Consider the following 111,611-nt stretch of genomic DNA (forward strand, 5'->3'; position numbering starts at 1 on the left):
CTAATAGCCCGAAAGCTTGAACGTACGATTCCATCATTGCATTTTCCGCGAGACAAGTCATGAATACAAGAGATCGGTTTTCCACAGCTATGTGGAAGATCAAAGACATAGGCGGCCCGGCGCAGGGGACCCACCTCTTCCCATCCCGAACAGAGAAGTTAAGCCCTGCAGCGCCGATGGTACTGGGGTTACACCCGGGAGAGTAGGTCGCCGCCTCATTTATTCAAAAGCCCTTTGGTTAATCCCAAAAGGGCTTTTTTTATGCCCTGGGGCGAAGTACATGTTCACCACAGAACACGCAGATTCTCACAGATTGAATTTGAATATCAATGCAAAAACCCTCTTATATGTTCTTCCAGGCCTTATGTGGTTCCCTTTTTTTACCATATAAGGACACACAAATATATCGTAACCCCTTCCATTCCCTTATTTCCCTTATGTGGTTCTTTTTTTAAACCATATAAGACATATTAGGAAATATAAGGGTCTGGGCACGAGCGGGAGAAATCCCAGCAAATTGGTAGCCATCCGGGGGTATAAAAAATAGGCACTAAGGATTTTATCCAACCAGAATAGGATCCGGAAAGCCCCATATATGTTCTTTTATGCCTTATGTTGTGCTCTTTTTTTTTACCATTTAAGGGATAAAAGGGCGTTGAAAAGGGGGTAGGAAAACTCCTATATGCTCTTAAATGCCTTATATGGTTCCTTATTAAGCCCTGCAGCGCCGATGCCTGCCCGCCGTGGCGGGGTACTGGTGCGCGGCGGCGCACGGGAGCCTAGCGTCTGTCCCGACTCGTCGGAATCGGCGCCTCATTAATTTAGCCCAGTTCGTTGCTACAAGCAGGGCTTTTCTTATGCCCTATTAACCCAGAATGAAAGAACTTCTCACCACAGAACACACAGATAGGGTTTAGGCTAGCAGCAACCCGGTCGCTTTTTCACAACAGATTACTCATAATACGACTCGATACTGTTCATTCCTGCATGCGCTGTAATGCAAGCACGATTTTTTTACTATCGGGGCTGATAGCGATTCTACTGATGGACCCGTAGCCTGGGAAAGTAAATGTCCCAACTTTTTCCCACTCAATTCCTTTGTTTACCTTCCGTAGATACAGGTCATTCCCTCTCGCCATTAGGAGTTTGTTCTTATCTACCCAACAGAAATCTTCCGATCCTCCCAGCGCCAATCCAAGACTGCGGGTTTCCCTGTGCTTACTATTAAAGGCCTTTAACTCAAACGTCACTTCCCCATCTACCACAATGTTGGTGTTCTTGTCTAAAAACACAATTTCCTTCGTTCCGGGCCGGTATTGTATGCTGCGCCCCGGGTTTTCGGAAATGGTATACACATCGTCTCTCCCGTAGGGAAAAACCAGCCTATTGGGTTCTCCAATTACAAATAGCGCGGCCGTCTCTCCTAACCATCCGTAATACCCGACCGGAGCGATATCATCATACAGCAGTTCGGGTTCGCCACCATTAATCGGGTATAGCCAGATTCGTTGACTGCTGTCTTCCTCTACGGTAACTGCGGAAATGTATTGGCCGCAACTTGTTAAATCCGGGGAGAACTCGCTTTTTTCCGGTGTCCGGGTCATGTTGGCAAACTGCGCTTTCTCCCAGGTATACAAAATGGCATCTACATTACCCGATTGACCCTCCGATGCAAAAACCAGCTGTTTGTCGTTAATAAACCTGGGCTGGTTGTCATACCACTCGCTATCGGTGATTTGCCTGGCGGAATTTGAGAACACCGCAAAGCCCAGGATATTGTTTTTGGCGTCTACTAGAAATAGGTCGCTGGCCTCTTGCGCCGGGGCAGTAATACTGGAAAAGAAAACGAGCGTCAGAAAACAGGCACGAAAATAGACGTAGTTTTGAAAATTAAATTTCATAGTAAAAAAGCCAGGTTAAGGTTAATTTTAAACTAATTTACAAAATACCTGTTAGATTCCCGTGAATACCTTGGATTTGTATACCGTTGATCGGATGGATGCGCTGCGGGAAAGGCAGGACGAATTAGCCGATTTCGCAGCAGAAGACCTTATTCGGCATCCGGAGTTGGTTCCGGTGATTAATTCCTGGGAACGCCTACCGGAGGTCCTGCCCGACGCGTTTCCTCCTTCCCTTATGCGCTATGTCGCATTTTTTCACCAGCCTCCTCCCGAAGTGGATCCAATAGTGATACGCCAAACACAGCGGTTCTTTGAGAAAAATGCCTCTCTGGTGCTGTCACTTTTGGGGTTTTATTCCCTCCCTTTCACCTATGCATTTGCCGATGGGGCAGAGGTTTTGGTGCGATCCAAACGCATCCTGGAAAACCCTGGCAAACGACTGGCGGAAACGGCCCTGTTTGTTATGGAATGCTACCGACCGCAGGCCTTTATCGGAGAAACAGGCGTGCTGGCAGTGATTGCAAAGGTCCGGTTGATACATGCTTTATCCCGCCTGTTCATCAGAAAATATGCCCGCGACTGGAATCCTGCCTGGGGAAAACCCATTAATCAGGAAGACATGCTGGCGACAAACCTTACCTTTAGTTTGCTGGTATATAGAGGGATGGAACGTTCCGGCGTGCGTGTCAGCACTTCCGAACGGGAGGGAATGTTACGGTATTGGGGCCTGATAGGGCATTACCTGGGAATTGACCCTGCTTATTTACCTGAGAATAGCAAACAGGCCTTTGAACTGGAACGCTTGATTCGAAAGCGGCATTTGAAAGCTTCGGTAGCTGGAACGCAATTGATTCAATCTTTGCTGGGCTTTTACCGACAAGAGATGCTGCGTCCTGAGCTTTCTCCGATTCTCGAAGCCATGCTTGCGCATTACCTGGGTCCGGAAGTAGGAGCAGTACTTGGTATCCGTACCAACACGCCGATTCCCGATCGGTTTTTTTATTTTTTACTCAATAGCGGGCTGTTTGGATTGGGGAAAAGCCCTTCCCGGTACGCGCTGTTTTACAAGCAATTTCTAATCGAAACCAAAAAATCACTGGGTTCTGAACCACGGCTGTCCCTTCCGTTATTGACCCGGTAATCGGCTGAAATATCCAGAAATCCCTGGCTGTTATTGTTCGTATTCGGACAAAAAGAGTAGCGAAACCGTACATTTTACAGACGCAGGCTTTCCCTACTTCCTCCAATCGCCTTTTTTAATACTGGCACTCTATTCGTATCTTTTCCGGTATGAAGCGATTTCCGATAGGTATTTTGGAATTTCTTACCTGGGCGATTGCCCTAACTGGCTTGTTCTTCTTTGCCAGGGTAGAAGGACCGCATGCCGGGCTCTGCCCGATAGCAAACCTAGGGCTCACCTGGTGTCCGGGCTGTGGATTGGGACGGTCCATCCACCTCTTCCTGCGGGGAGATTTCCATGCTTCCTGGGAGATGCATCCGATGGGGAGTTTTGCCGTATTGGTGATCGTCTGGCGTCAATTTGAATTACTATACCTTATAAAAAAACAACTAAAATCATGGCAAACGTATTGAAGCACCTTCCGGAACTGGAAGGAATGGAATTGGGATACATTCAGGGAGTTTTAAAAGACATGAATGACGAACAGGCAGCGCTGTTTTCACAGGTATACCGGGCAAGGCGGAAGGACAGTCAAATGATTCTTATCTTAACGCTGATCGGATTTTTTGGCTTTGCCGGTCTGCACCGATTTATCCTTGGGCAAATAGGCCTGGGTATTTTATATCTTTTGACCGTCGGGCTTTGCTTTATCGGGACCATAGTGGATTTGGTTAATTACAAGAGTCTGGCGTATGAGTTCAATATCAAAGTCGCCCATGAGACACTGTCTTTAATGTCCCTAAGTGCTGACCTAAAAAAGGAGGGTTCCAATGAATCGAATGGATAAAGTACCCATGTTGGTCACATCGCTTCTGCTATTCGTTTCCTGTACGTCCTTGCCTAAGGAAACCATTTCGGACATAGAAATTTCATTTGACGGGATTGAGAAGGTCCGGATTTACGGAGGGGCTTTGGAAATCAGTTATACCGGTGGTGAGGAGACCGATGAGGTATACCTGAATGCGTACGTAGAATCGACGGATTCCGGCATGGAGGGTGTCAGGTACCGGCAATCGGGAAATGAATTAATTGTGGAATTTGATACCGACTTTCACGGATCATTTCTGTTCGGTACGCAGGTGGATGGATTTATAAGTTTAAAAGGACCCCGGGACATGGCACTGGATATTCACAATTCTTCCGGAAAGTTGGAAGTATTTCATGTAAAAAACGAGTTCATTCAGCTCAAAGGCAGTTCGGGCAAGGTAGAAGGCAGGGATCTGGAATCGTCAAACCTGCAGGTGGAGATTTCTTCCGGAAGGGTGGAATTGGCAGACATACGGGGAAATCTTGATTTGAAGCTATCGTCCGGAATGGCCTCCCTGGACGGGATGAAAGGGAACGTGCAGTTTCAAGGATCTAGCGGGCTGGTTCAACTATCCGATGTGCAGGGTAAGGTCGCTGGCAAGATGAGTTCGGGAAAGGCAGATTTAAAGCGGGTTTCCAACTTGGGAGCGATCTCGCTGACGTCCGGAATGCTCCATGCTGAAAATTGTGGTCTGAGCGAGGATAGCTATTTTTCGGCCTCTTCCGGCTACATGAAGGTTACCAGTAATACCGATTTAAGTGCTTACAATTACGATTTTCAGGTCGGAAGTGGGCGTTTGAGTGTAGGCGATCGGTCCAGTAGTGAGGATTTATATATCGACCACGGTGCAGCCCAAACCATAAAAGGTAAACTTCAGTCCGGGCGCATGGTATTGGAGGGCTCCTGATCATTCGGTTTCCCCTAAAAGCAAAAAAGCAACCCGTAAGGGTTGCTTTCTACAACTGATGTCAATGTTATGTTATGCGTTTACTACCTTCACATTCACTGCATTCAGACCTTTTCTTCCTTCTTTTAGATCGAAGGATACATCATCGTCTTCTCTGATTTCGTCGATTAGTCCAGAGACATGCACAAAATACTCTTTAGATGATTCGTCATCAATGATAAAACCGAATCCTTTGGATTCATTAAAAAATTTTACTTTTCCTGTGTTCATAATTGTAATTAATTGATTGTATTGATGGTGGTAAAGGTAAGGATTCTTTTCGCAAAAAAAACAGATCTGGAAAATTATTTTTTGAAATTTAACGATTTCTTAAAACGCTATTTTAAATAAAATAAAGGTAGACTTTAAATTTTGCCACTTTCAATGACCGTTATTTCATTAATTCTATGCCTTCCTTACGGCATTTTTCTACTTCCTCGTAGGGCCAAATACCCGATTGAACCTCTCCAATGTGCTTTTTTCGTAAAAGAAACATACAGGTTCTGGATTGACCTATGCCGCCACCGATACTTTGCGGCAATTCACCATTCAGTAATTTTTTATGGAAAAATAAATTTTTCCGTTCTTCCTGACCCGAGAGTTGAAGCTGCCTTTCCAGTGTTGCGGCATCTACCCGGATACCCATGGACGATAATTCAAAGCTGTTTTCCAACATGGGATTCCAAACCAATATATCTCCGTTAAGCCCCTTATGTCCTTCGGAATTGTAGCTACTCCAATCGTCGTAATCGGGTGCCCTACCATCGTGCTTCTCCCCGTTGCTCAAAACATCCCCAATGCCTATAAGGAATACGGCTTTGTGTTCTTTGCAAGCCCGGTATTCCCGTTCCTTGGGCGATAGATCCGGGTACTGCCTAAGTAGCTCTTCTGCCTGAATAAACGTGATCTCTTCTGGCAGGATCGGCTGGATTTGCGGAAATGTGTTGGCAATCGATTTTTCCAGTTCCAGGAAAATCTCGTAGATGGATTTTACCGTGGCCTTTAGGTAGTCAAGTTGACGATTCTCCTGGGAGATTTTTTGTTCCCAATCCCACTGGTCCACGTACAGGGAGTGCAGAGGGGAATAATCTTCGTCCGGTCGCAGCGCGCGCATATCGGTAAGGATTCCTTCTCCTTCCCTTGCCTCCAACTCAGCCAGCTGCCAGCGCTTCCATTTAGCCAACGATTGCACCACCACGGCGCTTGCATCGGATTGATTGCGGATGGGGAATTTTACCGGCCGTTCGATGCCGTTTAAGTCATCGTTGATTCCCGTGCCGTCCATGATTGCCAGCGGGCAGGAAATCTTAAAAAGATTTAACTTGTCAGCCATTGCCACGGGAAATTTGGTTTTGATCAGGTCTATGGCCTTTTCTGTTTCTCGTCGATTCAATAGACTGATGTACTTCAGCTCATTGGTTGCTGTCATTTTAGTTGCGTTACTGTCGGAAAATTTTGTCGGCTACGCCCAAATCGGCCTAATATTAAGGAAAAGATTTGACTCCCGGAAATATCGCCGATGAATCACGGATTTATGGCAGGAAGTTTATGTAGACGGGTTTGTGAATGTCCAGGACCTCTCCCGTAGGCGTGATTTTTCCAGTAGCTGCATCCCGCTTGAAGGACAGCAGGCTGTTTGAATTTTGATTACCAACCAGCAGGTAGACGCCATCCGGTGTAAGGTTGAAATTTCGGGGGGCCATTCCTTCCGAAGACACCGTCTGTAGATGGGTCAATCCCGTCGAGGAAACCCCAAATACGACTAGCTCGTTTGCATCTCCCCGGTTGGAGACATAGAGGTGTTTTCCGTCTGGGCTTAGCCGAACTTCCGCAGCACCCACGTCCCCTTCAAATCCCTCGCGTAGTAGGGAATGGGTTTCTTGGTGTTGGAGCTCCCCATCTTCGTATCCGTATACGCCGATTTCTGCCGTTATCTCATGGACCAGGTACAAGCGGTCTGCGGATTCATTGAAAACCATGTGCCGGGGCCCTGCGCCCGGAGCCACCTTGAGCCGGAAATGCGGCTCGGCTTGCAGGGGTTTTTCATTAGCGGAGTTAACGTTGTAGACCACCACCTCATCGGTACCCAGGTCGGCGATCAGGAGCCTTCCGTCCGTCGGGTGAAACACAGCCGAGTGCACGTGAGGCTGCTGTTGGCGGCGGGGGTGTGCGCTACTGCCCTCGTGTTGGATCACTTGAATGGGGGAGGCCAGGCCTCCGTCGCTGCCCACCGGAATCACGGCAAAATTTCCCTGTGAGTAGTTGCCAACAATCAGGAATTTTTCGCTCGGATCCAAACTTAAGTAGCAGGGTCCGTTTCCAGCCGAAGAGACAGAATTAATCATCGAAAAGCCGTTTTCCGATAGCCGGAAGGAACTCACTTTTCCCCCATCTGCTCCGCTGGTTTCCTCCACACAGAATGCCAGTTCCTGGTTTTTAGTGGCAACAATAAAGGAAGGGTTGCTTGGTTCAGAACCCGTAGCACGCACCTCAAAGCCCCCGTTTCCGGGGCGGTAGTGAACCAGGTGAATGCCCTGTTCGGGGAGTTCGGTATAGGTTCCAAGAAGGAAAGCATACGTAGTAGCCATATCGGGTGGGTTTATTGCTTCCGCTGTTTTTTGGTTTCTTCCACAGGCCAGCGAAACAACGAGTAAAAGCAGGGTTAGTAATCTATTTCGTTTCATTTTCTTTTTCAACGGTTTTCAGGTTACTGGCGAGTTCGTGACTTTTTGGATGGTACTTTCCTTTGAGATCGTCCAGTTTGGAATGCTTCCATAGTTTTACACCGGTAAAATACGATGCCCGACCGATCATGTGGGCACCCACCGGGGCGGTCAGCAACATGAATAAAATGATGGCCAGTACCCGGGATGTGATACCCACTTCGTTGAAATAAATGGCCGCAGAGATGAGCACCAGCCCTATCCCTAAGGTAGCGGCTTTGGTGGTAACCGAGATTCTCAGGTACAGGTCGGGCATTCGTAATACACCTACAGCCGCCAGCAGGATAAACAATGCTCCAAGCGAGCTCAGACCGATGATCCAATAGTCATTCATTTTTTTCTCTTTTTTCTAAATAATAGGAGAAGGCTACGGTCCCCAGAAAAGCAATCAGTGCCATAATCATGGCAATATCCAAAAACGCCGGTTGATCGGTATGGATGCTGTAAATGGAAATAATCCCGATGCCGGTGGTAAGCAATAAGTCCAGAGAGACCACCCTGTCGGAAAGCGTGGGTCCGATAATAAACCGGATAAATATCAGGAGGGTGGAAAAGGCCAGCACGGGCAAGATCACCAGGTATAAATAGTCGTTTACATTCATCGCAATATCTCCAATAGCTTTCGTTCAAATCCGTTTTTTATATCCGCAATAAATTCTTCCTTGTCATTGACATACATCGCGTGTACGTACAGCACTTTCCGATCGTCGGATACGTCCAGACTCAGGGTGCCGGGAGTGAGGGATATCAAGTTGGCCAACAGCGTTATTTCCAAATCCGACTCGGCAGTTAGCGGTATTTTAATAATTCCGGGCTTCATGTAGTAGCTGGGTGTTACCACATCAAAAGCTACTTGCAGATTGGCCTTTATCAACTCGTAAAGGAAGAAAAAAACAAAGGCGATTACCTTCGGTCCCCTGTAAAAATACTTGTTGTCGCTGCGGTTGGTAGAAATGAGCCAGAGCAGAAAAAAGCTTAAGAAAAAACCAAATACAAAATTCACAAAGGAAAAGGTACCGGTCACAGCCAGCCATATAAACGAGAGCAATAGATTACTTAGAAACCTGGTCGTTATCATTGTTTTTTGATTTAACTACCCAAAACGGCTTGAATGTAAGGGGAAGGGTCCATTAGATTTTCGGCGATGCGTAGCGCAAGTTGCATCACCCATTCTGCGCCAAAACCAATACCCAGGGATATCAGCGATAAAAACACTACCGATGCCAACATAGCTTGTTTTTTGAGAGGTTTCAATTCGTCAAAATACCGGATGTACTTCTTTTTTGGCAATTCCTGCGCGTCTTTCCAGAATACCTCTGCCCACAATTTCGCAATGATGAATAAGGTAAGGAAACTTCCCAACAGAATGAAGACAATCATCAAAATATTGGATTGATCCATGGCTCCTTCTATTAGCAATAGCTTGCCCCAAAAACCCGAAAGCGGGGGAATACCGATCAGTGAAAACAAGGGAATGGCCATGAACAGGCTCATCAGGGGATGTTCTTTGTAAAAACCACCCAACAAGCGCATGGAATACGTGCCTCTGAATTTGAAGATGACCCCGCTTACCAGGAATAAGTTGGTTTTGACCACGATGTCATGTACCAGGTAAAAGACGGCCCCGGCAATGGCGACCGTGCTGTAAATCCCCAGACCCGCTAGCATAAATCCGATATGACAAATGATCAAATAGCTGAAAACTTTCCGGATGTTATTTTGCATCAATGCGCCAAATCCACCCGATAAAATGGTCAAAAGCGCCATGACCGTTATAACCGTCAAGAGAAAGTCATCGGGAATAAATATCAACGTGAATACCCGGAGCAAGGCATAAACGCCAACTTTCGTCAGGAGCCCGCCAAAAATCGCCGAAATGGCTGGGGGAGGCGTATGGTACGAGGCGGGCAGCCAAAAATACAGGGGGAAAACGGCGGATTTTATCCCAAATCCGACCAGAAACAAAATAGCGGTGACATTCACCAAGCCCCGGTTCGATACATTCGCTACCTGCAGGGAAAGATCGGCCATATTCAGACTGCCGGTCAGGCCATATAGAATAGCGATCGCGGTAAGAAACACCACCGAGGCCAGCAGGTTCATCGCCACGTATTTGATGGCTCCTTCCAGCTGGGCTTTTTCTCCACCGATGGTGATGAGCACAAAGGAGGAAATGATGATGATTTCAAACCAGACATAGAGATTGAAAATGTCTCCGGTAAGAAACGCACCGCTCAGTCCCATAATCAGTAAGTGAAAGATGGGGAAATACCCGAATTTAATCCGTGCGTTGCGGACACTGCCGACGGAAAAAACGCTCACAGCCAATCCGGAAGTGGCGGTTAATACCACCAACAGGGCACTGAGGGTGTCGGCCACAAAGGTAATGCCGAAGGGAGCGATCCAGCCGCCAGCCTGCATGGTCTGTATGCCCTCCTGATTGACCTTTATCAGAAGCGCCAGGCTTATTAGTAGCGCAATCAGGGATCCCACCACCGAAATGAGTTTTTGTAGGTTTTTCCTGTTCCAGGCAAACATCAGGATCACCGCAACAAAAAGCTGGAAAAGTACGGGTAAAACAATGTAAGGATTGCTCATAAATCTTCGTCGGTTGCGTTCATTTCGTCCAGATCATCTGTTTTTACCACCTTATAGGCTCTTTTTATCAGGATGATAGCAAAGGCCTGCAGGCCAAAACTGATCACAATAGCAGTTAGAATCAAGGCTTGTGGTACCGGGTCGGCGTAGAGTTCTCCCAGCATCTTTTCCGTAGAACCAATGATGGGAGGCTCCCCCTTAACAATTTTCCCCAACAGGAAGATGAGTAAATTTGCACCATTTCCCAATAAAATCAAGCCAATAATCAATTTGACCAGACTCCGCCGAAGCATCATGTAAATGCCGGCTGCGTACAATAACCCAATGATGATTACCAGTAATATTTCCATGCTTACAAGCCTTCAGATATGGTGAAAATAATGGTAAGGGTAACCCCAATAACCACCAGATACACGCCCGTATCAAAAAACAATGCTGTTCCTACCGAACCAATCACCGGGACCGGCTGATCCATCCACAGGCCCGTCATAAACGTTTCCCCCAGAAACAATGGCAGGGAGCCAGCAAGCAGTGCCAATGCCAAACCAACCGGCATGAGAAAGCCAGGATGGAATTTCACAATGTTTTTGGTCCGTTCCACGCCGTTTGCAAAGGAGTGGATCACAAAAGCGGTGGATGCCATCAGTCCTCCCACAAACCCTCCTCCCGGAAGGTAATGCCCCCGTAGCAAAATAAAAACCGAAAAAAGCAACAGCAAGGGAAGCAGGTAGACGGAGGCCGTTTTAAATATGATTGTCTTCATGAATTATTCTTTTTCAGTGCTTCTAAGGTGCAATTTCAGTAAACCAAATACCCCAATTGCGGCTATGGCCAGTACGGTGATCTCTACCATGGTATCAAATCCCCTAAAATCCACCAGAATTACGTTTACCACATTTTTGCCTTTTCCCAGGATATAGGCGTTTTCTGCGTAATACGCGGTGGTTTCCTTGGTGACCGATTCGTTCATTACTTCCAATGCCAATATACTGATCAATGCACCAAAGATTAACGAGAGCAAGCCATCCCGAATCCGAACCCGGTTATCGGACAACTTCAGGTATTTAGGTAAATTATACAAAACCAGTACAAACAAGATGACCGTCAGTGTATCAATCGAAAACTGCGTCATGGCCAAATCCGGGGCCGAGTAAAATAGAAAAATCAGGCAAAAGGAATACCCCACCACGCCCAGGGAGGCCACTGCTACCAGCCTGGAATTGGAAAATACGGTAAAGAAGATGGCTACGCCCATGATCAGCAGGACAATTGCCTCGTAGAAGGTGATTTCTGACAGCAGCCCCGTATCGATGTACAATTCTACCCCCACAAACAAGCGGTAACCCAACAATAAGGAAAGAAAACCCAGAATGGTAATCAGGTAATACCGCAGGTATCCATTTTGAAAAAAGCGCGTCCATCCCTTCGCTAACAGACCAAAACCAACGGTGAACCCGGTGATAAGGGTCTCTGGAGAAAAACGTTCGAAACGGGAGGCCTTACCCAATAGTTTTTCAGAAGGCTTTAGCAAAAGATACAGGCCGGTTCCCGAGCCAATGGTCACCACACTCAATAGCAGGATCAGATTGAATCCATGCCAGAGCTGCAAATGGAAATCCGGCGTTGTACCGATCAGGCTGGAGACGGCCGGTTGTACAAGCCCTGCCTCCAGCAGGCCGGGAAATAGCCCGTACAGCATACCCAGGGTGCCCAAAATCAGGGGGGGTACGTACAGGGCAGGGGAGGGGAGATGCACCGCGGCATACCGTTCCGGCAGCTTCCCGATAAACGGTTTGATGCCGGCGATAAAACCAGCTACTAAAAGCGCCACATTGGTCAATATGGCCAAAAGGGTAAAAAGCCAGGCCAGGTCCCCCATGCCCAGGGTTGCTCCGTAAATAAGGTCCTTTCCTACAAACCCAAAAGACGGCGGAATCCCTGCATTGGATACAGCGGCCAGCAGGGCAGCGATGCCTACCGGCAATAGCACCTTCCGCAGTCCGCTCAGTTGGGTGACATCCCGGGTACCGGTTTCGTGATCGATGATACCCGTGACCAGGAATAAAGTGGCCTTGTACAGGGCGTGGACCAGAATAAACACGGAAGCCGCAAGAAGGGCTTCCTCCGTCCCCAGTCCAATCAGAAATACCAGGATACCCAATGCGGAAATGGTCGAATAGGCCAATATACCTTTTAAATCGATTCGGAAAAGCGCATGGACGGCCGCGTATACCATGGTGATCGCCCCGACAACAATGAGTGTTCCGTTCCACCACTCGTGGTTACCCAGAATGGGCGTAAACCTGGCCAGCAGGTACACGCCGGCTTTTACCATGGTTGCGGAGTGCAGGTAGGTAGACACAGGTGTAGGCGCCTTCATGGCTCCAGGTAACCAGAAGTGAAAGGGGAATTGAGCGGATTTGGTAAAGGCAGCCAAAAATAGGAACAACAATACCCAACCGTAGAGGGAATGGCCTTTAATCATTTCTGCGATGGGTGCCATGGCAGAAATAGTATACGCATCCGTAATGTGCCCCAGTCCCACCATGGCCGCCAGCAGAAATAATCCTCCGAATCCCGTAATGGCCAGCGCGGTCAAAGCAGATTTTCTGGAGGCCTCGCTGTCGTTATTGAATCCAATGAGAAAGAAGGAGCTGATACTGGTTAGCTCCCAAAACAAGAATAAGGTGTAAATATTATCCGAAAGGACCAGCCCCAGCATCGAGGCCATAAAAAGAGAAAGATAGGCATAAAAGCGGTTTAGGTAGGGATGGCCTTTCAGGTAGGCAGCCGTGTAAACGAATACGAGCGTACCCACGCCACTAATCAAAAGAACAAACAAAAGGGACAAACCATCGAGATAAAAATCCAGATTGATGCCGATGGAGGGGACCCACTCGTAGCTGACCTTGATCGGACCATCCTGCTGTACCAGGCTGATCCTGGAAAGAAAATACCCAAATAAACTGAGGGGCAACAAAGCGACCCACAACGAGGATTTTGATTGTAGCCGGCCTAAAATAAATGGGATCAACAAAGCAAAAATAAATCCCGAGATTACTGCGGTTAACATCGGCGCTGGTTTAGAAGGTGGTTTTCGAAAGCCTAAAATACGAAAAAATATCCGATCGGAAGGTCCGCCGACGCCAGATTCTACAAACGGCGTTTTGGGGCTTTGAGTAATTGGCTGACTCTAAGTAAAATAAACAGGAAAGCCTGGCCTCTGGGGAAAAATTAGGCCAATAGTGGTGTAAAGAAGGAAAAAAATGTGCATTTTTGAGTACTACGAAATCGTATAATTAACCGAATTATCATGGCAAACATCTACGAGACTGAAGTCGCCAAGCGCTTCACGATCTATAACAGTCTTTTTTTAGACCTTCCATTTGACCAAATTTACAGAACGGGTACGCTGCTGCCCATCTTGTCGGAAGCGTGTCAAAATGGCTTTCAAAAAAACCAATCGCCTAAAGAAATCATACAGCAATTTTTCGAGGAATTGATGGGGGATAAGCCCGAAAAAGACCGGCACGATCTCCTCTTCAAAATGGTGCAATACATCGAACGGCAGGTGGTTTTGTTTGATTCCATTGAAGATGCCGCCTACGAAAAATTCAATGATATCAAGGGGAAAGGCACCATGACGGCGCTGATTGCCCGTGCCGAAAACGACCATAAAAAGGAGGAGTTGATCGAGAAGCTAAAGAATTTCTCGGTTCGGCTGACCCTTACAGCCCACCCTACCCAGTTTTATCCGGGAAATGTATTGGCGATAATCACGGATTTGGAACAAGCCATTCGCAAAAACGACCTGGGCGACATCGATTTACTGCTGAGGCAATTGGGGAAAACGGCGTTTATCAACAAAGAAAAGCCTTCCCCGTACGAAGAAGCCGTTAGTCTGACATGGTTTCTGGAGTACGTTTTCTATCCCAGCATTTCGGACATCATGATCCGGATCCTGAATCAATTGGGAATCCAACTGCACGATTGGGAAAACCCCAACCTGCTGAAAGTGGGCTTTTGGCCGGGAGGAGATCGTGATGGCAACCCCTATGTTACCCACGACATCACCAAGAAAGTGGCAGATAAGCTGCAAAACAGCATTCTTAAATGCTACTACCGGGACATACGCAAAATCAGACGCCGACTCACTTTTTCCAATGTGGAAACCCATCTGATTACCGCCGAAAGGGGAATTTACAATACACTCTTTGGCGTCAGTGGGGAAGTCTTTCACTCCAAAGACGATCTGCTGGCGGTACTTTATAAAGCCAGAAAGGGTATCATCGAGGATCATGGCGGCCTCTCCCTGGAACTATTGGATGAATTCATCCTAAAAGTCCGGGTGTTCGGGTTTCATTTTGCCAGCATGGATGTACGGCAGGACAGCCGGAAACACGATAGCTTATGGGATGCCATTATCGCTACAAGCGAAGGGGAAGCGGCATTGGCTTCCTACCACGAGAGTGACGAGGAAGGTAAAATAGAAAAAATCCTGGCCACTGATAAGTTGCCAGCCATCGATACCCTGGAAGACTCTTTTCACCGGGAAATGCTGCAAAGCATTGAGTCCATCGCCTATATCCAAAAAGGAAACGGTCCCATGGGATGCCACCGCTACATCATTTCAAACAACCAGTCAGCTCTGCACGTGTTGGAAGTATTCCAACTCAACAAGTTGCTTTTGGCACGAGGAGGGGATTTGTTTTTGGATATTGTTCCGCTGTTTGAAACCATCGACGACTTGGCAGCGGCACCCGGTGTGATGAAATCGCTGTACCACAACCCGGTGTATCGCGATCACCTGACCCACCGGGGGAACAAGCAGACGATCATGTTGGGCTTTTCCGACGGTACCAAAGACGGCGGGTACATCCGGGCCAACTGGTCCATTTTGCGGGCCAAGGAAGAGTTGACCCGAGTGGCCAGGGAAGAAGGGATCGATGTGATCTTCTTTGATGGCAGGGGGGGGCCACCGGCACGAGGTGGTGGGAATACGCATAATTTCTATGCCTCTCTGGGCCCAAATGTGGAAAACAGGGAAATCCAGATTACCATTCAAGGCCAAACGATCAGCGCTAACTACGGAAAGCCGGTAAGTTGTTCCTACAACCTGGAGCAACTGCTGAGTGCCGGGATGGAAAGCCACCTGTATCCCTCCAGTGAAAACAGCCTGACCGAAACCCAGAAGGAATTGATCGAGGAAATGGCTGGAATCAGTTACAATGCCTACAAGGAGCTGAAAAACCATCCCCAATTCGTTCCCTATCTGGAAAAAGTGACGCCGCTCAAATTCTTTGGGATGACGAATATTGGTTCCCGGCCGGTGAAGCGAAGCAAGGGGGGCAGCATGAAGTTTGAAGACCTGCGGGCCATTCCCTTTGTCGGTGCCTGGGCGCAAATGAAGCAGAATATCCCGGGTTTCTTTGGTGTAGGCAAGGCCATCGAAGAGATGGAGAAGCGAGGGAAATTGAAAGAAGTGCAGCAACTGTACAAAGACTCGCTTTTTTTCCGCTCCTTATTGGGCAATTCCATGCAATCGCTGGCAAAAGCCTTTTACCCTGCCACGGCTTACCTCAAGAATGACGAGCAGTTTGGCGGGTTTTGGGAGCTGATGTATGGAGAGTACCAGCTTTCGTACGAAAAGATCCTGCAAGTTGCCGGCATGAACAGCCTGCTGGAGGACAGCCCGCTTAGCAAGGATTCCATAGGAATCCGCGAAAGGATTGTATTGCCCCTGATTACCATACAGCAATATGCAATACAAACAATTCTGGAAAAAGGAAAGGAGGATACGGCCTTGCAAAAGCTTATCCTACGTACCATGTTTGGTATCATCAATGCGGCTCGAAACGCGGCCTGATCGGGTAGCTGTCTTATAAATAAAGCCTCCGGTAGCAGTAGCCTTACCGGGGGCTTTTTTTGTGGCTATGGCGTTTGGTGCTTTATTTATATTCTTTTTTTTGAACCATACAGGGGCATAGGAATCGACGCTTTTCCCGGGTATTTCCGGGCAGGCTGATTTGGTTTCTGCAAAAAAAATGGCGGAAATAAAAGAGATATGGAGCGGGTGATCGGGTTCGAACCGACGGCCTTCAGCTTGGGAAGCTGACGCTCTGCCAACTGAGCTACACCCGCCAATAGACAGACGAAAATAAAACTTTTTTTACATTTTTACTGCAAATATCGAAAACAGCTAAATCTTTTTTTTGTAAAGTGATTGTGAACTATCTTCCGGGCATGTTTGTGGTTACCTGCGCAGTTATTTACAATTCCCGAAACGAAGTTCTTGCGGTACAGCGATCTGAAACGATGCGTATGCCGCTGAAATGGGAATTTCCCGGTGGCAAAGTGGAGCTGGGAGAAACCGAGAAGGAAGCCCTCATACGCGAAATTCGTGAGGAACTGAGGATGACCATTTTTCCAGAAAAGCGAATGCAGCCCGTAAACCATCGCTACGAAACGGGTACCATTTGCCTGGTTCCCTACCTGGCAAGAATCGGCGATGTATCCCCACAATTGACCGAGCACCTTGCGCTTCGCTGGCTGCCCCCCGGGCGCTTGCAGGAGTTGGACTGGGCAGAGGCCGATTTGCCTGTCGTTCAGCAAATACAACAAGGTGGCGCTGGTTTTTTTGATGGAAATACCGTACCTTTTTAGGGTGTAAATACCTACTACCAACACAAGCCCACCATTCATGGATCCCTACACCACCTATCAGGTCCCTTCGGGCGACCGACCCAAATATACCGGCAAGAAGCTGGTGATGCTGGCACCAGGAGCCAGTATGAAAAATATTGATGCGGAAGCGAAGGAAGCCGCGTTGCGCCTGGCACCCTCCAGTGCTTACCGAAAACACGAGGAAGATTACCTCAAAGCCTTTGACGAAGGAGACGGGATCGTTTTTGAGAAATTCGGGGTTGCGGTCATCAACGCGAATAACGATGAGCAAATCAAGTCCCTGGTTTATGCGCACAGTAATTTTCACTACGAAGAGCCGGAACGCTATCTCTACGCCTTGGAAGGCCCGCAAAGTAGAAATTTTGGGCTGGTGCTTTGGCAGCTGATTTGCCGGATTTTTGGAAGAAAAAGCAATCCGCCCGTCACCGGACCCAATCCCGATCCGGTTGAGCCGCTACCCCCGTTGCCTGTTTTTGAAAATAATACCCAAGCCTATTGGGGACTGCATGCCCTTGCTGCCTTGAGTAGTTCGTATACCGGTAAAGGAGTAAAGGTAGCGGTGCTGGACACGGGCATGTACCTGGCCCATCCGGATTTTGCCGGAAGGGAAATCGTCTCCAAATCGTTTATTCAGGGAGAAACCGTCGACGATGCAAACGGACACGGCACCCATTGTGCGGGCATCGCGGTCGGAGGGTTACGGGGAACCAACGGTCCCCGATACGGTGCTGCGTCCGATTCCAGCCTTTACGTGGCCAAGGTGCTGTCCAACGAAGGTATAGGCAGTGATAGCGGAATACTGGCTGGCATGGAGTGGGCGGTAAACGAGGGATGCAAGGTGATCTCCATGTCCCTGGGGGCCTCGGTGGAGGAAGATACCCGGTATTCTGGGATTTACAACGAGCTTGCCGGAAAGGCCATGGACATGGGTACCCTGATTATCGCCGCTGCCGGAAACGACAGTCGTCGCCGACAGGGGCTGATCCGTGCTGTCAATCACCCGGCCAATTGCCCGAACATCCTGGCGGTAGGAGCGCTCGATCGGCGTTCCGAAGTAGCCGACTTTTCCTGCGGCGGACTAAATCCGAACGGCGGACTGGTGGATATTGCCGGTCCGGGGGTGGAGGTTTTTAGCTCCTGGAAGCCTCCCCAGGAGTACGCTATTTTAAGTGGGACCAGTATGGCGACGCCGTTTGTGGCCGGGGTAGCAGCGCAGCTCCTGGAGGCTTTTCCCGATGCCACCGCCCGCGACTTATGGGATAAACTTCTCACGCATGCCAGGCAGGTACCCTTGCCCAGTCGTGATGTGGGGAGTGGTCTGGTACAATCACCGCAGTAACACCCGCAGCGAATAATGAAACGAAACTTTATAGCTTCTGTAGAACGGGGATTCGAGCCGCAAATCGAGCAGATCGCAAAAGACCTGCAGGATAGGGGCTGCACCATTTCGCAGATTCTGAAGCTTGCCGGCATCATCAGCGGCTGCACTTCCGGAGAGGAAAAGGACTTGCAAGAGCTTAAAATCAAAGGGATTCGGCATATCGAAGAAGACCGGCAGGTTAGGGCCCTGGGAGGAGAGGGTGAGTAAGTGCAATGGATTGTTTCTGCGAGGAGTTAGGAGGGAGGCTTGGTTTAATAAGCCGGTTTATCAGGAAAAGTCCCGCCAATCAAAAGACCAAACGTAGTAAGGAACGGAATCCCTTTCAGAACTCCTTCGAATAATGCCTGTCATGGAGAAGCCTCGATAATCCCATCCAAGTTCGTTATTCGAGTTTGGAAATTAGCCTCCGGTTTGTTTATTTTTAGGTTCTCTGGATCCGGTGCATGCGGTACGTTTTTCTAACGAATCAACTGCATCGGTTGAATAAATATAACTTGATTGACCTTTAATGGGTATACACGTATGAATAGGTATACATTATTTGGGTTTGTTTGGCTGTATCTGTCTACTTTTTCTATGGTAGTGGCACAAGGAAAGTCGGACCGACCCAACATTGTGCTGATTTTGGCGGACGACCTGGGATGGAGCGATTTGGGCTGCTATGGGAGCCCGTATTACGAGACCCCAAACATTGATCGTTTCGCAGCAGAGGCCTTGCGGTTTACCGATGCCTATTCATCGGCGCCGGTTTGTGCGCCCACGCGGGCAGCCCTGATGACGGGTAAATCCCCGGGCCAACTACGGCTTACGGCGGTTTTTGACCGAGATTTTGAGAAAATGCCCTTGTTGCCCCCAAATTGGGTCAAGCAGCTTCCAATGGAAGAAGTGACCCTTGCCGAGCGATTCAAAGAAATCGGGTACACGACGGGCATTATGGGCAAATGGCACCTCGGCAAAACAGCGGATTTTTGGCCGGAAAATCAGGGCTTTGACGTGAATGTTGGGGCCTGGGAGTCCGGGAGGCCCGCTTCGTACTTCCCTCCCTACAAAAACCCAAAAATTTCAGACGAAGTACCGGGCGAGTACCTGACGGACCGCATCGCCCGGGAAGCGGTTGGTTTCATAGAGGATAACCGGGATCGCCCCTTTTTTCTATACCTGCCTTTCTATTCTCCCCATTTACCGCTGGAAGCGCCTGAGGAAACGATCGCCCATTTTCGGGGAAAAGAACCGTACAGGAAGCAAAAAAATCCAACCTACGCGGCTATGGTGGCTCGGTTGGACCAGGCCGTGGGGGCAGTTTTAAAAATCTTGGATTCGTTAGACCTTGCAGACAATACCCTGGTGGTTTTTACCTCCGATAATGGCGGGGTTCTTTCCCTTTCTGAAACGCATGTAACGGATAATCATCCGCTGCGCGCAGAGAAATTTTTGCTCTACGAGGGAGGTATTCGCGTACCCTTGATTGTACGATGGCCGGGCATCGTTCCAAAAGGATCAAAAACCTCTCAGTTGGCTGTCAGTCACGATCTGCTACCGACCTTACTTAGCGCAGCAGGCAGTCCGCTCTTCGATGATCAGATCGAGGGAGTGGACCTTCTTCCTGTGTTTAAACGGGGAGAGTTGGCGAAATTTAACCGGGTTCTAACCTGGCACTACCCGCACTACATGCCACGGCAGGAAATGAAGCCTTCGAGTGCCATTCGGGTAGGCGACATGAAACTGATTCATTGGCATGAAAGCCATAAATTGGAGCTTTACGACCTGGGTAACGATATTGGCGAAAGCAAAAATTTGGCCGAAAACATGCCCGGCGTAGCGAAAACCCTTTATTCCTACCTGGATGATTGGCGGATGAGAAGGGGCGTGCAAATGCCCGTCCCCAATCCCGCCTTCGTGGAAAATTAAAGCATACAAAATGAATACCCTCAAATCGCTACTTATTTTTCTGGCTGTACTGGTGTCCTCATCGCCGCTGCATGCGCAAGACCGCACCACCACAGGTAAATTTATCATCGAACCGTCCACGCTTATTTGCCTGGGCTTCGAATGGTATATTTCCGGAGATGCGAATAGGAACGCAAGCGTGGCCGTGCAGTATCGGGAAAAAGGAGCGAACGAATGGAAAAATACCCTACCGCTTCTCCGAATTGGCAATGAAAAAGCAGGAACTCCGGAATGGCAGTACTCCACAGAGAACATGTTTGCCGGTAGTATCCTGGATTTGGCACCGAACACGGCTTACGAATGCAAATTTGTTTTAACGGATCCCGACGGAACGGAAGGAGTGACGGAAATTGTACGAGACGTGCGAACGCGAAAAGAACCTCTACCCTACGAAGAGGGTGACGTCCGGCACGTGTATCCCAAAGATTGGGAAGGCGAACGCATCGAGCCCTCCTACGATGGCCTGTTGCACGCGTATTACGGCTATCCCCGGTTTGCTGACTGGATACTTACGACGGATCCCGTGGTTGCCGGAGATAAAATCATCGTCCACGCCGGAGAATACAAGGCGGACTACAAAAATTACCGGGACTTCCATGGGCTAACTTTTGACGGCACCTACTTTCTTACCCAGGATGGAACGGCACTGCGGCCGATTGTTATCCAGGCGGCCGGGGATGGTGAAGTAGTATTTGACGGCAACGGGAACGGGGTATTGTTTGATGTGACGGCTGCCGACTACCACTATTTTGAGGGCATTTCCTTTCGAAATACCGAAGTAGCGATACGGGCCGGCTTGATGAATGCCTACGGTAGCTCGGGGCTGACGGTAAAGCATTGCTCGTTTCTGGATATCGGCATTGGGATTCAGGGTCAATTCGAAGGGTCTCGGCATTTCTACATCGCAGACAATACGTTTATCGGTCGGGAAGACCGGGATATTGTTTACCATAGCCGGTTGGAAAACGGTAAATCGACTCAGCGAATCAAGTCGTACTATGCGGTGAAAGTTCACGGACAGGGCCACACCGTTTGTTACAATAGCGTGGCCTATTTTTTTGACGGGATTGATATTTGCACGCATGCCAGACCCGAGAAAGACACCGAAATGAAAGCCGTTGCGATCGATTTTTACAACAATGAGCTCTTTCTGTGCAACGATAATTTTATCGAAGCCGATGGGGGCAACCACAACATTCGTGTGTTACGAAATCGCGGGATCAATTCGGGACAACAGGCATTGTCCAACCAGCCCGTATTGGGGGGACCGGTTTATTGGATACGAAACGTGGTCTACAACAGCGGCAATGCGTCCACCTTTAAGTTTTGGGGAATGTTTCCCGCAGGCATGTTGATGTACCACAATACTTCTTCGGGTATTTTTACCCGGGACGATAAGCCGGGGTCCAACGTACATGCAAGGAATAACTTGTTTTTGCCTTCGGACGATGCGGATTTGCCCACGTTGGGGCTGTATACGTATACCGGCTATTCCTCCCTGGATTACAATGGGTACCGGAAGCGGGATCCCTTTATCGGGTATTTTGGGCCCCAGGCGGGCCAGCTGTACGATTTTTCCGAAGGAAATAGCGCCGAACGCTACGAAAGTTTGGAAGCCTTTCGGCAAGCGACCGGTCAAGAACGCCACGGTAGGGAGGTGGATTACGACATTTTCACAAATGCCGAAGCCCCTCGGTTTAACGCATTCAATGCGCAAAACAAAGCCCTGGGCAATGCCTATCCCGTTTATACGGCGGAGGATTTCGACTTCACGCTCAAGGAGGGGGCCTCCGTGATTGATCAGGGCGTGCACCTCCCGGGGATCAACGACGATTATACCGGGGAAGCTCCCGACCTTGGTGCCTACGAGTTTGGCAAAGAAGTACCGCATTACGGGCCGAGAAAATCCCCGGATGCACTGTCGAATACCCTGTCCTACTGGGAAAAGGAGGAAGGGTGGCAATTGCTTTTTGATGGACGATCGACGGCCGGATGGACCGGGTACAACCTTGACTCCATCACGCCTAATTGGTCAGTAGTGGACGGTGAATTGCGTGCCGATGGATCGGTCGGCGATATCGTCTCGGACATTCAGGTCGCTGATTTTGAGTTGCTGTTTGAGTGGAAGATCACAAAGGGAGGAAATAGTGGTGTTTTTTTCCACGTAAACGAAGGAGAGCATTACCAGAAAATCTGGGAAACAGGCATCGAAATGCAGGTCATGGACAACGAACACAATCCCCTTGGCAGGGACCCTGCCAAAGGCGCGGCTTCGCTGTATGCGCTGTATGCACCGAGCAAAGAAGTGGTCACAAAATTTGGCGAGTGGAACGCATCCGCAATTACGGTCGTAGATGGGCAGGTTACCTATTGGCTAAATGGCGAAAAAGTGACGATCTTTGAATTGTGGACAGAAAAATGGTACGCCGATCGTGAAAAAGGGATACACAACAGCCGCCGGAAACCCGATTGGGGCGAGCAAAAAAGTGGGCGCCTGGCACTGCAGGACGAGGGGTTTGAGGTAGCGTTTCGTAGCATCAAATTACGTCGCATGACGGCTGACTAACCTTGAAGAACGACCTCAACTACCAAACCAAACCTTTTTTCTCGTTTCCTGCCTGTTTTCTAATGATATTTTACCTGTTTTTTGATGGATAGGTATAATCACCGCAGAAACAGATGAGGAAAATGTCGAAACGCGCACCATGCAAAGAAATGGGGCCACTACTGCTTGGCTGTAATACCCAAGATCCCAATCCCAAACCGCAGGGCGAGGTTACGCTGTCCTCTCCTACGATCGAACCGGACGGCAGCCTTTCACTCAATGCCACCGCTGGTTTTGAGGCCGCCATTTCTGGACTGGAAAGTAATCCCTCCCTTGTCTATGAATGGTCGCTTGCGGCCGGCAGGGGCACCTTGATTGTGGATAATCAAGAGAAGGGCCGCAGTTGGAGGGTGCCACGTTTGGACCAAAAGGGGAATTCGTGTATTTTTTGGAGCGCATGGCGTATCCCAAACAAACCCTGGACTCCCGAGCAAGGGAATTGGTCCGGGTAGCTATTGATACCGGAGAAAAAGAATTTATCTCGGCCTATCGGGTTTTTTCAAGCGACCCGAAGGTCTCGCCCGATGGTAACTGGATCGCTTTTGAGCATTCCAAGCCAACCCTAGATCCCAAATGGGAGCTGCGCGAACGCCCTGTTTTGGACCGACGATTCTGCGGATTGCATAGCGCATCCCGGGATGGTTTTATGTCTGCGGCTTTCGGAGAATTTGGCCCTCCCCTAACCGTTTACCCGTTTATCGTTTTGAATTGTAAAAATCAGGCAGCATATTTAAGTGGAAAATCCTACCGGTATGAAACAACTTTCTTTTTTTCTTCTGTTTGGGCTGCTTTCTTTGCCCTCTTTTGGTCAAACCTCCTCCAGTCCCCTGCTGATCGATGATACCGATAAAAAGGAGACGATTGTGCAAACCCTGTCGATTGACGAGGTTTGGGCAGGACACCCGGTGGGATTTTGCCTGCTTACTCAGGATGACCGGCAGTACATCGCCTATTACAATGCTAACCGCAACATGGTCGTGGGGCAGCGCAACCTCCGTGATCCGAAATTTGCGCTACACATTCTCCCGGCAACGTCCCGCGAAACACAGGGAGGCACCAGCACCGTGCTTGGCTGGGATAGCCACAATTCGGTCACGCTGGGTATCGACAAGGAAGGCTTTATCCACCTCTCGGGAAACATGCACGTACACCCGCTTACCTATTTTCGCAGCACAACACCCCACGATATTTCCACGCTGCAACAGCACATGGAAATGGTCGGCGAAAATGAAAAACGCTGTACCTACCCGCATTTTATGACTACCCGGGAAAACGAATTACTCTTTCATTACCGGGATGGAGGCAGCGGCAACGGTAATGAAATCTACAACCTATACGACTGCGACACGAAGCAATGGACCCGCTTGCTGGATACCCCGCTGACCGACGGGCAGGGAGCAATGAATGCGTATCAGAGCCAGCCCACCTTGATGAAAGATGGGTGGTACCACGTGTACTGGGTCTGGCGCGACACGCCCGATTGCTCTACCAATCACGACCTCTCGTACATGAAGAGTCCCGATCTGAAAAACTGGTACAATGCTTTCGGAGAACCGATCCGCATGCCGGCCACCCTTGCCAATACCTCGCTTATTGTGGACCCCATTCCCGTCAAAGGAGGGATCATTAATCTGGCGGCACGCATGGTACTCGATGATCGTAACCTTCCCGTTTTTGCCTACCACAAATACGATTCCGACGGCAACTTGCAGTTCTATACCGCTCAGTTGAAGGCGAAGGGCTGGGTGTATACCCGGGTTACCGACTGGGACTACCGATGGGAGTTTTCCGGTAACGGCAGCATCAACAGCGAGGTGCGGATCAAGGGATTTCAGAAACGGGCAGACGGCTTGTATGAGTTGGACTACTGGCACATCCGATACGGTCACGGTACCATCTTGTTGAATGACCGTTTTGAGAACATTGGCGCGGTGAAAAAGGCGCCGCCTTTCGATGAACAAGTAGCGGTGGAAGGCAAGTTTCCAGGCCTGGAGGTGCGTACAGCCGGGGATATCGGGGAGTCGCCGGAAAGTGGCATTCGGTACCTATTGAAATGGGAAACCCTAAACCGGAACCGCGATCGACCCAGGGAGAAACCCTGGCCCGAACCGAGCCGGTTGTATTTGTACAAACTGGCTGCTGACGGGGACTAAGCCCCGTATTGCGAGATGCCCAGCTTGCAGCAGGGCATCCTCATGGTCAGGGGCAGTTTGCTCCCGACGGAAGCAGGTAGTCGAATACGCTGCTGTTTACATTTCGAACGAATCTTCGCTTTTCGACGACGACCAGGGCAAAAAAAAGCCGGGAATGCCGCTGCATTCCCGGTCTCTTGGCTATTCGTACGTCATTCAAATTTCACACTCAATACCGGAATATCCGACTTGAACAACACGGTATCCGTCACTCCTATCTGATAGGAGGCAGAGGACTTTCTGACGTTGGAGGCGATGGCAATGATTCCGGCATTTTGCTCGGACGCATAAGCGACAATGCCTTTTTCGGCCTCTTCGTGGTTGTAGATATGGCGGTGGATGATCAAGTCTTCCTGCCCGGAAGCATAGTTCCGCATCAAGGTTTCGGCTCGTGCACTGTCGGTAAACTTGTCCGGCGTGTTGATGAATAGGAAATAGACCGATGCTCCGATGGTTTTGATCAGCGGCTTCATGCGGGTAAAGGCGGGCCGACTTGCTTCGTTAAACAAGGAGGCAAAAACCATTTTTTTCATGGCCCTTCCATCAAGGACTTTTTTCACAGCGAGTACGGGGCAGTTCGCCTCTCGCATCACTTTTTGGGTGGTGGATCCGATGAATTTACCGGATTCGTAGCCTTTTCCATAGGCACCGATGACGATCAGGTCTGCTTTTTGGCGTTCGGCGAGATCTACCAGTACCTGAGCGGGCATACCCACTTCCACCACCGCCTCGATGGGGGTGTTTTTTACTTTATGGGTGGCAATGAATTCCTTTAGCTTACCTTTTGCCTCCGCTTCAAGGTCCACGATCTCGGTATATTTGGCCTTCTCCGCTTCGGAAAGGTGTTTCCAATCCAGTTCTGAAGTGATGGCATTGACACAAGTAATGGATGCATCTCCCTTGGCGGCAATTTTCGATGCCGTCAGAAAGGCGTTTTCACTATAGGGAGAAAAATCTACGGGAACAATGATTCGTTTCATGACGATGGTATTTTGGTTACAAGCGTTGTTTTCTACCCATGAAACGCGTCTCTAGGCCCCAAAAATGGGAAAACGAAACGCATCTCATCGATTGCTTTTCTAGTGTATTTCAAAATAAACAAAATGCTTTTTAAAAAAACATGACCGATGTCATCTGAAAAGCTGATAGTTTCCGTTGATGTTCTTTTTTTTAATGGAGTTTTTTTACAGTTTGCCGACAAGGATATTTTTGAACCGTATACTCATCTCGTTATTGGGGTGGAGTTGCAATCCGATGGGTCCTTTTTCGGGCATGTTTTCTGAAGTATAGGTCATTACTTCCTGCCCGTTAAGCCATACCGTGTAGGTTTGATCCACTAGTCTCACTTTCATGGTATTCCAGTCATCCAGTTTGAGGAGCTTGGCTACTCCCTGGGCTTCCACCGGATAGGATTTTCCAGGTATGTACGGCGAACCCGTCATGTCCCGCTTTAGGGAGCCGGAAATCCCGATTTGAATCTGATCCTTTTCCGAGCGAAGAAAAATGCCGGAATCGACCACTCCCTTTCCCATTAGGAAGTCTGCTTGAACCACAAAATCCCCGTATTCCTTTTTTGTCCACAGGGTGGAGCCGGTTTTGGTAGGATCGTTTTCCACATAGATGGTTCCCTCATCCACAGTCCACCAAATATTGTCTTCGGGTTGTACGGTCCAACCTTTCAGATTCTTACCGTTAAAGATGGACTTCATGGGAACATCCTGCGCTGCTGCCAGGTGAACAAGAAAGAGGGCCGTTAGGGCCGTGCATAATGTGATTTTGAATCTCATGATAGATTGGGTTTTATGTGTTGTTTGTATGAATATCCGTTAATAAAAGAGGCATAGCGGTTGCGCACATTTCTCCCTTGCAGCGAATACCGGAATTACTTTCCGTTGCTGGGCAATAACCTTGCCTTTTTGATCAATCAATGGAAATCTGATCGTGGTTCAGTCGATAGCCCAGGCGTTCGAATTTTCCCACATTTTCCTGAATGATACAATCTAGGGTGATGTTCAGATAAGCACCAAATTCCGGAGGCATGACATTTGGGTGCGATTTTCGTCGTTCCTTTATGGATGCTTTTTGCTCGGCTGTCAGCCCGTCTCGTTTGATGGTGCCGATAAAGTGAAAAAATTCCTCCTCAGACATTTTTTCGACGAAAGGTTGCATCCACAAAAGCACGCATCCATACAGCGGTAGTTTCATCATCGTGAAACCTGGACCGTATTTCAATTCATTCAAATCCATAGGTAACGTTTTCTTTGGGGTTATACGTTAAGTAATCTGTTTATTCACCAGTAAGTAATCGTTTTTCAATGGCAAAAGCCCGGGCCGGGTTTTTTACCAGTAACAGATCAATTTCTTCTTCCGAAAATCCGTTTTGCAGCAGCAGGGGTACGAACTGCGTGCCGATGGTGGAGAAATCCCGAAACTCTCCTCCGTCCGGTTCACCGGGTCGGTACCAGCCTGCGTCGTGGGAAATTAGCACTTGCTGGAGCCAACCTTCCTCTTTTAAATAAACCAATCTTTTCAGGTAGTCTTCCAGGTTGGAGGGCTGTATCCCATCCAGGCTAATCCAAGCGCCCTCCTGTGCAAGAAGGGAATAGTTTTCCAGTAGGGGTTCGTTCTGTGCATGCACCCAGATAAAGGCGGTGGGGTGCACTCCGCTCGCTTTCAATAGGTCCACCTGCTGTTTTGCGGGTAAAAATGGACCGGTATGGGAAGCGATGGTCAAGCCCGTTCGTTTGTGGGTTATTCCAGCAGCGGCAATCAGTTTTCGATGCAAGTCCGACAGGGGGCCACTGTTCACACCAATTTTGATAAATCCGGGTTTGATACCCGTTTCCCCGATCCCGTTCTCCCATTCGTCGGTCCAGATGGCGGCCAGCGTCTCGGCGGTGGAGGAAAAGGCATGGGCCGGCAAAAACTTGTTGTCTACTGCACCGTAGTACCCAGTATTGGTCAGTATATGCACCCCCGTCCGTTTCGAAAGTTCGCGGAGCAATTCGGGATCTCTTCCCAGGTAAGCCGGGGTGCAAGAAACCAGGGTTCGAATAGCCATTTCCGGCAATGCTTCCACATAGGGAAGAACTTGTTGTACTACTTCTTTTCGGTCCCAGCGGGAATCGGTGATTTCGGCCGCACCAATAAAGTCTACCAGCAAATGCTCGTGAATCAGACTTCGGCCCATTTGTTCGGCAGGCAGTGGGCCCCGTACCGTCATGATTTCCGGTACCTGTCCGTAACCGGGTAGCAGTCCGCTGGATAGTACCGTCAGGAACAAAAGACAGCGAAAGCTTTTCATCGTCATTTAGGCGTTTAATTTCAAATGGGCTGCCACGGCCGCTCCGATGATTCCCGCTTCGTTTTTATTTTCGGCGGCGATGACCGGAACCTCCACCGTGATTTCATTCTCGAATTTGTCCAGCTTTTTGCTGGCTCCACCACCCAAAATAAACAGGTCCGGAGAAATGATTCGAACGGTATGTTTTAAGAATTTATTGAAGCGTTTCCCCCAGGTTTTGTAGCTGAGGTTCTCTTTCTTTCGCGCGGAATCGGCGGCAAAAAACTCGATGATTTCTCCGTTTTTGTAATAGATGCGGCCCAGCTCGAAGTTAGGAATCAGTTGTCCGTTGTAAAAAACCCCCGTACCCAGTCCCGTACCGATGGTGACGGTAACGACCAACCCCATCTGTCCTCTGCCTGCACCGAATGTCATTTCGGCAAGGCCCGCCGCGTCGGCATCGTTTATCACGACTACTGGAAGACCGGTTTTTTCGGCAAGCAACTGATCGACCTGAACCCCTACCCAGCTTTTATGGATGTTGCTTTTGGTCATGCATCGCCCGTTGGCTACCACCGTGGGGAACCCACAGCCGATGGGACCTTCCCATGCAAAATGATTGACCAGTGTTTGGACGGCTTCCGCGACGCTTTCTGGTTTGGTAGGTCTGGGAGTAGGGACCCTGAACCGCTCTGCTGTCAACTCCCCTGTTTCGATATTTACCGGGGCTGCCTTGATTCCGGATCCTCCTATATCCAATCCTAATACTTCCATTCAAATACCTTTACTTTCCAACAAAAATTTATTTCGGCAAATCAAGTTAGCAAAAATTAGCCTGAATACGTTCTTCGCCGTAGCGAAAATACGAAAACAAACCGAATCATTCCATAAAACTAAAATTCTTCCTAGCTTTATTCCCGCATAGCATGCGTAAGCGATTGTATACCTTAACAAACCTTTTTTCATGGAAGTAACCCAACACAGAAGATCCTTTATTAAAAAGCTAGGCATGCTTGGTCTGGCCACTGCCACCGGTGCCCATTGGCTTCAGGCGGCTCCCGCACAAAAACAGATTGGACTGCAACTGTATTCCTTACGAGCGGATATCGACGGCAACGTTTCCGGAATTTTGCAGCAAGTGGCCGCTATAGGCTTTACCCATCTGGAAGCGGCAAACTATTCGGAGGGCACCATTTACGGGTACGCGCCGGAAGAAATCAGGAAAATGATTGCCGACCTCGGTATGTCCATGCAAAGCGCCCATGTGGGCGGTCCCAGGGATTTCTCGGGAGCAAAACATGGAGAAGCCTTGGATTGGTGGAAAGCGGCGGCCGCAGCGCACGCAGCAGTCGGAGCAAGTTTTCTGATCAAGCCCTCTATGCCCAAACCTGACAGCTTGCAGGAGTTGGAAAAATGGTGCAATTATTACAACGAAATCGGTGCGATTGCCAATGCAAACGACTTGCAATTTGGGTTTCACAACCATTCCAGGGAGTTTGATGAAATAGAGGGTCAGGTGATGTATGACTTCATGCTAGAAAATACCGATCCGGATCTTTTTTGCATGGAACTCGACGTGTATTGGGCAACCAAGGCAGGCAAGGACCCGGTCGCCTACCTGAAAAAATACGCGGGTAGGTTTCCCCTTTTGCACATCAAAGACGAAGAGGAAATTGGTCAAAGTGGCACCATGAATTTTGGGCCAATTTTTGACGCAGCCTATGCACAAGGGATGAAAGGCTACTATGTGGAGGTAGAGCGCTACAATCACGCTCCGATCAAAAGCGTGGAGATGAGTTACGACTACCTAAACGAAGCCGCTTACGTGCGCTGATGAAAAAAAAGGAAACCGGCGAAGTTTTTCGCCGGTTTTTTGAGTCAGTCTTTGATTTCTTCCCGCCCGTCCGCATGGATGGCAAATCGCCCCCGCTCCCGGGGATGGGTGTGTTCGTGGCTCGACCAGGGCCAGCCCCCAAACTGGGTGCGCTGAAACTCGTGCACAGCATCTTGTATCTCCTGATTGCTATTCATGACAAAAGGCCCGTGCTGAACCACTTTTTCCCGTATGGGTTTTCCCTGCAGGTAAAGGAAATAACCCGGTTGTGCACCGGTTCTTACCGTTACGGACGCCTGTTCTCCAAAATCAACCGAGTGCTTCTCGGAAATGGGCATCCCGGCAATTTCGATGCGCTCTCCCGCGTAGAAAAACAAACTTCTATCGGTGCCTTCCCCGACTGCAGGCAGCGTAAACGTTGCTCCGGCTTCGGCGTTGATCAGCCATATGGCCACCTCGTTTTCGGGATCGGCTGCGTAGGAATCGGGGGCTGCTGCCAGTGCCTGCTGCTCAGCCAGTTTTCCGGCGATCAACTTGAACTGTGTTTGCTTTCCCAGTTCGTCTCTGACGACGGCCACCGGAATCTCTTCTTTCCACATCATCTTGAAATGCGCCGGTACTTGCTTTTTCGCCTGCGGCAGGTTGAGCCAGATTTGAAAGAGGTGCAGTTCGTTTTTCTTTTTTTCGTCGAGTAGGGGGAACATCTCCGAATGCATGACGCCTCTACCGGCGGTCATCCATTGCACGTCCCCATTGCCAAACCTGCCAGCGGCACCCAGCGAATCGGAGTGGTCAACCAATCCTTTTTCCACAATGGTGACGGTTTCAAAGCCTTTGTGTGGGTGTGCGGGAAAACCAGGGACCTTGCTTCCATGGTACATGCTCCATCCGTCTTTGCCGGAAAAGTCCTGTCCGATTTTCCTGCTACTCAGACCGGATACGGGGGATAAGTCGGGCTTTCCTTCGGGATAGGCGTCCTGATGGTGGGCACAGAATAAAAAGGGATCCTGCGTTTGCCAGTGAAACCCCAGCGCATGAATTGCTTTTAATGTTGCAGTCATAGTCGGATTAATTTACATGTATATACATGTAAAAAGGATAAACGCTGCGTAAAAGTTCCCGGAAAGAAATGGCAGGATTAATCCACTCCTCTGAGTGGATTGATATACCGTCTGAAGACCAGTTGCCCGGATACGGGATAATCATTAAATTGGTTAAAGCCTACGTTACCATCCAGTTCATCCGAGAACGTAAGAAAAAGAGACCCTTCCAAAGCGATATCGGTATATAAGTTAAGCTTGTAGCTGAGGCCGCCGCGCACCGGTACGTACCCAACGATCCGGCTGTGGTTGCTGCTAGAGGTTTCATTGCCTTCGATTCGGGTTTCCTCGTTTAAGTTGAGCAGCAAGCCCAGGCCTGCACCCAGGTACGCATTAAGCCGTTTTCGTTGGGTGTGGTTTTCGGAGCTGAAGAGTTGCAGGGTAGGCATCAGGTCTAAAAAGATCAGGTTGTTTTTGCTTTCAATTGCCTGTCCGTTTGCCTCCCAGCTAGCGATGGTTTGCGGGGTGAAGTAGTCCCGATCCTGACTTTGTGTACGTTGGTAGCCCAGGTAACCTCGCAGGTCGAGGTGTGGATGGAGTTTTCTACCGTAGGCAACCGAAGCAGCAGGGCCTATCTTGACATCCAGGCCCCGAAACCTACCCGAATTGTCTGAATACATGGCGCCGAGCCCCAATCCTGCCTGTACGTATTGGTTTCTGGATATTTTCTCTTTGTAAAAGTTTTGACCGGATACCCTCAGGGGAAGCAGCGGGGCGGCAAGTAGAAGCAGCGAAATTACGGAGAGTAGTTTTTTCATGTTAGGCCTACGCGGTTTGGTTCATCTAGTAACGGTTAAAAGTATCATTTCTTGCGGAGAAGTTGAATCTTAGCTACAAAAAATTCATGGAAATAGATAGGAAATTTCAACAGATAAGAAATATTACCTATTTTAGGTGCAACTAAACTTTGGAATAGGTATGCAAGCAAGCGCATTTTAGTTTTCCTTTGGTTGTTGCCCGTAGTATTTTTGTTTGGCCCATTCGGTCAGTTTTGTATGTATTTTGACTAACGCATTGTTTTTATGAAAGGAATTATTTTAGCCGGGGGTTCAGGCACCCGCCTCTATCCCCTGACGATTGCAGTGAGCAAACAGCTCATGCCCGTTTACGACAAACCCATGATTTATTACCCGCTCTCAGTCTTGATGATGGCGGGTATCCGGGAAATTTTAATCATCACCACGCCCGAAGACCACGAGGCATTCCGTAAATTGCTGGGAGACGGGAGTCAGGTGGGCTGTGATTTCCAGTTTGCGATTCAACCAAAACCCGAGGGCCTGGCTCAGGCCTTTATCATCGGAGAAAAATTTATCGGCGAGGATAAGGTAGCGCTGATTTTGGGAGACAACATTTTCTACGGTACTGGTCTGTACAGTACGCTTAAAAACCATACCGACCCGGACGGAGGGGTGGTATTTGCCTACCACGTAAACGATCCGCAGCGCTACGGGGTGGTGGAATTTGACAGTCAGTACAAGGTGCTGAGCATTGAGGAGAAGCCCACAGCGCCGAAGTCTAACTTTGCGGTTCCCGGATTGTATTTCTACGACAACGAGGTGGTGGAAATTGCAAGAAATATTCAACCAAGCAGCAGGGGAGAGCTGGAAATAACCGATATCAATAATGTGTACCTGAAAAAAGGAAAACTCAAGGTAGGGATCCTGAACAGGGGTACGGCATGGCTGGATACCGGTACCCACCAATCCCTATTGCAGGCGGCACAATTCGTTGAAGTCATTGAGGAACGGCAGGGATTGAAAATCGGCTGCATCGAAGAAATCGCCTTCCGAAACGGGTTTATCAACCAGGAAGAACTGATAAAGTCCGCGGAAAAATTGGGAAAAAGTGGCTACGGCGAATACCTCAAAAAACTGGTAAGTCAAAATTTGAATTTTTAAACGCATCGTTTTTTAGCCATTCCGGAAGAAACACATCCTTTCTAATTTTCTAAATGCATTAAACATGCTTTGAAAAGCAAAAAAAATGATAAAAAACGTTTTTCCCTTGCGGGGTATGTTTTTTTGTCTTATGTTTGCAATAGGTAATATGTTTTTTGAATCATAATAAATGTAGTTCGATGGTGGATATTGTTTTGGTTGATGACGACATGGTGAGTACGTTTGTTACGGAAAAGTTTATTCGTAAAAGCATGCACGGTCCCTATCGGATCCACACCTTTGATTCGGCTGCGGAAGCACTGCAACGGGTTCAGGAAATCCGACCCCGTTACCTTTTTTTGGATCTGGTCATGCCTCACATGAATGGCTGGGATTTTTTGGAGCAGTTTACTCCGGAAGATAAAGAATCTGAGGTATACATATTAAGTGGGTCCCTGGATGAGCGAGACCTTGAAAAAGCGAGTAGCAATCGTAAAGTGAAAAAATTTCTTTCCAAGCTATCGGTGCCGGAAAGCATTCCGGAAATATTTCGGAACTAACGTCTTTTTGTAGGGTTTAAGATTAATTTTTGATCGAAAGCGCATAGGTCCCAGACTCTGTCCGGGACCTATGTTTTTTTGGCTAACCCCAGATTGGCTGGGAACTGGCATCCCGCCCTCCTCGTGGTAGCAGGGGTTCGCGCTCAGGATGGGGAGCAAGCAGTGGCCGGCCTGAAATCCGAACCTGCCCGGGATGTTTGCCGGCTACCGGGAATTAGTTTTCGCGTCCTGCCATGGTTTTTTTCGCTTAGCCCGTACAATCCGGGTGAAGTAGCTGCCTTCAAACGGAGTTTTGACCTGCCTTACCCAAAAAGAACTGGCAAACTGGTAAAAATAATGGAATGCATCTCCATGGGATTTCCGGAGAAAATTTTACATTTAGTGGTGTAAATCCGTTTCAACTGTACCCCTTGCTGATCATGCAACTTCCAATCGCTGTACCGGGCTTCTTTGTTTGCTTTCTGATGTTTTTGTCGACCGAATCTGTCCGTGCGCAGAAAAGCGATTGGCGGGATTTTGCCAATGGAAAGTCTATCTATGCCAGCGGATACATCGACCAGCCCTATGTAGTGGTCTTACCTGACGAAAGCTGGCTCTGTGTGTTCACCACGGGAACCCTGCATGAGGGGGAAATCGGGCAGCACGTGGTCGCTTCCCGGTCTACAAACCAGGGGGCCAGCTGGTCTGAACCTGTAGCCATCGAACCGGCTTCCGGCCCAGCAGCCTCTTGGGTCATGCCCTATCAGACGGATTTTGGGCGGGTCTATGCCTTCTACATCTACAACGGCGAGGAAGTGACTACCCTAAACGGAAAGTCTATCCGAAACGACATGCTGGGTTGGTACTGCTACAAGTATTCCGATGATGGTGGGCAGACCTGGTCAAAACGGTATCGATTGCCAATACGAAAAACCAATGTGGACCGTGGCAACGATTGGGGAGGAGACGTGCAAATTATGTGGGGAATCGGCAAGCCGATTTCCTATGCCGGAGGTATGCTGTTTGCCTTCACCAAATTGGGGAAATACATGCTTGACCAGGGAGAGGGCTGGTTCGTTTGGAGTGAAAACATTGCCACCGAGCGTGAGGTGGAGAAATTGCACTGGAAACTACTGCCCGAGGGAGAAGAGGGACTTCGAAATCCCGCCTTCGGCTCGGTACAGGAAGAACAAAACGTCGTATCCTTGAACAACGGCGACTTGTACAGCATGTATCGGACACGCATGGGATACGCAGCGGATGCCTACAGCCGGGACCGCGGTAAAAGCTGGTCCTTGCCGGAGGTTGCCAGGTATGCCGACGGCCGGAAAATAAAAAATCCCCGTGCCTGCCCCCGGATCTGGAAATGCGACAACGGTAAGTACCTGCTCTGGTACCACGACCACAGTGGGGATGATTTTTCGGACCGCAATCCCGCCTGGATTGCCGGAGGTATTGAGAAAGACGGAAGGATACACTGGTCCCAGCCCGAGATTTTTATTTACGGGGAGGACTTGTCGTACGATACGGGACGCTACAGTTACCCGGATCTGATCGAACAGGACGGGGAGTATTGGGTCACCACTACGAATAAGGCGAGTGGTAGATTGATACCCGTGGACGCAGCGTTGCTGGAGGGGCTCTGGTCTCAACTCGATCCGGGGACTGGCCCGGAACTGCCCGCGCCGGTAGCCGATTTTACGAAGCAGTTCCTCGCTGGTCAGGGGGTGATCCAACTGAAATCCGGTGACTTCGATCGGGAGGGGCCCCTTTTGGAGGCCGGGAATCCTCGTGGAGGTTTTGCCCTCGAGATGGAGTTGGTGTTTTCTTCCTTGAAGCCCGGGCAGGTGCTGCTTGATATGCGGGTGGAGAATGGCGACGGGGTTCTGGTGGAATCGGTCGGCTACCGGCAGGTGCAACTAAGCCTCATGGCTGGGGGCAAGAAAGGCAGTTGGACTTCGGACCCAGGTCAATTAGCCATCGGTTCGTCGCATCGCCTTTCCTTTCTCGTCGACAATGGACCAAAGGTGATTCAAGTTTTGCTCGATGGCGTCCTGGGTGACGGTGGGGAAAGCCGGCAATACGGCTGGACCCGGTACGATCCCGACCTGGGAACCATCCGCTTACCCGAACGTTGGGCAGTCAATTCCGGAGTGGTTCGGGCGGTGAAAATCTACAAAAGACCCCTTTCGGTCTCGGAGGCCATGCGTGCACAAGGACAGGCCCTGTCCGCGGAGTAAACCGGGCGTACGCCTACCAGTCCTTTTTCCAAATGGCCCCTCCCCGGTACCGTTCTCCGACCGGATACCGGGGAGAAGGAGTTACTTCCGATTCCATCAGTTGCCCGATTTTATCCACCAACTCGGGGTGTTTTCCGGCCAGATTATTCGTTTCCGCCGGATCGGTAGACAGGTCGTAGAGTTCGATCGGCTGATTTTTTCCTCTCCGAATGCCTTTCCAGTCACCCATCCGGATTGCCTGGTCGTACCGCTCGCGGGTATGGCCGAAATCCCAGTACAGTACCCGGTCACTGTGGGGAAGCTGCTTGCCCCTTAGCGCCTCGACCTGGGATTGCCCATCCAGTCTTTCCGGTAGGGGTGCACCGGCTAGGGCTGCAAAGGTGGGAAGCATGTCTTGAAATGCCAGGATCGCCGTCGATTCCCGTCCTGCGGGAATCTGGCCGGGCCAGGAGGCGATAAAGGGGACCCGGATGCCTCCCTCGTACAAGTCCCTCTTGAAGCCCTTCAGCATGCCATTGGTTTTAAATCCTTTCCAGGTAGCGCTGTGTCCACCATTATCGGAGGTGAAAATGATCAGGGTGTTCTCCCGGATTCCCAGGGCCTCGAGGAGCGCAATGATTTTCCCAACGTCTTTGTCCAGTCGGTGAATCATGGCGGCGTATTTTTTGGCTCGCTCCGGCCAGTCTTTTTCTGCGTAAGGGCTGGTGGAAGGGACTGTCAATCCGTGCTCGTCCTCCTCGGTTGCCGAAAAATGCGGCAAGGTATACGCTGCGTACAAAAAGAAGGGTGAATCCGCTGCCTGCCGAATAAAATTGAGCGCAGCGTTGGTCAGGATATCATGGCTGTAGTGATTTCTCAGAATGGGGTTATCCAGCAGGTGGATTTTCCGTTCGTCGTGATCCAGATAGCTGGGGAAATAATAGTGGGCATGGTCTTGATTCAGGTACCCGGTCCAGGTATCAAAGCCCATCGCCGTTGCTCGCCCGGCTGTCCGGGCATCGCCAAGGGACCACTTGCCCACGCCTCCTGTTTGGTAGCCGGCGTCTTTTAGCACCTGTGCCAAGGTGATATCTCCTGAGCGCAAGTAGGTTGGGTAATGCGGTACATTATCCCGGGCAACCGTATGGCCGTTGTGTAGGCCTGTCATCAACACGCTCCTGGAGGAGGTGCAGACCGGCCCTCCAGCATAGGCCTGCGTAAAACGGATTCCCTCTGCCGCAAGGGCGTCGATATGGGGTGTTTCAATGTGTTTCTGCCCGTACGGGCCGGTATCCCCATAGCCCAAATCATCGGCCATGATGAATACGATATTGGGCCGGGCTGCTTTGACGGATTGCCGGGCCTCGGTGGACACCAGGGTAGCTAGCCACACTCCTACTGTAGCAATGAGCAATGGTAGCGGCGAAGGCAGGGCACGTGTGAATGGGAAGAGCGGCATAGGGTTGTATTTGTTTGAATAAGGCGATTGAGGAAAGGATTGTCCCGTCCTTGGTTCCGCGATTCCAGTCGAGCCGGTCAACCTGCTGGCAAACCGGATCGGAGTTTCCACACCCACAGTATGTGAACGCATTTCGTGCCGGGAAACCAGTGAAATCTCCTAAAAAACGGAATAATTATTGAATTTTCCCGTAAATGAGCCCATTTTCTGGAACACAACGGAAAAAAGAGATCGCACAAAAAAACCAGGCCAGGGGCCATCCATCCCGTTGCCTTAAGGAAATAACAGGAAATGAAGCCGATACCCTACCATTTTACGCCCCTTTTTTCCTGTAAACGGGGAACAAGCGACTGCGCTCCAGAAAAATATGGCAGCCGCCCGGAATCTGTGGAATTCGCCTATTCCCATTTGGTGGCAGGCCCCAGGCGTAGCCAGATCAATTAGGAGGCAGATGCTGCGGGAGCATGAGGGTATCCTTGTAAGCCCTTTTTGCGAGGCTGGGGCACTTGACCAAATCGGTATATCGTTTTACGCAAGGTTGCGCCCTTTTGCTTTTTTGGCACGCTGCCTTCCGGTGAAGGATCCACTGCATTTTTCTCGGATGTTTGGTTTAAGCTACTAATAACAAATAGGTTGACCGATGTTTATTTTATTATCGGATGAAAAGCCAAATAGAATGATTGATTTCTTCGAACATATATTGAAAAAATCAATGATAATTATTAACCGATAGAAATTGTCTTTGATACGCTATTCATAAAATAACTGGTAAAAAAAGCATGAAAAAATCGATCGTTTTTAGTTGGCTTCTGATCATTGGAGCACTTTTTTCAGGATGTCAACGCACGAGTGAGCCGGAAGCCGATGGGTATTCCGGGGCAACCCAAAAGAGTAATTCCAACCGCATTGCAACCAGTAACAGCGACTGGTGGCCGAATCAGTTGAATCTGAGTATTCTTCGCCAAAATTCTTCCCTATCCAATCCGATGGGGGAATCATTCAATTACGCGGCAGCCTTTACCAGCCTGGATTATCAGGCTTTGAAAAAGGATATAGAGGCGGTGATGACCGAATCGCAGGATTGGTAGCCGGCGGATTACGGGCATTATGGGGGGTTGTTTATCCGCATGGCCTGGCATAGTGCAGGTACCTATCGGACCGGCGATGGTCGCGGGGGCTCCCGTTCCGTACAACAGCGGTTTGCTCCCCTAAATAGCTGGCCGGACAATGCCAATCTCGACAAAGCAAGGCGCTTATTGTGGCCCATCAAACAAAAATACGGAGATAAGATTTCCTGGGCGGATTTGATGGTCCTTACCGGCAACGTTGCACTGGAATCCATGGGCTTCAAGACCTTCGGCTTTGCCGGTGGGAGAGAAGACGTATACGAACCGGAGTTGGACGTATATCGGGGTGCAGAAGGTAAATGGCTTGGTGATGAAAAACGCTATTCTGGCGAGCGGGAATTGGAAAATCCCCTGGCAGCAGTACAAATGGGACTTATCTATGTAAATCCGGAAGGGCCCAATGGCAATCCGGACCCGGTACTGGCGGCCCACGACATTCGCGAAACATTCGGAAGGATGGGCATGAACGACGAAGAAACCGTCGCCCTGATAGCCGGCGGACACACGCTGGGCAAGACCCACGGCGCTGGAGACGCCTCCCATGTCGGGCCGGAGCCCGAGGCCGCCGATATCGAAGCACAAGGCCTGGGATGGAAAAGCACGTACAAGTCGGGTAAGGGAGCCGATGCGATTACTTCCGGGTTGGAAGTAATCTGGACCTCTACTCCGGCTAAATGGAGTCATTTGTTCTTTTTTAACCTGTTCGAAAACGAGTGGGAGTTGACCAAAAGCCCTGCTGGCGCCCATCAGTGGGTAGCCAAAGACCCGAAAATGATGGTTCCGGATGCCTTTGATCCGGAAAAAAAGCACAAGCCCACCATGCTAACTACCGATTTATCCCTACGATTTGATCCGGTTTACGAGAAAATTTCCAAGGGTTTTTACGAAAATCCGGAGAAATTCAACGATGCCTTTGCACGCGCCTGGTTTAAACTTACCCACCGTGATATGGGCCCCAAAACGGCGTATCTGGGTCCGGAAGCACCGACGCAAGATCCTATCCCAGCCGTAAACCATCCCCTGATCAACACCCAAGACATTGGCGCATTAAAGACGCGTTTGTTAAATTCCGGATTGTCAATTAGCGAGCTGGTCAGCACTGCCTGGGCCTCGGCATCCACCTATCGGGGCTCGGATAGAAGAGGCGGCGCCAATGGCGCACGTATCCGTTTGGCTCCACAAAAAGATTGGGAAGTCAACAACCCGGAGCAATTGGCAAAAGTATTGGGAGTGCTTGAAACCATCCAAACCGAATTCAACGAAAACGCCGGAAATAGGAAAGTATCCATGGCCGACCTGATCGTGTTGGGAGGCAATGCTGCCGTGGAACAAGCTGCTGCCAATGCTGGCTACCCAGGAACAAACCGATGTGGCGTCCTTTGACCTGCTGGAGCCCATGGCGGATGGCTTTCGCAATTACCTGAAAACCCAATACACCATTTCTACGGAAGAGTTGTTGCTAGACAAGGCCCAACTACTCACCCTAACCGCTCCTGAAATGACGGTATTGGTGGGCGGCATGCGTGCGCTTAACGCGAACTACGATGGATCCGGGCACGGGATTTTCTCCGATAAGAAAGCGACCCTTACCAATGAGTTTTTTGTGCACCTTCTGGACATAGGGACCGAATGGAAGGCCAGCTCCGAGAGCAAAGAAACCTTTGAAGGAAGGGACCGGGCTACCGGAGAACCGAAGTGGACCGCTACCCGGGCAGACCTGATATTCGGATCCAACTCCGAGTTGCGTGCCCTGGCCGAGGTATACGCCAGCGAAACGTCCAAAGAAAAATTTGTCTCCGACTTCGTTGCTGCCTGGGACAAGGTGATGAAACTCGACCGATTTGACCTGATTTATCAATAAACTCTCTGCAGGTTTTCCGGTTAGGAAAGCAGGCATGACAGCCATGAATTAAGCCAGATCCACGGATCTGGCTTTTTTTTGTTGCGTCCGATCCCAGCGAGGCGTCTCCGACGATAATTCCCCGGTTCTGTTTTTTCAGCCGTCTTCGAAGAGATAGGCGCTAGGTCCGAGGGCGGCTTTTGCCAGGGACGAAGCATTGGCTATCGTGCAGCATCCAGGCACTTACTTTTTTCTGATTTTTATTTAGAATTAGTTTAAATAAACAAAACTTTTATATATTTGTCATCAGAAAACGCAGGGAGGCGTTTTCGAAACCGAAACCAATATTGTAGATAAACCATTTAAATTAGTACTGAATGAAAATTTTGTTTGATAATCGTTACCTAATGCTTTCTGCCCTTTTTATACTGGGGCTTGCCTGTTTTTCGTGTGACAATGGGGACGATCCCATTCGTCCGGACTTACAGCTACCTACCACCTATGACGGCTCGAATTTTTCCACCTCCACTGGCACACAAGCAGCGGTATTGACCCAGCTTTCGTTACTGACCACCGAAATGCAGCGCGGTCGTCAAGGTCAAACGGTTACCTTAGCAACACTGGAGAGCCTGTATGAAGCGGGAAATCCAAGTGTTGAGACCGTTACCACTACCTATTATGCCGATCGAATCACTGGTGCCGACGGTTGGTTGGATGAATTGGCAAAGGCAAGTGGCGGTACGGTGTATACGCCAGGTGAACCCGTGGGACAGGGCGGTACGCTAGGCGGCTATCTGTTTGACGAAAATGGCCTGGAACTGGAGCAACTGGTAGAAAAAGGCTTGTTTGGTGCGGCCCTGTACAACCACGCTACTACGCTGCTGTCTCCCCAAATGACTGGCGAGCAAGTAGATCAGACACTTGCTATTTTTGGTGCTACCCCCGCTTTTTCTAACTCGGGTTCTTCCAACGTTGCTTCGGATGTACGGGACCGCTTCATGGCCAATTACGCTGCACGTCGCGACAAAAATGACGGCAACGGCTTGTATTCCCAAATGAAAGCGGCTTTCCTGAAATTGCAGGCTGCTACTGCGGCAGGTCAGGAGTACCAGGCAGAAAAAGACGAGGCCATCGCAGAAGTGAAGTTACTTTGGGAAAAGGCCAACGCGGCCACGATCATCAATTACTGCCACTCAGCGATTAGTAAGTTGAGCGCAACCAATCCATCTCCCGATGATGTGGGCTCAGCCTTGCATTCTTATGGTGAAGCGGTTGGCTTTTTGCACGGCTGGCGGACCATTCCCCAGGCAGACAAGCGAATTAGCGATGCGCAAATCGATCAATTGCTGGTATTGTTGAATGCACCGCAGGACGGAGTTGCGAGCGCTTACAAATTTGCAACCGACCCTGTAAATGAATTGCCAAAGCTCACGCAAGTGATTGATCAGCTGCAGACGTTGTATGAATTTAGCACCCAGGATATCGAAGATTTCAAGAAAAACTGGGTTAGCGAACAAGGGCGCTAGGCTGTCCCAGGATACGACTCACCAAACTTTTTCTTTGGTGAGTCGTTTTTGAGTTCCCACGTAGTCAAAATCAAAAATAAATTATGAACCGACGATTCTACTCAACCGCTCTGCTCCTGGCATTATTGGTTGGTTTCTTCGCTTGTGAAGAGGGTGAGACACCGATACAGAATAGCTTCGATCGAGGCGAGATGTTGGAAAACATGGCTGAGAACCTGATTATCCCTGCCTACACCGACTTGCAGACGCGCGTTGGTGCCCTGGAAAGCAGTGCCGAGAGCTTTACACAAAATCCCGATATGAATTCCCTGCAGTCCTTACAAGCTGCCTGGGAGGCAGCGTATTCCTCCTGGCAATACGCCAATGCCTACAACTTCGGCCCAGCGGGAGAAGAGGGTATCCGCAGGTCCTTGCTAGAGGAAGTAGGCACCTTTCCCGTCTCTGAGGAAAAAATCGAAAACGCCATTACAGGCACAGCCAATTTCAATGATTTTAACCGGGATGCCCGGGGTTTTCTGGCGGTGGAATACCTGATTTTTGAAACAGGAAATTCGAATGCAACCGTGGTAGAAGCCTTTGCCTCCCAAAACAGGAAAGACTTCCTACTAGGCGCTGTGGCCGATATTGAAAGACGGGTGACCGAGGTGCTTTCGGCATGGAACAGCGGCTATGCTTCCGAATTTATCCAAAATCGGGGTACGGATGTGGGAAGCAGTACCTCCATGCTGTATAATGAATTTGTAAAAAGCTTTGAAAGCGCGAAAAATTTCAAACTGGGTTTGCCACTCGGCAGGAGACCAGGCCAAACCCAAGCAGAACCGCAGTTGGTAGAAGCCCGGTATTCGGGCACCTCTGCTGCCATGCTGAAGGAACACCTGCAGGCCATTGAGCGGATCTGGCAAGGACGCGGCGGGCAGGGGCAAAATGGCCCCGGATTCTGGGAGTACCTGCAATCGGTGGAAGGAGGGGCGGCGCTTATTGAGGCCACCGAGGCACAGATGACAGCGGTAAAGGCTGCACTGGAAGCGTTGCCGGATTCCCCACCCCTCTCGGAGCAAATTCAGCTAGCACCGGAACCTGCCGATCGACTCCATACGGAACTCCAGAAACAGACCCGCTTTTACAAAAGCGATATGTCCTCCCTGCTAGGGATTTCCATTACGTTCAGTAGTGGGGATGGAGACTAAGGGAAAAAAATTCGAAATGTCAATTGATTGCTTCTTGTGCTGACAGGTACTTTCCTTGCTAATTTCCTGGCTTCTATACGCATAGAAGTCCTCTCAAACAAATTGAGGGAGCGCGTTCGAGCGACTCCCTTTTCTGTCTTTCGGGGGGTTTTTGGTCTGCTAATGGCCTTTGGTGCCGCACGCTTTATGTGGCTGGGCTGGATCGAAGACCATTATTCCGATCCGATCGTTCACTTTCATTATTGGGGTTTTGGATGGGTGGAACCCTTCTCGGCGGAGATCCTTTATGCGATCCACTGGGTGATGCTGCTGGCGGCTTTTGGTGTAATGCTTGGGACGCGGTGGCTGTACCGGCTTTCGGCGCTGACCTTGTTCCTAACCTTTACGTATACCGAACTTATCGACCTCACCTACTACCTCAATCATTACTACTATGTAAGTATTGTGTGTGCCCTGCTCTGCATCGTGCCCTCGCCTCCGTCCCTGTGGGACCGGGAAGCACGCATTCCCCGCTGGGTTTTGGTCGTTTTTAAGTTTCAGATCGCCATCGTTTATATCTATGCAGGACTTGCCAAAATCAACTACGATTGGCTCGTTCTGGCATTGCCGCTGAAAATCTGGCTTCCTGCGCACGATACCGTGCCGGTACTGGGTCCCCTTTTCGCCTGGTCGGTGACGCCCTATATTTTTTCCTGGTTTGGGATGCTGTACGATTGCCTCATCGTGTTTTTCCTGCTCTATAAGCCTACCCGAATTTGGGCCTACCTCACGGTTATTGCCTTTCATTCCCTTACGGGGCTGCTCTTTCAGATTGGAATTTTCCCGCTGGTGATGATGGGAGGTACCCTGATTTTCTTTGATTTTGACACGCGTCCACAACTCGCCCTTGCCCCAAAAGCTCCGATCCGGCCCAGAGAGCGCGTACTGGCCGCCGTTTTGCTGCTTCACTTCGCTTTCCAGCTGATTTTTCCCTGGCGGTACCTGCTGTACGAGGGGAATGTATTCTGGACGGAACAAGGGTACCGGTTTGGCTGGCGCGTCATGCTCATGGAGAAAGCGGGTACCGCCACATTTTATGTCAAGGATAGCCAAACAGGCCGGGAGGGCGTCGTCGATAACCGGGAATTTTTAAACCCCCATCAGGAAAAACAAATGGCCATGCAGCCGGATATGATTCTACAATTTGCCCATTTTCTCGGTACACACTATGCCGAGCAAGGGGTTCAGGGCCCGCAGGTGCGCGCGGAAGTCTATGTCACCCTCAACGCGCGTCCGAGCCGTTTACTCATCGACCCAACCGTTGACCTAATGAAGGAAACCGATTCCTTTCGACCCAAAACCTGGATAGTACCCTTTGAAAACAATGCAGAAAATGCCCTATCGCAGTAACGAATATAAGACAATAAAGAAACGAAAAGGAGTAGCCAGGTCGTTGCTTCCCCTGTTGATGCTATTGGCTGGGGTAGCCCTGTCTTTTCAGGTTCGGGCCCAGACTTTTACTCTTTCCGGGACCGTTCGCATCGTGGGGGAGGCCTGTATGGGTACGCCCAAAGTGGTGGTTCGCGGCAGCAGTCTGGGGGTTTCAGTGGATGCAGTGGGGAGTTTTCGGCTGGAGGGTATACCGGCAGGGGAACAGACGCTGGTGGCGTTTTGCCTGGGCAAAAAGATGGCCGAACAAACGCTTATTGTCGATCGGGATACAGAGGGTTTGGAATTTGTGTTGGCGGATATTGAAAACGAGCTCGAGGACGTTCAGGTGGATGGAAGCAGGGCAGAAAGTTTTGCTGCCGCCCGTTTGGCCTCCGTGGAGAATTTTGGTGTCTACGACGGTCGCAAAAGTGAAGTCATCGTACTCAAAGAAATGGTTGCCAATACCGCCACCAACAACGCAAGGCAGGTATATTCGCGGATTACCGGACTCAATATCTGGGAAAGCGACCAAACCGGGTTGCAGCTCGGGATTGGTGGCCGGGGACTAAGTCCCAACCGTACCTCGAATTTTAATGTACGGCAGAACGGCTACGACATTTCAGCGGATGCCCTGGGTTATCCGGAGTCCTACTATACGCCTCCAGTGGAGGCCCTGGAGCGAATCGAAATCGTACGGGGTGCCGCTTCCCTGCAATACGGTACGCAGTTTGGCGGCATGCTTAATTTTCGCTTTCGCCGGGGAACCGAAGATGCCAAAATACGCCTAACCAGCCGCCAATCCGCGGGTTCCTGGGGGTACTTCGGATCGTTCAATAGCCTGGAGGGTACGGTAGGAAACCTCCGCTATTACACCTTTTACCAGCACAAACGCGGAGATGGGTACCGTCCCAATTCCGGATTTACGGCGCACAATTTCTATACCTCCCTGGACTATACTTTTAGCGAAAAACTATCGGCCAGCCTGGAGCTTACCAAGATGACCTACCTCACCCAGCAAGCGGGTGGCCTGACCGATCGGCAGTTTGAGGAAAATCCCCGTCGCTCCTTTCGGGACCGAAATTGGTTTAATGTGGACTGGAACCTTGCCGCCCTGGCATTTACCTATAATTTTTCCGATCGGACGAAGCTCAATACGCGTAATTTCGCCTTGCTGGCCTCCCGCCAATCCGTCGGCAACCTGGAGCGCATCAACGTCGCCGACTTTGGTGAGGAACGGACGCTGATTGCGGGCGATTTTCGGAATTTCGGTAACGAAACCCGGTTGTTGCATTGGTACCGCATGGGGAAGGAGACCCAGACCTTTCTGGTCGGAACACGCGCTTATCACGGTACCACCACTGCCAAACAAGGCTGGGGAAGCCGGGGCGCGGACGCGGATTTCCGGTACCTGAACCCGAATGATTTGGAGGATTCGGACTACGTTTTCCCCAACCGCAACTACGCCCTGTTTGCTGAAAATATCATCAATTTCAGCCCGAAATTTAGCCTGACCCCTGGTGTCCGTCTGGAAAACATCCAAACCTATGCAGATGGCTATTACAAACAATACGTGTTTGACGGGGCAGGTAATGTCCTGGTAGAAAACCGTTTTGACGAGGAATTGGAGCGCCGGCGCAGTTTTCTGCTCTTTGGGCTGGGCTCGAGTTACCGGCAAAGCGAATCCGTGGAGTTCTACGCGAATATTTCGCAGAATTACCGGGCAATTAATTTTACCGATTTGCGCATTAACAACCCGAATTTACGGGTGGATCCTGCGATTACCGACGAGCAGGGGTATACTGCCGATTTGGGGGTAAAGGGTAGTAAGAGCGATCGGTATACCTACGAAGTCACCTTGTTTTACCTGCGGTACTTTGGCAAAATCGGCCAGGTACTTCGTACCGATTCGGTGCTATTTAACGACTACCGGTACCGTACCAATATTGCGGATGCCCGGAATATGGGGCTGGAGGCATTTGGCGAAGTTTCCCTACTCAATCTACTGGGAAAAGATAGCGAGCGGATAAAATGGACGCTATTCGGTAACTTCTCCCTGATAGACGCCCGGTACATCCGCACCCAGGATGCGGCCATTCGCAATAAAAACGTAGAGATGGTACCTCCGGTAACGGTAAAACTGGGAAGTACCGCACGTTACAAGGGACTTTCCGTCTCGGCCCAGTATTCCTACGTGGATGCTCATTTTTCCGATGCCTCGAATGCCGTTCGAACGGCTACGGCGGTGGAAGGGCTGATTCCTTCCTATGCCGTGGCAGATATTTCTGCCATTTACCGGTGGAAGTCGCTTGCACTTGAAGTCAGTGTCAACAACCTCTTTGATGAGCAGTACTTTACCCGGCGCGCAGATGCCTATCCGGGACCGGGCATTATCGCTGCAGATGGCCGTGGTTTCTATGCAACGCTGGAAATGAACTTTTGACCTGCAATCGGTGGCACAATTGATTCAGCAGGGTTGCTTCCCGCAACAGGCACAGGTCCGTTTCGGGTATGGGGCAAACCGGATTAAGCTGTTCCTCCTCACGTTTTCCAGGCAGTTTCGGAAGGATCGGGCCTGGTTTAATCGTTTTTTTTGCAGGCACCCGGGAAGGGATAAAAAAAGCCAGGCCCCACGAGTACCTGGATTTTTAATCTACAAATAACCTATTTTTCTCATTGTAACAGCTGTGAATTCGGTGGTGCAAGAGGCCGAATTCCAATGACCGGACTACCTCCTGAGTGGACTGGCGTCGAAATGGTTTTCCTGTTCGGTGATGTTACCTGCATCATCGATTTGAAAGCGGTCGGCCACCCGTAAGTTGATGTCCGAAAACCTTAGTGTAATATCTACCCTGCTAATGATGGAAGTTTGCTCTTCGTTGTAGAAATGATCCAAGACAGTAACGGATATACCCTCCAGCAGCGGTTCCAGGGGAAGCCACCACTGTTCGTAGACGTTGAGAACCCCTACGATCGGCTCATGAACGCCCCCTGGAGCGATTGGCGCACGAAAGATGATATCATCACTAAAGGGAATCAGGGAAAAGGATTTTGTCCGCAAGCCGTCGAAGTACGCCTCGGCGGCTTTTTTTAGCAGTTTTTTTCTGTTTTGTTCAAGGAGTGCATTTTTCATGACTGGATTTGTTTAGATGGTATTGGCGATTGTTTAGTTTTCAGCAGGAATGGTTTGCTTTGTTTGTATCCCTCAAGCTTGCCCACGATTACCTGTTTCTTGCACCCATTTCTGTTCGCATGCAAACGAAGTAATGGTACAATTCAACAGGCTACCCCGAAACGTATGGCTGCGGGGTAGTTCTGCTTTTGACAACATGTTGGCCCAGCAAGCCCAAGGGCCTACATCCAATCCGTGTTGCCCGTTACTGCCAGGGTGAATGTCCTGGGAGTTTTCCACCATTGTTTTTGGCTAATAAGGCTATTTCCCGCGGGCAAGGAGAAACGCTGCCTGAGCGGAAGGTGAAAACACCTGTTCCAGCGAACCTTGTTTACTGCTTTTGCCTGTTCTTCCGATGGGTTGCTATTTTGTGCAGATCCCACAGGGATACCGGGGCCGGTAGCGTCTGTAGGAAGGCTGTGGCCGCCCGTATTTTTTTCCGTAAAGGGAGGAATTGCCGTATCTTGGGTTTGCGCAGCATCGGTTTGCTTACACGTTGTCGAGAAACTCCCAGGTTGCTGAAACCTTTTCTTCACCGGTTAGTCGAGCATTTCCATATTGCGGTCTCTTCTCCGGAGCAGGAAGCGGTTTGTCAAGCTGGTGTCCTTTTTTAGTTTCAGTACTCCCGGGTTGTTGGTGCCTTGAGCCAAACTATAACAGGTACTGGAAAGAGTAATGGTGGTTGAAATACGGAATTTTTTCATGGGTAGTGCATTTGGTAGGGATTGGTAGTGTAATAGGGTGGAGCAAGGTTGGCAGCGACGCTATTACAGGCGTTACGTTTCTTAGTGTATCGCATCCGTTCGGAAAATTGGTAGTAAGGCCGAATGCGCGTGGTTTCCAGGTACGGTCGGTTTCCACGAGACCGCATAAGGTTCGGTTTTTTTTGGCGGGATGCATCGGTATTCACTTTCTTGGATGGTATCGACGGTAGTAGCGGTCCGTTTGGAGCGGTTCAAGCGTGCAGGAGTATTGTTTCCATTACTATGGGCATCGCTATCTCAAAGAAGTAGGTAATGGATTGCTGGTGCAGCAGTGTTAGGGGTATGTCAGCAAAGCTGTTCCACGAAATGTTCGTGGTCCCAGAACACTTTTATTTCCTCAATTTTGTTTTGTTCATTAAAACGGAAAATGAAGATGTGCTCCGAAACAAAGAATTTCCCCTGGCTTGGTAGTCCTGCAAAGTCCTTTTCCTGTGTTCCGAAAATCTCTACCGTACAGGTCACTTCGTTTTCGGCCATGTTGTATTGCTGATCAATAACCGTATTGTCTAAATCTGGAAAAGAATCCATAAGCGCGGACCAAACACCCATTCCGACCTCTTTGATTTTCCCGCTAAATCCGCTGCCCAGCGGGATAAATGAAACCTTTCCATCAGGCCTGCACAGGCCGAGCATCCGGTCTGCTTCCATGTCTTGATACGCTGAAAAAAAGTCCGTGCAGATCCCTTTTTTAACGAGAATTTCCTGATTCGCTTTACTTGTTTTTGTTGTTGCTTTCATCCTTTTGTTCGTTGTTGGTGAGTTATGGATGGGTTAATGAAGTAGTGATTTAGTTTCGGGCAATGGAGTGCTTTCTCCGAATGCTTTTGATCAAATTTACATCAACCAGCATTGCCATACGTGTAAAAATGTGTGTGGCGATTGCCAATCACGGGGAATTGCTTTTTTCCGGCAAAGGTTTTCCGCATCGCTGTTTTTATTTATCGGTTAAAGATTGGGTTTGGTACCTTGCACTCCTTTCTGCGTGCCTACTTTCAAGGGGTATGCCTGCCGGTGAAGGATCAAAACAAACATAATGAATGATGTGGGAAGAAATTAGGTCAAATGTTCCAAAAATTGCGACAGATGTTCCACCAGCAAAAAAGGCATTTTCATCCAATGTCTTCGGGAAGGCATGTGGGTGGTAGCTACGCCAACGGAAGGTACAATCAATCCATGTGTACTTTCAAAACCAGCTTTACCGGCGAGGGGCTTTCTTGCTAACCCCTGTCCTGTTGAAACCGGTCTCCGTTGTACCTAAGACAGCCCTTTCGTACTATTTGTCCAAATAGCGAATCAATTCCCGGTGTTTTTGGTGGTAGTCGGAAGGGTTCATGTGGTTGAACGTTTTATAATCTTTTATCAAATGGGACTGGTCATGGAAACCGTTTGCAGCTACTATGTCCTGCCAGTCAATTTTTTCCCGATTGGCTACGGTATTGGATAAGTAGCTAAATCGTTTGATTCGCGCGTACAGCTTGGGAGAAATGCCTACTTTTTCCAAAAACCGTTTTTCCAGGTACCGTCTGCTTACAGAAAATTGGCGTAGTACTTCCTCAATGGAAACCATCCCCGCCTTTGTATGAATAAAGTCAATCGCTTCGTCGATGATACTGAGTTTTGATTTGGCTGCAGATAGGAACGTTTCCAAAAAAGTTTCCAAAATCAAAACCTTTTTCTCAGGGTCGCAGCTGCCTTTTAGGGAGCGATGCGTTGCCTGAATGCTCTCACCCAGGACCTTTGCCAGGTCCATGCGTCGGTTGACCAGTTCAGGCATGGGGAACCCAAAAATATTATACAAGGAAGCGGGGTGCAGGACTGCGCCAATCATCCCTATTTTTCCGTTTACCTGCAGGTGGTAATTTGCCGTAAACTGTCCGGAGGCAAAGATCAGGGGGACTTGTTCTTTTTGGTCTTCGGTTTGGTACGCCCAACAGGGGTCGGCGTAATTAAAAACCAAGCCAATCTATCCGGAGGGAGGACTTTGGGCCAGTATTTTCTCCTCCTTTTCACTTTCCCAAATAAAGAAGCAGTCCACATAGGGGCGAAGTTGCTCGGAAGGAAGGTGTTTTGTATACTTCATTGGGATAAGGGAATGGGATAAAGACCCGATTTCAGTAGTTCCGTCTGAATTAGTACTATATATTCGTATAAAAAAATGAAATAAAAAAAAGGTTGCAAATAAAATTTCAATGGTAGGCATCCTTACGCTTCCTGGAATCTTCTGCAGGGAGCCCGGTACACTTCTGGCAGGAATAAATGGGTGGTTGGCTACCGGCAGCAGTTCCTTGAATTTTTCCCGTAGTCGACGGTGAGTAGCCGAGAATGAATGGATCGCGGCCATATGATTGGCTGGTACTAACCAAAAAGACACCCGCTTTCATCCACTGATCAACACAGCCTCGTCCACTTAAATTGCTGGTAGGTTAACAGGGAAATGCCGGTGGGGCTGTCGGCCGAACCGAGTAGAAACTGCGTTGAAGAAAAAATGATGCGGAGAATCGATACAATGACTTGTATTTCGGAATTTATGGTGATAGTATTGCTGGAAACTCCTGAGCATCACCGACTACAATGAGCCCAAAAATCCGCTGGTACGTATTGGCCCTGGTTTTCCTGGCCACTGGTTTGAATTTCCTTGACAGGCAGGTACTCTCCATGACCATCCTCAAGATTCAGGAGGAATTGTCCATTTCGGACGTGCAGTACGGATGGGTCAATACGGGCTTTCTCGTCAGCTATGCCCTGATGTTTACCGTAGGCGGCCGCTTGATTGACAAGGTAGGAGGAAAGGTAGGTCTGGGCATCTCGGTGGGCGTCTGGTCGGTGGCCAGTGCCCTGCATGGACTTATGGGCAATTTTTACCAGTTGGTGGGATTCCGGTTTTTGCTGGGCATGGGGGAAGGAGGCTGTTTTCCCGGAGCAGCGAAGACCGTGTACGAATGGTTTGGGAAAAAGGAGCGGGCCCTGGCCAACGGCGTGGCCATTGGTGGGGCGGCCATTGGTGCCGTTGTAGCGCCTCCCCTGACCATCCTGATTTCCGGGCAGTACGGCTGGCGTTGGGCCTTTATCCTGCCGGGCCTGGTTGGCCTGGTCTGGGTCGTCGCCTGGTTTGGCCAACCCTGGAAAAAAAGTCTGCATGCGCAGAGTCAGCTGAGCCGTCCCCTAACGGAAAAGCCGATTCGGGTTCCAATGGTCGACTTATTGAAAAACAGGACCGTGTGGGCATTTATTTTGATCCGCTTTTTGCTGGACCCGGTGTTTTATTTTCTGATGTTTTGGGTACCCAAATACCTCAATCAGGAGCGTGAACTGTCCTTCGAGCGGATCGGGGAACTGTTTTGGATCCCCTTTCTGGCCTTGGGCTTGTCAAACATGCTGGGCGGCTGGTGTTCGGATAAGCTTATTGCCCGAAACCTGAGCATCAATGCCGCCAGAAAATGGGTCATGGGTTTTGCAGCTGCGGTCACCCTGGTGGCGCCTTTTATTTCTACCGTTTCCTCGGTGGAGGTAGCCATTTTACTTATGTCGCTAGTAATGCTGGCCCACGGGTTTTGGATCACTAACTACATTACGGCCATTGCGGATATGTTTGGCAATCAGGCCACCTCCACGGTGGTGGGACTGTCGGGAACGGCCGGGGCGATTTCCGGCATGCTCTTGAATCCGGTTATTGGCTGGGTGGCACAAAATTATTCCTACGGTCCCTTGTGGTTGGTTTCTGGGCTGATGTATCCCCTGGCTTTTTGTATATTGCTTATCCGAATACCCTCGATTACTGCGCTGGAATTCAAGCCGCCAAAAGGCGCAGGTGCCGGGTGATTCGCCAATACTTCACCGAGCAGAAACATGGAAAAACACACAAATGAACAAAATCCAGCCGGGGAGCAGCAGCCCTGGGAACGAAGACAGGAAACCAGGCCCCGGATCGGCGTGTTTGGGGTGGGATACGTCAAGTACTGGCCCCAATTCGAAGGCTTGTTGGAAGATCTCTTAGAAAAACAACGGGTGTTTCTCGATAAACTTGCGCCCCTGTCGGTGGAGGTCATTGATTTTGGCATGGTAGACGATGCCCAAGCCGCTTATGCCCTGGTGCCCAAACTCAAGGCGGCCAATCTGGATTTGATCTTTTGCGACATGCTGACCTACGCTACCTCCAGCACCTTTGGCGTGATCATCAAGACTATCGAGACGCCCATCGTATTGGTGGCCTTACAACCGGACAAGGCCATGGACTACAGCCGGGCCTCTACCTACATGCAGCTGTACAACGACGATGTGTGCTCCCTGCCCGAATTTGCAGGCGTAGCGCTGCGCATGGGCAAACCAGTGCCCGAGATCATCATCGGCACGCTGCACGAGGACCCGGGAGCCGATGCGCAAATCGAGGAGTTTTGCCGCATTGCCCGGGTGCTGCATGGATTGAAAAATGCCCGAATCGGCCATATCGGGCATCCCATCGAGGCCATGCTCGACATGCATACCGATGCGACTATGCTAACGGCGCATTTTGGGGTACACGTGGTGCAGTGCGAGGCCAATCAACTTGTGCACCAGTATGTCCACCAAGTGAGCGAGGCAGAGGTAGGCCAGGAGGAAAAGCGCATCCTGTCGTTTTTTGATACACCGGACCCGGTGTCCGACCCCATTTCCGAAAAATTGCGACCGGCCGATTTACAAGTGGCCGCGAGGGCTTCCCTGGCCTTAAAAAAATTTGTGGCTAGCGAAAAACTGGACGGCCTGGCCTATTACTACAATGGTGAGCCCGAAAGCGATACCCAACAAGTAATGGCCAATCTGATCGTGGGCAATTCCCTGCTCACCAGCTCGGGTTTTCCCATGTGTGGGGAATCGGATTTAAAGACCTGTTTGGCTCTATTTATCATGGACCGTTTGGGGATCGGTGGAAGCTTTGCGGAGTTTCATCCGGTGGATTTCATCGAAAACTTTATCCTGGTGGGCCATGATGGCCCACACAACATCTCCATCGCCCAGGGGAAGCCGGTCTTGCGAAGTTTAAAGAAATACCACGGCAAGCCCGGCTTTGGTGCTGGCGTGGAGTTTAAGATCAAGGAAGGGCCCATTACCATGTTAAGCATAAGCTCGACCTTCGAAGGAAAATTCAAATTTGTAATCGCCGAAGGAGAATCGGTGGAAGGCCCCATCCCTCCCACCGGGAATACCAATACCCGGGGTTTCTTTAAGCCGGATGTGCGCACCTTTCTTACGAAATGGATCAAGGAAGGGCCTACCCACCATTTTGCGCTGGGCATTGGGCACCATGCCGGTAGTATTCAGAAAATTGCCAACTACCTGCATATAGAATCGGTGGTGGTATCGTAAACCCAGTACAATCCAAAACCAAATGCCCATGAAAACCGCTTTTAATCTGATCCAAAAGAAATCCAATTCGGGCCGGCACCCTCGTCCTGTAGGATATAGCAAAGGCTATTTGTATAATCTTTTGAGAAATGTACGTTTATGGGCCTATCCGCTGTCGCTGTTTTCCGCCTTGCTGGTTTTTTCGAGCTGTTCCCAGAAAGAGGGGGAGGAAAAATCAAGCCCGAATATCCTGATTATCCTAACCGATCAGCAAACCAATGATGCCATCAGTTACCTGGGTAATCCCCATTTGGCGACACCCGCGATGGATCAGTTGGCAGCAGAAGGTACCTGTTTTACAGCATCGTACTGTACCAGTCCGGTATGCGGCCCCGCCAGAAGCAGCCTGATTACCGGACGGATGCCCCACGAAACGGGCGTTGTCTGGAATTCCACCCATATTGATTCCTCCCTGCCCACGATTGGCCATCTTTTTCAAGAAGCAGGATATCAGACAGCCTGGGCAGGAAAATGGCACCTTCCCCAAGCCTATCCCGCCAAAGCGGGAATGGATTCGGTGGCCGGTTTTCAGGTGATTCCCTTTCAGTCCCTGGATGAAGCCTGGGACCTGGGTGCAGACACGGATGGTCCCATTGCAGATGCGGCAGTGCAGTATATACGTGCATACAATGAAGAAGCCCCTTTCCTTCTAGCCGTTTCCCTGCACAATCCCCATGACATCTGTTACGTGCCCAGAAGACCGGAGGACTATGCCAGGGCCGATGAGTTGGACTCGCTCCCTCCCTTGCCTCCGAACTTTGAAATTGCCGAAGATGAGCCTGAATTCCTGGATGAGAAGCGGTTGATGGACCATTATGGGGATGAGCTGTTGTTAACCAGCGACTACAGCCCCGAAGACTGGCGAGCCTACCTGTACCATTATTACCGGTTTACGGAGATGGTGGACAAAGAGATCGGGAAGATCCTGCGGGCTTTAACAGACAAAGGTCTGGATGACAATACGATTGTGGTCCTGACCAGCGAACATGGCGATGGTGCCGCTGCGCACCGCTGGGCGGCCAAATTGAGTTTATATGAAGAGGCAGCTACGGTGCCCTTTATTATCCGCTGGAAGGGGCACATTCCCTCCGGAACGATTAACAGGGATCAGTTGGTATCCGGGATGGACCTGGCACCCACCTTATTGGATTATGCCGGTATCGGCAAAAATATCCAATTTACCGGTAAAAGCCTGAAGCCGATCTTGGAAGATCCCCGGAAGAATTTACGGGACTATTTGGTGGTGCAGTTGGCCGACGATAAACTGGATTCCAGCAGGCATGCGCGAATGATTCGGGATAAGCGCTTTAAATATAACCTGTATAATCAGGGAGAACGCAACGAACAATTGTTTGATCTGTGGGAAGATCCGGGCGAAACGATGAATCTGGCCGATGCAGTAAATTACCTGTCAGTCAAAAACCGGCTGAAAGGGGCATTGGCCGAATGGATCCGGGAGCACAACGATCCATTTCTGGAATGGCGTCCATTGCCGGAAAACGGTTCCCTTGCCCCCTAGTACCAAATGTCCCCCCACAAAATCTTCAGACCATGAATATAAAAACCAAAGACCTACTTATCCTGGCCGGCTTTTTCGCCGGAATTCTCGTGCCTGGTTTTGGCCAAAACAGCCCGGAATATGAAACGGTACGGCGAGGCTTCCAAAACCCGCCTGCTGCCGCCCGTCCCCATGTCTACCATTGGTGGCTGGGTGGCCACGTAGACAGCCTTCGGTTAAAGGAAGAAATTCGTGCATTCAAAGAAGCCGGGGTATCGGGGTTTACCATCTTCGAAATCGGCTCCAGGGATACCGTTCTGGTAGGAACAGGCCCGGAATTTTTGGGGGAAGAGTCCCTGAAAACCATCCAATTTGCCGTGGAGGAAGCGGGAAAGCTGGGGCTGCAGGTAGGCTTGAATACGGCCAGTAGCTGGAATGCGGGAGGCAACTGGCTTACTCCGGAGCATGCCGCCAAATCCATCTACCAATCGAAAGTAACCCTTACTGGAGGGAAAAATCAAAAAGTCACCATTCCTTTTCCCGAAATACCGGAAACCGATCCAAGAGGAAGAAAGCGAATGATAGAATTTGGGGCGGATGGAAAACCGGTTTATGCGAAGGAGATCGCCATGCTGGCGATTCCTGAATTCCCCGGCAATAGCCTGGCCGATACCAGCCAAATCCGGGATATTTCCGAATTTTTCGATCCGGAAACGGAGCTACTGGATTGGGAGGCTCCGGAAGGAGACTGGAGAATTGTACGATACGTCTGCTCCAATTCGGGCGAAAACCTGATCTTGCCCAGTAAATATTCTGCCGGCCCCATTGTGGACCATTACGACGCGGAGGCCACGTCCTTTCATTTCAATTACATCATCGACCGGTTGCAATCGGTGTTGGGGGACCTGCGGCAAACGGCCCTAAAAAGCCTTTACATGGCCAGTTATGAGGCGAGGGGTTTCACCTGGACACCCACGCTACCGGAGAAATTCAAGGCGATCAACGGATATGAGGTCAAAAAACTACTGCCCATCCTATTTGAAGAAGCAGAATTTTCATCCGAAACAACAGCCAATTTCCGGGCTGATTTTCAGCGCACCTTGTCCGAACTGATGATCCAAAATTTTTACATGAAATCCAAAGAAGTCTGCAATGCCCACGGCCTCAAAAACAACAGTGAGGCTGGTGGACCCGGTCTTCCCCTGCACAATGTTCCCGTGGAACCCTTAAAAGCCTTGGGCAAGGGGCTGGATATCCCAAGGGGTGAATTCTGGATCAATCACGGCCGGTACAATGAAGACGGAATGGATATCTTGCGGGTGGTGAAAGAAGTCTCTTCGGCGGCGCACATGTATGGTGTTGGAAGAGTTGAAATGGAAGCGTTCACCTCTTTTCAGCACTGGCAGGAGGGGCCTTTTGAAATGAAACCGATCGGAGACCGGGCCTTTGCGGAGGGCATGAACAAGGTGGTGGTGCATGGGTCTACCCATAACCCGCAAGGGACGGGCGTTCCAGGAATCGTCTACCACGCCGGTACCCATTACAATGACAAACGGGTATGGTGGCCCAAGATCCGGCCTTTTAACGAATACCTGGCCCGTGTTTCCTACATCTTCCAGGAAGCGGATTTTCAGGCCGATTTTCTATATTATTATGGGGATACCATTCCTAATTATGGTGGTCATAAACGGGGTAGGTTCTCCCCGGGCGCAGGTTACGATTATGAACTGGTCAATACGGAAATTCTCCTAGGGCTGGAGGTACAGAACGGGGAGATCGTTAACCCCAGAAATGGGGCCAGATTCAGGGTATTGGCCCTGGCGGAGGAGCACGAAATTCATCCGGAAGTCCTGCTTAAATTGAAAGATATGGCAGAAAAAGGCGCAGTGATCATGGGGCCGAAACCCACCCGGATCGCCCAACGGAAAGTGAAACCCGGTATGCCAGAAATGGAGGGATGGCTGGATGATTTATGGCAACCGTTCAATGCAAAAGATTTCAAAACAGGAGAGGCGGCTATATATCGTGATGCAAGCCCTGCTGAAATATTGGAGGCACTGGAACTTGCACCAGACCTTGATTATGAAGACAAGGCGTTCTATACGCTTGATTATACCCATTACCAAAAGGGTGGCCTGGCTTTCTATTTTGTGGTCAATACCCGGGAAGAATGGGTTTCCCGCAGCCTGACCTTTCGCCAACAGGGGAAGGTGCCCGAAATCTGGGATCCGGTGTCGGGGCAGGTAATCGCGGCAAGCGTCTACGAACAAACGGAGCAAGGCATCGTTTTGCCGCTGACATTGGCTCCCTACGAAAGTAAATTCGTTGCATTCCGGCCGGGAAGCGAGCGAGACCATTTTGCGCAGGTCTTGGGAGCGGGTGTTCATCCACCGAAAATGGATTTCTTGAAGGAAGGCCTTGCGATCTGGGAAGAGGGGATTTTCTTTTTACAAGATGCCGAGGGGGCGCGTGAAATTCACAACAGCCTCCGGCAAACCGTGCTGAACGGGTCTTGGGAGGTTTTTTTTCCCGAAGGCTGGGGAGCTCCGGAAAAGGCGATTTTTCCCAAACTGACATCCTGGACAGCATCGGATGTGGAGGGCATTAAGTATTTTTCCGGAACAGCCCGATATGAAAAGCAATTTGTACATGCCCTGCATCCTTCTGATCATGCCGGTGCCAAAACCTACCTGAATCTGGGCGATCTTTCGCATGTGGCGGAAGTCTGGCTAAACGATAAGCCGCTGGGCATTACCTGGGCCAAGCCGCACCGCTTTGATGTGACCGACCTGCTCCGTCCCGGGATCAATAGCTTGCGGATAGAAGTGGCCAATACCTGGTCCAACCGGATTACGGGAGACGCATTGGCCGGAGAAAACTACACCCAAACCCATATTGAGGAAACCAATATTCATGGGATCAGCCATATTCGGGTACCCTGGGCGGAAGTACCCTTGATTCCGTCCGGATTGTTTGGGCCCGTTACGCTTCGTACCCTGGTACCGGTGCCCTTGCCCTGATTGGCCGGATTCTTAAGAAGAAATCAGCTGATTAGACCTCACCAAGTTTACGAGCAAATCCGGCAGTTTACGCGAATGTATGGTTCGAAAATCTCGTCTTCTTACCTTATTAAACCCACTGGTATTTAAATCGGAAATTGACTATCTTTAACACAGAATAAGCGAAATAGTATGGCAACTGAAGTCGTAAAGCGGTTGATCAATGTAGAGGAGTACCACCAAATGGGGGAGATGGGCATTTTAAAGCCGGATGACCGTTTGGAACTGATACACGGTGTAATATACGAGATGAGCCCCATTGGAAGTAAACACGCAAGCATCGTCAATAAATTGGCTAGCCTGTTGAATGAGCTGTTCAAAAATAAGGCAGTCGTCGGCGTTCAAAATCCAGTTCAAATCGATGACAGGAATGAGCCCGAACCGGAAATTTCCCTATTAAACTATCGGACGGACTATTATGCCTCCGCGCATCCGGCCCCTGCCGATGTGCTGGCAATCATCGAAGTGTCCGATGCGTCTATTCGTTTTGATAGGGAAGTAAAGTTGCCCCTCTATGCCTCACACGGCATTTTAGAATACTGGATGATCGATCTGGGCAACAATTGGATTGATGTCCATACGAATCCGAAAAAAGGAACCTATGCCAGCATCCAACGATACCTGCCCGGCGAGGAAATTTCCCTGATGGAGCAAACACTTTCTGTGAACGAGGTGCTTATTTTGCGTTAGGTTGGTGTCTTTTTTTTGGAAAGCCAATCCGGCATTTTCTTTTTGCTACGTTGCATTTCAATTTAACCGACCCAACCGCAAGAAACAGGTATTCGCCGTATTCCTTTTTGTGCTGGCCCTGCGGCCTCTTGCCTTTGCCCAAAACCGCCTGCCGGAAATCAGGGAAGATATTCCCATAGATTCCATACGGTTGAGTGATCCCTGTATTTGGGTAGACGCTGAAACGTTTTGAAGTGGATGATTCGGGAGATAAATTGGTCCTGGAACAGCTAGTTAATGGTAACGGGACGGTATACTAAACTCCTTTACTAATCATTCTTTAGTTAAATGATGATTAGAAACACCGCCTTTCTCGCCTTATTGCTGCTTTTGTTTTCGTGTTCTGAGGATATCCCCTCACCAGGAGAGCCGGAAGAAATGGAAGAGTCTACGGAAGTGGACGAGACTACCGAAGATCCCGCCTATCCGATATGCGGATTTGAGTTGGATCAGGAGGGAGATCCCTTACCGCTGATGGGCGATTGGGAGTTTGTTGGTTTTGAACATCTGGAAACAGGCAATCTTTACCTGTATACCTGTACGGCGAGATTGGCTCATCTTACCCATTATCAGGAAGGATACGATAATTGGCTGGAAGAATATGATTTTCCATTATACCTGAAGTTAACGGATCAGGAATGGGCTGAGGAAGCTGAGGCATGTCAGGGAAGGTTTAAACTGGAAACCAGGACCCATCTGGGGGTACTTCATTCCTGTTTTTCTTATGATGAGCAGGGAGCGATTGGGTTTGAAGTTGGCTTGCCCTATTGGGATTTTCCAGAAGGCGGCACCATTATTTTTCCGGAGGAAAGCCACCATATTGCCTACTCGGAGGGTCTTGAGAAGTCTGTTTCCTACGAAATTGAGGCCAACCGGCTGTATGTGTATTACGATAGCGAGGACTACCGCATGGTGCTTATCGCATTGGAGGAAAAGTAGGATTTTGGAGAAAATCTATGTTTGCAACGTAATCCCATGCCATTGTGGCACATCAAGCTAAAGGTAAATGATTACGATTTGATTAGCTATTGATAGCTGAAATCCATCACGGCAAATCCCAATTCATCGGCTACATTGACATAACTCCATAGTTTTCCACCCTTAAAAAAGCCACCCTTTGGCAAGGAAGAAAGATCTTCGACGCTTGTCTCTCCGATAAGTTCCAGTTCCTCAGAGAAAGCCATCAGGAAGATTTCCAGTTCAGCATCGGCAGACTCCGTTTTGTGAGACAGGACCCTGCTTGCAAACCGAAAATACAGCCCGGATTTTTCATCCCAGATAAAGTTCCAATAACTGATTTGCGTAGCCAGTTTTTTTATTTCCTCCTCAAATTCCTCCGGGCTATGCACCCTGTTTTTAACCACTCCCGTTTTTTCCAGGGGTACCAGAGTAAGGGGGAATTTCCGGTAAACAAGGCAATCCAATATGGGATTATATATGTAAATACCGTTTCCGACGGTACAGGAAATGAGTACCTTTCCGTTTAAATGCTGTAAAAATGGCAACTCAATCTTCAGGCCGCCACCGTCGCCTCCTCCTATGTGGATGGTAAATTGATTCGCTTTCTGGAATTCGGGGAGGGCCACCATGCGTTTTCGTTCTCCCAGAGAATCCAGTACGGCAAGGTAATATTCCTTGGTTTCGTAATTAAGGGGTAGCGAATACAATTGATCAAGAGAAGAATTAAACACGATCCGGTTTGTCACAGAGGCGGATTCAACGGGGAACCCGTCAATGATTTTTTCCATCTTCAAATCCCAGGACCTTACTATTTCTCCGGATTGGTGGATAATGGCCGGCTGCCTGAAACTTGGGAAAAAGAACCGTCCTTCGCCTAATGGCTGAAAACTAAAGGTAAGTCCCGGACTATTGGGTCCTTCTTTTTCAAAAAAATATGAATTAATTAGTTTTAAAGAATCCAAATGTATTCGTTGCAATTTTGGGGATTTGTAATTGAGGATATGGTAGTAGCGGCCATCTGCAGAAGCTGCACCGATAAATGGAATGCCAAAGTCAATCAGCTCAGCTCCTGTATCCACCATCAGCGTATCCATGGAAAACGCGAAGTTTTCCAATAGGTTTCTTTGTTTGGCCTGCTGAGCGGTTGGTTTTTCGTTACAAGAAAAAACCGTTGCAAGACATGCAACGATCAGCAGCGGCTTCATTTTTTCAAAACCAAAAAGATGCATAGGCATGGTGGCTGGCTTATCATAGTAAGCGCTGAGGAATACCGGTTCTCTCCAATCACCCGCACTGCCAAAGCTGTTTTCACACCTGATGTGCAGAGAACGGGTCCATCTAATTTAACGACCCATGTATTCGTTGATTGGTAGTTTGATATGGAGGATGTTAATATAACTAAATAAATAATAAAAATCCAACCGATTGGTTGTTCACCGCTGGAATTGACTCCTACGCTCCGGTGTTTGCAGCCCGGAGTACAACAGGCTCCGGGCTGGATTGGGCTGATCCGCTATACCATTGATGCGCTATCTTTTTGCCAGCAACCCAACTTCTTACAAAAGCTTTTTTAGTAACAAGGGGAGGAGACACGGAATACCGGCTGAAGACGTAGTACAATATCTTTTCCCCTGGACTTTTCAAGTTTCAGGAATGGGTTCTACCCTGTATCTAACGAAAGTCACCGTAATAAAAACAGGAAAAGCCATGGGAAGGGAGGCTTTCGTTGCCTAGTCTAAGCCTTCTTCTTTATCCAATCCGTGTTTCATTTCGAATTTATTCCGTTTTATCTCAAAGCGCTCCAATTCTTTATTTATTATGTCCAAGGACTCATTGAAGGTGGAGAATAAATTTCCCATGTTTTTTTCCATTTCCGAGAAATTGAACTCCATCGCGTCCATTTGTAGTTTTGAAGACTTTTCTACCATGGCAACCTGGCTATTTTTAAGGTCTTCCAGCATCCTTATAGCCCGATCCATTTTTTCTAATTTTTCCCTATTATTCATTTTTCTTTATTTTTTATTAGATTATTGCAAAAACTGTTCCGCGTAGTAATTTCCACGTAAAAAATGGGATAGGGGATGGTTTAATTTGCTAATGGTCTCATGATTCGATTAGTTGATTTGCTAATCAATCGGCTTTACAAGATTAATGAGGCGAAGGATAGGAAAACGCTTGTTGATCAGGCAGTCAATTCTGCGCTTGATGAGCACGTTACCAGCTACTTCCAGGTTCTGTCATTTACTTGCTCGCTCTCGGCTACAGCTACCATCATTTCATGGAGAAACGATATACTACCTGAGGGATGTTAGCTCCTTCCAGAAAGCCTTGAACAAACAGGGTACGGAATACCTTCTGATCGGAACTTGTGTAGCGCCTTTCGTTCTATTACCTAACTCTTTAAAAATTCAATTGACCGCCCGATGGTACGTTCCCCTAACTCGGGCACCTGCTGGTTTACTCTGCTCCAGCCTTGCACTCCGTACGAAGATCGACGAAATTTATCAACAGCCTTTCAGCTCGATTAACTCCTATTCCAGGGAAATCTGCCGGAAGGTGATTTCTTTGTTCGAGCAAGGGCTGCCCCTTTTGTTTGAACGTAGGGGACAGGAATAAACCTTCTTTGGTAGCTTGTGTGAAACGTTGCAACATGCCCCCCAGGATGTCGGTAGTTTTTTCCTTCCAGCATGGGACAGGCAGGTACGGAATTGTGGCTTGGTTTTCGCACTGATGGAACATTCGTCCATCTTTTATGGATTTGCAGAAATCAGGGATGGTTTTCCTCTCTACCAGTAAATCCCCGTCAAAAAGATAGTTACCTGCCAACAACGTCTGGCGGTGGATGATCCTATTTCCCTTTATCCGGAAGAGCTCCTCTATTGCGGTTGGTTCAGGTGCATCTATGCTGAACTGCAAAGGAAAATAAAGAGAGGATTTCAGTAGCCTGGACATAGAAAAATCAGTCATTCACTTCCTGAATGTACAAATTTTAGGGAATGGCTGCAATCCTTGATTTAACTCAGTGAATAAATCCCCGCATCTCAGACAAGCTCGTTATACAGTCTGTTTCCTTTTTCAGTCATATAGCGCATCAGCAACTGCCAGATATGGCCGGCCATACCACTGTTCCTATTTTTGGAGCTGGAATCCGAAAGCAATTCTTCCTGCGAAAGCCAGAAGGTAATGATAATCCGGATGGACAAAAGGAGCTGTCCGATGTTTTCTCCCTACTTTTTTAAAAAAAACCATCGGCAATGGCCTGTTTGAGCATTTCAGCCATTTGTTCTTTTCGGATCCGGAAGGTGTTTTTTAGAAGGCGATTGATTTTTGGGTAGGAACGGGATATTTCTAAAACATCCAAATTAAAAAATCAAAATTTATACTGAAAGGATTCCAGGTGCTGTAGAAGCTGATGAATTTGCTCAAAACTCCCTGTACTTGTATCGGCGGAATGATAGGAATCGGACATTTCCTCCCTCATTTGTTTTCGCCTCCGGCAAGAAAGTTGAAATTGCGCCGTTTTTCAGCCGCTGGGGACCTATAGCTTATCCGCATTGCCTTGTTTCTTTTTCTCTTTTTTAGGGATAGTAACCATTTGTTAATCAATTATTTAAGCGATATTATTCTTGGAATACCGCCCGTTGCACGCAGTATGCAAGTAGTCGTGCCATTCGTTTCCTTAGCTTTTTGTACCAGGGTTATTGGTTAACATAGAAATACCGTATCCGGCAGGCATTTCCGCTACTTTTTGGGTTCCTCTCCCCGACCGTTCTTAGTTGCAGCACGTGCGCACCGTCCGTCAATCCGGCCGCCAGGGTATAATACCAGGGTAGGTGTAGGCTTGAGCTCCATTGGGTGAAAAGGTCCTGCGTTTGCCAGTCACTGTTATCGATTCTGTATTCGATCATGCCTGCATCAGGTCCAGCTGCGACAGCGATGCCAACCGCATTTCCGCTAAAGTCAAATTCCAGTACAGCACCCTCCTGCTGGGTAACAAGCATGGGGACCTCCGTATAATTGGCCCGCGTGCCGGCATTATCATCCGGAGTCCAGGAAGGAAGGAGCTTCCAGCCGTGGCGTATACGGGCCCTGCCGGGCTCAATCAGTACTCCATTATCGTAATTCGCCGGGTCGAGCGGTTGGGGCAAAAGGTAGCCTTCGAGCCCGTCGTCTTCGGCGCCTGTTTCGTCCCAGGCGTTTTCGAGAAACGTTTTTATGGAGCGAAAATACACCCCCTGCCCAAAAGGTGAAGGATGAAGATCTTTAAAATCGTCTTCCCAGGAAAATTCTCCCGCATCGATGCGTTCGGTCACTTCTCGCGCTAGGTGAATGCTCGGAATACTGTAGTGATCGGCTACTTTTTCGTGATGTTCAATCACTTCCGGCACTTGTCCCCGACGGTAGCGTTCCATCTTTGGCGGATCCACAAAATGCATGAGGACGATATCGGTGTAGGCATCCTTCCGGCGGACCTGCCGGATTATTCCTTCCATTGCCCTGACCTGTTCCTGAGCGCTTCTGCCGTTCGATGCGTCGTTTACCGCAGCCTCCGCAAACAGCAGGTCGACCGAACCAGCACCCAGAACATCGCGTTGCAGCCGGAAAGCAGCGGGAGTGGATCCCATGGAAGGGATACCCGCATTGATAAATTGGAATTCGGTATCCGGGAAACGCTTTTGAAGGTAATTGGAAATGCTGTCACGCCAGCCATCGTTGTACGTAATGGAACCGCCGAGGAAAGCAACCCGGCCCGTTTTATTTCGCTGGAACGTTAAAAGGCTTTTTCGGATACCCTGCCGCTGCCTGTGGTAGCTTTCAGCATTGAGCAACGGTTGGGGTAATGCCGTATGGTACCTAATAAAATCGGCACCTAGTCGGGGTGTTTCAATGGGGAAATGATGCCCGAATAACGCCTGCGTTCCTTCGGTACAGGGAACGACCGTTGCAGGACCACCGAGTTTGATGTAGCGATCAACCAGGACAAAGGTGTTTTCCTCCGGCGGAACCACCTGGTCGTTTAATCCAATCATGTGCATAATGGGTACCTTTGCCGCTGCCAGGGCTTCAAGGTTATCCACCGGATGATCTGCGTATGCCAGGGCTTCTTCGTCCGAAGTAAATCCATAGGCGGTTTTTAGCCGTTCCCAATCCACCTGGCTGCCTTTGCCTCCACCAAAACCGCCGGGCCAGCTATTAAAATCGCTTACCGGAGCTTCAGCGTACAGGGAATTCACCTTTTCCGGGTTGCGCTTTGCCCAGTTGTAAATGAATAAGCCTCCACGACTCACCCCTTCCAGCGAAACCTTCGGATGGAGCTTCCATTCGGTGGTCAGAAACTGGTAGAAACGGTCCCAAACCGCTACCGCAGTGGGACTGCCATACATGTCGTCCGTGTTAACATAGGCCAAATGAAAGCCTTCGGAAAGCAGTAATTGATCCATCTCCGTGTGCCAGCCCGGAAAGCGTGCCCGCCACACCCAGGGATTGCCTCGAAGGGGTTCTTCCGGTAGGGTGACATGGGCATCCCTGCCTTCGAATCGAAAGGTATACCGCATAAATCCATTCCATTCCGTTTTTTCTCCCGGAAAAGTTGTGAGTTGTGATTTTTCATTTTCGGAAAGGAGCGATAGATACGCGTCAAAAACTCGTTTTCCATGTCCCACCAATCCTTCGGGAGTAAGGTGCGTGGCATCTGCTTTTGGAAGGCCCAGCATGCTGGTAAAGGCAATCGTTGCATCATCTGCGGCTAATCGTTTTTGGGCTTCTACCACCACCGGCCGTTCTTTTACGAAGGGATGCTGTTCGTCCACGCCCAGTATGATTTTCAGATCGGGTACATGGACGACGTTCTGACGCAAGTCGCCGATCAGCTGCTTCAGGTTGGAAGAATAGGCCTGGGCTGTACCTTCCTCCCCGGCGTCGCTTTCCCCCTGAATCCAGATAAACCCATGTACCGTTACCTTAAATCCCGTTTCTTCGAGTTGCCGGATGGCCGAATCGAGACTCAGGGTCATGCGATCGTAGATACCGCCTTCACCGGGAGATTTCCAGTCCCGCGCAAGGCCGGTAGCGCCCTTTGTGTACTTGAAAATGGCAGGGTTGTAGCCCAGTTTTTTGAGTTCACGAGCAAAACGTACCTCCGGCCCGAAATGGCCTTTGGGGAATCTTCCAGCCTGGGCTTGCAGGGGAACCCACTTCCCCCCGGAACTGTGATGATCCACAAATGTCCAGTGTAAGCGAATCGATTCATCCAATTCCTGTCCCGCTTCCGGGTAGCTGGAAGCATCTCCCATCCATCCTTGCGCATTTGACTGGCCGGCCCAGATAAAAAGATCCAGGGCCTGCTGTGCAGGTGCATCGATTGGCGGCAAAACCAGAAGATGCAGGAAAATACCGGTGATTGCGCTGAAACACTTCATGCTAATGCCTCTCTTTTTAACGGTTAAAAACTACTTTCTCTCCTTCAGCTAAAGTAAGTTTTATATTCAGACCATCCTTTATATATTCTTTATCAGATGAAAATTGATCTTCATCAAACGGATTTTCAAAAATTATTTCTCCTCCCTTTTCAGAGATAATCTCCAGGTTGTCCACTTTTCCATTCTCTCTAGTTGCAGAAACAAGGAATGCACCTTGGGTCCGCAGGGTTTTAAAAGAAACGTCTTGCCAGTCTGCAGGAATGGCTGGAAACAGCTTTACCACGCCAGTGTGACTTTGTATCAGCATTTCTTGAATCCCCGCAGCAAAGGCAAAATTTCCTTCGAGGGTAAAAGGGCGGTAGGTAAAGCTTGACTTACCCGTTCCCGATTGGTCTCCATTTACGTGGAAGCTATTGGGCAATACAAAGGAGGAAGCAAAATCCCGTAAGGCCATGGCGGCTCCCTCTCCATCTCCCGCCCTTGCCTTAAGGTTTCCCAGCCAGGCAAAGGAATAGCCGGTCCAGTTGGATGATCCCAGTTCATCCAGATGAGAAAGGGTATTTTTGATGATTTTCTGGTCTTTTTCCCCATGGGATGGATCGATTAGGCTTAGGGGATGAATCGCCATTACCTGCGATAAATGTCGGTGTGATTCCTGTAGCGGGTGGCCAGGCGCTATCATCAGCCCCGTCTCGTCGGTGGCATACCCCGGCCATTCCGCTAAGGTATTCGCCCATTCCACCGCTTCCTCCGTGTAGCCAAGTTCTTTCGCCAGTTCGGCGGCAATGGTATAGGTCCAACGGACCAGGGCCAGGTCGTAATTGGTCGTTTGATTGTACCAGGCCCGGGCATCGTTGTTATGGATTTCTGGGCTGGAAGACAGGGGAAGTTTTCTTTTTCCACCTTCATCCACAATGGAAAGTTCCTTCAAATAAACGGCAACTTCCCCTATCCAGGGATATGCCTCCCGTTCCAGGAAATCCCGGTCCATCGAATACCGCCAATGCAGGTAAAAGTGGTGCCCCAACCAGGCACTTACGGTGGGGCCAAACGCATATTGTATCCAACCTCCCATGGGGTCACCCTCTAGCGTGGTCACTCCGGGAACGTTCAATCCATTCGTTCCAAAATATTCCCGGGTGTATTTTTCAAAGGTGGGTTGATGTTGATTGAGCCAGTCGATAAAGCCTTGCTCCAGCTTCAGGTGGTTGCCTGCATAGGTAGGCCAGTAGCTTAATTGGGTATTGAGGTCGTGGTGGAAATCCCCTTTCCAGGGAGGCAATTTGCCATTGTCCGCGGTCCAAACACTCTGCAGGGAAATGGGAGGGGCTCCTTGCCTGGCTGCAGCGCCCAATTTGTACATATCCATGTAATATTGCTGCTGCAAAAGCGTATCGGGAAGGGTAATGGAGGAAGCCTTCCAGTGGGTATCCCACCAGGCATGATGCGTTTTCTGGTGTGTGTCCATTCCCTCGTTAAGCGCGGTTTCTGTAAATTGGGCCGCAGTATCACTTGGTTCGCTATCTTTCTTAGCAGAACTGATACTCCAGGAGCCTTCCAGCTGATTTCCGGCTTCTACCCACCTTGTATTGACTTGAAACCGGAATCCGTCCCAGCCCTCCTGCTCGTACGTGAGGCTGTTGTCTCCCTGCGAAACCTTGCCTGGGGGATACCCCAGTCGGCGTAAGTCCTGCCCGCTGACGGGATTGTCCACCCCTGCGGCACCTTCTCCCACATAGGGAGGAGGGACGATTATCGGCTGTAGGGGTGTTTGTAGGTTTTCGAAACGGTACCAGCCTATGGGTTCCGTGGCGTGCACAAAGGTGCGCAATACGGTGCCATTTTGCCACTGGATCACACAAGTCGCTGCTTGCAGGTCCAGGGTAACGGATTCCACCACACCTAATTCAGCAATAGCAAACTCAAGTGCCGCACCGGGGATTTTGGAGGGGCCGGAAAGGGTATCGTAGGGGACATCAAATTGCCGTTGCACAGCTCCGTAGGCATTGGCTTCCCATTGCTTTTTCACCCAGTTGAAATCGTAGGTTTCAAAGTCCAGGTTTTCCATGGCTCTCAGATCCCAAAGATCAGCCCGGTCCAGTGAAAACCGCAGTTTACCGTCTTTCTCCCAGACCAGCGCGCCCAGCATGGCATTGCCTAGGGGTATGCCTTCGTCCCAGGTCTTTGCCAGATCCGGGAAGCTTCGTTCCATGTAATAGCGGGGCATTTGATCGGCTACTTTTTGCTGGCAGCCGGCTACCGAAAGCAAGCAGAATAGGGTACAGGTAACGTTAACGCGTTGGTTGAATTTCATAAGTTATCTGGTTGATAGAATGGGTTGGGGTACGGCAGGTGTACGTTCATTTCCCCCATCCAGCGGTGCAGTTTTTTATGTAATCGATTACGTATTTTCGGAAGAGATGCGCTCAGGTCGGATGTTTCGGCTCGATCGGTTTCCAGATCGTATAACTCCGATTGGTTGCTTTCAAAAAAGTAAACTAGTTTATACGTGCCCTCCCGGATGGCTGCCGAAGGCCGTCCACCCAAGCCCCCGCTGTAATGGGGGAAATACCAAAACAAGGGTCTCTTGTCCAATTTTTCACCAGCTAGCAGGGGTTTCAAGCTGATCCCATCCTGGTGTTGGTCGGGCAGGGTTTGCAGACCTGCCATGTCCAGAACGGTGGGATAAAAATCGGTTCCAGTTACCGGGTACGCACAGCTGCTGCCCGGCTCGATGTTTTCGGCCCAGCGGAAAACTAGCGGAACACGGATACCCCCTTCATACAAATAGCCCTTTCCCGTCCTCAGGGGTGCATTTGAGGTGGGGATTTGTTCGGCAAGGTTGCTGCTGGCCATACCACCATTGTCCGATGTGAAAACGACCAAGGTATTTTCCGCGAGGCCCTTTTCTGCCAGTGCCCTCATCAGACGTCCGATGTTATCATCTAAACTTTCCACCATGGCGGCATAGGTGGGTACATCCTGACTATTTTTAAAATAGGTTTTGCCTTGCTGATCAAAAGATGCTCCGTCAGATACGATTTTGCGACGCTTTTCCTTGTATTTTCTTACTTTTTCTTCCTTCCCTTGCAAAGGCAGATGAACGGTATAATAGGAGAGGAGGGCAAAAAAAGGCTTTTCCCTTTTTTTGGTAATAAACTGAATCGTTTCTTCCGTAAGGCGATCGGTAAGGTACTCTCCTTCCGGCCCATCGGGCAATTGAGGGTTTGCATAGGGTGAAAAATACCCTCCGGCAGGGTGACCCGTAGCATTGCCACCCACTTTTACCTCAAACCCATGATTTTCCGGATAATGCATTTCCTTTTCTCCCAAATGCCATTTTCCCGCAAAAAAGGTGGCATATCCATTGGATTTAAAGGCTTCCGCTAGGGTAGTCTCTTCGGGATCAAGAAATAGTTTAAAGGGATGGGATGCCAGTTTTTGGTCCGGATGGGGCCCATAATGCCGGTTACCGGGAATGTAATCGGTCAGATCCAACCTTGCGGGGTATTTTCCCGTCATGATGGCCGCTCTGGAAGGGGAACATACTGGGCTAGCTGCATACGCGTTGGTAAATACCATGCCCTCCGAAGCCAGCTTATCAATATTGGGGGTTTCGTAAAAGCTGCTTCCAGTAAATCCCAAGTCGTGATATCCCAAATCATCTACCAGAATAAATAAGATGTTTGGGGGCTTTTCTTCCCGGGGCTGCGCCTGGCTTACAAGGGGAAGCAGAAACAAAAAGAAGAAGAATTGTCGTAAAGAATTAGTCATTTAGCGCAGGGGATCAATTTTATATACGGATAGGGCTTTTAATTGGGGTTCACCAATGGATGACTGGGATACGAACCGGATTTTACCCGTACGCACCGGATCGATTTTCACGATGTGCTTGTGACCGATGGAGGAACCGGTGTAAACGACGGTCCATTTTCCGTCGATTTCGGCTTCCAAAATAAATTCCCGTACTCGTTCGCCGTATGCAATGTCTTCCTGTAATACGATCTGGTCGATACGCTGCGCGCTGTCCAGCACCAGGGAAACGGTATTTCCCGTGCCCGAGATTCGTGCGAGCGGATTGGAAAAACGGCGGTTGATTTCATCGCCAAATTCTTTCAGCCGTTTTACGTCCGGATCCGGCATCAGGCCATCGGGATTGGGCGTCACACCCAGAATTAAGGTGGAATTGTGTCCAACGGATTGGTAGTACATGTCCACGAGGTTTTCAAGCGGATAAATTATATGTGCCCGGTTGGGTTCCCAAAACCAGTCGTGTCCGCCACTTCCGCGAAGCGGCGCGTCGCTCATGGCGGGCATGTAATAGGCGCCGTTTGGGTCGCCGGTTTTTAAGAGCTGAAAGTTATTGGCGCCGATTTCCTTTCGGGCACTTTCACCGGCACCAATTGCCGGGTAGGGGAAGGTTCCCCAACTGGGATAGGGTACGGTACCCGTTTCGCTGCCACCCCAGCGGATATCCGCCCGTTGGAGGTTGTGGTAAAAAATACTGTTAGGCTGGTGTTGTTCGAAAATGGAAAGTACATCCGGCCCTCCTTGTTCGGGCCCGTGGGCGCCTCCGTCAAACCAGACCATTGCCCAGTCGCCGTAATTGGTGAAGATTTCTTCCACGATCTCTTCAATCATTTGGTTGTAGTGCTGCTGTCGATTGCGGGCAAATTCATTGTCTCCCTGCACCTTAAAGTCATACACGCCATAAAAGGCATTCCAGCGTGTACCGATATAGACGGCCGGGAGTATATCGTATTTTTCACAAGCTACTTTGAAATCCCGAAGAATGTCTCCCTGCCCATCCTGCCATTTCACGGCCTTCATGGAATAGGGGGTAGCGTTGCTTTGGTGAAAGAAAAAACCGGTCTCATGGCTTACGGTAAAAATGGCGATTTTGAATCCGGCGTCTTTTAGCGAGCGGATCCACTGATCCATGTCGTATTTTTCTGGGTTGAATGCATTGTAATCTTCGACAGGGGTGATCCGTGCTTTGGGCTGAACATAAAATTCACCATCAAAGACATGCAGGTCCCAGCAAACCAACGCAGCGAGTTCGGCTTGCTGCCATTGCAATTGGGCGGGTGTAGGGATGGGGATCGGCTGCTGTGCCGCTGTATTCATATAAATGCAAAGGAACAAACCCAGAGACAAAAGTACCCTGTGAATCATTGGTTTAATAAATAGAGGTATAAATGGCATCATTCGATTTATTTATTAGCTGTGAGTTGTTTTGCTACCAATGCCGCAACGGCCGCATACCCCTCCTTATTTGGGTGGACCCCATCGCTTACGGTAAACAGTTCCGGCCGATGGTCCAGGGGCTCGTTGAGGTCTATGAAATGTACGTTTTTTTCGGCCGCCACTCGCTTTATGGTATCAATAAGCTCCTGAAGCCTGGGTTTGCGTGCTTGGAGGCCAGCTACCCGTTCGGCATCCAGGCCTGGGGTTTCCAAGACCATGGGGGTAGGGGCGCATAAAAATATCTGCGGGTCGGAGGGCAGTTTGGCGAATTCATCAATTAGGTCCCGGTAATCGCTTTCGAATTCGTCCTTGTACTCCCAGCACTTACGGTCTCCACAGGTACCATAGCCGCAGGTATCGTTGGTGCCCAGGCTGATGACGACAATATTCGGGTTGGCCGACATGATTTTTGGAAGTTCATTCCAGACGCTGGGAATGCCTTTTCGTAGCAGCGTCAGACTCCCCACACCATAATTTTCCACGGCATAGCCTTCCCCCAGGAGCTTTTGCAAGTGGGCGGGATAGGAATCGCTGTCCGGGTTATCCAGCCGGGCGCCAAAGGTAATGCTGTCTCCGACACAGGCCACTTTTAGTTTACTACCAGTCAGATGGGCACTGGTAACCAGCAAAAATACCAGCAGGGCACCAACAAACAGGAGGGGTATGCGGTAGTTGAGGTTTTTCTTCATAGGGTTCTACATTTTTTGGCCGCCTTGGGCAGGCACGATTTCAAGCGTCTACTTTTTCTATATATTCGGTCAATGGGATGCATCCGAGGATCTCTCGTGTTTTTACTTTTTCAGGGCTTGCCCGGATCCTCCAGCACCGGTACAAAAACAATGTAGGCCTCATCGCCCTTTTTTATTGCCATGCTCAACACCTTGGGCTCGCCGGCTTCCTGGTATACAAACGGCCGCTCCATTCGATCGGGAAGCAAGGTCGTACCATCCGCCATTGGTAGCTGCTTTTTCTGGATCTCGTAGACGCTGGCCTTGCTCCAGTTGATTCCATCGGTGGATTGAATCATACCAATAAAATGGTGGGCGTGGAATACTCCGTAAAACCGCCTACGCCCGGCATCGTACCAGACCGACATGTCTTCCGTGTCCATATCGTCGATCACGGCTGTTGGCTGCATCTCAAAAGGACCCGTTGGAGAATCGGAAAGTGCCACCGCCTGGTTGCGGACAAACCCGGTATCGTTGGGTTTATCGCCTTTTACGATCAGGTAGTATCTCCCATCGTCCCCCTGGGCAATGGCCGGATTTACGGTCAACGTAGAAATGGGCCCGGACGGCTCCAGGAGTGGTTGATCCATGCGTGTCCAGGGCCCGTTGAGGGAGCTAGCCACGGCTACTCCGGTTCGTTGGTTGGGGCGAAGGTGCGCTTTCCAGTTGGGATGGCTGTATCCCACCCGGGCGGTTTCAATCAGTTCTTCCTCCGTGTAGGCGTTGTCACCGAGATTTGTGGAGATGTAGTACAGGTAATAGATGTCCCCGAATTTCTTGATTTTTGGGTTGTGCGCAGTGATGGCATCCCAGTGACCTTTTCCCCGGCTTTGCAGTACCGTTTCTTGGTATTCCCAGGGGCCGGAGGGGCTTTCTGCTACCGCATGGGCTATTTCCGAATGCGTCAGCCAGCTAAAAAACGTGTATTTTTTTGGCCATCGCGAATAAAACAAGTGATATTTTCCGTCCTCGCCCTTTACGATGGATGAGCACCAGTTGTAATAATCTGCGGATTTGAAGATGTTTTTCTCGGTTAATGGCTGTAGCCGGTCGTTGAAAACAAGGGGATCCGTTTCGGTTTGTGCGACAAGGCGCATCCCCATGAGAATACAAGCTGCCGCGCCCATGATAAATTGTTTCGTACTCATTTTTTTTCGGTTAAAACAGGACTTCATCGGGCCAGGGTACCGGTTTCCCGGTTGCTTTCAAAAAGGGTCGTTGGGCATTAACACTTCGTAAATAGCTGCCTAGTTGTTTGGCCATTTCGGTCGCTTTTTGCGGATATTTCTGAATCAGGTTATGCTGTTCGCCAATATCTCCCGGGATATTGAAAAGTTCGGCCTGCTGATCCTCGTAATAATAGATCAATTTCCAGTCCCCGCTGCGAATGGTACTACTGGCACCAATTCCCGGTCCGGTTGGGCCCCAGTTGTTGGGAAAATGCCAGAATAAACGCCGGGAGCTTGGTTTCGTTTCGGGGTTTGCCAGCAGCGGTACAAAGCTTTCTCCGTCCACGGTTTGAACGGTTTCGTAGTTGGTGATTCCAGCCATTTCAAGAAGGGTGGGAAAGAAATCTTCGATGATCACCAGCGCATCGTTTTTTGACGCGGGTTTTACTTTTTCGGGCCATTTCACCATCATCGGTACGCGAATGCCGCCCTCGTACGCCGAGCCCTTGCCGCTGTTTAGCGGGCGGTTGTGCGTATGGGGCTGGCCTGCTCGGGCGGAAACGCTCAAGCCGCCATTGTCTGACATAAATAGAACGATCGTGTTTTCTGTCAATCCGTTCTCCTCCAGGTAATCCATCAAATCCCCCAGACTCTTGTCCATGCCTTCCAGCATGGATGCGTACCTGGCTTCCGATTCGGGTAAGCCCCCATCGATGTATTTCTGATAAAAACGGGGGTCGGCATGCAGCGGGACATGCACCGCGTAATGAGACATGTACAGGTAAAACGGCTTGTTTGCCGCCAATGCCTTATCCATTGCTTTCCTGGCTTCGCGTGTGAGTGCCTCCGTCAAAAATAGCGAGTCGCCGTGGTAGGATTCCAGTCCGGGTACGCCCCAGGGTAGGGTATGACCGCCTTTTTCGCTATTGCCAAAATTCTCTGTACCAAGAAAACTACCCGGTCCTCCGGCCGCATGTCCGGCAATGTTTACATCGAATCCGCAGTTTTCGGGATTGGCCGCCGGGGTTTCCATAGCGCCAAAATGGGCCTTCCCACAATGAATGGTAAAATAGCCGTTGTCCTGCAGTATCTGGGGCAACAGGCTGGCTTGAACTGATCGCTCGATGCTGTCGACGGGCTGTAGGCCATTTACATTCCAGTCGGGAAAGCCGAGGATATCGTGCGGGGCATCGACGGATGCATTCCGACGCAAGGTCCAGTTCGTCACCCCATGGCGGGCGGCATTCATACCACTCATCAGACTCACCCGGGTAGGCGAGCATACCGATGCCGCATAGGCCTGGGTAAACAGCATCCCTTCCGCAGCCATGCGCTCCATTTCAGGCGTATGGTACCGCCTGTTGAATGCGGATTCCTCCGTCCAAAAAGGAACCGAAGTATCCTGCCAACCCATGTCATCGACCAGAAATAGGATAATGTTGGGCTGTTTCTCCGTTTCATCGGCTGCAATGCCCGTGCAGGATGCAAGGATGGAAAAAAGCACTGCGTGCACTACTTTCATGGTTTCGATTTTTTTCATTCAACGCGGTAAACGGAAAGGTTTTTTATGTGTGCTTCGCCTTTTGACGCAGCGATTGTAAGCCGTACTGCGCTTACTTCCAGATCCTCAAAGGTATGGATAAACTTGTGGCCGATAGCGGAACCCTCAAAAATAGGTTGCCAGCCGGTTGACGTTTTGCCTTCTAATTTAAACTCCCGAACCCTTTCGCCCAGGGCTATATCTTCCTGCAAAACGATGTGATTGATTTTTGATCTTTCTTTTAATGTAAGGGTTAGCTTTTTGCCTTTTCCAGAAGTTTCGGCCAAAGGATTGCTAAACCGTCTCGCTATTTCATCTCCCCATTCCTTCAAACGGATTACATCTGGCTGTGGCAGCAAGCCATCCGCGTTAGGTGTCAGCCCCATAATCAAGGTGGTATTGTGCCCGACACTTTTGTAGTACATGTCCATAAGGTTTTCCAGTGGATAGATATGTTGCTCATCATCCGGCTCCCAAAACCACTCGTGGCCTCCATTGTAGCCCCGCAAAGGGGCATCGCTCATAGCAGGCATGTAATGCTTCCCGTCTGGGTCCCCTTCCTTAAGTAGTTGAAAATTATTTTTAAGAACGACTTCCTGATTGGCAGCATGCGAGAAAGGAAAGGGAAATGTACCCCAACTCGGGTAGGGGACCGTTCCACTTTCACTTCCTCCCCAGCGAATGTCGGCGCGTTGGGTATTGTGGTAGAAAATGCCGTTGGGTTGGTTCTTTTCAAAAATGGAAAGCACGTCCGGTCCTCCTTTTTCGGGGCCATGTGCTCCTCCATCAAACCAAATGATGGCCAGTTCACCGTATTGGGAGGTCAACTCTTCGACCATTTCCTCACACATTTTATTGTAATAGGCCTGTCTGTTTTTTGCAAATTCATTATCCCCATTCACTTTAAAATCATGCACACCAAAAAAGGAATTCCAACGGATCCCGATGTAAATGCCTGGGGCAATACCGTATTTGCGACAGGAATTCACGAAGTCCCTGACGATATCCCCTTTGCCTTCCCTCCATTTGACTGCTTTCAATGAATAGGGATTAACATCGCTTTGGTAGAGCGCAAAGCCTGTTTCATGGGTGGCCGTTAAGATGGCAATCTTAAAGCCAGCATCTTTGGCGGCTTTGACCCATTGATCCGTATCCAGTTTCGTTGGATTAAAGATGTTGTAGTCGGGGATGGGGGTAATCCTGTTTTTTGCCTGGTTATAGGCTTTTCCATCAAAGACATGCAAATCGTAATGGAAGACGGCAGCCAATTCTGCATGTTGCCATTCTAATTGGGCATGCGTCGGAAGGGGGACGTCTGCCTGTCCCCAACTTTTTAATCCATAGATTAAAAAACACATTACCAGTATCGATCGCAATTTCATCAGTCTTTTTATTCTCATTTTTTTGCTCAATTTACGTCAAATCCTGCCAAAACAGCCCAATGGTCCGAGTGCCAGTCGGCGTTCAGCCTAACCTCTCTATTTCCGTCCGCACCGGATACCAACGCGGCCGATTTGCAATTCAGGCCTGATCGGCTAAAATACATCCGGTCAATCCGGTCCAAAACCTGATTGCCGTAATCTTGTCTTCCTGGTGTTTCCGCGGGATAGTGGGGCATCCAGGTATTTCCCGGCTTTGCCACCTCATCGGGATAAACCGTTCGGTAGGCATCCAAGTGGCCGATATCGGCGAGGGCTTTCGATCCGCTCCATTCAATGGCAAACCGCAAGGGGTTTTGGTAGGATTGGTTACCCACCGATCCATGCCCTGTTTGGAAAAGTGGCTGGTCCAATCGAGATGGGAGGTTTCATTAAAATCGCCCAAAAGGATGTTTTTTTCATTTGGACACCAACTCGAAACGGACCAGGTAACATTCGTGTTTGTTTGGGATCATGGATATGCCCCACTTTAATCCTTCCCCAACCACCACCGGATGGGTAAGATCAGGCCGAAAAGCGCCGGGGGCAACGGCGCGTTCGCTCACTTTGGTAGCCAGTTTATTGGACATAAAATCGATTCCATCGGGGGCGTATTCAAACGTTTCCGATAAGGAAGCAAAGGCGCCCACCCCGGTGCCCTGGGGCCATATTAGCACCTCATGGCTTCTTTCGAGGATTTCTTTTCCATATTTGGTGTAGGGGCCTTCCGGGTCTTGGGCATACGCCACACCCATCGCCGTATGTGCTGGTCCGCCTTGCCCGCCAAGTAAGGATCGGCCCTTGTAATACAGCCAGTACAAGCCGTTTCGGTAGAGGAGGGATGCGTCGTCTACCCGGTAACTGTCAAACTTCTCCGGTTCCACGCTTACTTTTAAAATGGGAGTCTGGTCCATCCTTTTGAAGGGTCCTTCCGGGGAATCAGCAACCGCGACACCGATGGCAGTAATATCACTGATGTTGTTGTTTTCGAATTCCCCGTTGGCATTTCCTGGCGTGGGCTTTACTCCGGTGTAGTAGAGATAGTACTTGCCGTTAGCAAATAGGATATTTGGGGTAAACACTGCCTGGGAATCCCATTGATCCGCTTCCCCTACATCCAGCATTTGCCCTACTTCGGTCCAGGAATAGCCCTCGTCTTCCGATTTGGCACACCAGACGCTGGCGCCCCAATACCCTGCGCCCCAATATTTTGGTTGGGCATCGGGGATTTTAGTGTAATACACGTAATAGGTTTGGCCGACTTTGATGACATCGCTGGGGTCCCGGCGCGTGACACCCGATTCGAACCCTATTCCATCGATCTCAGTAAATTGGTACTCAATGCTCTTGAAGTGGGCTTCGATGTCCTGGGCGAGGATGGGATGTAGGGAAAGGAAAAAAAGGAGTAGCGTGCCGCGGAAATAAATATTTACCATGGAGGTGTATGTGTTTGGGTTCATGATTTGTTTCTTTTTGTCTGCAGGATGCAAATCGGGATTTTGCCATTGGTTCGATGGCATTCGTTTTGGCGGATTCCATCGGCACGAATTGGCCGAATCAGTCATCCCAGGCAAAGGTTGCTATGACTGGATAGTGATCGGACAGCCGATCCGGTGTTCCGGTATTGATTACCCGGGCATCGGTACAGCGAAATTCGAAAAAGGGGCTGACCAGGATGTAATCGATGCGCTGCCGATAGCCGGCCCGTTCTTCCGGAGATAGGTCCTGCGTGATCAAGGGCGTAGGAAAGGAGGATTTTCGGTTTTCTTCCGTATGGATTTGGACCACGTCGATCAGGGGAAGGGATAAAAATCGGGACATGACGCTGTAGTCAAAGCTGCCGTTTCGAAGCGTTTGGAAAGCCTCCGCACCCTTTTCTTCGAATCGCTGTCGATCACCTTCCCGGTTGCGGCGGAGGGTTTCCGGATGGGCCAGGTCAAAACCGGCGTCAAAGGGTGAATGGGCATTGTAATCCCCGATAACCATGTATTTGTCCTGCCCGTTTTTGATAACCACGTTTTCGATATAGGTCGAAACGATCTCGGCTTCGGATCGCCGGAATTGCCAATCCTGGGGACTTAGGTGGACCACCAGAAAATCGATGCCGATGGTCTTGGCATGAAGCATCCCGTGCCAAAATCCGCCCAGCAAGCGGCCTTTGAGTTCCAAGGGTGTTTTTGAGGTGATGCCGATGGGGTACCCATCTTCTTTGAGCAGCAGGCTATAGGGATGTCCCCATTCCCGGGCGAGTCGGGCGAGCTTATCGGGGGTAAAGGCATTGAGTTCCTGAAATCCGATGACGTCTGCATCCTGTTCTTTTAGCCATTGAATCATGGCCTGTTCCCGTTCCTGGTCTTTCCCCCAGTCAAATCCATTCCAGATATTGTAGCTGATGACCTTGAGGGATTGGTTTTGGGCGGAGGTGTCATGCAGCAGCCCTACAAGCAGTGCGAGGAGTAGAAAAAAGCGATTCATGGTAAATGGGGGTTGGTGGGGTATCACGATTTATTTGAGGTATATTTTATACCAATTCGAACAAGATAAGGGCCTGTGCGATCGCTGGCTATACCAATGGCATGCGTTGGCAGCCCGGATGGCATCAATTTTTCCGGAAGCATGGTGGAAAAACTCATTCGTTTTCTCTGTTGGGTGCGGTTAGCCAGTCGGTCAAAAACTGCACCCCTTCCGCTACAATCGCCTCGTGGCCTCCCTCGTGCAGGACCAGGTCGATCTTTTCAGGGATATGCAGGCGTTGGTAGTGAATGGCTGCCTTTTCGTAGGCTTCCACGACCTGCGGCCAATGGGCGATATTATCGTTTTTTCCGTGCTGTATCATCAAGGGCCGGGGCAGGATCAGAGAAACGAGGTCCTCATCGGAAAATTCAGTCAGCCAACCGTTGAAAAACGCGTGTTCTTCCCTTGGTGAAAAGCTGGAATAGCGCGTATCCGGCACGGCCATCTTGTTTCGGCGTTCGTTGAACCAGGCCGACACCACACCGGCCTTGATCCGGGACTCCAGGGGCATCCAGAATAGCGTAGCCATTCCTCCCAGGGAGACGCCCCACATCCCGACGCGCGCTTCGTCCAGGCGCTGGTCCGCAAGTACGCCATCCAATAAATGCTGCACCCGAACCAATTCGATGCCGGGCAGGCTGGTACCCGCCAGTCGGGCATAGCGCTCCACGTTGTTGCGTCGCTCCACCGAGCGCAGGTTCATGGGTACCAGTACGGCAAACCCCGCATCGAGCAATCCCTTCGCGTATTCGTGGTAGGCCCCAGCGGTAAAAGGCGTTTCCGGCGTGCTGCCAATGCCGTGTTGCACGATGATCAGCGGTACCGGCTGCTGTTTGCTTGCCCCCTCCGGAAAGGCGAGTACCGCTTCCGCTGTCAGGATGCCCAGGGGAAGGGTCAGCCATTCGGCCTGTACTTGCCCCAGGGGGTAGGGTTTGGTTTCGAGCGGTCCGGTCTTGGAGAGTACCGGCGGGCTCAACACTTCTTCCCAGCGCCGGCGGTTGGGGCGGACGCTTCGTTCAAGGGCCGCAGGGCTGCTGTAATCCCGGTTCCACAGCTTGGCCGCACGGGCTTCGTACTCCTCTACAAGAAAATGGCGCAGGTAATTTTCCAGTTGCTGTTCGTAGGCATCCGTGCGGGCGGCTTCCACCTCCGGCGCGATCAGCTCCGTATCCTGCGCAATCGCTGCGAGAGAACCAATAAACAATGCCGATGCAAGAAGGCATAGCCCGGAATACCCTGTCTTTTTATTCATAATTTTAAGGTACGAATTTCCTTGTGTTAATCGAATATCGGGCCCAAAAAAAGATCAGGGAATGGGTGAAGCGGCAATAGTGCATGCGGAATGGGGGGCGGTGGGTTGATTTGGATATTCAAACCAATGTGATCGGAAGCATCGGTAATACGTCCTCCAGCGCAACAAACCATTCCACTGCTCCATTCTTGGACGATCCCAACCGCCCGAACGGCAACGAATCCACTTTATTGAGCCTAATAAAACCCTGTTTTACCCAGCGTTTAACCTCCATGCTGGCGAGCAGCTTTTCTGCCTGCCGGCGGCTCGGCGGGCTTACTGTTTTCGATACAGTTGGGGAGCCATTCCCTTCGCTCGTTTAAAGGCTCGTTCAAAGTGGGAAATATTTTGAAACCCGTTGTTTAGGGCCACTTCTGTAATCGAAAGAGAGGTATTTCGCAGGTCGATACTCGCCATGGAAATGCGAATTTGATTGATGTAATGCTTTGGCGTAATTTTCATGATGCATTTAAAGATTCGCGAGAAGTTGCGGACACTCATGTGGCACTTTTCTGCCAATGCATCGTTGTTGATTGGATTTCGAAAATTTTGGCGAATATGGTTCAGTGCGGGCAGAATAATGTTGATATCCTTGGAGGAGGTATTCATTTTATCCGCAAGGGTAACTGTAAAATTTTTCACCCGAAGCAATTTAACGACCAGAATGGCCAGCTGCGCAACAATGATGGACCGACTCCCAATGGATTGTTTTTCAAATTCCTCAAAAATCTCGAAAAACATCGCTTTGAATCCCGGCAAGTCGAAGTGTTTGAATACCAACAGCGAACTCAGGATGGTGGATACGTTGTCCTGATCTTCGGCAACCATGGGGATGATCAGGTCCGGATTAAAAAAAAGGTAACTCCATTCACTTTGCACGCCTTTATTGCTTACCTGCCAGTGGCTGACGCCTTTGGGAATCAGGCAAACATCGCCCGAAGAAAATGGGATAATTTTGGTTCCAATAATGCTTTTTCCGGCGCCTTTGTGACAATAGCCGATTTCAATGGAATTGTGGTAATGCAACCTTGACGTTTCCTCCGGATTGATCCAATTTCTGTAAATCTTTATGGATGAATTGTCGCCCAACCGATGGTCCTCAAGTTCAACTGAAAATTGAAAGCTGTCCTTTTTAGCATATTTATTGTCAGTTTTTGCATCCATACCTTTGATCAACGAACTGTATATTTGTCCTTGTAGCTGTTTGAAGCGTAGTTAATTTGACTAACAAATGATAAGTTACGCAAAATAATTAACGACTTTTATCAAAATAAGTTAAAATATAATGTGGAACAATCCCTTCGATCGACGTAAGTTTTTGGTAGCCATGGCAGGGTTGGGTTCTTTATTGACCAGCCCCTCTTGCAAATCGGAAGAAAAGGGGAAACCCATCTCCTACAGCGAAACACCCGATCCCATCTCGTTTGCACCGATCGAAAATGTTCGCATCGGTTTTGTCGGACTAGGGGTGCGGGGAAGCAATCATATCCGGAAACTATTGGATATCGCTGGATGCCAAATTGTTTGCGTTTGCGACATTGTGCCAGAGAAAGTAAAGCGAATCCAACAATCAGCGATTGACAAGGGTTTTCCCGAACCCAAGGGCTATTCGAGGGACGAGGTCGATTACAAGCGGATGTGCGAAAACGAGGATTTTGATTTATTGATCACGGCTACTCCCTGGGAGCTGCACGCACCTATCTGCATTGAAGGCATGAAAAACGGCAAGCACACGGCCACCGAGGTGCCGGGCTGTACCACCGTAGACGCTTGTTGGGAATTGGTAGAGGCCTCGGAAAAATACCGCAAACACTGCATTCTGTTGGAGAATTACTGTTATTTCCAGGAGATATTGGCCATTGATAACATGATTCGCAAGGGGTTATTTGGAAACCCGTTGCATGTCTATGCCGGCTACCAAAAAGAAGCCATGTACTACCAGGTGACCTCCAGTGGCGAACTTACCTTTTCGGGCGAAGGGCACAACAACTCCTACGGCAATGTGTACCCCACCCACCATGCAGGTCCTTCCGCGAAATGGATGGATATCAATCGAGGAGATAATTTTGACTACCTGGTTTCCATGGGTTGTGGAAATGTGGCGTTTAATCAGTATTCGAGGGAACGGTTTGGCCCGGACCACCCGCTATCAACCAGGAAATTCAACATGGCAGACATCAGCAATACCATGATCATGACCAAAGAGGGTCGGACGCTCCATTTAATACTTGATACCATCTTGCCGCGGCCGGGTAGGCACTATTTCAGGTTGCAGGCAGAACGGGGCATCTACGAAAACATCGAAAGACGCTTACACATACACAACCTAAGTCCTGGAAAGTACACCGGATTGGAAGAAAACCCCTATGCAAACAAACGAATGTGGGAAAGCCTTGACACCTACCTGGACGAACACGACCATCCGGTATGGAAAAAGTTCCACAAACCGGATTTGCGAGAAGCCGGTCACGCGGGAGCCGATTTCGTCATCATGCGTAAACTGGTCAACGGGTTCAACCTGGGGGCCTACCCCGATATTGACGTGTACGACCTAGCGGCCTGGAGTTGCTTGGTAGAACTCACGGAAAAATCGGCCAGGAACGGGAGTCAACCGGTTAAAATACCGGACTTCACCCGAGGAAAATGGAAAACGAGAAAGCCATTGCCGATTGTTATATAGTTTCTTACGATGACCCGGTTAACCGCTTTCTGTATATACGTTGTTTTGACGGTACTCTTGTTTTCTTGCGAAGATTATCCCGGAAAAAACGAGAACAACCTTTTTGAAGTCTCATTTCAGGTGGATCCGGAAATTTATGGCCTGACGGATTGGGCAGAGCCGCCTCAGTTTGCGCTTTGGCTTGAAAATCGTACAACTCGGGAGATCAAAACCATTTTTGTGACCCACCGGACAGCCAAAGACGACTGGGAAGGAAAGGCATCCTGCCCGGTAGCCTTGCCCTTTTGGGTGAGTAAATTCAAGCAGGAATATACCAGGGAACGGGGGCCGTCATTTATGCACCCGGTGCCGGATGCCTACACCGGGGCCACTCCGAAAAGCGACTTCAACCAGAAATTTGGTATATCCGATGGCGACTGGCATTGTTACCTCGAAGTAAACGTGTCCGGCGATTACAATGACCTGTACAAACGCTACTTCCCAGAGGAATGGGTACACGATTATGGGAACGGACAACCGTCCATTGTTTACCGAAGCAAGGACATCGTCTCGAACGAGGTAACGCGGCCCTTTGTGGTGATCGGCCAAACACGTCAGGTTCAGGCAACGGGACCCCTGTTGGATACGGTAAGGATCACCTCCGCCCATAATTTGCTTAAAAATCTCGTGCTAAAAAAGATGTAATTTTGTGGATGACGTTGGGACAAATTTCAGTATCGGTTTTCTAGATTATTTCATCTTTTGCGGATATTTCATTGTCCTTTCTTTTATCGGCTACTTTTCCGGCCGGGCAAAAAAAGACAACTCCGAAGAGTATTTCCTGGCGGGCAGATCCCTGCCATGGTACGTGGTCGGAACCTCCTTTATCGCCTCTAACATTAGCAGCGAACACTTTATTGGCATGATTGCAGTTGCCCTTATCTATGGTATTTGCGGGGGCATCGCGGAATGGGGCACCGTGTTTACTTACGCGTTTATCATCTGGTTTTTTATTCCGTTTTTGCTGGCTTCCAAAACGTTCACCATTCCGGAATTTTTGGAGAAACGTTTCAACTCCTCCATGCGCTCGATTTTTGCCACGGTCACAATCGTGGTCAATATCACCGCCTTTCTAGCATCGGTACTCTACGGTGGAGGTGTCATTCTTTCCCAGCTTTTTGACTGGGATTTGTGGGTATCCATCATCGTTATCGGTACGTTTTCGGGGATATGGTCGGTGTATGGAGGGCTACGTTCCGTGGCCTGGACGGATTTTTTTACGGTAATCGTTATGGTGGCCGGTGGGTTATTGGTGACGATTTTTGGCTTGTTGCACCTTTCGGGCGATAGCCAATCCATTGCGGAAGGGTTTTCGATCATGCTGGATAGAAATCAGGCCACAACCGGTGTTTGGAAGCAGGCGGTGGACCACAATATAGGGGTATTTACGCAAGAAAATCACTACAACCGATTGTCGGTGTTGCAGCCCATTACCCATCAGGTGAGCCCGTGGCTGGGATCCATTTTTGGATTCCTTGGCGTGGGAATCTGGTATTTTGTACTTAACCAGTTTATGATCCAACGCGTGTTGGGAGCGAAAAACACCTACCATGCAAAGATGGGGATTATTCTTGCGGGGTACTTGAAGGCGGTTTTACCGGTCATTGTGGTGATACCGGGCCTGATCCTTTTTGCGCTGAACCCAGAAATTCTGCTACTTCCGGAGGAGCAAATGCGACTGGAAGCCGACAAAGGCTACATCTATTTGATAGAATTATTGATCCCCATTGGGTTAAAGGGATTGTTGATTGCTGCCCTTTTTGGAGCCATTCAAAGTACAGTAAATTCGGTGGTAAACTCAACGGCAACGGTCTTCACCCTCGATATATGGCAACGGTACATCATGCCCGACTTACGCCAAAAACAACTTGTGAAAATTGGGATGTGTGTGTCTGTCGTGATTCTGGTCATTGCGATGGTGATGGGTCGATACATTGCATTTTTTGGGGATGGGCTTTTTATCTATATCGCGACGATGTATGCTTTTTTCGCGCCACCCTTCGCGGCGGTTTTTTTGTTGGGATTGTTTTCAAAGCGCATCAACGGCACTGCCGCACTATTGACGATAGCCATAGGTTTTGTTACTGGAATCGGGATGAAAGTAGCCGTAAGCATGTTTCCCGCTACCTTGGCCTGGTTGAGTCCCTATAACAACCAAGGCTTTATTAACTGGTCTATTTGCTTTGTTTGTTGTTGGAGCCTGAGCGGGTTTACCCCGCGATCCCCGGCGGATAAACTATCGGCGGATCTGGTGATTAACTGGGGTAAGCTCGATTTCTTCGCGGAATCGGGAGAAAAATGGTACACTCACGTATTTTTCTGGTGGGTGTTGTTTCTATGCATCATTCTTGGAATATTTTTCTATTTCTCAGACGCAACCTTCTAATCAAGTATATGAAAAACAAGTTTTCTTAATTCTGTTCATTATGGCATCTCCTACAGCAGTAAACGATCTTCAAATTGAAGCGAAATTTGTTTCAGCCGTATATTTAAACCCCGACTTGAAGGGGTATTTGGCAGAAAAAATCAAGATCAATCTTGAGAAGCGGTTGTTGTGCGTGGATACCGATACTCTTCTTGAGCCATTTCGCAATCGTCCGGGCAAGCAGGAGTGGGTAGGAGAGCATGCCGGAAAATTTCTTCATGCGGCCGCATTGACCTACGGGGTTACCAAAAACGAGGCACTAAAAATGCGCATGGACCGGGTGGTAGCTGCGCTGATCGCTTGCCAGGAAAAGGATGGATACCTGGGGACCTATCTTCCAGCCAATCGCTGGGAATCCTGGGATGTATGGACACACAAATACACGATGATTGGGCTGCTGGCCTACCATGAAGTGGAACGTGATGAGGGATCGTTGCTTGCCTGCAAAAAAATGGGCGATTTGGTAGTATCCGTATTCGGTAATGGGCCCGACAAAAAGGATATTGGTGCTTCGGGAACACATATAGGCATGGCTCCCACAAGTATTTTGGAGCCAATGGTGCGCTTGTACTGCATCACGCATGAGCAGGCCTACCTTGATTTTTGTCTGTATTTGGTGGGCAGTTGGGAGCAGGAAAACGGCGCAAAAATTATCTCATCGCTAGTCGATCACGGGGACGTTTACCGGACGGCAAATAACAAAGCCTACGAAATGCTTTCCTGCCTGGTAGGTTTGGCCGATTTGTACAAAGTTACCCGAAATGAAACTTACCTGAAGGCCTGCAACAATGCCTGGAAGGACATTGCTTCGAAAAAAACGTATATTATCGGAACATCCAGTTTTGGCGAGCATTTTACGCCTTCCGGTCACTTACCAGCGAAGGGTGAATATTGGAATACAAAATATGTCGGCCCGGGGGAGGGCTGTGTTACTGTCACCTGGATTCAGTTTTGCCAGCGGATGATTCAGCTAACCGGGAAATACAAAATTGTAGCTGAATTGGAAATAGCCATCTACAACGCCTTGTTAGCGGCACAAAACCCGCAGGATGGCAAGGTCTGCTATTTTCTACCCTTGGAGGGCGGGAGAAAAAGGTACGGCGAAGTAACCCATGGGTTATTACCTGATATTTGTTGCTGTTCGTCCAGTATCCCCCGAGGGATTGCGCTGATTCCAGAGTTGAGTGCCGGAACCCTGAACGGCATTCCCACCTTTTTGCTCTACAATGGGGGAAGGTTCGTTTTTCAGGTAAAAAATGAGCAACTCGAACTGGAGGTCCAAACCGACTATCCCGTAGTCGGAAGCGTAGCGATTACCATTCTTTCCCAGACTCCCATCAAGATTCCCATTCAATTAGCAATTCCAAAATGGGCCCTCGACGCTGTTGCTACCGTCGGAAACCGGAGGTATACCGGAAATGCGGGCGAATTTCTGAAACTTAAAAACACCTGGAAATACGGCGATACGGTTTTGTTGGACATGAAGATGCCCCTTGAAATTGTTTCCGATAGAAACGCACCGAATCCAAAATTCGCCTTTAAGCGGGGCCCTCAAATTTTGGCGCTGGACGAGAATATAAGCGATGCTTCCGGTATGCCGGCCTCCGGATGGGTTGGAAACGACGAATACCTGGTAGAGGCCATCGTCAACGGAACGCACAAAAAGTTGCACCTGGTTCCCTTTGCGGAGGCGGGGCAGACGATGGCCCGCTATAACCTGCTCTTTGATAGCATTATCCTGATTTCTGAGAGGAAAGTCAAAAGCCTGGAAATTTACCGGAAGCAATTGGAGCTGCTTCGAAAGGAATTTCCCGTCAGTCACCTGCCTGACATTGATTTCTTTCAGTTTGGCATGGGGAATCGCCTGAAGCTTATCTATAAAAACGGAAAACTTTTTGACACCTTCAGCGGCGACGTTGTATTTGAATGGCAGGTAAAAAGCGAAACCATTGTCCCAAACGCGTACAAAGTTTTTATCGAAACCATCACCGATAATCCTGTTTTGATCTATGAAAATGAGAGCGGTGTGTTTGTTTGCCAGGGCGGAAAGGTGGAGTTGATTGCGGGTACCTCGGCTCCGATCAATCTGCCCGATTTTGACGGACATAGGTTTAGCGAGGTGTTAAAAGTATTGAATCATGAGATTCTGATAAATATTGTGGATAGCAAACCGGTGCCCAACCTGATCATTTATGGAAAACCCTGGCGAAGAGACGCGGCGCTGATGGCCATGTGCTTAAAGGAAACCGAAAACCTCCCGATTATTTCGGACTGGGTGATGAGCATTCGCGAACCCTATGATTTCAACAACGGAGGAGAACCCGAGGCGGATAATCTTGGGCAAACGCTGTATTTAATTTCCCTTTTTGCCGACAAATCACACCCAGCTGTCGCCAGTGTATTGGCAGAATTGCCGAAATACGAGGTGCACGAAAACGGCATTACCTACATCAAAGGGATGTCTGATTTCCATGAAGCCCCGGTGTATCAAACCAAGTGGCTAAAGTTTGGGCTGAAAGTGATGGGACTGGAAGATAAATACACCATACCGGATATTCAGGACAACTACGCCACGCTTTTTTGGTGGGATTACAAAGACGCCCATTTTGGTGAAACGATTGATGCCTACGAAGAATACAATTCGACAAACAAGCATTTTTACCCGTACATAGGCTGGGCAGCTAACCACTTTCACGGAAAGAAAAGCGGATTGGTCAGCAACCGCGATTACCCGCTGAGCTGGGAGCAGGCAGCGAGTCAGGCAAACTACGAGGCCTTGGAAGGTTTTGACGGGGAATATGCCAAACTAAAATTGGGCGCACCGCATACCTGGCATGCGGGCGAAATGTTTCTCTACCTGCTGTTTAATTACTGAAACCAATTTGTCGGCTACAGCTTTCTTTGGTCCAGTAGGGTCCAGGGCTACTTGAACGTCACCTGCACGGCAGTTCGCTGATTGCTATTCGTTGTGAGCAATGAAATAAACAAGTAATTACCGGTAACCTGAAAAGTTGATTGGGCCGTATCGGAGACAATATTGGCGACGTTTAGGTCTAATGCTTCCGGCAAATGGATGGCTACCTTCATGGGCTCTCCCGGTACCAGGTCTGCAGTGAATGCATGGCTTTTTTCCTGACCGTTCCAGGATTCGTTTGCCAGTTCGAACATCCCGCACATTACATGGCGATTGGTTCCGATGATTTGAGGCTGTTCTTTGAGTTCCTTTACCGCGTATACCAAGGCTTCACTTTCATCAAGGGTCAGTCGCAGGGTGGCATCTCCGGGGTATATTCCCAGAGGTTTTTCGTTCCAGAAATCGTAGACAAGGTAGCGTTTGTTTGGATCGAAGCCGAGTGAACCGGTGCTAATTTGATCGCCAGAGAGGGGGACCGCAATGGTTTTCGGGCTGTTGCCATTATTTACCAGCAGCACTTGCTTCCATTCGCTGCTCACATCGTACACATACACTTCCGGATGGATTTTACCCAGTAAAAAGTCGACGGGACGAAACGCTTGCCCGTTTGGCAGTACCGGATACACCCGGGTTAGGTCGGAAAACATCTCATCCGTCATTGAGCCAATGCTGGTTCCCAGTTCAATCCTTCCGGACAGTAAGCCGATCAAGGTTAAAAAGGTTCTTCTGTTTTTCTTGCTCAATGGCTGCCCATTAGTATAAAAACTTTTTCCGTCGGGATAATACCTCATGGCTACCCCTTGCTTGTACCACCTGAGTCCGATTCGTGAGGCCATCTCCGGTTCAAAATGGCTGGCATCGCTCCAGACACGTTGCAAATCCACCGTACCAATGGTGCAATCAAGCCGTGGCACGTTTTCGTGAACGCTGTTACCGATGATTCGCTCGTGAATGTAGGCATCGCTTCCCATGCCTTCACGGCATAGTTCAAAAACCTTTTTGTAGGCCGATGTGGTGGTGTACGTGTTGTCATCAAACCCTCCATGCCAGGCCCAGGCCGTTTCCGGGTAATCAAATTTGATGCCCACCACTCCATCGTTTCGTAGCCGGGGCCACATTTTCAGCAGGTAGGCTTGAAAGTCACTATTCGTGTAGTCAAATCGTACCAGCGGTTTTTGGTGGGGGTGGTCTACATGGAGTAAGGAGATGTCGTCATGGAGCATCCATCCCGGATGGGCACCCGCAAAGTCGTTGCTCGGCATGGAACCTTGAAAATAGGTGAAGACCTGACCACCCTTTTTGTTTATTTCGGCAGAAAATTTGGAAAAGGACTCGTAAGGGGCAAGCAGGGAACCGTATTTGGCCCAATGCGCATCGTCCCACCAGCCTTGTTGGGTGTCACCCTGGTCATGGTAGCAGTAATAATCCGGTTCCAGCCGGACAGCTAACGAAGCAAAGTTGTTCAAGCCCCGTTTCCTGGCTAACTCCATCTGTTCAACCAAACCGGTGGAATTGTTTATCGGTTTGCCTTCACCAAGATGCTGTGTCGAGACCATCCATCCGCAGAGGGTAGGAAAGTTATAGACATTTGGGTTTGCATCATTGGCGAGCGCTAATTGCCTGCCATACCGTTCCAGGGACTCGAAAGGGTCTACCGTTGTAAAATCAAGGTATACGTTGTCGGTAGATTTCCATTCCGTATTGGGAGGGATCCGTTTTCCCTGGGGATCAGCGACCGTTACAGTAAGGTAGGGTCGATTTTCGGGCTTCCCTTTTACGGATTTATCCGTTCCTATCGGCTCCGCATTGCCTATGGCGATCTTTCGGTAAAACTCCCGATACCTCAATCCACCAACAACCAGTGTTTTTCTTGCGTTGGGAGATGCCCTGGTATAGGTAAGCATCACGCTATTCAGGGCATTGATCTCCCAGGTGTCTTCTACAAAATTTGGCTCCGCACCCGCACCCCCTCGGAGTACTTTGGGATGGTAAATTTCTTTGCCGTCAAACAATTCCCCCTGGAACAACAGATCGGCCTCTCTCACGCGAATTTCATAAGGAAATTGATTTTTTACCCCCCAACCAAGTATCAGGTTTGGCGCTCCGTTTGGAAGTTCTAGATCCAAAAACCGGACCGGGTCGTACCCGGCCTCCGGCATGTACCAAATCCGAAGCTGCTTGCCTGTAGACGTGTGGATTTCTTCCGCTTTGATCAGTTGCCTGGGGATTGCCCACGTTTTTAGTCCCCGATCCAGTAAAAACGTCGCGTCTTTAAACAGGACCGTGCCATCCAGTTTGTCGATACCGGAATAGGCTCCGGTATTCAAATCAACGTCAATTTTTAGGACGTCGTTTTCCAGGCTTGCAAAGCTGTCCGAAATGGAAACGGATTGGGCGTGTACCTGAAATGCGGCCGAAAGCGCAGCATAAAAGACAATGGTTTTTCGCATGATTGACTACTTAAGGGATGGATTCGTGTAAAAAATCGCTGCATGTTTCAGCATTACTTACTAGTCGTACTACTGAATAGCATCTATTACCTGTAACAGGGAATCATCGGCCAGGTCATTTTCAATAAAGGTGTTCCACATGGCGTAAATGGAGGCATTCCATCCCTGATTGGATTTTCTTGGAATACCGGTTTGGGTATGGGTATGTTCGAAATAGGTGCCGCCAATGCGAAAATCCAGGGAAGCACGCCATTTGATTTCATCGAGAGCGTTAGGTGCATCGTGCAAATAGCTATTCAGTAAAAAAAGCATGTCGTACAAATACCAGGAACCACCCCATTGGTAGGAACCTTCCCCATACCACTTGTTTTTTTTGTCCTCGGAGGAATAGTATGCGAGTGGGGCGTAGTCGCCATTTGCCAGGCTGGTCACCTTGTAGCCATAGTCGGTCTTGGCATTTGCCACAATCGTTTGAAAATGGGCATGCACCGACTCCTCACGTAGAAGTGCTTTGCCAAAATACAGTTGTGCCAAGAGATCGCCGGTAAACACGTCTACAGCCAACAGGTCCTTTTTTCGACTTAGCGGAAAATAGCCTTTCTCGTCTTTGTACATCGATTGGTAATTGGAGATCGCCTTTGTGGAGGTAGTTTTGGGCTCCAGGCCCAAGGCTTCCGCAGCCATCAAGGCCACGGCCAATAAGCCCTGGTTGTAGGTGAGCACATCGTCTTCGTCAAACTCAACCATGTCGTACCAGGATTTAAGATTTTTTGTCGAATTTGTGTGCGCCGCATAATACCAGCCCTCCTGTGTACGTCCTTCAATATACGCCAGCGTTTTCCTTGCCGCTTCCAGATCGGGTTCGCTGCCTTCGAGTTTGGCCCGATACGTCCAAAGCATCAGAAATAGAGGGCGCTCGGCACCGGTAGTGAGCGCATTTGCTTCGTTTAGGTAGCATTGGTACCTATATTTGGCCGGCAAGATCATCGACTGCCAAAATGCATCCCGCGAATATTGCTTATTGGCATAAGCGATGCCGGGTACGACCCAGTAATCGCTATTGCCCGTTTCGTTTTTGCGCAACAACATGTAATTGGATGAGAAGGACGTGGCGCCGAAACGGTCCTTAAATCGGGGTTCCCAACGGGCCGCAATTGCAAGCAATACATCCTTTTGAAAGTCGTTGATGGTGGCTGCATTCGTTTCGAAAAGTATTCCCTCAAATACGTGCGGGTTGTTCTGATCCAGGGTATGGTAGTGTTCCTCAATTTTTACAACCGAAGGATCTGCTCCCCCTGGCTTGCCGTGGTCACCCGATGACAATTCGACCGAACGGTTGACAACATCGTAGGTTTGTGTCGTGTAATTGTCGTACAGGGCCGGTGTATTGCTGATCGCTACGTAGTAGGTTGCTGCGTCCTTTATGGCCAACATGGGGATGTCCTGTTTCACAAGCGTTTTAAACGAATGATCGGAGGGATCATGTGGGCTTTGCCGAAAGGTCTGGTTTTCGGTTACCGCCCCACTGTAGGCGTAGAGTTGCGCCTGATTGTTGGAACCGCTCGCTACCAGGCTCAGGTAGCAGGCAGTAGGGGCTTCGGAACGTGCCTTTATAGAAAAACGGTATTGTCCATCCATTTTTTCGAAGAGCGCTTCTACGGTAATTCGGTCTACCTCTTTTTCAAAAAAGAGTGGGACCTCCGGTAACCCCGAGAAACTGCCAATGGCGCTGGGCGCTTTGCCGGGCTGATGCAATACGACCGTCCATTCAATAGGGGATTGCTTGCATGACAGAAGGATACAAAAAAGCGATAAGTGAAACAAATACGTCAACTTGCACATAAAGGGTATAAATTGGAGTTATGAACTTGATTTATGGATCCGAATTCTTCGGCATTCGCGTCTACCTTTGATTGGTTGCTGCATGCAAAGCTCGCTTATCCAGGTCGGGAAGTCAGGCACTGCATCCGCAGTTTTTTGGCATAGCCGATGCCGGCTGTAGGTTATCCTTTCCCTACGAGGGTTTGTCGCCTGAATCATCAGAGGTGGTGAAAAACAACCGCTACTACGCTGCGACGTGTGGTCGTACCGCTGTTGTTCTCAATGCCCCAAAAATTTGTTCCTATCGGGTCTAGTCGCATGCATTTGGCAAAGTGCCGGGGCGAATCATTGGGCGGAAAAACCTTGCTAGACGCGAAGGGATGGATTGGGATTCGTGGAGCATGGGAAGTCAGGCGATTTTTCGGCGAAAACATCCAAAGAAAGGCTGATTGAATTAGCTTTGGTAATGGCTAATCCAATCAGCTTCATCCAATGGGTAGGGATTAATACCCGTCGTTTTGGGTCAGTCTTGCTCCGAAGTTCAGATCAATCTCTTCTTGCGGAATGGGCCAATACTTGTGGTGCTCCGCTATTGTTGGTCCTGCGATTGGATTGTATCGTTGTACCCGTTCCACGAGCTTGCCGAGGCGCATCAACGTTAGCAAGCGGAATTCTTCGGTAACCAATTCCCTGGCCCGTTCGTCCAGAATAAAATCGATATCTACATCCGATGCGGTAATCGGATTGGCCATTGCCCGGGCTCGAACGACATTGATGTCTGCAGCAGCGCCTTCGTTATCTCCTTTCCCCAATTTCGCTTCTGCCCGCAACAGGTAGGTTTCTGCCAATCGAAATACATAGAGATCCCGCCAATTTCTTCCCGTAAGCATGCCATCTGCGTGACCTTCCGGATGCCCTATTTTCTGAAAATAGGGAAAATACCGGAACAGGGAATCGGTGGGATCCTGTAATGAAACCAGTTTCTGTCCAAAATACTCGGAGTTGGGATTGTTGTACCAAAAGTCCCGTTTTATGTTATGCCGTGAGTTTCTCATGTCATTCCAATCATCCTGCCAAATCAGATTTGTCAGGTAGAAAGTGGGCCGAATCCATCCGGCCGGACGCCCCAGACTATCCGTTTCGGTCATGCCGGGACTACCGTTGGGATCTCTAAGTTGAAAATAGGCAGGTCCCCAGGCCCGTTGGGCCACATGGCCGGGCCACCTGGGGTGCGTTTCCGATCCTCCACCCGGCGTCGGCCATTCAAACTGAAGGACAAATAGGGCTTCTTTGTTTCCAGAGCTTCTATTTTGGTTTCCTATTCTGAAAAGGTCCCAATAGACATCACCGGCCTTATCGGTGTGCTGCCCAAAGCGCTCGGTCATCAACTCGTAATCCGAATTATCGATCACGCGTGAAGCAGCTGCTATGGCATCGTCCCAACGTTCGTTGGCAATGTACATTTCAGACAATAGGTGATCGGCAGCCGCCTTTGTCACAAAGCCATCGTAGGGGTGGCTCGCAGCGATTTGGTTGGATGCAAACTCGAGGTCGCTGACAATCAGATTCATCACCTCTGCTTTTGGCGCCCTAACAAAGCCGGTTTCCGGTTCTCTGGATTCTTCCACCACGAGGGGAACATCGCCGTATAAATATACCAGGATTCGGTAAGCGAAGGCGCGGAAAAACCTGGCCTGGCCTTCAATAGCCAATTTGTCTTCCGCGCTTACGGCGTCCGCAGTGGGCTCATGCAATCGGGTTAATATGGCATTGGCATCTTTTATGAGGGAGTAACTGGTGCGCCACCAGCGCATCGCCTGCGCATCCGTGGAGGTAATGAGGGAATAGTTATTGCGCATACCGCTGGTAAAGTTGCGAGATTGGTACCCATAATCGGTACCAAACCCTCCCGGAAGCACGAACCAATGCTGTCCATCGAGCGCTCCCCAAACTTCATTTCTCATTTTAGCATGCAGACCTATCACCGCAGATTCAAAGCCTTCTTTAGTGGTAAACAGGTTTTCCGGACTGACGAAGTCCAATGGAACCTCCGTCAGAAAATCGTCGTTGCAGGAAACGTTACCGAACGTAACAATGAACAGCGCTGCGACAATGTTGACTATTGATTTGGTCTTTTTCATCTTTGTATCTCCTTTAATTAAAATGTAATAGTAAAACCCAACACGTAGGATCTGAGCATTGGGAAATCGCCGATCGAAGTACCCATTTCCGGATCATATCCCGACCAGTTCGTCCACGTTGCCAGGTTTTTTCCGCTTGCAAAGAGGTTTAAATTCGTCAGCCGTAATTTATTGAGTAGCTGCTCTCCGAAATTATAAGAAAGCGAGACATCCTGTAATCGGATAAAACTGCGGTCCTCGTAAAAATTATGTGCTCTGGGCGCTGCGTAGTCAAGGGCTGGAAAGACTTCACTCGGATTGTTGGGCGTCCAGTAGTCCAGGGATACCGGAAGATTCAATCGGTCCGGGAAAAATGCATTGTACATGCGGTTGTTTTCTCCGATATAAAAATTGTTGCTTCCGCCACCTTGTATTGAGTTGAGGAAGACGAATAGATTAAACCGTTTGTAGGTGAAACTATTGGAAAGACTCCAACGGTAATTGGGCACCTTAAAACCAATGATGGAACGGTCTTCCGGCGTTATGTTCCCATCCGGTTGCATGACCAAATTTCCAGCTCCATCCAATCCGGCGATGTCCCGGAGGCGAACCATGCCCGGCTCATACCCCTCAAAGGGAATGTCCTCGTTCAACTGATAAATACCGTCCGTGGTATAGTCAAAAACGGCACCAAGGGACTCTCCAACAAACCAACTGTTGCCGATATCATCGTCCTCTATACCGTCCCCATTTGCATCGGAACCGTACAAGCTGACGATTTCATTTCGGTTTAGGGAAAAGGCAACACCCGAAGTCCATTCAAATTCGCCTCGTCGTACGTTTACCGATTTCAGGGCAACTTCCACTCCCCAATTGTTAATCTGACCTAGGTTGGTAACTACATTTCTAAAGCCATTGGTATTCGGTATTTGTCGCCTGAGGAGCATGTCTTCCGTTTGGGAATTGTAATAGTTGATGTCTCCGGACAACCGGCTGCCCAACATGTCAAAATCGATACCGGCGTTTACCGCTGTGGTGGTTTCCCAGCCAAGGCCACTATTTGCCATCGTACCTATGGAATTTCCGATGACCGTTCCTCCGCCATCACCAAAAAGATACAGGATATTTTCTACCTGAGCGAGTGATTGGTACCTGCCAATCGCCTGATTCCCGTTCCGACCATAACTCGCCCGGAGCTTAAGAAAATCGAAAAGTGAATTGTTCTTCAGAAAGTTTTCTTCGGATAGCACCCATCCGAGGGCCGCAGAGGGGAAACTCCCGTACTTGCTATTTTCCCCAAAGGCAGAGTAGCCGTCTCTACGGTAGGTTAGCGTCACCAGGTAGCGATGCATGAACTTGTAATTCACTCGACCCATGTAGGCAACGCTATTATCTTCACCCGCTCCGCTGGAATTTACTTGGGTCTCCCCAAGCCCAAGTCCATTGAAACCGAGGATTTCCTCATTGAATCCCTGAGCGGTTGAATTTGTCAGCTCTGACCTGCGATTTTCCCGGCTGAAAAGCAGGGTGGCGGACAGCGAATGGTCCCCAAAGGAACCGTTATAACTTAGAATATTATCAAAGGTCCAGGTACTTGCCTCGCGGTGATTTCGCTCGGCTCTGCCGTTACTGTTTAGCCCATCGACGGTCGTTCGTGGAAAAAACGAAAACTCCTTGTCCCAGTTTAGGTTGGTGTTGTAGTTCATCGTGTAGGTTAGCCCCGGAATCGACGGAACGTTTACAACGGCAGAAAACAAATTAAACAAGGACCTTCTGATGGATTCATTTTCCACATACAGCGGTATTCGCGGGTGTATGGCGAGGTTATCGTCCGTTGGCCGAAAATCGTATAAGCCAAGTTCTTCGTTCGCCCAATAGTTGCCATAAGGCGGTACATACAGGGCACTTTCCATCGCAACCGGTATGCCTGAAAAATCACTTTCCGCATAGGTGGTTTTCACTCCCAGACTAAGCCAGTCCGTAAGCTCGTTGTCGATATTGATTCGGAACGTATTTCGGCTGAATCTATCCCCCAGGGCCACACCTTCCTGGTCTGAAATCGAACCCGCAATGTAATAGCTGGTTTTATTGCTTCTCCCGCTCACACTGAGTTGATGCTCCTGAATGGTACCCATGCGGGTGGCATCGTCGAACCAGTTCGTCTCCCTATTATTCCGCAAATTCTCAACTTCCTTATCCGATAGGTAAGCCTCGATGTTATCCGGATTGGCTTCCAGACCTGCCGCTGCCCGAAAATCCAACGTCTTTTGTAGGTAAGCCTCGCCATCCAGCATGTCAATCGGGTTCGAAACCGTATTAAAACCAAAGTTTGATTGGAAGTTAAACTGGGGCTTTTCGCTCCTTCCTTCCTTCGAGGTAATGATCAGGACACCGTTGGCCGAACGGGATCCAAATACCGCGGCGGCGCTTGCGTCTTTTAAGACGTCGATTTTTTCGATGTCATTGACATTGAGATCGTTCAAGTTGCCATGAAAAATTACACCGTCCAGCACAATTAGCGGTGTGTTGTCGCCAGTGATGGAATTCTGCCCACGGATGCTAATGCTGGGATTTTCGCCGGGCTGCCCAACCGCGCCGATATTCAATCCAGGTACTTCCCCCTGAAGCGCTTGTAGGATATTTGTATTGGCAAGGTTGGACTTCTCGGAGACGCTTACGCTGGCGATGGAACCGGTAAGATCCGCTCTCCTTTCCGCACCATAACCCACCACGACCATTTCCTCCAGCTGGGTAACATCCGGTGTCAGTGCAACATTGATAATGCTCTGATTATTGATCGGAATTTCCTGTGGAATGTAGCCGATGGATGAAAAGACAATCGTTTCGGTGCCGGTGGTCACCGTCAATTGGTACTTACCATCGATGTCGGTAACCGTTCCGGTGGACGTGCCTTTTACGAGCACCGTTACACCCGGAATTCCTTCGTCTTCCTCCACACTGCTTACTTTACCGCTTACGTTAAACTCAATCGATGCTTCCCCACCCGGGTGCAAGGCATCGGGTTGTGGGGTTGTTAGGGGTATCGCTGGAGTCCCTTCCGTACCCGGGTAGGGCGCCGACGCGTCCTTCGGTGTTTCGTTTGGGGTATCCCTACTGCTCCCAAAACCGTCCGTTGGGAAATACAGGGTGGCCGGCTCGCCTTCCTGATTCAAGGCAGCTGACCGCTCCGCTTGAGTAATCGGATTTTTTAACGCATGCGTCTCTCCAGTTGCCGAAGATTCTGCGGATACACAAAAAATACGACCAACAAACAAAATAAACAAAAGTAAATTCGTACGAAGTACCGTTACTTGGGTAAATTGTATACAAGTTATCATAATTATTTTGGTTACTGTTTAATTTAATGATTATACGTCAAGATTTTTTGTTGATGATGGTACCACAAGACAATGCCTGCCAATCGTTTTTTCGATACAATCTACGTAATTATATAATGGGTAATTCCTTGTTTTTATAAACGATATACGAACTCGATACCCCGCTTAGGAATTTGTCGTGGTTTCGTCAACAATAAGCCGTAAGAAATTTTATTTTCGTTGGTTTTGGTCCATATTTCCTTTGTTTACGTCGTCTAAACCCTCCTCCTTACATTTTTTTCTATCCTGCTTATTCGTTCGATTTTGACAGGGTAGCACCAGCAATTCCGTTGATTTTGAATGCAATACCCCCCGTTCAGATCCCACCGCTGCCACCAGGGAGTCGCTACCGGATTTCGTTGGTTCCTGGTTTTATAAACCTCCTGTAAAAGGTAAATATAATGGCATTCGGAAGTATAAATAGCAAATACATTCAAGCCGTATTCCTTTCTATACAGCGCCTCAATCGGCACGGTGGAGATTTTCTTTTTTTCTTATATGTTGATTCAATGCATTTGCTTAATGTATAAACTAGCGACCTTTCTTGTATCGGTTCGATAAACCTAAAGATGGTTAACAAATATACACTGACAAAAAAAAAGGATGGATGCAAAAACCGACAATAAATATGCTAAAAAGGACAGCTTATACGGTTTTACGGCCCAACAGGTCAGTTGCCTGGGGTATTTTGGCACAATGGAGGTGTTTGCGTTTCTACTTGACTCCCCCGGATTTCTTGGGAAGTAATGGAAGCGTTCGGTTGGGGTCGCCTGGCTCACTGCTACCCAAGCGATCGGCAACGGGCTGCAGGAAAGAAGGCCGCCGGAAGGGGGGTATGGGTGATTTTGCAGAAGATCGTAAAGCAGCGTGGATAATGAGTGATTTATCATTCATTAAAATTGTCAAATGACGTTAACGAATGATCTGTTGTTCGAGGTATTGGTTATTCGACCAAATGGAAGTAGGATTGAATGAGAAAATAGGGAATATCGAAGCAGGCTAAAAAATTGAATGCCTATCCGCCTTTTGCGATGATGCGCTATGCAAAAACCAGGGAGGTCAGCTAAACACGAAAAAATAGTTTTCACTAAAAGACAACATGGTCTCCAACACTATTCCGGAAGGTACCATAAAATTGGATTTGACCGTTTTTCATTCCCCAGTCGCAGGGTTTTTGAGCCAACGGTTTCGTAACCGCAAAAACCTAACTTAATTTTTTTTGGCGAAAATATCCTGCGACTTGCCGATCCGTACTAACCAGGCGTACGTGACAAAAAAAGAAATTTACTTTTGAATCAACACCTAAACTATTTATATTGACTTGGTAAATCACAGCGCAGTGTTTTGTTGGATCGAGAGGTTTGCACACAAGAAGATAACTTAACATCCAATCAACACGATCATGTATACGCCCTCTTTTTCTCCCGCCCGTCTGTTATTTGCGATAATTTTCTTTTTTTTCTGCGGTTGTGACCTGCTCGACCCACCCGAAGGCGAACAGGGACCACAGGGCGAACAAGGACCACAAGGAGAACCTGGTCCACAAGGAACTCCCGGTCAGCAAGGAGCGCCAGGCGTACAGGGAGAAAAAGGAGATCCCGGGGAGGATGGCATTATAAAAATGATTGCAAAGGTAGTGACCCTTACCAACGATGACTATGCCAATGGCTTTTACGGCGTGATGACTACTACCGGGACGCTTTCCATGAATAACATATTCGCAAGGGTAGCCACAATTGATGATTCTGATATTAACGTGGATGTGTTAATCAATGGAATGGTGCTCGTTTACCTGCGAGTTCCGCTAGATGCCTCATTTTCAAAATCGAAGTGGACAGGTTTACCCTTCCACTTCGAAGGGTTGGCAGGTAGTGGCACCGTGTATAGCCGGAATTATTATTTTGGCTATTATCAAAATAAACTAGATATCAGCTATTATTTTGCCAGAAACTATGAAGGAACAATACCATCGGTGTATACTGTCACCGTACCCACCCAAACCTTCAGATATCTGATCATTAGCGGAAATGTAGCAGGAAGATTGGCAAATGCGCGGATTGACCTTACCAACATGGAAGCGGTTGAGGCCTTTTTATCCCGGTAAGCTACTACCCTTCTGAAATGATGCTTAAAATCCTCGATAGTCCCGGTAAATGCTGTTACCGGACCGGTATTGTTCACCACGACGTCACCGGCTGCGCCAACGAATAGATCCGAATCGTCGAACAATCCGTAGATACCCGTCGAACGGATAAGGGGTTCCAGCAGTATCTTACATTGTGTCCGGTTGCAAAGCGCTGACGCTGGTTCCGGTAGGGAAATGATTAGCCTATACACCAGATACCAATCAACGAATGAGCAGGGAGTATTTGAGCCCCTGGATGATACAAGGAAAGTTTGCTTCTGTTTTTTTGCTTTTTTACCCCCATCTTGAATAAATTCAAAATAGCCCATTAAAAGGGTAGCCTTTTTAGGACTCACCTAGACAACAAGCGCTTTACGTTTACCAATCAGCATGTGAAATAATGGCTGAATATCAGACCCTTAAATCGGGGTTTTATACCATCAAATTTGTTTATTTGGTTTTTTAGTTCAAAATTAGGCGTATGAAAAGCCTACTAATTCTATTTTTACTAGTACTTTCATTTTATTCCTGTGATCAATCCTCATCTGGGAATGAGAATGTGAATGGATTGGAGGTTTCCATTGATACGGTCATTATCGATACGGGAGAGGATTTTATCAACCTGCGTTCTGGGATTTATTTTTCGGGTCTCAGCAACGATGGAAAGTACCTTTTTAATTCAGGGGGAACAAGTCCTTACCTGGAAAGGATAAATCTGGAAACCTTGACGTTTGAAGAAAAGATGGATTTTGACGCGGACGGACCAAATGCATTTGGTGATTATGTGTATGGAGTAAGTGCTGATGTCAACAATAATTTAATCCTGACGAGTCATTTTTCCACAAGCATCTTCAATAGTAAAAAGCAAAAACTGAAAGAGTATCGTTTAATAGGACGAAATTTTGAAGGAGATCAATTAGTAAAAGGCGAACAATTCACCTCAAAAATTATTCCTACCAAGGATTATACTATATTTTTTGGCCTGGTGGAGAATTACGATACCGGAGAAATATTCTTTGCGATTTTAAACGAGGAAACGGATGTTTTAAGAAAAGTAAAGCTAAATGGATTTGAGAAGGCAAAAGATTTTACGGTAAGGTACCAGCAAGGGAGAGGGGCATCCGTTTCTCCCCAAAATACAGAAATTGTTCGATTGGGAGATAAACTGGTGATCACGAATCCCGTGTTTAGCAAAATAGCCGTATACGATTTAGTCGAGGAAAACTTGAACTATTACCCCTGCCTACCAACCCTAACGGCACCAGAAAAAGTAGGTACCTATACACGGGAGGTCAATTCAAGAGAAGAATTTGACATTCGAAAACTAGAGATTGGGAAAGAGGTCACCTTTTTACCCTTAATGAGCGATTCGACCAATAACCAGTATGTTAGGATTTCAATCGTAGGTCTACCAAAAATGAATGACAAAGGGCTGCCGGAAATGAATGACCACAACGTGTTTATCAGTATTCTCAATGATTCCTTTGAAGTGATCACAGAGGCAGAAGTAGCAGATGGTATTCGTAAACTTTTTTCGACGCCCATTCCCCAAAAACCATTTTTTAAGGATGGAAAGGTATGGCTCTATTTGAATGTGAATGATGAATTGGCCTTTGTTCGATTGGACCTGAATTCCTAGCTGTTTTTTACCACATTCTTGATTATTGAGAACAAACCCCGATTCCCAGCCACGATTCCTGCCAATAGGGGAGCAGCCATTTACCCGCCTTTGCTAGGCCTGTTCAAAAAAATAGTTTTTCTAAAGGAAACCTTCGGTAATTTTGTTGCAAGGCCCTCGGCTTTTGTGTCCCTGCAGCTCCCGAATACGATGGAACGATAAAGTTTCAAACCTTAAATCAGTAAATGTCATCTCACATGATGAAAATGGCAAAGGAACCCTGGTAATTGGAGCCATGCATCCTGGCATCTCCGAAGGGTTACAGCTATTGCAATCGAATCGCCCGCGGGCGCTCGGGGCATTTGTCGAGGATTACTTCCCCATTGGCAGCGGTGCCGACCGCGATCGTTTGCAGGCTGAGGCCGTTGGGAAATAATCGTGCAACTTCCTCCGCCGTACCACCGTTAGCCAACAGTTCCCGCGAAAGCCTGATTTCGATTTCCTGAAATACGGGAACGCGTTGGCAGGCCTCCGCCGAAGAGGTGTACAGTTCGCTGGTAACAAGCGTCGTGCTCAAAAGACCCGGTACCAGCGACTGCGGCCGAAACCCGCTTGATTCGGCGGTATACAGCGTGGTTTTGCTGCGCTCGCCGCTATCGCTCACTTCTACCTGCAGGGCCAGGTCCACGCCTTGCTGATCACTGCCGGGGACAATCCGCCCACCGTGCAGTCCGGTTTGCAGGTTGTTATCCAGGTTCAGCAACAGCCAATAGTCGTTTTTTCGTTCGGTAAACAGCCCATTCGTTCCGATAAGTACGGTCAACTCGCCCGCTTCGGACAGCCGGTTGAACACCATCGTTTTGTATAGGTCAAGGGATTTATCGGCTGTGGCAAAGCGTTCCCCCCTTTCGTCCAACAGGGACACGATGCGCCTTTGGGCATCGGCTACAGGAAAGAAAAGGTCCGCATAGCGGGTGCGCGCGATATCGCACTGCGCTACTTCCAGCGTTCTACTCGATGCCGAACTGCCGATACCAGACATAAGGTTGCCAAAATCATTAAAATCGACAAAGCCGCTGTTGCAAGCCACCCCATCATCTCCATTTGCATGGCAGAGGCCGAGAACGTGACCCAGTTCGTGGGCCAGCACCCGCTCCGTGTTTCGGTGAACCTCTCCAAGTGCGCTGGGAAAGAATTCCAGGTCGCCGATAAAGAAAAAAGGCCGGGTTCCGGAATTGGCAAACGCGATACCGTTGATCGGACTGTCCGTGCCATCGGCATTGACAAAGGACCGAACAGCGAGACCGGTTACTCCGGTAGGCTGGGCATTCCAGTGGTTGTCGCTCAGGATGGCCAGTTCTTCGATTTCCGGCGTGAGTGCGGTATTGTTCACCACGACGTCACCGGCTACGCCAATGGAGAGATCCGGATCGTCGAACAATCCGAAAGTGGCCGTCGAACCGATGACGGGTCCCAGCAGGATCTTACACTGTGTCCAGTTGCAAAGCCCTGCCCGCAGGTGCCGGTTTAGCAGCACCTCCCCAAAGTTCTCCTCGCAAAGTAGCGAAGGATCGTCAATGGAAGGGGCTCCGTTCAGGGCATTCCACTTCACCTGTAGCATGCGGAAAGGAACTTCTTCCGGCAAGATGGACGGGAGCCGTAAATCGTCCGAACAATCCGGACAGCCGGCAGGGGGACTGCCACAGTTGCTGCCGAGCAGCAGGGCCACCATACCCAGGCAGGAACGGAGGCGTGTTACGATTTTGTGTAGCATGATAGGGGGTTGATAAATTGCCTTGCTTCCCGCGTCCCGAAAAAAAGTAGTCCATCCATTTTTAAAAAAACTACCTGCCGCCGGGTTCTTTCGTACCAAACCGCTAAAAGGTAGAAAAAATTTGCTAAAAAACCAATATTACCCCATAAAAAGGGCCTTTACGCGGGGAACAGGGTGGTTACCGCTTGTCCCGATTTATCGGGAAGACCCGTACCTGTCTCGTACGGGATCCCTTGCTTGGGTCAGCTGTGGGATCAAAATAGACGGGCCCTACGACTTTTCCACCTGTCAACCTTTCGGATTACTTGCGATATACATGGGCACTGCAGCAAATCATTTTTCTTTAAACGCAGAAAGCCGGTAGGAAAGTAGTTCGTTTGAACAATTCTACAGGTAAACAGGATACATAAGTAAGAAGCGACGTCAAAACGCCTCCCTCCAGCCCCCTCCTGTTTTGAGGAGGGGAGAGCGAGGCTGGTACCATTACGGCATGGGTAGTCCACCTGCATGCATCCGACGAAGCGGTTGATCCGGTCTTCCAGGTATATCAAGAGCCGCAACTAAAACTTAGATTCTGGTGGCCAATTGGGGTTTTCTGTTTCGTCTTCTCCGATTGCACCGGGCAGATGGGACCATAGGACCTCGGGCGTATCTTTGGAGGGGATGCTGACCTCTACGACAAAATTCTCATTCGGGGTTTGCCTGATCTCCTCCAGTATGGTCCGTAGCTCATCGACCGTACCTGCTTTTCTGCCAATACCACCCATCGCATCGGGTATTTTGCTGTAGTTCCACCGTGGAATTTCGTTGTACGAATAGTTTGCATCCAACAAGTTATCGGAATAATCGACCGGAGGCTTTCGAAAGGGGTTGGGGTTTACCAGGTATTGTTCGATCCCGTAAATCCCATTTACCAAGACGAATACGACGGTGTTTTGACCATTCGCATGGTGTTCTGCAACAGCCTGGCAGGTCTCATGAAAGGCACCATCGCCCACCGCTACCATCACGCGCTTGTTGGGTACGGCAAACTTTACCCCTGTAGCCGCCGCTACGGAGTAGCCGATCGCCAACCAGGCAGCCTGGGCCACGAAGCCGTTTCTCTCGGGAATGGTTAGACCTTGTGCCCCGATCAAGGGAAATCCGGCATCTACCACAAGAACGGTGTCTTTTTCCTGGTTGATGTAGGTCTCCAATTCTTTGAAAAACGGCGTGTAGCCCATGCCCTTATCGCTCGTCTCAACCAGGGACAGCCGCTTTAGCGCCGGATGGATGCCTGTTAAATTCAGTGTATGTGCGGTTTTAAATGCCTCGGTAAGGGCTACGATAAACGTTTTTAGATCCACCAAGGGGAAAAACTCCGAACCTACAAACACCCCATCGTGTGCAGCCATAATGGTTCGGTCACTTCTGATATTTTGATTTTCCGTATCCTTGCCAACGGTCCAGGCACCGATGCCGATGATCACGCCCTCATCGCCGACCAGTGCATTGATTTGATCTTTTGTCAGGGTGACACAGCCGTCAAAATAGGGATGGTCTTCCGCGATACAGGACTTGCCCAGTGCTGAGGTGACAAAGTGAATCCGCTCATTAGGCTGGGCATGTTGGTCATTGGTCACCTTAAGAAGCTCCAGGAATTCTTCCTGCAAGCCCAGGCGTTGCAACTCAATACCAGCCCAAAAGATAGATTTTGGCCTGCTCCTGATCAATTTCATGGCAGCTGCTATGGCATTGCTTGCTTCACTTACGGTCACGATACGTCCTTTTCCAGAGCTCAATGTTCCTTTCGGTGCATTACACGGCGCACGCCATACGTCTTCCGTCACTTCCAGGTAAACGGGTCGGCCGTGCGTAAGCAATGCGGTTAGTACCGAGTCGATTTGAAAGGGTGCCTGGGCAGCATTGGTGATGCGCTCGGCAGCCACCGTAATCGGTCTAAACATGTGGATGTCAATAAATTCGTAGCCGGTAGTATGCGAATACAGAAGTCCCACATTTTTTTCATTGCTGTCTTCCTTATTCGTGGGCGCTCCGTTGATCAGCAAGATCGGTACTTTTTCTACGAAGCTTCCTGCAATCGTATTGAGCCCGGTGAAGGGGCCTACACTATAGGTCACGTATACGGCACTGGGCTTTCCTTTGACGCGCGCGTAGCCATCGGCAGCAAACCCTGCCGTGATCTCATTGGAGTTATTGATTATTTTGATTGGAGAATCGCAATCGGCAAGGATGGTGTCGAGCAATGGGGCGGTATAATTTCCGGCCACGCCAAACATATACGCTATTCCAAGCTCCTCCATACGGGATTTTAGGTAACCCGCCACCGTCGTTTCGGTATTCATGTGTCTATAATTTGGTTTTTAATGGTCACATGCCTGTCCCGATACTAAATCGGGAGGATCTTTGACGATTAAAATAATCATTGCCCTGTGTGTTTAATGATGAATTTAATCGTGTCGATTTCATGTCCGTGATTTGGTTAAAAGCTGTTCAAAAAAAGATACGGTCCCAGAAGCCGGCCATTGTTCCTGGTCCGAATCCGGTCGGCTACCAGGAGCGATCCGGGAATCCGGAAAGGGATCGGTTGCTGAGACCGTTTCATGGGGCTTAGGGTAAGTCGTAATGCGTCAAGGCAGTGCCATGGGAAACGCCATCTGCTTTGAGGCTTTGCCGAACATTCTCGCGCGCTTTTGAGGGATCGATTTCTTTGAACTCCTGAAAATCTGGATCGATATACGTTTTAATTTGCTCAAGGCTGTTCTTTTTGTAGAAACTACTGACAGCTGCTTCGGGGGTCTTCCCGGTTTTCTCCTGGAATACGTCGCTGTACGCATTCAATCCCCATTTTTTGAGCATAAGGTTGGCCGAACGCAGCGAACCTTCTACCCAGCCCTGATAATCCGAAAAGGCTTCATTGCAGGTATATACATTCGGTAAGGGTTCCGTGAGTAGTTCCTGCGTTTTATCGTCTTCGGCATGCAAAGCCCATTGGTGTACACCGTATCCAAATCTTTCGCTGGCTTCTTTATCGATAACGGTACTTCCGGCCCAAATACGGGCACTGGTCAAGACAGGCTGAGGAATGTAGGTCACATTGAACACTTTCTTAAAGTACTCAGTCGCCTTTTCTACCACCTTCTGCGAAGCGGCAAAGACTACCTGATGCTCTTTTTTGTTTTCTTCTTCCTGCATAGCCGACGTGAAAAGCGGTCCATTCTTTTGCAAGGCCAGCCAGTAATTGATATTCATGTAATCGCAGTAAATGGTCAGTGCTGCCGGTTTCTGAGATTTACGCTCATTGATTTCATCGATCTTTTGCTGAATATCTTCCGGAATCGGTTGATTGTGCGCTTTCATGTATTGCTGATATTCCAGGGCCGCAGCCAATGCATCGTCTACCGCATAGAATGGGTAAATGGAACCGACGGGTAAATCGGCAAAATTAGGACCGAATTCGACCGCTCCTTTTTCTACCAGCGTCTCGTTACACCACCAGGCTTTTGGGTAATACAAATTGATTTTGAGTAAGGGCTGGTTAGTGGCCGTTTGAAGGGTGTTCCACAATTCATCCGATTTGCTTTTGTCCAGTACATTGAACGTATTGGACCGGATGAACAGCGTCTCCAATGCCAGTCTGGGTAGCGCCAGAATCACCTTCGCTCCCTGAATCTGTCCCCTTTTTTCCTCCTGACTATGTTTATTGGTGATTGTGTAATCCAGCGTGTAGCCCTCCTCGTCGGATTGGTTCAGACTGGTAACGGTGGTGTTCAGGAATATGGACTTTTTGCTTAGTTGCGCTGCAAGGGCATTTGGTAAGGTGCTGAAGCCTTCACTCAAGGTGCGAAATTGTGGATCGGCCGGAAATTCTTTCAGCAATTGGTAGGCAACTCCGCCGTTCATTTGAGAAAGGAATGTGCCATTGAATCCGGAGGATTGATACACCATGGTAATGGCCTCATTGCTGTAGCCCATGTCTGCAAAGAGGTTCCATAGCGACCAGTCTTTCATGGTCAGCCCCTCCCATTGGCAGCCGATGCGGAAGTCTTGCCAATAGGCCGGCCCCTTGCGGTCTTCCGCCGTTGGGTATTTGGCCGTAAAATCCGGATTGGCAGCCAATATCTGATTGTAAACGCTATTGATAATCTCCGAGGGGCTCAGGGCAATTTCCTGCTCGGTAAGATTGTACAGTTGGGGCCAGGTACTGTTTGCTTCCTTTTGTTTAAAAGGAACTCCTCTGAAGTACAATCGATTGTTTCCGCCACTTTGCATGGGAAAAGGAACGATCTGCCTGGCGATAAGCTCCTCTCCCGGATTGGGTTCACCGCTCTCGTTGGCGGTTGGCAGTGTCATAAACAGTGCCATCAGGTTATCCATGCTGTCAAACGTAAAGCGCATGCCGCCTTCTTCCTCTTTGACCGTGGCCCCCTCAAATTGGATCAGGTCGGAGTCCAGTCTCCCTCCCGTACGATTGAGTTTTTCAAGAATTACGATTTCCTCGGGTGAATACCCTTTCTCGTTGATCAACCGCCAGGCCGTATACAGACCCGCCATACCGGCTCCTACAATCACCACGGGGGCTTTTTTTGGTACCTGGTGCCCTTCGGGGTGTTTTAGATTATTGACTTTAAAGTGTGCCATTTTTTTTTCTGATTGGGGTTTATAAAAATACGGTGGATTAGACGACCTTTTGTAAGGTATTGATGCTGACATGCGGCCAGTCAATGCCAAAGAAGTTGAGAATGACGGTCTGGGTATATTGGAGCCGCAAAATCGGATCACCGTTCGAATCGGTATCCGCTAATTCCTGTATCCAAAACGTAGCCGTCATCCTGCTGGCATCTGCCTGCCGTTTGATAAACGGAATATTGGAAATGCCACCGGACTCAATGGTGGAATCAAACATCAGCTCGGTGGTTTTTACAATAGCGACTCCCTCGTTCGCTTTGGCAAGCAAGTCGTTCGGAATGGTAGGGTCGAAAACACCCTGAAAAAGGTTTTCATGAAAATGCTTATACGGAGCCAGGTAGGGGTTATCGAGCTTTTGAAAACCTATTGGTAAGCCGCTTTCCTGAGGAATTGTCGGAGCACCGTCGATTGTTCGGGCCTTTCCTAACGCCAACACCGAATTCCCGTGCGGGATGGAACCAAGTCTGGCGATGTCAAAACCAGTGGTAGCCAGGTTGGTCAGGTGTAAAAATAAGCCCGGCTCGTGGTGTATGGGTAGGTCTGATGGACCTGCTTCTCCGCTTTCCGGAAAGTCCATGGCTGCGATTTGGGTAATGGATTGATCGTAATCCAGCGTGGCCACGAACTGATCCGTATTTTCCGGTTCATTGAGGTCCACGCCTCGATTTGGAACGCCCTTATCCACTAGTCCAAACTGGTGTTTCTCATTGTATTGATTGAGCAGCAGCCGGTAGTTTAGCGAAGATCCTTCCTTTATGAAGGGAAGCGCGATCATGTTCCAACCATGACCGGCCAGATGGGGTACGTTTGACCAAACACCGGTTAATTGTTTAAGGGGACCGAGCGCGTCTTCGTCAGCCGGAGCATGAGTTAAGGTTCTACCCTCGGCGAGCATTTCCTTGAAATTTTTTGTGGTAAGCATAAAGGTTAGCGTTAAAGTGAATGATGAAAAATAAATATAAGCTTAGGTTTAATGGCTTCGGTTAACAGGTGTTTTTCCTGTTCTGGTATAAAATTGGCTTTTCGGATACCGCCTTTTTACAGGTGGGTTTTAGTTTCCACTTATTGAAAATGTCATTTGCCGCATCGGGTGGTCGCACCGATCGCTTTCGCAGGCGGTAGGCGGATAGTATTTTCGAAACAGCTCATCGCCTTCTGGTTTGGGTGGGGCGGACGCTAGCGCAGCCTTTTTCTCCCAAGTTTTGCCCAGCATTTTTTAAATGTAATCAAATATATTTAATTTGCATACCTAAAAGAGCATATAAGAATAGATTATAGGGACGGGGTTCCTTTTTTCAGTTGTTTGTTCGTTGCTGTATAAAACCAGTTTGTAGGTAAATGGCATGGAACAGAGATACGCTACTCCAGTATAGGTAGCAACAGTATCTGGCAGAATTGGGCGTGTCTGCCGTGAAGGAGCGGCGTTTTTCTGAAATATTAAGAATAATAGATTGATTACTTTTTGATCCCGACTCGCTTTGCTACCCGGGACATGCGCTGCCGCAAAAAGTATTGACAACAAAAAAGTTTCCGGTATTTTGGAGAAATTTGATCATGGGTCTATTTCAATTGACTACTCAAGTGAGCTGTTTTCGAGAATATTCATTAAAGCGGTATTGAGGTAAAGTTTTTCCTTTCCGACTTTTTTGGATTTCAAAAACCCTTCCTCTTCCAGGGCACTCAGGTAGTTGCCTACTGTCTTGGGAGTACCCAATCCTATATTAATCAACGATTGTCGTTTGGTATAGGGGAGTCTGAAAATAACTTCGACCAGGTCTTTGGAATAGACTTTTGGGAGTTTGGCCCGAATAGCGTCAGCAGTCTTTTCCAACAATTGTGTCACCTGATCCAATCTTTTCAGCCCGTGGTTCGCCGTCTTTTCGACCATTTCCAGCATGTAAAGGATAAAGCTCTCCCAATCCCCCTGCTCGGTAACTTCTCGTAGATGGTGGTAGTACTCGTTTTTGTGTTGAATGATATACTCACTGAGATAAATTGCCGGAATTTCGAGTAGCCCACTTTGATTCAGGAACAGCAATAGTAAGATTCTTCCAGTACGTCCATTGCCATCAGCAAAGGGGTGGATCGCTTCAAACTGATAGTGCATCAAAGCCATCCTGATCAGCGGGTCAACGAAATCCTCTTCGTTGATAAATTTTTCCCAGTTGGCCAGTTTTTCGCGAATCAACTGCTCTCCGGTGGGAGGGGTATAGATTACCTCACCGAAAGGATTAGATAAAGTAATGCCTGGGGTGTTTCGAATCCCTGTTGTATTTCCTTTAATCTTCTGTACCAATTCTATGCATAGGTTGGTGGTGATAAATGGTTTGGATTTCATTCGATCCAAACCCAGCCAAAGAGCTTCTTTGTAGCGTAGGACTTCTTTGGTTTCTGGACTTTCAAATTTTTTATCAGCTATTAGTGCCTGGTACAAGTCATCATTAGTGGTGATGATATTTTCTATCGCAGAACTCGCCTTAGCTTCCTGCAGATGTATCGTGTCGAGAAAAAGTGTCGGATTAGGTAAGTTCCGGATGGCACCATTCATTTGAGCCAAAGCCCGACTGGCTGATATGGTTTTTAGCAAGATACTTTTAGTCTCCAAATCCACTTTTGGAGGAAGTAGGGGGAGATCGTTGTATGGAATAGTTCTGTCAAACATAATCAGCTACAAGGGTAAAATTTACATGCGTATGCAATACAAGGGTAAATTTATTGATTTTTTACACTCATCTGGAAAAAGGAAGAAAATTTTACCCTCATTTCTACCATGAAATTTTGGAATCAAGATTCACCTGCTACGAAACTGGGGTTATATGGTCATTATCAAATATTTGCAATGAGTACCATCTCGTTTTTTATGAAGATTTAAGAGGAAAGTAATTTGGAAAATTAGGTGAATGCAAATGTTAAAGGGTCTCATTTTTGGTGGACCCATCGTTTGACAGGTACCATCTCGGCGGGTTGGCTTTCCCGCAAGGGGACCGAGGGGCGGCGTAGGGAAAATCCCATTTTACCCATTTTTAAAAAGAGGGAATTTTTTTTCGGTAATTGGATAGTACGGGTTGTAATCCAAAGCAAGTAGCTGTTTTAGGTGGATGAATAAACGTTTAAAAATTACCTTTCCACCTTAACGAGTTTCCTATGGCCAGGACAAAATCCCTGATATTTCGCCCCTGATTAAAAAATAAAACACCTAATAAATTTATTTTCAATAAGATAGTATTTTATTCAGCAGAGGAGGAGAGGACTGAGCGTTAAAAAACAGTCCGGTAGGACGGAGCGAAAAGAATTAGTCGCTTAGGACAAATTCAGCGACGGGCCGGGTT

The 111,611-nt window shown here is 49.1% G+C and carries 81 protein-coding genes, 1 tRNA gene, 1 rRNA gene and 1 pseudogene; 35 read left to right on the top strand and 49 right to left on the bottom strand.

The genetic code is table 11. From position 1 onward, the window contains the following. Positions 1-107 precede the first annotated feature (107 nt). Positions 108-219 (top strand): 5S ribosomal RNA (gene rrf, locus BMW71_RS21650). A 758-nt stretch (positions 220-977) separates the two neighbouring features. On the opposite strand, the gene BMW71_RS21655 is transcribed toward rrf, so the two are convergent. Continuing rightward, positions 978-1,901: a TolB family protein gene (locus tag BMW71_RS21655; RefSeq protein WP_244891269.1), complete on the bottom strand. Its 924-nt coding sequence runs from the start codon at positions 1,899-1,901 to the stop codon at positions 978-980. Positions 1,902-1,962: 61 nt separating this feature from the next. Here BMW71_RS21655 and BMW71_RS21660 point away from each other — a divergent pair, with 61 nt between their 5' ends. The 4 genes from BMW71_RS21660 (at position 1,963) to BMW71_RS21675 (ending at position 4,796) form a co-directional block, all read left to right on the top strand. Then, on the top strand, positions 1,963-3,042 hold the full coding sequence (locus BMW71_RS21660; RefSeq protein ID WP_244891270.1) for an oxygenase MpaB family protein: 1,080 nt from the start codon (positions 1,963-1,965) through the stop codon (positions 3,040-3,042). A 149-nt stretch (positions 3,043-3,191) separates the two neighbouring features. Then, positions 3,192-3,494: a DUF2752 domain-containing protein gene (locus BMW71_RS21665; protein WP_092178633.1), complete on the top strand. Its 303-nt coding sequence runs from the start codon at positions 3,192-3,194 to the stop codon at positions 3,492-3,494. Next, positions 3,479-3,868, top strand: a complete 390-nt coding sequence (locus tag BMW71_RS21670) for a TM2 domain-containing protein (protein ID WP_092178634.1) — start codon at positions 3,479-3,481, stop codon at positions 3,866-3,868. The genes BMW71_RS21665 and BMW71_RS21670 overlap by 16 nt, the downstream gene beginning before the upstream one ends. Then, complete coding sequence (locus tag BMW71_RS21675; RefSeq protein WP_092178635.1) at positions 3,852-4,796, top strand: DUF4097 family beta strand repeat-containing protein; 945 nt, start codon at positions 3,852-3,854, stop codon at positions 4,794-4,796. The genes BMW71_RS21670 and BMW71_RS21675 overlap by 17 nt, the downstream gene beginning before the upstream one ends. 72 nt (positions 4,797-4,868) lie before the next feature. Here the strand turns inward: BMW71_RS21675 and BMW71_RS21680 are convergent, their stop codons facing one another. The 10 genes from BMW71_RS21680 to BMW71_RS21725 form a co-directional block, all read right to left on the bottom strand. Then, positions 4,869-5,066 (bottom strand): cold-shock protein, encoded by a 198-nt coding sequence (locus tag BMW71_RS21680; RefSeq protein WP_014020889.1) that lies wholly within the window; start codon positions 5,064-5,066, stop codon positions 4,869-4,871. Between the two features lie 160 nt (positions 5,067-5,226). Next, a complete protein-coding gene (gene asnA / locus BMW71_RS21685; protein ID WP_092178636.1) occupies positions 5,227-6,264 on the bottom strand; it encodes an aspartate--ammonia ligase in 1,038 nt (345 codons plus the stop codon). A 103-nt stretch (positions 6,265-6,367) separates the two neighbouring features. Beyond that, positions 6,368-7,519, bottom strand: a complete 1,152-nt coding sequence (locus BMW71_RS21690; RefSeq protein WP_092178637.1) for a lactonase family protein — start codon at positions 7,517-7,519, stop codon at positions 6,368-6,370. Beyond that, the gene (gene mnhG / locus BMW71_RS21695; RefSeq protein WP_092178638.1) at positions 7,506-7,892 is read right to left on the bottom strand and encodes a monovalent cation/H(+) antiporter subunit G; all 387 of its coding nucleotides are present in this window, start codon (positions 7,890-7,892) and stop codon (positions 7,506-7,508) included. Before mnhG ends, BMW71_RS21690 begins: the two co-directional genes overlap by 14 nt. Continuing rightward, on the bottom strand, positions 7,885-8,160 hold the full coding sequence (locus tag BMW71_RS21700) for a cation:proton antiporter (RefSeq protein ID WP_092178639.1): 276 nt from the start codon (positions 8,158-8,160) through the stop codon (positions 7,885-7,887). Before BMW71_RS21700 ends, mnhG begins: the two co-directional genes overlap by 8 nt. After that, a complete protein-coding gene (locus tag BMW71_RS21705; protein ID WP_174238272.1) occupies positions 8,157-8,636 on the bottom strand; it encodes a Na+/H+ antiporter subunit E in 480 nt (159 codons plus the stop codon). The genes BMW71_RS21700 and BMW71_RS21705 overlap by 4 nt, the downstream gene beginning before the upstream one ends. Positions 8,637-8,647: 11 nt before the next feature. Beyond that, entirely contained in the window at positions 8,648-10,156 is a 1,509-nt protein-coding gene (locus BMW71_RS21710) for a proton-conducting transporter transmembrane domain-containing protein (RefSeq protein ID WP_092178640.1), read from the bottom strand. Then, complete coding sequence (locus BMW71_RS21715; RefSeq protein ID WP_092178641.1) at positions 10,153-10,506, bottom strand: Na+/H+ antiporter subunit C; 354 nt, start codon at positions 10,504-10,506, stop codon at positions 10,153-10,155. Before BMW71_RS21715 ends, BMW71_RS21710 begins: the two co-directional genes overlap by 4 nt. A 2-nt stretch (positions 10,507-10,508) precedes the next feature. Beyond that, on the bottom strand, positions 10,509-10,919 hold the full coding sequence (locus BMW71_RS21720; protein ID WP_092178642.1) for a Na+/H+ antiporter subunit B: 411 nt from the start codon (positions 10,917-10,919) through the stop codon (positions 10,509-10,511). A gap of 3 nt (positions 10,920-10,922) precedes the next feature. Beyond that, positions 10,923-13,229, bottom strand: coding sequence for a putative monovalent cation/H+ antiporter subunit A (locus BMW71_RS21725; RefSeq protein ID WP_092178643.1), 2,307 nt, complete (start codon positions 13,227-13,229; stop codon positions 10,923-10,925). Between the two features lie 240 nt (positions 13,230-13,469). Here BMW71_RS21725 and BMW71_RS21730 point away from each other — a divergent pair, with 240 nt between their 5' ends. Continuing rightward, a complete protein-coding gene (locus BMW71_RS21730; RefSeq protein ID WP_092178644.1) occupies positions 13,470-16,022 on the top strand; it encodes a phosphoenolpyruvate carboxylase in 2,553 nt (850 codons plus the stop codon). Between the two features lie 199 nt (positions 16,023-16,221). Here the strand turns inward: BMW71_RS21730 and BMW71_RS21735 are convergent. Beyond that, positions 16,222-16,297: transfer RNA gene (locus BMW71_RS21735), tRNA-Gly, on the bottom strand. Positions 16,298-16,375: 78 nt separating this feature from the next. Between BMW71_RS21735 and BMW71_RS21740 the strand changes: the two genes are divergently transcribed. The 7 genes from BMW71_RS21740 to BMW71_RS21770 all read left to right on the top strand — a co-directional run bounded on the left by BMW71_RS21740 (position 16,376) and on the right by BMW71_RS21770 (position 24,926). Then, positions 16,376-16,819: a (deoxy)nucleoside triphosphate pyrophosphohydrolase gene (locus BMW71_RS21740; protein ID WP_143057726.1), complete on the top strand. Its 444-nt coding sequence runs from the start codon at positions 16,376-16,378 to the stop codon at positions 16,817-16,819. Positions 16,820-16,856: 37 nt separating this feature from the next. Beyond that, positions 16,857-18,179 carry a S8 family serine peptidase gene (locus tag BMW71_RS21745; RefSeq protein WP_092178646.1) on the top strand — a complete coding sequence of 441 codons (1,323 nt, stop codon included), beginning with the start codon at positions 16,857-16,859 and terminating at the stop codon, positions 18,177-18,179. 15 nt (positions 18,180-18,194) lie between these two features. Continuing rightward, complete coding sequence (locus tag BMW71_RS21750) at positions 18,195-18,428, top strand: hypothetical protein (protein WP_092178647.1); 234 nt, start codon at positions 18,195-18,197, stop codon at positions 18,426-18,428. Positions 18,429-18,743: 315 nt separating this feature from the next. Next, positions 18,744-20,129 carry a sulfatase gene (locus tag BMW71_RS21755; RefSeq protein ID WP_092178648.1) on the top strand — a complete coding sequence of 462 codons (1,386 nt, stop codon included), beginning with the start codon at positions 18,744-18,746 and terminating at the stop codon, positions 20,127-20,129. Between the two features lie 10 nt (positions 20,130-20,139). Further along, on the top strand, positions 20,140-22,734 hold the full coding sequence (locus BMW71_RS21760) for a 3-keto-disaccharide hydrolase (protein ID WP_092178649.1): 2,595 nt from the start codon (positions 20,140-20,142) through the stop codon (positions 22,732-22,734). Positions 22,735-22,856: 122 nt separating this feature from the next. Further along, positions 22,857-23,225: a hypothetical protein gene (locus BMW71_RS21765; RefSeq protein WP_143057727.1), complete on the top strand. Its 369-nt coding sequence runs from the start codon at positions 22,857-22,859 to the stop codon at positions 23,223-23,225. A 300-nt stretch (positions 23,226-23,525) separates the two neighbouring features. Continuing rightward, positions 23,526-24,926 (top strand): BNR repeat-containing protein, encoded by a 1,401-nt coding sequence (locus BMW71_RS21770; RefSeq protein ID WP_092178712.1) that lies wholly within the window; start codon positions 23,526-23,528, stop codon positions 24,924-24,926. A gap of 191 nt (positions 24,927-25,117) precedes the next feature. Here BMW71_RS21770 and BMW71_RS21775 read toward each other — a convergent pair whose 3' ends face one another. From BMW71_RS21775 to ppgK, 5 genes are all read right to left on the bottom strand, one after another. Then, complete coding sequence (locus BMW71_RS21775; protein WP_092178651.1) at positions 25,118-25,945, bottom strand: universal stress protein; 828 nt, start codon at positions 25,943-25,945, stop codon at positions 25,118-25,120. A 204-nt stretch (positions 25,946-26,149) separates the two neighbouring features. Continuing rightward, positions 26,150-26,752 (bottom strand): 3-keto-disaccharide hydrolase, encoded by a 603-nt coding sequence (locus BMW71_RS21780; RefSeq protein ID WP_092178652.1) that lies wholly within the window; start codon positions 26,750-26,752, stop codon positions 26,150-26,152. Positions 26,753-26,885: 133 nt separating this feature from the next. Beyond that, a complete protein-coding gene (locus BMW71_RS21785; protein ID WP_092178653.1) occupies positions 26,886-27,212 on the bottom strand; it encodes a hypothetical protein in 327 nt (108 codons plus the stop codon). 40 nt (positions 27,213-27,252) lie between these two features. Next, entirely contained in the window at positions 27,253-28,269 is a 1,017-nt protein-coding gene (locus BMW71_RS21790) for a phosphotriesterase family protein (protein WP_244891271.1), read from the bottom strand. A gap of 6 nt (positions 28,270-28,275) precedes the next feature. Then, the gene (gene ppgK, locus BMW71_RS21795) at positions 28,276-29,022 is read right to left on the bottom strand and encodes a polyphosphate--glucose phosphotransferase (protein WP_092178655.1); all 747 of its coding nucleotides are present in this window, start codon (positions 29,020-29,022) and stop codon (positions 28,276-28,278) included. 190 nt (positions 29,023-29,212) lie between these two features. On the opposite strand from ppgK, the gene BMW71_RS21805 reads away from it, so the two are divergent. Then, positions 29,213-30,082: a sugar phosphate isomerase/epimerase family protein gene (locus tag BMW71_RS21805; RefSeq protein ID WP_244891272.1), complete on the top strand. Its 870-nt coding sequence runs from the start codon at positions 29,213-29,215 to the stop codon at positions 30,080-30,082. A 44-nt stretch (positions 30,083-30,126) separates the two neighbouring features. Here BMW71_RS21805 and BMW71_RS21810 read toward each other — a convergent pair whose 3' ends face one another. Both BMW71_RS21810 and BMW71_RS21815 read right to left on the bottom strand, forming a co-directional pair. Continuing rightward, complete coding sequence (locus BMW71_RS21810; RefSeq protein WP_092178657.1) at positions 30,127-31,143, bottom strand: pirin family protein; 1,017 nt, start codon at positions 31,141-31,143, stop codon at positions 30,127-30,129. Positions 31,144-31,220: 77 nt separating this feature from the next. Beyond that, the gene (locus BMW71_RS21815; protein ID WP_092178658.1) at positions 31,221-31,940 is read right to left on the bottom strand and encodes a hypothetical protein; all 720 of its coding nucleotides are present in this window, start codon (positions 31,938-31,940) and stop codon (positions 31,221-31,223) included. A 264-nt stretch (positions 31,941-32,204) separates the two neighbouring features. On the opposite strand from BMW71_RS21815, the gene rfbA reads away from it, so the two are divergent. The 4 genes from rfbA (at position 32,205) to BMW71_RS21835 (ending at position 35,838) form a co-directional block, all read left to right on the top strand. After that, positions 32,205-33,080 carry a glucose-1-phosphate thymidylyltransferase RfbA gene (gene rfbA / locus BMW71_RS21820; RefSeq protein WP_092178659.1) on the top strand — a complete coding sequence of 292 codons (876 nt, stop codon included), beginning with the start codon at positions 32,205-32,207 and terminating at the stop codon, positions 33,078-33,080. Between the two features lie 179 nt (positions 33,081-33,259). Then, positions 33,260-33,619, top strand: a complete 360-nt coding sequence (locus BMW71_RS21825) for a response regulator (RefSeq protein WP_092178660.1) — start codon at positions 33,260-33,262, stop codon at positions 33,617-33,619. Positions 33,620-33,697: 78 nt separating this feature from the next. After that, a complete protein-coding gene (locus BMW71_RS21830) occupies positions 33,698-34,009 on the top strand; it encodes a hypothetical protein (RefSeq protein WP_143057729.1) in 312 nt (103 codons plus the stop codon). A 29-nt stretch (positions 34,010-34,038) separates the two neighbouring features. Then, positions 34,039-35,838 carry a sialidase family protein gene (locus BMW71_RS21835; RefSeq protein WP_177179730.1) on the top strand — a complete coding sequence of 600 codons (1,800 nt, stop codon included), beginning with the start codon at positions 34,039-34,041 and terminating at the stop codon, positions 35,836-35,838. Between the two features lie 13 nt (positions 35,839-35,851). Here BMW71_RS21835 and BMW71_RS21840 read toward each other — a convergent pair whose 3' ends face one another. Then, positions 35,852-37,408 carry an arylsulfatase gene (locus BMW71_RS21840; RefSeq protein WP_244891273.1) on the bottom strand — a complete coding sequence of 519 codons (1,557 nt, stop codon included), beginning with the start codon at positions 37,406-37,408 and terminating at the stop codon, positions 35,852-35,854. A 647-nt stretch (positions 37,409-38,055) separates the two neighbouring features. On the opposite strand from BMW71_RS21840, the pseudogene katG reads away from it, so the two are divergent. The 5 genes and pseudogenes from katG (at position 38,056) to BMW71_RS21865 (ending at position 46,806) form a co-directional block, all read left to right on the top strand. Continuing rightward, positions 38,056-40,264: pseudogene (gene katG / locus BMW71_RS21845) on the top strand (catalase/peroxidase HPI). Between the two features lie 356 nt (positions 40,265-40,620). Then, positions 40,621-41,769, top strand: coding sequence for a hypothetical protein (locus BMW71_RS21850; RefSeq protein ID WP_092178663.1), 1,149 nt, complete (start codon positions 40,621-40,623; stop codon positions 41,767-41,769). An 83-nt stretch (positions 41,770-41,852) separates the two neighbouring features. Beyond that, positions 41,853-42,956 (top strand): imelysin family protein, encoded by a 1,104-nt coding sequence (locus BMW71_RS21855; RefSeq protein ID WP_092178664.1) that lies wholly within the window; start codon positions 41,853-41,855, stop codon positions 42,954-42,956. A gap of 102 nt (positions 42,957-43,058) precedes the next feature. Then, positions 43,059-44,345, top strand: coding sequence for an HTTM domain-containing protein (locus BMW71_RS21860; protein ID WP_244891274.1), 1,287 nt, complete (start codon positions 43,059-43,061; stop codon positions 44,343-44,345). After that, positions 44,329-46,806 carry a TonB-dependent receptor domain-containing protein gene (locus BMW71_RS21865; protein WP_244891275.1) on the top strand — a complete coding sequence of 826 codons (2,478 nt, stop codon included), beginning with the start codon at positions 44,329-44,331 and terminating at the stop codon, positions 46,804-46,806. Before BMW71_RS21860 ends, BMW71_RS21865 begins: the two co-directional genes overlap by 17 nt. Before the next feature lie 285 nt (positions 46,807-47,091). Here BMW71_RS21865 and BMW71_RS21875 read toward each other — a convergent pair whose 3' ends face one another. The 4 genes from BMW71_RS21875 to BMW71_RS21885 form a co-directional block, all read right to left on the bottom strand. Continuing rightward, positions 47,092-47,496 (bottom strand): nuclear transport factor 2-like protein, encoded by a 405-nt coding sequence (locus tag BMW71_RS21875; RefSeq protein ID WP_092178667.1) that lies wholly within the window; start codon positions 47,494-47,496, stop codon positions 47,092-47,094. Positions 47,497-48,074: 578 nt separating this feature from the next. Further along, on the bottom strand, positions 48,075-48,239 hold the full coding sequence (locus BMW71_RS23795) for a hypothetical protein (protein ID WP_177179731.1): 165 nt from the start codon (positions 48,237-48,239) through the stop codon (positions 48,075-48,077). A 345-nt stretch (positions 48,240-48,584) separates the two neighbouring features. Then, positions 48,585-49,037 carry a nuclear transport factor 2 family protein gene (locus BMW71_RS21880; RefSeq protein ID WP_092178668.1) on the bottom strand — a complete coding sequence of 151 codons (453 nt, stop codon included), beginning with the start codon at positions 49,035-49,037 and terminating at the stop codon, positions 48,585-48,587. A gap of 535 nt (positions 49,038-49,572) precedes the next feature. Then, a complete protein-coding gene (locus tag BMW71_RS21885) occupies positions 49,573-50,256 on the bottom strand; it encodes a helix-turn-helix domain-containing protein (protein ID WP_092178669.1) in 684 nt (227 codons plus the stop codon). A gap of 614 nt (positions 50,257-50,870) precedes the next feature. Here BMW71_RS21885 and BMW71_RS21895 point away from each other — a divergent pair. The 6 genes from BMW71_RS21895 (at position 50,871) to BMW71_RS21925 (ending at position 59,903) form a co-directional block, all read left to right on the top strand. Then, positions 50,871-52,118 (top strand): MFS transporter, encoded by a 1,248-nt coding sequence (locus BMW71_RS21895; protein ID WP_092178671.1) that lies wholly within the window; start codon positions 50,871-50,873, stop codon positions 52,116-52,118. Positions 52,119-52,145: 27 nt separating this feature from the next. Then, entirely contained in the window at positions 52,146-53,639 is a 1,494-nt protein-coding gene (locus BMW71_RS21900; protein WP_092178672.1) for an L-fucose/L-arabinose isomerase family protein, read from the top strand. A 28-nt stretch (positions 53,640-53,667) separates the two neighbouring features. Continuing rightward, positions 53,668-55,197: a sulfatase family protein gene (locus tag BMW71_RS21905; RefSeq protein WP_177179732.1), complete on the top strand. Its 1,530-nt coding sequence runs from the start codon at positions 53,668-53,670 to the stop codon at positions 55,195-55,197. Positions 55,198-55,229: 32 nt separating this feature from the next. Next, entirely contained in the window at positions 55,230-58,196 is a 2,967-nt protein-coding gene (locus BMW71_RS21910) for a glycosyl hydrolase (protein ID WP_177179733.1), read from the top strand. A 171-nt stretch (positions 58,197-58,367) separates the two neighbouring features. Next, on the top strand, positions 58,368-58,925 hold the full coding sequence (locus tag BMW71_RS21915; RefSeq protein WP_092178675.1) for a Uma2 family endonuclease: 558 nt from the start codon (positions 58,368-58,370) through the stop codon (positions 58,923-58,925). Positions 58,926-59,252: 327 nt separating this feature from the next. After that, a complete protein-coding gene (locus BMW71_RS21925; protein WP_092178677.1) occupies positions 59,253-59,903 on the top strand; it encodes a hypothetical protein in 651 nt (216 codons plus the stop codon). 86 nt (positions 59,904-59,989) lie between these two features. On the opposite strand, the gene BMW71_RS21930 is transcribed toward BMW71_RS21925, so the two are convergent. From BMW71_RS21930 to BMW71_RS22015, 16 genes are all read right to left on the bottom strand, one after another. Next, complete coding sequence (locus BMW71_RS21930) at positions 59,990-61,159, bottom strand: DUF4221 family protein (RefSeq protein ID WP_092178678.1); 1,170 nt, start codon at positions 61,157-61,159, stop codon at positions 59,990-59,992. 495 nt (positions 61,160-61,654) lie between these two features. Next, positions 61,655-61,930 carry a hypothetical protein gene (locus BMW71_RS21940; RefSeq protein ID WP_092178680.1) on the bottom strand — a complete coding sequence of 92 codons (276 nt, stop codon included), beginning with the start codon at positions 61,928-61,930 and terminating at the stop codon, positions 61,655-61,657. A 451-nt stretch (positions 61,931-62,381) separates the two neighbouring features. Beyond that, positions 62,382-62,891 carry an ERCC4 domain-containing protein gene (locus BMW71_RS21950; protein WP_218145619.1) on the bottom strand — a complete coding sequence of 170 codons (510 nt, stop codon included), beginning with the start codon at positions 62,889-62,891 and terminating at the stop codon, positions 62,382-62,384. Between the two features lie 731 nt (positions 62,892-63,622). After that, a complete protein-coding gene (locus BMW71_RS21955; protein WP_218145620.1) occupies positions 63,623-66,343 on the bottom strand; it encodes a sialate O-acetylesterase in 2,721 nt (906 codons plus the stop codon). 16 nt (positions 66,344-66,359) lie between these two features. After that, on the bottom strand, positions 66,360-68,657 hold the full coding sequence (locus tag BMW71_RS21960) for a glycosyl hydrolase family 95 catalytic domain-containing protein (protein WP_244891277.1): 2,298 nt from the start codon (positions 68,655-68,657) through the stop codon (positions 66,360-66,362). Next, complete coding sequence (locus BMW71_RS21965) at positions 68,654-70,117, bottom strand: sulfatase (RefSeq protein ID WP_092178683.1); 1,464 nt, start codon at positions 70,115-70,117, stop codon at positions 68,654-68,656. The genes BMW71_RS21960 and BMW71_RS21965 overlap by 4 nt, the downstream gene beginning before the upstream one ends. Further along, a complete protein-coding gene (locus BMW71_RS21970) occupies positions 70,118-71,518 on the bottom strand; it encodes an alpha-L-fucosidase (RefSeq protein ID WP_092178684.1) in 1,401 nt (466 codons plus the stop codon). A 38-nt stretch (positions 71,519-71,556) separates the two neighbouring features. Further along, complete coding sequence (locus BMW71_RS21975) at positions 71,557-72,279, bottom strand: DUF459 domain-containing protein (RefSeq protein WP_092178685.1); 723 nt, start codon at positions 72,277-72,279, stop codon at positions 71,557-71,559. Between the two features lie 110 nt (positions 72,280-72,389). Beyond that, a complete protein-coding gene (locus tag BMW71_RS21980) occupies positions 72,390-73,466 on the bottom strand; it encodes a glycoside hydrolase family protein (RefSeq protein WP_143057730.1) in 1,077 nt (358 codons plus the stop codon). A gap of 10 nt (positions 73,467-73,476) precedes the next feature. Further along, positions 73,477-75,027: a sulfatase gene (locus tag BMW71_RS21985; RefSeq protein WP_218145621.1), complete on the bottom strand. Its 1,551-nt coding sequence runs from the start codon at positions 75,025-75,027 to the stop codon at positions 73,477-73,479. After that, positions 75,024-76,427, bottom strand: a complete 1,404-nt coding sequence (locus BMW71_RS21990; RefSeq protein ID WP_244891278.1) for an alpha-L-fucosidase — start codon at positions 76,425-76,427, stop codon at positions 75,024-75,026. Before BMW71_RS21990 ends, BMW71_RS21985 begins: the two co-directional genes overlap by 4 nt. A gap of 8 nt (positions 76,428-76,435) precedes the next feature. After that, on the bottom strand, positions 76,436-76,819 hold the full coding sequence (locus tag BMW71_RS21995; RefSeq protein ID WP_092178687.1) for an exonuclease/endonuclease/phosphatase family protein: 384 nt from the start codon (positions 76,817-76,819) through the stop codon (positions 76,436-76,438). A 45-nt stretch (positions 76,820-76,864) separates the two neighbouring features. Continuing rightward, a complete protein-coding gene (locus tag BMW71_RS22000) occupies positions 76,865-77,905 on the bottom strand; it encodes a family 43 glycosylhydrolase (protein WP_177179736.1) in 1,041 nt (346 codons plus the stop codon). 97 nt (positions 77,906-78,002) lie between these two features. Then, a complete protein-coding gene (locus BMW71_RS22005) occupies positions 78,003-78,920 on the bottom strand; it encodes an endonuclease/exonuclease/phosphatase family protein (RefSeq protein WP_092178689.1) in 918 nt (305 codons plus the stop codon). A gap of 154 nt (positions 78,921-79,074) precedes the next feature. Then, on the bottom strand, positions 79,075-80,211 hold the full coding sequence (locus BMW71_RS22010; RefSeq protein ID WP_092178690.1) for an alpha/beta hydrolase family protein: 1,137 nt from the start codon (positions 80,209-80,211) through the stop codon (positions 79,075-79,077). Between the two features lie 315 nt (positions 80,212-80,526). Next, positions 80,527-81,414: an AraC family transcriptional regulator gene (locus tag BMW71_RS22015; protein WP_092178691.1), complete on the bottom strand. Its 888-nt coding sequence runs from the start codon at positions 81,412-81,414 to the stop codon at positions 80,527-80,529. A gap of 121 nt (positions 81,415-81,535) precedes the next feature. On the opposite strand from BMW71_RS22015, the gene BMW71_RS22020 reads away from it, so the two are divergent. Genes BMW71_RS22020 through BMW71_RS22035 form a run of 4 tightly spaced genes read left to right on the top strand, consistent with a single transcriptional unit; the run spans position 81,536 to position 88,269 of the window. After that, complete coding sequence (locus BMW71_RS22020; protein ID WP_092178692.1) at positions 81,536-82,930, top strand: Gfo/Idh/MocA family protein; 1,395 nt, start codon at positions 81,536-81,538, stop codon at positions 82,928-82,930. Positions 82,931-82,975: 45 nt separating this feature from the next. Then, positions 82,976-83,614, top strand: a complete 639-nt coding sequence (locus tag BMW71_RS22025) for a hypothetical protein (RefSeq protein WP_143057731.1) — start codon at positions 82,976-82,978, stop codon at positions 83,612-83,614. 4 nt (positions 83,615-83,618) lie between these two features. Then, positions 83,619-85,355 carry an SLC5 family protein gene (locus tag BMW71_RS22030; RefSeq protein WP_092178694.1) on the top strand — a complete coding sequence of 579 codons (1,737 nt, stop codon included), beginning with the start codon at positions 83,619-83,621 and terminating at the stop codon, positions 85,353-85,355. Positions 85,356-85,395: 40 nt separating this feature from the next. Further along, positions 85,396-88,269 (top strand): beta-L-arabinofuranosidase domain-containing protein, encoded by a 2,874-nt coding sequence (locus tag BMW71_RS22035; protein WP_092178695.1) that lies wholly within the window; start codon positions 85,396-85,398, stop codon positions 88,267-88,269. A gap of 47 nt (positions 88,270-88,316) precedes the next feature. Here the strand turns inward: BMW71_RS22035 and BMW71_RS22040 are convergent, their stop codons facing one another. From BMW71_RS22040 to BMW71_RS22055, 4 genes are all read right to left on the bottom strand, one after another. Further along, positions 88,317-90,758, bottom strand: coding sequence for an alpha-amylase family protein (locus BMW71_RS22040; RefSeq protein WP_092178696.1), 2,442 nt, complete (start codon positions 90,756-90,758; stop codon positions 88,317-88,319). Between the two features lie 69 nt (positions 90,759-90,827). Beyond that, positions 90,828-92,600, bottom strand: a complete 1,773-nt coding sequence (locus BMW71_RS22045; protein WP_143057732.1) for a hypothetical protein — start codon at positions 92,598-92,600, stop codon at positions 90,828-90,830. A gap of 482 nt (positions 92,601-93,082) precedes the next feature. Beyond that, the gene (locus tag BMW71_RS22050) at positions 93,083-94,720 is read right to left on the bottom strand and encodes a RagB/SusD family nutrient uptake outer membrane protein (protein ID WP_092178698.1); all 1,638 of its coding nucleotides are present in this window, start codon (positions 94,718-94,720) and stop codon (positions 93,083-93,085) included. Between the two features lie 17 nt (positions 94,721-94,737). After that, positions 94,738-98,037 carry a SusC/RagA family TonB-linked outer membrane protein gene (locus BMW71_RS22055; protein WP_092178699.1) on the bottom strand — a complete coding sequence of 1,100 codons (3,300 nt, stop codon included), beginning with the start codon at positions 98,035-98,037 and terminating at the stop codon, positions 94,738-94,740. Positions 98,038-99,478: 1,441 nt separating this feature from the next. Here BMW71_RS22055 and BMW71_RS24050 point away from each other — a divergent pair. Next, on the top strand, positions 99,479-100,180 hold the full coding sequence (locus tag BMW71_RS24050; protein ID WP_092178700.1) for a collagen-like triple helix repeat-containing protein: 702 nt from the start codon (positions 99,479-99,481) through the stop codon (positions 100,178-100,180). 502 nt (positions 100,181-100,682) lie between these two features. Next, on the top strand, positions 100,683-101,840 hold the full coding sequence (locus BMW71_RS22065; protein WP_092178701.1) for a DUF4221 family protein: 1,158 nt from the start codon (positions 100,683-100,685) through the stop codon (positions 101,838-101,840). A gap of 304 nt (positions 101,841-102,144) precedes the next feature. Here the strand turns inward: BMW71_RS22065 and BMW71_RS22075 are convergent, their stop codons facing one another. The 5 genes from BMW71_RS22075 to BMW71_RS22100 all read right to left on the bottom strand — a co-directional run bounded on the left by BMW71_RS22075 (position 102,145) and on the right by BMW71_RS22100 (position 110,944). Beyond that, the gene (locus tag BMW71_RS22075) at positions 102,145-103,593 is read right to left on the bottom strand and encodes a zinc metalloprotease (protein ID WP_092178703.1); all 1,449 of its coding nucleotides are present in this window, start codon (positions 103,591-103,593) and stop codon (positions 102,145-102,147) included. Positions 103,594-104,153: 560 nt separating this feature from the next. Then, on the bottom strand, positions 104,154-105,938 hold the full coding sequence (locus BMW71_RS22085; protein ID WP_092178705.1) for an alpha-keto acid decarboxylase family protein: 1,785 nt from the start codon (positions 105,936-105,938) through the stop codon (positions 104,154-104,156). A gap of 265 nt (positions 105,939-106,203) precedes the next feature. Continuing rightward, a complete protein-coding gene (locus BMW71_RS22090) occupies positions 106,204-108,234 on the bottom strand; it encodes a flavin monoamine oxidase family protein (protein ID WP_177179737.1) in 2,031 nt (676 codons plus the stop codon). A 37-nt stretch (positions 108,235-108,271) separates the two neighbouring features. Next, positions 108,272-109,204: a heme-binding protein gene (locus tag BMW71_RS22095; RefSeq protein WP_092178707.1), complete on the bottom strand. Its 933-nt coding sequence runs from the start codon at positions 109,202-109,204 to the stop codon at positions 108,272-108,274. Positions 109,205-109,855: 651 nt separating this feature from the next. Further along, positions 109,856-110,944: a Fic family protein gene (locus tag BMW71_RS22100; protein WP_244891279.1), complete on the bottom strand. Its 1,089-nt coding sequence runs from the start codon at positions 110,942-110,944 to the stop codon at positions 109,856-109,858. Between the last annotated feature and the right edge of the window lie 667 nt (positions 110,945-111,611).

Origin of the sequence: Cyclobacterium xiamenense, assembly GCF_900109255.1 — a bacterium.
Taxonomy (GTDB): domain Bacteria; phylum Bacteroidota; class Bacteroidia; order Cytophagales; family Cyclobacteriaceae; genus Cyclobacterium; species Cyclobacterium xiamenense.

Bases quoted from the DNA above. Each gene is read 5' to 3' on its own strand.
- BMW71_RS21655 (WP_244891269.1), bottom strand. From the start codon at position 1,901: ATGAAATTTAATTTTCAAAACTACGTCTATTTTCGTGCCTGTTTTCTG.
- BMW71_RS21665 (WP_092178633.1), top strand. From the start codon at position 3,192: ATGAAGCGATTTCCGATAGGTATTTTGGAATTTCTTACCTGGGCGATT.
- BMW71_RS21670 (WP_092178634.1), top strand. From the start codon at position 3,479: ATGGCAAACGTATTGAAGCACCTTCCGGAACTGGAAGGAATGGAATTG.
- BMW71_RS21675 (WP_092178635.1), top strand. From the start codon at position 3,852: ATGAATCGAATGGATAAAGTACCCATGTTGGTCACATCGCTTCTGCTA.
- BMW71_RS21680 (WP_014020889.1), bottom strand. From the start codon at position 5,066: ATGAACACAGGAAAAGTAAAATTTTTTAATGAATCCAAAGGATTCGGT.
- asnA (WP_092178636.1), bottom strand. From the start codon at position 6,264: ATGACAGCAACCAATGAGCTGAAGTACATCAGTCTATTGAATCGACGA.
- BMW71_RS21690 (WP_092178637.1), bottom strand. From the start codon at position 7,519: ATGAAACGAAATAGATTACTAACCCTGCTTTTACTCGTTGTTTCGCTG.
- mnhG (WP_092178638.1), bottom strand. From the start codon at position 7,892: ATGAATGACTATTGGATCATCGGTCTGAGCTCGCTTGGAGCATTGTTT.
- BMW71_RS21700 (WP_092178639.1), bottom strand. From the start codon at position 8,160: ATGAATGTAAACGACTATTTATACCTGGTGATCTTGCCCGTGCTGGCC.
- BMW71_RS21705 (WP_174238272.1), bottom strand. From the start codon at position 8,636: ATGATAACGACCAGGTTTCTAAGTAATCTATTGCTCTCGTTTATATGG.
- BMW71_RS21710 (WP_092178640.1), bottom strand. From the start codon at position 10,156: ATGAGCAATCCTTACATTGTTTTACCCGTACTTTTCCAGCTTTTTGTT.
- BMW71_RS21715 (WP_092178641.1), bottom strand. From the start codon at position 10,506: ATGGAAATATTACTGGTAATCATCATTGGGTTATTGTACGCAGCCGGC.
- BMW71_RS21720 (WP_092178642.1), bottom strand. From the start codon at position 10,919: ATGAAGACAATCATATTTAAAACGGCCTCCGTCTACCTGCTTCCCTTG.
- BMW71_RS21725 (WP_092178643.1), bottom strand. From the start codon at position 13,229: ATGTTAACCGCAGTAATCTCGGGATTTATTTTTGCTTTGTTGATCCCA.
- BMW71_RS21730 (WP_092178644.1), top strand. From the start codon at position 13,470: ATGGCAAACATCTACGAGACTGAAGTCGCCAAGCGCTTCACGATCTAT.
- BMW71_RS21745 (WP_092178646.1), top strand. From the start codon at position 16,857: ATGGATCCCTACACCACCTATCAGGTCCCTTCGGGCGACCGACCCAAA.
- BMW71_RS21750 (WP_092178647.1), top strand. From the start codon at position 18,195: ATGAAACGAAACTTTATAGCTTCTGTAGAACGGGGATTCGAGCCGCAA.
- BMW71_RS21755 (WP_092178648.1), top strand. From the start codon at position 18,744: ATGAATAGGTATACATTATTTGGGTTTGTTTGGCTGTATCTGTCTACT.
- BMW71_RS21760 (WP_092178649.1), top strand. From the start codon at position 20,140: ATGAATACCCTCAAATCGCTACTTATTTTTCTGGCTGTACTGGTGTCC.
- BMW71_RS21765 (WP_143057727.1), top strand. From the start codon at position 22,857: ATGTCGAAACGCGCACCATGCAAAGAAATGGGGCCACTACTGCTTGGC.
- BMW71_RS21770 (WP_092178712.1), top strand. From the start codon at position 23,526: ATGAAACAACTTTCTTTTTTTCTTCTGTTTGGGCTGCTTTCTTTGCCC.
- BMW71_RS21775 (WP_092178651.1), bottom strand. From the start codon at position 25,945: ATGAAACGAATCATTGTTCCCGTAGATTTTTCTCCCTATAGTGAAAAC.
- BMW71_RS21780 (WP_092178652.1), bottom strand. From the start codon at position 26,752: ATGAGATTCAAAATCACATTATGCACGGCCCTAACGGCCCTCTTTCTT.
- BMW71_RS21785 (WP_092178653.1), bottom strand. From the start codon at position 27,212: ATGGATTTGAATGAATTGAAATACGGTCCAGGTTTCACGATGATGAAA.
- BMW71_RS21790 (WP_244891271.1), bottom strand. From the start codon at position 28,269: ATGAAAAGCTTTCGCTGTCTTTTGTTCCTGACGGTACTATCCAGCGGA.
- ppgK (WP_092178655.1), bottom strand. From the start codon at position 29,022: ATGGAAGTATTAGGATTGGATATAGGAGGATCCGGAATCAAGGCAGCC.
- BMW71_RS21805 (WP_244891272.1), top strand. From the start codon at position 29,213: ATGGAAGTAACCCAACACAGAAGATCCTTTATTAAAAAGCTAGGCATG.
- BMW71_RS21810 (WP_092178657.1), bottom strand. From the start codon at position 31,143: ATGACTGCAACATTAAAAGCAATTCATGCGCTGGGGTTTCACTGGCAA.
- BMW71_RS21815 (WP_092178658.1), bottom strand. From the start codon at position 31,940: ATGAAAAAACTACTCTCCGTAATTTCGCTGCTTCTACTTGCCGCCCCG.
- rfbA (WP_092178659.1), top strand. From the start codon at position 32,205: ATGAAAGGAATTATTTTAGCCGGGGGTTCAGGCACCCGCCTCTATCCC.
- BMW71_RS21825 (WP_092178660.1), top strand. From the start codon at position 33,260: ATGGTGGATATTGTTTTGGTTGATGACGACATGGTGAGTACGTTTGTT.
- BMW71_RS21835 (WP_177179730.1), top strand. From the start codon at position 34,039: ATGCAACTTCCAATCGCTGTACCGGGCTTCTTTGTTTGCTTTCTGATG.
- BMW71_RS21840 (WP_244891273.1), bottom strand. From the start codon at position 37,408: ATGCGTTCACATACTGTGGGTGTGGAAACTCCGATCCGGTTTGCCAGC.
- BMW71_RS21850 (WP_092178663.1), top strand. From the start codon at position 40,621: ATGAAAATTTTGTTTGATAATCGTTACCTAATGCTTTCTGCCCTTTTT.
- BMW71_RS21855 (WP_092178664.1), top strand. From the start codon at position 41,853: ATGAACCGACGATTCTACTCAACCGCTCTGCTCCTGGCATTATTGGTT.
- BMW71_RS21865 (WP_244891275.1), top strand. From the start codon at position 44,329: ATGCCCTATCGCAGTAACGAATATAAGACAATAAAGAAACGAAAAGGA.
- BMW71_RS21875 (WP_092178667.1), bottom strand. From the start codon at position 47,496: ATGAAAAATGCACTCCTTGAACAAAACAGAAAAAAACTGCTAAAAAAA.
- BMW71_RS23795 (WP_177179731.1), bottom strand. From the start codon at position 48,239: ATGAAAAAATTCCGTATTTCAACCACCATTACTCTTTCCAGTACCTGT.
- BMW71_RS21880 (WP_092178668.1), bottom strand. From the start codon at position 49,037: ATGAAAGCAACAACAAAAACAAGTAAAGCGAATCAGGAAATTCTCGTT.
- BMW71_RS21895 (WP_092178671.1), top strand. From the start codon at position 50,871: ATGAGCCCAAAAATCCGCTGGTACGTATTGGCCCTGGTTTTCCTGGCC.
- BMW71_RS21900 (WP_092178672.1), top strand. From the start codon at position 52,146: ATGGAAAAACACACAAATGAACAAAATCCAGCCGGGGAGCAGCAGCCC.
- BMW71_RS21905 (WP_177179732.1), top strand. From the start codon at position 53,668: ATGAAAACCGCTTTTAATCTGATCCAAAAGAAATCCAATTCGGGCCGG.
- BMW71_RS21910 (WP_177179733.1), top strand. From the start codon at position 55,230: ATGAATATAAAAACCAAAGACCTACTTATCCTGGCCGGCTTTTTCGCC.
- BMW71_RS21915 (WP_092178675.1), top strand. From the start codon at position 58,368: ATGGCAACTGAAGTCGTAAAGCGGTTGATCAATGTAGAGGAGTACCAC.
- BMW71_RS21925 (WP_092178677.1), top strand. From the start codon at position 59,253: ATGATGATTAGAAACACCGCCTTTCTCGCCTTATTGCTGCTTTTGTTT.
- BMW71_RS21930 (WP_092178678.1), bottom strand. From the start codon at position 61,159: ATGCCTATGCATCTTTTTGGTTTTGAAAAAATGAAGCCGCTGCTGATC.
- BMW71_RS21940 (WP_092178680.1), bottom strand. From the start codon at position 61,930: ATGAATAATAGGGAAAAATTAGAAAAAATGGATCGGGCTATAAGGATG.
- BMW71_RS21950 (WP_218145619.1), bottom strand. From the start codon at position 62,891: ATGACTGATTTTTCTATGTCCAGGCTACTGAAATCCTCTCTTTATTTT.
- BMW71_RS21955 (WP_218145620.1), bottom strand. From the start codon at position 66,343: ATGAAGTGTTTCAGCGCAATCACCGGTATTTTCCTGCATCTTCTGGTT.
- BMW71_RS21960 (WP_244891277.1), bottom strand. From the start codon at position 68,657: ATGAAATTCAACCAACGCGTTAACGTTACCTGTACCCTATTCTGCTTG.
- BMW71_RS21965 (WP_092178683.1), bottom strand. From the start codon at position 70,117: ATGACTAATTCTTTACGACAATTCTTCTTCTTTTTGTTTCTGCTTCCC.
- BMW71_RS21970 (WP_092178684.1), bottom strand. From the start codon at position 71,518: ATGATTCACAGGGTACTTTTGTCTCTGGGTTTGTTCCTTTGCATTTAT.
- BMW71_RS21975 (WP_092178685.1), bottom strand. From the start codon at position 72,279: ATGAAGAAAAACCTCAACTACCGCATACCCCTCCTGTTTGTTGGTGCC.
- BMW71_RS21980 (WP_143057730.1), bottom strand. From the start codon at position 73,466: ATGAGTACGAAACAATTTATCATGGGCGCGGCAGCTTGTATTCTCATG.
- BMW71_RS21985 (WP_218145621.1), bottom strand. From the start codon at position 75,027: ATGAAAAAAATCGAAACCATGAAAGTAGTGCACGCAGTGCTTTTTTCC.
- BMW71_RS21990 (WP_244891278.1), bottom strand. From the start codon at position 76,427: ATGAGAATAAAAAGACTGATGAAATTGCGATCGATACTGGTAATGTGT.
- BMW71_RS22000 (WP_177179736.1), bottom strand. From the start codon at position 77,905: ATGAACCCAAACACATACACCTCCATGGTAAATATTTATTTCCGCGGC.
- BMW71_RS22005 (WP_092178689.1), bottom strand. From the start codon at position 78,920: ATGAATCGCTTTTTTCTACTCCTCGCACTGCTTGTAGGGCTGCTGCAT.
- BMW71_RS22010 (WP_092178690.1), bottom strand. From the start codon at position 80,211: ATGAATAAAAAGACAGGGTATTCCGGGCTATGCCTTCTTGCATCGGCA.
- BMW71_RS22015 (WP_092178691.1), bottom strand. From the start codon at position 81,414: ATGGATGCAAAAACTGACAATAAATATGCTAAAAAGGACAGCTTTCAA.
- BMW71_RS22020 (WP_092178692.1), top strand. From the start codon at position 81,536: ATGTGGAACAATCCCTTCGATCGACGTAAGTTTTTGGTAGCCATGGCA.
- BMW71_RS22035 (WP_092178695.1), top strand. From the start codon at position 85,396: ATGGCATCTCCTACAGCAGTAAACGATCTTCAAATTGAAGCGAAATTT.
- BMW71_RS22040 (WP_092178696.1), bottom strand. From the start codon at position 90,758: ATGCGAAAAACCATTGTCTTTTATGCTGCGCTTTCGGCCGCATTTCAG.
- BMW71_RS22045 (WP_143057732.1), bottom strand. From the start codon at position 92,600: ATGTGCAAGTTGACGTATTTGTTTCACTTATCGCTTTTTTGTATCCTT.
- BMW71_RS22050 (WP_092178698.1), bottom strand. From the start codon at position 94,720: ATGAAAAAGACCAAATCAATAGTCAACATTGTCGCAGCGCTGTTCATT.
- BMW71_RS22055 (WP_092178699.1), bottom strand. From the start codon at position 98,037: ATGATAACTTGTATACAATTTACCCAAGTAACGGTACTTCGTACGAAT.
- BMW71_RS24050 (WP_092178700.1), top strand. From the start codon at position 99,479: ATGTATACGCCCTCTTTTTCTCCCGCCCGTCTGTTATTTGCGATAATT.
- BMW71_RS22065 (WP_092178701.1), top strand. From the start codon at position 100,683: ATGAAAAGCCTACTAATTCTATTTTTACTAGTACTTTCATTTTATTCC.
- BMW71_RS22075 (WP_092178703.1), bottom strand. From the start codon at position 103,593: ATGCTACACAAAATCGTAACACGCCTCCGTTCCTGCCTGGGTATGGTG.
- BMW71_RS22085 (WP_092178705.1), bottom strand. From the start codon at position 105,938: ATGAATACCGAAACGACGGTGGCGGGTTACCTAAAATCCCGTATGGAG.
- BMW71_RS22090 (WP_177179737.1), bottom strand. From the start codon at position 108,234: ATGGCACACTTTAAAGTCAATAATCTAAAACACCCCGAAGGGCACCAG.
- BMW71_RS22095 (WP_092178707.1), bottom strand. From the start codon at position 109,204: ATGCTTACCACAAAAAATTTCAAGGAAATGCTCGCCGAGGGTAGAACC.
- BMW71_RS22100 (WP_244891279.1), bottom strand. From the start codon at position 110,944: ATGTTTGACAGAACTATTCCATACAACGATCTCCCCCTACTTCCTCCA.